We start from the raw sequence: 113192 nt of genomic DNA on the forward strand, positions 1-113192 counted from the left end.
CGACCGATCCGCTGCGCAGCTCGAAGAATGGCGATTTTTTAAGCGACATGGACACTCTGCAAAAATTTTTTGCGTATTTTACAGGCGTCCACGCGCGCGGCCATTATTTTTGGGACACAGGGTTGCGATGGCCCGGGCGGGCGCGCAACCGGCAGGCGGGCAGGCAAGCGGGCGACCAGACCTTCATCGCGCCGCGCGGGCGTCACGTCAGTGCTTCACTTGCGACACGAACAGCGATTTCATCGCGCCGGGCATCCGCGCGATCGGCGCGTGTTCGCCGGTGTTGCCGAAACCCGCGCGCTCGTAGAAACGGATCGCGTTGCGGTTCGCATCGGCGATCCATGCATAGACCTCCTGGGCGCCGCGCTCGGCGAGCCACGCGGTGGCCGTTTCCAGCAGCAGCACACCGCCGCGCAGGTGACGCACCGCGTGCGCGACCCACAGCTCGCTGACGAACGCGCGCCGATCGGGCGTGTTGTCGAAATACGCGCCGATCATGCCGGCCGGATGGCCTTCGGTGTACAGCAGGAAAGTCGTCGACTCGTCGGACACGGCACGCTGCGCGGCAATCGCCGACGCTGCGTCCGTTTCGACGTTCAGCAATTCGGCCTCCGGCGCTTCGCCGGGTGCGTAGGGCTCACGCAGCGATGCGGCGCGGAGTTCGCGATACACGCCGCCCTGGTCGGCAACGATACGACGAACGGTCAAGGTCGAACTCATGCAGGCACAGCCCCCTTCGGACAGCAAGCTAGTAGCTTCAACCGAAAGCGGGGCATGAGTCAAATCGTTATTTTCAAACGGCGGCGCGAATCGAAAGACGACAGGCGCCGTCGCCGCCGGCGTGTACCAACCGGTGTGCAGGTGCAGCATCGGCGTATCGACGCGTGTCGACGAACGGCTGCCGCAGCCTCTTCGTTCGATGCGTCGCTTCGTTCGCCTTGCGACACGCGGCAGACGCGTTTCGGGTGCTTTGCATCTCGTCCCGAAGACCGTAATGATCCGTAACATATGTAGCCGATACAGGCGCCCTGCCGATACCAGCCCCATTTCGCTTATTGCGACGCAACATTCGTTGCGAGCCCGCGAGGCGATACCCGCGCCGCGCCACACGCGCCAATCATCTGATAAACACGCGGATCACGCGGCCGATCCGGCCTCCCCGGCATGTTTCAATCGGAGCGCGCCGGCCCTTCCCCGCATGCGTCGCACACGGCGCTCCGTTTGGAGCCTTGCGCCTAGCGCCGGGGTTTGGAAAGCGTGCGCACGGGTCGTATAACAGGCAGAACCGGGCGACGATCCGGCGCCACCTCGCGTATCGCGGGCCAACGAGGATTCGAACAACCGTGCATGCGGTCGCCCACCGGGCCGGCCGACTGGAGGGAGACAATGGCAATGACCGACGGATCGGCTTCGGGCTGGTCGGATGGCAAGCGTTACCTGTGGCTGCTCGGCGCGTTGACGATCACGCTGCCGATCCTCTCCGCCCAGCTTGCGCTGTCGACGGGTCTTCACGTGTTCTGGTGGTTCGGTCCGCTGTTCGCGTTCGGCGTGATCCCGATCCTCGACACGCTGATCGGCGACGATCGCGACAATCCGCCCGAAGCCGTCGTGCCGCATCTCGAACGGGAGCGCTATTACCGGTTCATCGTCTATCTCGCGACGCTCGTCGAGTATGTTGCATTCTTCATGTGCGTATGGATCGTCGGCACGCATGCGCTCGCGTGGTACGACTACGTCGGCTTCGCGCTGTCGCTCGGCGCCGCGACGGGCATCTCGATCAATACCGCGCACGAGCTCGGGCACAAGACGAACCGCTTCGAACGCTGGCTCGCGAAGATCACGCTCGCGCCGGTCGCGTACGGCCACTTCTACGTCGAGCACAACCGCGGCCACCACGTGCGCGTCGCGACGGCCGAGGATCCGGCGAGCGCACGCTACGGCGAGTCGTTCTGGGCATTCCTGCCGCGCACCGTGACCGGCAGCATCCGCTCGGCGTGGCGGCTCGAAAAAGCACGCCTCGAGCGGCTCGGGCATTCGCCGTGGACCTGGCGCAACGAGGTGCTGCACGCATGGGCGATGACCGTCGTCGTGTGGGGCGTCGCGATCGCGATGGCCGGCAAGGTCGTGATCCCGTTCCTCGTGATCCAGGCCGTCTACGGCGCGTCGCTGCTCGAAGTGGTGAACTACGTCGAGCACTACGGGCTCGGCCGCCGCAAGCTGCCGAGCGGCCGCTACGAACGCTGCACGCCGCAGCATTCGTGGAACAGCAATCACGTCGTCACCAACCTGTTCCTGTACCAGTTGCAGCGGCACGCCGACCATCACGCGAATCCGACGCGCTCGTACCAGGCGCTGCGCCACTTCGACGACTCGCCGCAACTGCCGGCCGGCTACGCGACGATGATCCTGTTCGCGTACGTGCCGCCGCTCTGGTATCGCGTGATGAATCCGCGCGTCGTCGCGCACTACGGCGGCGACATGGCGCAATCGAACATCAAGCCGTCGATTCGCGACAGGGTGCTCGCGCAGTTTCCGGCCGCGGCGTAATTGCGGATGGCGGGCCGGCGGGCGTCGGTGCGCGCTCGCCACGGCGCGCGCCGCTGAAAGCCTGCGCCGCGCCGGCAACCGGTTCCTTCGGAACCCGGCGCGACAGCCACGCCGTCATGCCGTTTCCGGCAGCCTGAACACGGCCACCGCATGCCGCAGCGCGCTCGCCTGCTCGGCCAGCGCCTGCGTCGCGGCCGTGGCCTGCTCGACGAGTGCCGCGTTGCGCTGCGTCGCTTCGTCCATCTGCGTAACTGCGACGTTCACCTGCTGGATGCCGCCGCTCTGCTCCTGCGACGCCGACGAAATCTCGCCGACGATCGTCGTGACGCGCTGCACCGCGCCGACGATCTCGTGAATCGATTCGCCCGCGCGGCGGATCAGCACGGCACCCTCGTCGACCCGCTGCGTCGATTGCTCGATGAGCCCCTTGATCTCCTTCGCAGCCGACGCGCTGCGCTGCGCGAGCGTGCGCACCTCGGCCGCGACGACCGCGAAGCCGCGCCCCTGCTCGCCCGCACGGGCCGCCTCGACGGCCGCGTTCAGCGCGAGGATGTTGGTCTGGAATGCAATGCCGTCGATCACCGCAATGATTTCGCCGACCTTTGCCGCGCTGTCGGCGATGCCGCTCATCGTGTGGACGGCGTCCGTCATCACGCCGCCGCCCGCGGACGCGATATTCGACGCGTCGCGCGCAAGCTGCGCCGCGTGCTGCGCGTGCTCGGCCGACTGGCGCACGATGCCCGTCAGTTCGGTCATGCTGGCCGTCGTCTCCGCGAGCGACGCGGCCTGCGACTCGGTGCGCGACGACAGATCGTGATTGCCCGACGCGATCTGCGCGCTCGCCGTCGCGACGGCTTCGGCATGCGTCCGCACTTCGAGCACGACGCCCGACAGGCTCGCCTGCATCGTCTGCAACGCACGCAGCAGATCGGCGATCTCGTCGTGGCCGGTCGCGTCGACGTCGCGCGTCAGGTCGCCGCCGGCGACCGCCTGCGCGCACGCCACCGCACGGTCGAGCGGACGCAGGATCGCGCGGCTGAACAGGTACGCGCCGACCATCGCGACACCGAGCACGACCAGCATCAGCGCGAGGCTCGCAGTGGTCGCGCGCTGTGCGTCGCGGCTCGCTTGCGCCGACACGGCGGCGCTCTCGTCGGCGATCGACTTCGCGGCCCGCTCCAGCAGCGCCGCCGGTTCGCGGTCGACGCCCGCGACGGCGGCATCGCCGGCCGACGGCTCGAAGCCGGCCGCCTTGAACGCGTCGAAGCCGCGCCGGTAGCCGTCGCCCATCGCCGTGTGCGCACGCATGAACTGCTCGACGAGCGAGCGGCTCTCGCCGGGCGGCAACCGACGGACGAGCTGGGCAGCGAGCGAATCGACCGTGCGCTCGCGCGTCTGGAACGCCTGCCAGTAGCGGTCGAGCTTGTCGGGCTGCTTGCCGCGCAGCAGCGTGTCCTTCCATTCCTGCACCTGCAGCTTGAACTGCGCGAGCGTGGCCGATACGAGCCGTTCGTCTCCGACGTTCGTCTGCACGTCTTCGGCGAACGTATCGATCGACCGGTTGAGGATGTGGATGCCGTACAGCGCACCACCGAACATCAGCAACAGCGCGATGGCAAATGCGAGGGGAATCTTGTAGCTCAGCTTCATGGGGCCTTGAATCGACGGGGAACGTCGCGGCTCGGCACGGGCGCCGGCCGCCGCACCGTGTTAACGGCGCGGGACGAGAAGGCTTAAAGCAGAGGAAAGCGGCGAAGACCGGCGCCGCATTGCCGAGCGTCAGCGCCATGCCGGCACGATGCGCGCCGCGGATGTCCACGACTGCGATGATGGCAGTCAGCAGTGCAAAGCCTTCGGGGCTTTCGACAGTCGGTTCGTCATTGGGTCGCGGTGCTTGCCATGCAGCGCAGCCGCATCGAACACGCGACACGATCGTGCGCGCAGTTCGTCGCCATCGCATCAGCACGTCCGACGTGCCGATGGCCAAAACCGTTGCCACTGCAACGGCAATCGACACATCGCGCCGCAGACCCAAAACGAAAAACCCCTTGATCCTTCCGGATCAAGGGGTTTCGTGTTCTGGCGGAGAGGGTGGGATTCGAACCCACGGTACGGGGAAACCGTACGCCTGATTTCGAGTCAGGTACATTCGACCACTCTGCCACCTCTCCGTTTTACTGCATTTCCCGGTTGGTCATGTCCGGGAAAGAAAAGATTATAAAACGATCTTTTCTGAGCTGACAAGCCCTTTCCGCAAATTTTTTTGCGAGTGCTTCGGCAGCCGATTTCACGACGCCTGTGCAGGCGCGTCGATCCGCTCCATGCCGCCCATGTACGGACGCAGCACTTCCGGCACCGTGACCGAGCCGTCCGCGTTCTGGTAGTTCTCCAGCACCGCGACGAGCGTACGGCCGACCGCGAGACCCGAACCGTTCAGCGTATGCACGAGCTCGGGCTTGCCCTGCGCGTTGCGGAAACGCGCCTGCATCCGGCGCGCCTGGAACGCCTCGGTGTTCGAGCAGCTCGAGATCTCGCGATAGGTGTTCTGCGCCGGCAGCCACACCTCGAGGTCAAACGTCTTCGCGGCAGAGAAGCCCATGTCGCCCGTGCACAGCGTGATCACGCGGTACGGCAGGCCGAGCTTCTGCAGGATCGCTTCCGCATGGCCGACCATCTCGTCGAGCGCCGCGTACGACGTTTCCGGCGCGACGACCTGCACCATCTCGACCTTGTCGAACTGGTGCTGGCGGATCATCCCGCGCGTGTCGCGGCCGTACGACCCGGCTTCCGAGCGGAAGCACGGCGAATGCGCGGTCAGCTTGATCGGCAGCGCGGACGCGTCGACGATCGACTCGCGCACGGTGTTCGTCAACGAGATCTCGGACGTGGAGATCAGATATTGCGTGACCGTGTTCTCCGCGCCGCCCTTCTCGACCCTGAACATGTCGTCCACGAACTTCGGCAACTGCCCCGTGCCGTAGAGAATCTCCGGGTTCACGATGTACGGCGTGTACGTCTCGGTGTAGCCGTGCTGCTGCGTGTGCGTGTCGATCATGAACTGCGCGAGTGCGCGGTGCAGGCGTGCGATCGGGCCGCGCAGCATCGTGAAGCGCGCGCCGGCGAGCTTCGCGCCCGTCTCGAAATCGAGGCCGAGCGGCGTGCCGACATCGACGTGATCCTTCACCTCGAAATCGAACTGGCGCGGCGTGCCCCAGCGGCGCGCCTCGACGTTGTCGGCTTCGTCGTTGCCGACCGGCACGCTTTCGTGCGCGATGTTCGGCATGCCCAGCATCAGGTCGGACAGGCGTGCCTGGATGTCGCCGAGCTTGGCTTCTCCCGCCTTCATCTCGTCGCCGATCCCGCCGACCTCGGCCATCACCGCCGACGTGTCCTCGCCCTTCCCCTTCATCGCGCCGATCTGCTTCGACAGGCTGTTGCGGCGCGCCTGGAGCTCTTCGGTGCGGGTCTGGATCGCGCGGCGTTCCGCTTCGAGTGCGGAGAACGCGGCGATGTCGAGGGTGTAGCCGCGATCGGCGAGGCGCTTGGCGACGCCGTCGAGGTCTTTGCGCAGCAACTGGATGTCGAGCATGGGAGGACTTGGAAAATCGTTGTATGAGACGGGAATTCTAACGCACCGCGCGGCCGCCACGGCACCGGCCTGATGGACGATGCCCGAAAACGGCCGGTCGTGGCAGTATCGCCATGCCGGCTCGCTCCAGCGGCCAGAGCATCACATTGTGCCAAACCGTTGCGGACGGCGAAACGCCTGCACCGGCCGCACGCAACGCGCCGTACGACGCCCCCGCCTCCGCATCACCGCCATTCAAGGAACCCGATGGCCATCGAACTGGACAAGGATGTACGCGACCGCGCAATCGCGTCGCTGCAACGCTATTTCACAGAAAACATGGACGAGCCGATCGGCAACATCCAGGCCGGCGCGCTGCTGCACTTCTTCGTCGAGGAGATCGCGCCCGCGATCTACAACCTCGCGATCGCCGACGCGCAGGAACGCCTGCACGCACGGGTCGCCGAGCTCGACATCGACTGCCACGAAGAGCCGTTCGAGTACTGGAAGAAACAGCAGCCGGGCCGCAAGCGCTGACGCATTCGGAACGGCGCCGGCCGGCCCGTACGTCGCCCGTCAGTCCTTCTTGCCGGCCTCGCAGTCGAGCTCGCGCAGCCACGCGAGCTTGTCGGCGATCTTCGATTCGAGCCCGCGCGGTACCGGCTTGTACCAGTGCGGCTCGCGCACCCCGTCCGGCAGGTACGTCTCGCCGGCCGCATACGCATTCGGTTCGTCGTGTGCGTAACGATATGCGTGGCCGTAGCCGAGTTCCTTCATCAGCTTGGTCGGCGCGTTGCGCAGATGCACGGGCACCTCGCGCGACTTGTCCTGCTTCACGAACGCCATCGCCTGGTTGAACGCGTTGTAGCCCGCGTTGCTCTTCGCCGCGCATGCGAGATAGATCACCGCCTGCCCGAGCGCGAGTTCGCCTTCCGGCGAGCCGAGCCGCTCGTAGGTCTCGGCCGCATCGTTCGCCATCTGCAGCGCGCGCGGATCGGCGAGGCCGATGTCTTCCCACGCCATCCGCACGATGCGCCGCGCGAGATACTTCGGATCCGCGCCGCCGTCGATCATCCGGCAGAACCAGTACAGCGCGCCGTCGGGGCTCGACCCGCGCACCGACTTGTGCAGCGCCGAGATCTGGTCGTAGAAGTTGTCGCCACCCTTGTCGAAGCGCCGCGCGTTCAGCGTCATCGCACTGCTGACGAATTCGGCGTCGATCGTCGCGACGCCGGCCGACGAGGCCGCCGTCTGCGCCTGCTCGAGCAGGTTCAGGAAGCGCCGCGCGTCGCCGTCCGCATAACCGACCAGCGTATCGATCGCCTTGTCGTCGAACGCGAGGCCGTCGAGCGCGATTTCCTGCGCGCGCTTCAGCAGCTGGCGCATCTCGTCGTCGTTCAGCGACTTCAGCACGTACACCTGCGCACGCGACAGCAAGGCCGAGTTGACCTCGAAGCTCGGGTTCTCGGTCGTAGCGCCAATGAAGGTCACAAGCCCCGACTCGACGAACGGCAGCAATGCATCCTGCTGCCCCTTGTTGAAGCGGTGGATCTCGTCGACGAACAGGATGGTGTGGCGGCCGGTGCGGTTCAGCGTGTCCTTCGCCTGCTCCATCGACTCGCGGATGTCCTTCACGCCGCCGAGCACCGCGGACAGCGCAATGAACTCGCAGTCGAACGCGAGCGCGGTGAGCCGCGCGAGCGTCGTCTTGCCGACGCCGGGCGGCCCCCACAGGATCATCGAATGCGGCTTGCCCGATTCGAACGCGAGCCGCAGCGGCTTGCCTTCGCCCAGCAAATGCGTCTGGCCGATCACCTCGGCGAGTGTCTTCGGCCGCAGCGCCTCGGCGAGCGGCCGGCGCGGCTCGACTTGAAACAGGTCGGACATGAACCCTCGCTCCACATCAAACAATGGCGACCGAACCGGCCGCCGGACCCGACATTATGACAGCCGTGCGACGGCGCCGCCGCGCCCGGTGCCCGCGCCCGGTGCCCGCGCCCGGAAACGACACGGGCCCGCCGTCGCCGGCAGGCCCGTTGCAGAAGAGCGGCGCGCGGCGCCGGTCAGCCGTTGATCACGTCGGCGCCCTTCGGCACGACGAACTTGAACGTATCGCCCTTCAGCGGCGGATTCGTCTGGATGTTCGTAAACGTCAGCAGCGTGACGTTGCCGAACACGTCATGCAGCTCCATCGCGGCGAGCGTGCCGTTCCGGAAGCCGATGCCGATCCGCTGGAATTGCGTGTCCTGCGCCTTCGGCAGCATCTCGAGCCATTCGATGCCGCCCTTCTCGCCCGCATCGCGCAGCGTGTAGCTCTTGTCGAGATCGTTGCTGCCGAACAGGATAGCGGCGGGGCTCGCGCCCAGCGCGCCGTTCAGCTTGCGCTCGGTGACCTGGTTCAGGTCGCGGTCGTACACATAGAGCTTGTCGCCGTCGGCCTGCAGCACCTGCTGGTACGGCTTCTGGTACGTCCAGATGAACTTGCCCGGCCGCGCGAACACGAACGTGCCGCTCGAATTGTCGGTGGGCTTCGGCGCGGCCTGCGCGGCGCTCGCACCCTTGGCCGGCGCCTTGACGATCTGCTGCGTGAAGTCGCCCTTCGCCGAACGCACCTGCGACACGAAGGCCTTCAGTTGCTCGGTGCCGCCCGCGAACGCGTGCGTCGCCGCGAGCATCAGCGATGCGCCGGCGAACGCCGCACCGAGCCAGCGCCGCATCGAACGAAGAGACATTGCGAACGAATGTTGCTGCATATTGCGGTTTTCTCCCTGGGTGGCCGGCGCCGCAGGCGCCGCGGACTCATTCCGCGTCGCGCGCCGGCACAAGAATTTCGCGGTTGCCGCTCGACGACATCGCCGACACGAGCCCCGACTGCTCCATCTGCTCGAGCAGCCGCGCCGCGCGGTTATAGCCGATCCGCAGATGCCGCTGCACGAGCGAGATCGACGCGCGGCGGTTCTTGATGACGATCTCGACCGCCTGGTCGTACAGCGGATCAGACTCGCCGCCGCCTTCGCCGGTTCCCGCGCCGGCCGAGCCCTCGTCGCCGTCGGCGGTGCCGCCTTCGAGCAGGCCCTCGACGTAATTCGGCTCGCCCTGCTCCTTGAGCTTCTCGACGACGCGATGCACTTCGTCGTCGCCGACGAACGCGCCGTGCACGCGCACGGGCAGCCCGCTGCCAGGCGGCAGGTACAGCATGTCGCCCATCCCGAGCAGCGATTCGGCGCCCATCTGGTCGAGAATCGTGCGCGAGTCGATCTTCGACGACACCTGGAACGCGATCCGCGTCGGCACGTTCGCCTTGATCAGGCCCGTGATCACGTCGACGGACGGACGCTGCGTCGCAAGGATCAGGTGGATGCCGGCCGCGCGCGCCTTCTGCGCGATCCGCGCGATCAGCTCCTCGACCTTCTTGCCGACGACCATCATCAGGTCGGCCAGCTCGTCGATCACGACGACGATGTTCGGCAGCCGGCCGAGCGGCTCCGGATCTTCCGGCGTGAGGCTGAACGGGTTCGGCAGCTTCTCCTCGCGCTTGGCCGCGTCGTCGATCTTGTTGTTGTAGCCCGCGAGGTTGCGCACGCCGAGCTTGCTCATCAGCTTGTAGCGGCGCTCCATCTCCGCGACCGTCCAGTTCAGCGCATGGCCGGCCTGACGCATGTCGGTGACGACCGGGCACAGCAGGTGCGGAATGCCTTCGTAGACGCTCATTTCGAGCATCTTCGGATCGATCAGGATCAGGCGCACCTGCTCGGCGGTCGCCTTGTACAGCAGCGACAGGATCATCGCGTTGATCCCGACCGACTTGCCCGAACCGGTCGTGCCGGCGACGAGCAGGTGCGGCATCTTCGCGAGATCCGCGCATACGGGCTTGCCGCCGATGTCCTTGCCGAGGCTCAGCGTCAGCGCCGACGATGCGGCCGCATACACTTCGGAGCCGATGATCTCGGACAGGTGCACGGTCTGGCGGCGCTGGTTGGGCAGTTCGAGCGCCATGTAGTTCTTGCCGGGGATCGTCTCGACGACGCGGATCGACACGAGCGACAGCGAGCGCGCGAGATCCTTCGCGAGGTTGACGATCTGGCTGCCCTTCACGCCGGTGGCCGGCTCGATCTCGTAGCGCGTGACGACCGGGCCCGGATACGCGGCAACCACACTCGCCTCGACGCCGAAATCCTTCAGCTTCTTCTCGATCAGGCGCGACGTGAATTCGAGCGTATCGGCCGAAATCGCTTCCTGCGTCTTCGGCGCGGGATCGAGCAGCGACACCGGCGGCAGCGTCGAATCGCCCGGCAGGTCGGTGAACAGCGGCACCTGGCGCTCGCGCTCGACGCGCTCGGACTTCGCCGGCGTGACGACCGGCGGCACGATCGTCACGGGTTCGTGATCCTCGATGCGCACGCGCTCCTCTTCGACCTTGCCTTCGCGGCGCACGGCCGCGGCCTCGCCGAGCTTGCGGTCGCGCTCGGCCTCGCGGCGCAGCTTCGCGACGTTGACGGCGGACAGGATCGCGCCGCCGACGCGCTCGGCGACCGACAGCCACGAAAAGCGGAAATACAGCGACAGGCCGATCGCGAGCGCGATCAGCAGCAGCAGCGTGCCGCCCGTGAAACCGAACGCATGCGACATCGCACCGGCAACGGCCTCGCCGACGACGCCGCCCGGCGCACGCGGCAACTGCACCTTCAGCGACCACATGCGCAGCGCCTCGATGCCGTCGCATGCCAGCACGACGAGCACGAACGCGAAGATCTCGGTGAGCCAGCCGATCGGCCGCTCGGGTTCGTCGGGAATCGCCTCGTGACGCGTGATGCGGCGGTAGTTGACGGCGATGCGCCGCCCGAGCGGCACGACCAGCCAGTAGGCCGACAGCCCGAACAGCAGCAGGATGATGTCGGCTGTCCACGCGCCGACGCGGCCGGCCCAGTTCGAGATGTGGTCCACCTGCGCGGCGTGCGTCCAGCTCGGATCGCGCCGGCTGTAGCTCAGCAGGGCCATCACCAGAAATGCGCAGAGCGCGACCTGGAGAATCCAGCGGATCTCCGTGAGGAGCTTCGACATCCGGTGCGGCAACGCCTGTGCCTGGGCGGAATAAGGAGCTTTTGCCATGAATCCGTATAAAGAGGACGGGCCGTGCGCCCGCCTGTCGTTCGATCGCGCTTATTGTAAACGCTGCACCGGGCCGCCAAGTGTAAATGACGGTTACATAACGGAGACGGGGTGCCGAACCGGGCCTGCGACAACGCACCACCGCGAGCCAGCCGCCCGCCCGACCCGCCGCGCCGGCGCGGGAGGCTCGCCGCGAAACGCTATCGCCACGATTGAAACTCTCGTTCGGCAACGCAGCAACGGGGCCTTTATAATGCGCGACTGATACCCATCTATGACGGCATCCCGGCCAACCCCGGATCGTCCGGCGAGCCCTATCCCGCCCGCCGCGGCCGCCTTTTACGGATTCGCACATGTCCACGCCCAAACACGCCAAAGTCCTGATTCTCGGTTCCGGCCCCGCCGGCTACACGGCTGCCGTCTACGCGGCACGCGCCAACCTGTCCCCGGTGCTGATCACCGGCATCGCGCAGGGCGGCCAGCTGATGACCACGACTGATGTCGAAAACTGGCCGGCAGACGCGAAAGGCGTGCAGGGTCCGGAGCTGATGGCGCGCTTCCTCGAGCACGCCGAGCGCTTCAACACCGAAATCGTCTTCGACCACATCCACACCGCGAAACTGCACGAACAGCCGATCCGCCTGATCGGCGACTCGGGCGAATACACGTGCGACTCGCTGATCATCGCGACCGGCGCGTCCGCGCAGTACCTCGGCCTGCCGTCCGAGGAAGCGTTCATGGGCAAGGGCGTGTCGGCCTGCGCGACCTGCGACGGCTTCTTCTATCGCGGCCAGGAAGTCGCGGTGATCGGCGGCGGCAATACGGCCGTCGAGGAAGCGCTCTACCTGACGGGCATCGCGAAGAAGGTCACCGTGATCCACCGCCGCGACAAGTTCCGCGCGGAGCCGATCCTGATCGACCGCCTGCTGGAGAAGGAAAAGGAAGGCGTCGTCGACATCAAGTGGGATCACGTGCTCGACGAGGTGACGGGCGCGGATTCGGGCGTCACGGGCCTGCGCATCAAGAACGTGAAGACGGGCGCGACGGAAGACCTGAACGTGCAGGGCGTGTTCGTCGCGATCGGCCACAAGCCGAACACCGACCTGTTCCAGGGCCAGCTCGAGATGAAGGACGGCTACATCCTGACGAAGAGCGGCCTGCACGGCAACGCCACCTCGACGAGCGTGCCGGGCGTGTTCGCCGCGGGCGACGTGCAGGACAACGTGTACCGCCAGGCGATCACGAGCGCGGGCACGGGCTGCATGGCCGCGCTCGACGCGCAGCGCTACCTCGAAAGCCTGCACGACAAGAAGTAAGCCGCGAGCCCTGCCGCGCCGGGCGCTACAATGGCGTCCGCTGCCGCGAAGCGGGCCCGACCGGAAAGCCGCTGCCGCCGCGCAGCGGCTTTTTTTTGCCCGCGCGCCCGAACGCGCCTGCCCTGCTATCGAATCATGGCGAAGAACCAGCCCCATCCGAGCGATCCCGCGAAGCGGCAGATCGCCGCCCGTCCCGCAAACCCCGCGCCGGCCGCGCCGCCGCCCGCGCCCGATCCGGCCGCATTGCGCGGCCAGGGCCTCGCCGGCCTCGGCGCGCTGCGCAAGTCGCTGCAAGGCGAAGCCGATCGCCGCGAACGCGAGCGCGTCGAAACCGCGAAGGCCGAGCGCAAGGCGGAAGCCGACGCGAACCTGTTCCGCAACGAAATCGGCGCGATCCGGCCGCTGAACGCGCCGCAGCGCGCGGCTTCCGGCCGCATGCCGCCCGAGCCGCTACCGAAGCAGACGCAGCGCGACGAGGAAGCCGTGCTGAACGCGACGCTGTCCGACGAATTCGATCCCGAAACGCTGCTCGACAGCGACGACTCGCTGTATTACCACCGCCCCGGCATCAGCCGCGACGTGGTGCGCAAGCTGAGGAGCGGCGCGTGGATCGTGCAGGCGCAGCTCGACCTGCACGGGATGCGCCGCGACGAGGCGCGCGACGCGCTTGCCGAATTCATCCGCGAAGCCGGCAAGAAGGGGCTGCGCTGCCTGCGCGTGATCCACGGCAAGGGGCTCGGCTCGATCGGCAAGGAACCCGTGCTGAAAGGCAAGGTGCGCGCGTGGCTCGTGCAGAAGGAAGAAGTGATCGCGTTCTGCGAGGCGCGCGGCAACGACGGCGGCGCGGGCGCGGTGCTCGTGCTGCTGCAGCCGCTCGCGGCTCCCGCCGACCGGGGGCCGCGTGCCGCATCCTAGGCTGACGCTCGCGATCGCCGTACTGGAGGCGATCGCCACGCTGGCGTTTGCGATTTCGGGTTTCATCGAGGCGCGCAAGAACCGCCTCGACTCGGTCGGCACGTTCGTCGTCGCGCTCGCCACCGCGTTCGGCGGCGGCACGCTGCGCGACATCCTGCTCGAGCGCCGGCCGTTCTACTGGGTCGTGCACGACGACTACGTGATCGCGATCTTCGTGCTCGCGCTGTTCGCGCCGTTCGTGCTGCGGATGCTGTCGCGGCTGTCGGCCGAGCGGCTGCTGCTGGTCGCCGACGCGATCGGGCTCGGCATCTTCAGCATCTCGGGCACGTCGATCGCGCTCGACGCCGAAATGCCGCGCTTCATCGCGGTGATGATGGGCGTGATCACCGGCGTGGTCGGCGGGATCGTCCGCGACGTGCTGTGCAACGATATCCCGCTGATCCTGCGCGATTCGCGGCCGTACGCGACCTGCGCGTTCGTCGGCTGCTGGTTCTACCTGCTGCTCGTGTGGCTGCAGTTCGATTCGGTGTACAGCGTGCTGCTCGCGACCGGCTTCATCCTCGCCGCGCGGCTGGCGACGTTCAAATTCGACGTGCGGCTGCCGCACTGACTGCCGCCGCAACTCCAACTTCAGCGCCAGAACAAAAGGGGCCGCTCATTCGAGACGGCCCCTTCTCCTTCATTCGGCGCGAACGCCGCGTCACGCGATCCGCTCTTCCGATGCCGGATCGAACAGCACGGCCTTCGACACGTCGAACAGCAGCGACTGCGTCTGCCCCGGCTGCGGGTTCGCGGCCGGATGCACGCGGCTCACGATGCGCTTGCCGTTCACTTGCGCGAACACGTGCGTATCCGGCCCGGTCGGCTCGGTCACGTCGACGCGCACGTCGATCGGCTGCAGGCTCGACGCCTCGCCATTGTGCGCGTTGCGCGCGTCGGTGATGCGCTCCGGACGCAGGCCGAGGATCACCTCGCGGCCGACGTGGCCGTTCATCCGCTTCGCGTCGAACGGCAGCTTCAGCGCGCTGCGCGCGATGCCCGTGTCGATCTCGAGCGCGATCCCGCTGCCCTGCTCGACCAGCTTGCCGTTGATGAAGTTCATCGGCGGCGCGCCGATGAAGCCGGCGACGAACAGGTTCGACGGCGAATCGTAGATCTCCTGCGGCGCGCCGAACTGCTGGACCACGCCGTCCTTCATCACCGCGATCCGGTCGCCGAGCGTCATCGCCTCGATCTGGTCGTGCGTCACGTAGACGATCGTCGTGCCGAGGCGCTGGTGCAGCAGCTTGATTTCCGCGCGCATCTCGATGCGCAGCTTCGCGTCGAGGTTCGACAGCGGCTCGTCGAACAGGAACAGCGACGGATCGCGCGCGAGCGCGCGGCCCATCGCGACGCGCTGGCGCTGGCCGCCCGACAGCTGACCCGGCTTGCGGTCGAGCAGGTGCTGGATCTGCAGCATCTGCGACACGCGGTCGACGATCTGCTGCTGCTCGCTCTTCGGCACCTTGCGGATGTTCAGGCCGAACGAGATGTTCTCGCGCACCGTCATCGACGGATACAGCGCGTACGACTGGAACACCATCGCGATGTCGCGATCCTTCGGCGACAGGTCGTTGACGACCTTGCCGTCGATGCAGATCTCGCCGCTCGTCACGGTCTCCAGCCCGGCGATCATGTTGAGCAGCGTCGATTTCCCGCAGCCCGAACCGCCGACCAGGATCAGGAACTGTCCGTCCTCGATCTCGATGTCGACACCCTTCAGGACCGGCACCCCGTTCGGGTAGGTCTTGTACACGTCACGGATGGAAAGGCTTGCCATGCTGTGAATCCTCTGTCTCGTCTCGCGCGGCGCTACGGCGCCGCGTCGGGTTCGTTTCGATGCGCCGCGCGACGTGCGCGGCCGGTTCGTCGTATCGGATAAGGTCGCGCCTACCCCTTCACCGCGCCCGCCGTCAGCCCGCGCACGAAGTAGCGGCCGGCGACGATGTAGACGAGCAGCGTCGGCAGCGCGGCGATGATCGCGCCGGCCATGTCGACGTTGTACTCCTTCACGCCCGTCGATGTGTTGACGAGGTTGTTCAGCGCCACCGTGATCGGCATCGAATCGACGCCGGAGAACACGATCCCGAACAGGAAGTCGTTCCAGATCTGCGTGAACTGCCAGATCAGGCACACCATGAAGATCGGCAGCGACACGGGCAGCAGGATCTTCGTGAAGATCGTGAAGAAGCCCGCGCCGTCGATGCGCGCGGCCTTCACGAGCTCGGCCGGCACGCTCACGTAGAAGTTGCGGAAGAACATCGTCGTGAACGCGATCCCGTACACGACGTGCACGAACACGAGGCCGGGAATCGTATTGGCGAGGCCGAGCATCCCCTGCAGGCGCGCCATCGGCAGCAGGATCACCTGGAACGGGATGAAGCAGCCGACCAGCATCATCGTGAACAGCGCGTCCGCGCCGCGAAAGCGCCAGTGCGTGAGCACGTAGCCGTTGAACGCGCCGATCAGCGACGAGATCAGCACGGCCGGGATCACCATCTGCAGCGAGTTCAGAAAGAACGGCTTCATCCCGTCGCAGCGCACGCCGGTACACGCGCCGCTCCACGCCTTCACCCACGGATCGACGGTCCAGTTGGTGGGCGGCGTCAGCAGGTTGCCGGTGCGCAGCTGGTCGAGGTCCTTGAACGACGTCGACAGCATCACGTAGATCGGGAACAGGAAATACAGCGCGAACAGGATCAGCGCCGCGTAGATCACTGCCCGGCTGATCGTCATCTTAGGCTGCATTGCGGGTGCTCCTCGATTCCATATACATCAGCGGCACCAGCACCGCGACCACGGTCGCGAGCATCATCACCGACGACGCCGCGCCGAGCCCGAGCTGGCCGCGGTTGAACGAAAACGTATACATGAACATCGCCGGCAGCGACGACGACGTGCCAGGGCCGCCCGCCGTCAGCGCGACGACGAGGTCGAAGGTCTTGATCGTGATGTGGCAGAGGATCAGCAGCACCGAGAAGAACACCGGGCGCATGCTCGGGATCACGATCTTGCGGTAGATGGTCGGCAGCGTCGCGCCGTCGACCTGCGCGGCCTTGAAGATCTCCGCATCGACGCCGCGCAATCCTGCCAGGAACAGCGCCATCACGAAGCCGGTCGACTGCCACACGGCCGCGACCACCACGCAGAAGATCGCCTTGTCCGGATCGTCGAGCCAGCCGAACGAGAAGCTCGTCCAGCCCCAGTCGTGCATCACCTTCTCGAGGCCGAGGCCCGGGTTCAGGATCCACTGCCACGCGGTGCCGGTGACGATGAACGACAGCGCCATCGGGTACAGGAAGATCGCGCGCAGCGCGCCTTCGTTGCGGATCCGCTGGTCGAGCAGGATCGCGAGGAACAGCCCGAGCGCGACGCAAATCGCGATGAACGGAATTCCGAACCAGCCGAGGTTCGCGGCGGAGGTCCACCACACGTCGTTCTGGAACAGGTCCGAGTAACGGCCGAAGCCGTCGAATTCGTAGTTCGGCAACAGCCGCGAATTGGTCAGCGACAGATAGCCGGTAATCAGGATGAAGCCGTAGATGAACACCACGGCGATCGCGACGCTCGGCGCAAGCACGAGCTTCGGAATCCAGCGATCGGCGAGGGCCGACATCGGCGACGTACGCCGTGCATCGGCACCGCCGGATCCGTTTCCGCTAAGAGGGGCAGCCACTTGATTCGACTCCTGGAACGAGGGCGACGCAGGCCGGGCCGGCGCCGGGTACGGCACGGGCTCGCGGGCGAGCCCGTTTGCTGCACATGCAAAAACGCCCGGCCGATGAAGCGTGTCCGGCCGGGCGCGTGTCGTGCGTTACTTGACCTTCGCGGCCTTCGCGAGCGCGGCGACCGCGCTCTTCGAATCCTGCTGCGAGTTCATGAACTTCGTCACGACGTCCGTGATCGCGCCGGCGGTCGCATCGCTCTGCGCCATCCCGTGCGCGAGCGACGGCACGAAGCCGCCCGACTTGATCGCGGTCTGCTCGTCGGCATACGACTTCTTCGCGCAGTCGTCGAACTTGTCCATCTTCACGCCGAGGCGCACCGGCACCGAGCCCTTCAGCAGGCTGAACTGCTCCTGGAAGTCCGGCGTCATGATCGTCTTCGCGAGCGCGATCTGGCCCGGCGTCGCGGCCTTGTCGCCCTTCTGCTGGAAGAACACGAACGAGTCGACGTTGAACGTGTACGCATTCGCCGTGCCCGGCACCGCCGCGCAGATGTAGTCCTTGCCCGCCTTCTTGCCGGCGTTCTCGAACTCGCCCTTCGCCCAGTCGCCCATGAACTGCATGCCGGCCTTGCCGTTGATGACCATCGCGGTCGCGAGGTTCCAGTCGCGGCCGTTACGGCCCGTATCGAAGTAGCCTTGGATCTTGCGCACCGTGTCGAACACGGACAGCATCTGCGGCGACGTCAGCGTCGCCTGGTCGAGGTCGACCAGCGCCTTCTTGTAGAAGGCCGGGCCCTGCGACAGCACGACGTCTTCCCACAGGGTCAGGTCCTGCCACGGCTGGCCGCCCATCGCGACCGGCTGGATGCCCGCGGCCTTCAGCTTGTCGGCCACCGCGAAGAACTCAGGCCAGGTGGTCGGCACCTTCGCGCCGACCTTGTCGAGCGCGGCCTTGTTGATGTACAGCCAGTTCACGCGGTGCACCGAGAACGGCGCGGCGACGGTGTGGCCCTTGTACTTGATGATCTTGTCGATTTCCGGCGGCAGGTTCTGCTTCCAGTCGCCGGCGGCGGAATCGATGTTGACGAGCACGCCCTGGTCGGCCCAGTCCTGGATCAGCGGGCCCTTGATCTGCGCGGCCGACGGTGCGTCGCCGCTGATCACCTTGGTCTTCAGCGCGGTCATCGCCGCTGCGCCCGCGCCGCCCGCGACCGCGAAGTCCTTCCACACGTAGCCCTGCTTCTGCACGTCGTCCTTCAGCACGCCGACGGCCTTCGACTCGCCGCCCGAGGTCCACCAGTGCAGCACCGTTACATTCTCGGCTGCCTGCGCCGCCACGGCGCCAGCCATCAGACCTGCCGCGCAGAGCGCACCCATGATCGAGCGAACTTTCATTACTTATCTCCTCCAGACTGAATCAACTCGTGAGGTTCCCTGACCGGGAACCGGCTTCTTGATAACGACGGGGAAATCGAGCCGCGGGACGCATGCAGCGTACGGGGCCGATGACCGGCCGGGCTCTTACAGAAAGCGTGAATCGAGATTCAACGGCGTGTCTCCTCTTTGTGTTTCTGGCCCGCCGCGATGATGCGACGCGAGCCCGGGGCCAACGGTGCGCGGACGATGCGCGCCGTCAATGTCCGATAACATTCGGCACAAGGCGCTCCCGAAGGCGAAGCTCGCGCAGTTCATCGACCGCACTTCTTTTTTTCTTCACCCAGGTGCTACCCCTTGCGGCGGATTGTAGTTAAACTACAATTCAGTGTCAAAAATATTTTTATCGCACTACGGATCGCTTCCAAGCACCCCCAAACCCGGCGGAGACACATGCATACCGATTCCAGCTTTACCTTCGTACTTTTCGGCGGCACCGGCGATCTGTCGATGCGCAAGATCCTGCCCGCGCTGTTCGAAGCGCATCGTGCGAACATGCTGGCGGAGAGCGGCCGGATCGTCGCCGTGGCGCGGCACGAATCGGATCAGGCGGGTTATCTCGAGTGGGTCGACACGCATGTGAAGCCGCATGCGGTCAAGGCGGCCGGCAAGGCCTTCGACGAAGCCGCGTGGAAGTCCTTTCTCCAGCGCATCGAGTACGTGAAGCTCGACCTCGGCCGCGCGGAAGACTACGCGGTGCTGCGCGACGCGATTGCATCGCTGCCCGGCATCCGCGTGTTCTATCTGGCGACGGGCCCGTCGCTGTTCGTGCCGATCTGCAACGCGCTCGCGTCGGTCGGCCTGAGCGAAGGCTCGCGCATCGTGCTCGAGAAGCCGCTCGGCTACGACCTGCGCTCGTCGAATGCGATCAACGACGCGGTCGGCGAGATCTTCGCGGAAGGCCAGATCTACCGGATCGACCACTACCTCGGCAAGGAGCCGGTGCAGAACCTGCTTGCACTGCGCTTCGGCAATGCGCTGTTCGAGCCGCTGTGGCGCCGCGAATGGGTCGAGAGCATCCAGATCACGATCGCCGAGGAGCTCGGCGTCGAAGCGCGCGGCGATTTCTACGACAACACCGGCGCGCTGCGCGACATGGTGCAGAACCACCTGCTGCAGCTGCTGTCGATCGTCGCGATGGAGCCGCCGCACTCGATGGATTCCGACTCGGTGCGCGACGAGAAGCTGCGCGTGCTGCGCGCGCTGAAGCCGGTCGATCCGCGCGACATCGGCAAGGTCGCCGTGCGCGGCCAGTATCATGCGGGCGTGATCAAGGGCGCGCAGGTGCCGGCCTACGCGACCGAGCCGGGCGTGAAGCCCGACAGCCAGACCGAAACCTTCGTCGCGCTGAAGGTCGAGATCGAGAACTGGCGCTGGGCCGGCGTGCCGTTCTTCCTGCGCACCGGCAAGCGTCTCGCCGACCGCGTCGCGGAGATCGTCGTCAACTTCCGCCCGGTGCCGCACTCGGCGCTCGGACCGACCGCGCTGCGTCCCGGTTCGAACCGCCTCGTGATCCGGCTGCAGCCGAACGAGACGATCCGCCTGTACTGCCTCGCGAAGCAGCCCGGCGAAGGGATGAACCTCGCGAGCGTGCACCTCGACCTCGCGTTCGACCGGTTCTTCAAGGAAGGGCAGATGGAGGCGTACCAGCGCCTGCTGCTCGACGTGATCAACGGCCGGCTCGCGCTGTTCGTGCGTCGCGACGAGCAGGAAGCCGCCTGGCGCTGGGTCGAGCCGATCCTGAACGAATGGGCGCGCTCGCTGAAGCCGCCGAAGCCGTACGCGGCGGGCACGTGGGGGCCGGCCGCGGCGAGCGCGATGCTCGCGCAGCACGACACCTGCTGGCTCGAAGAAGAAAACTGATGCAGGCCGTTGCCGCGCGCGTGACCGCGTGCGGCAACGTGCCCCACGATTCGTACGATTTGAACATACAAAGCAGTCCGGAGGAGATGTGATCGAGATCCACGCTTTCGACACCCAGGAAGCGCAAAGCGAAGCGCTCGCGCGCGCCGTCGGCGATGCGCTGCGCGCCGCGCTCGCCGGCCCCGCGCGCCCGACGCTCGCGGTGTCCGGCGGCACGAGCCCGCGCCCGTTCCTGCAAACGCTGTCGCATGCGGCGCTCGACTGGGCCGGCGTCGACGTGACGCTGGTCGACGACCGCTGGGTGCCGGAGGACGACGCGGCCAGCAACGCGCACCTCGTGCGCGACACGCTGCTGCAGCACGCGGCGGCCCCTGCCCGCTTCCTGCCGCTCGTCGACACGCGCGCCACGCTCGACGCGCACGTCGCCGCGCTGAACGCGAACGCCGACTACCGCGTGCCGAACGTCGCGGTGCTCGGCATGGGCGAGGACGGCCACACCGCGTCGATCTTCGCCGACGCGCCCGAATGGGACCACGCGATCGCGACGCCCGAGCGTTTCGTCGCCGTGCATCCGGGCGCCGCGCCGCATGCGCGCGTGAGCTTTTCGCTCGATGCGCTCAAGCGCGTCGACCGGCTGTTCCTGCTGATCGCGGGCCCCGCCAAGCGCGCCGTGCTCGACGCCGCGGCCGCGTCGCTGCAGAAGAACGCGATTTCCCAACTGGCCAACGACAAGGGGACCCAGCTCGATGTCTACTGGTGCGCAAACTAAGGCGGTCGTCGCGGGTCAGCATGCCGACGGCCCGCGCCTGCTCGCGGACGTCGGCGGCACCAACGCGCGCTTCGCGCTGGAAACCGGCCCGGGCGAGATCACGCAGATCCGCGTATATCCCGGCGCCGACTATCCGACGATCACCGACGCGATCCGCAAGTACCTGAAGGACGTGAAGATCAGCCGCGTAAACCACGCGGCGATCGCGATCGCCAATCCGGTCGACGGCGACCAGGTCACGATGACCAACCACGACTGGAGCTTCTCGATCGAGGCGACGCGCCGTGCGCTCGGCTTCGACACGCTGCTCGTCGTCAACGATTTCACCGCGCTCGCGATGGCGCTGCCGGGCCTGACCGACGCGCAGCGCGTGCAGGTCGGCGGCGGCACGCGCCGCCAGAACAGCGTGATCGGGCTGCTCGGGCCCGGCACCGGGCTCGGCGTGTCGGGGCTGATCCCGGCCGACGACCGCTGGATCGCGCTCGGCAGCGAGGGCGGCCACGCGTCGTTCGCGCCGCAGGACGAGCGCGAGGACCTGGTGCTGCAGTACGCGCGCAAGAAGTTTCCGCACGTGTCGTTCGAGCGCGTGTGCGCGGGCCCCGGCATGGAGATCATCTATCGCGCGCTCGCCGCGCGCGACAAGAAGCGTGTCGCCGCGAGCGTCGACACGGTCGAGATCGTCGAGCGTGCGCATGCGGGCGAAGCGCTCGCGCTCGAGACGGTCGAATGCTTCTGCGGGATTCTCGGCGCGTTCGCCGGCAGCGTCGCGCTGACGCTCGGCGCGCTCGGCGGCGTGTACATCGGCGGCGGCGTCGCGCTGAAGCTAGGCGAACTGTTCACGCGCTCGTCGTTCCGCGCACGGTTCGAGGCGAAGGGCCGCTTCACGCACTACCTCGAGAACATCCCGACCTACCTGATCACCGCCGAATACCCGGCGTTCCTCGGCGTGTCGGCGATCCTCGCGGAGCAGCTGTCGAACCGCTCGGGCGGTGCGTCGTCGGCCGTGTTCGAGCGGATCCGCCAGATGCGCGATGCGCTGACGCCGGCCGAGCGCCGCGTCGCCGATCTCGCGCTGAACCATCCGCGCTCGATCATCAACGATCCGATCGTCGACATCGCGCGCAAGGCCGACGTGAGCCAGCCGACCGTGATCCGCTTCTGCCGCTCGCTCGGCTGCCAGGGGCTGTCGGACTTCAAGCTGAAGCTCGCCACCGGCCTCACCGGCACGATCCCGATGAGCCACAGCCAGGTGCATCTCGGCGACACGGCCACCGACTTCGGCGCGAAGGTGCTCGACAACACGGTGTCGGCGATCCTGCAGTTGCGCGAGCACCTGAATTTCGAGAACGTCGAGAACGCGATCGAGATCCTGAACGGCGCGCGGCGCATCGAGTTCTACGGGCTCGGCAACTCGAACATCGTCGCGCAGGACGCGCACTACAAGTTCTTCCGCTTCGGGATCCCGACGATCGCGTACGGCGACCTGTACATGCAGGCCGCGTCGGCCGCGCTGCTCGGCAAGGGCGACGTGATCGTCGCGGTGTCGAAGTCGGGACGCGCGCCCGAGCTGCTGCGCGTGCTCGACGTCGCGATGCAGGCCGGCGCGAAGGTGATCGCGATCACGTCGAGCAACACGCCGCTCGCGAAGCGCGCGACCGTCGCGCTCGAAACCGACCACATCGAGATGCGCGAGTCGCAGCTGTCGATGATCTCGCGGATCCTGCATCTGCTGATGATCGACATCCTCGCGGTCGGCGTCGCGATCCGCCGCGCGTCGCCGAACGGCGAACTGCCCGAGGCCGTCGCGCAGGCGAAGGCGCGCGCGAGCGACGACGAAACGGCCGACGTGCTCGACTGGCTGAGCCACGGCGCATCGCCGGCGGCAAAGGACGTCGCGCGGGACTGATGCACGGCGCGGCGTCGGCCGCGTCCTGCACTTCAAAGAAAAACGCCACCGGCGCATCGCGCTCGGTGGCGTTTTTCTTTGTGCCGCCCGGCCGCGCCGGCTCAGGCGCCCGCTTTCACCGGCCGCCCGTGCCAGCGCAACACGAGGAAGCGTCCGGCAAAGCACAGCACGCCCGTGACGCCGATCGTCACGCCCATCGCGAACGGCGTGCCGTCCGCGAGCGCGCCGATCGCGACGCTCGCGAGCGCGCCGAGCGCGAGCTGCATCGCGCCGAACACGGCGGCCGACGCGCCCGCGTTGTGCGGGTAGCGATGCATGAGGTCGGTCGTGCAGTTCGCGGACAGGATCCCGACCACGCCGACGACGAAGAACAGGCACACGACGATCGACCACAGCCCGCCCCACCCGGTCAGCGCGACGAGCGCGACCGCGAGCGACGCGATGCAGCTCACGAGCGACGCGGCCGCGATGATGCGCAGCGAGCCGACGCGGCCGACGAGCCGCGTGTTCGCGAAGTTGCCGATCATGATCCCGACGACGTTCAGGCCGAACAGCAGCCCGTAGTGCTGCGGCGACACGTGGAAATACTCGATGTACACGAACGGCGTCGCGGTGATGTATGAGAACATCGACGCGAATGCCATCCCGCCGCACAGCATGTGCCCCCACGCGACAGGGTCGGACAGGATGCGCCCGTACGACGCGAACGACGCGAGCACGGCCGTGCTCTTGCGCCGCTCCTTCGGCCAGGTTTCGGGCACGCGCAGGTATGCGGTCGCCGCGCACACCGCGCCGAACACGGCCAGCACGACGAACACGCCGCGCCAGCCCGAGAAGCGCAGGATCTGGCCGCCGATCAGCGGTGCGAGCAGCGGCCCGACCGCGGTGACGATCGCGACCATCGACAGCACCTTCGCCGCGTCGCTCGGCTCGTGCGCGTCGCGCGCGATCGCGCGGGCCAGCACCGACGCGGCGCCGGCGCCGAGCGCCTGCAGGAAGCGCACGACGATCAGCATGTCGATCGAGCCCGACACGAAGCAGCCGATGCTCGCAAGCGTGAACAGCGCGATGCCACCGAGCAGCACGGGGCGGCGGCCCCACGTGTCGGACAGCGGACCGTACAGCAGCATGCCAACCGAGAAGCCGGCCATGAAGCTCGTCAGCGTGCGCTGCGCTGCGCCGGGGCTGACGGAGAAGCCGTCGGCAATCGACGGCAGGCTCGGCAGGTACATGTCGGTAGCGATCGGCCCGCAGGCGGCGAGCGCGCCGAGCAACAGGATCAGCCGGGCATCGGGCCGGCGCCGGACGACGTGAGACATGGGTATCCGGAATGGAGCCCGCGCGCATCGGGGCGCGCATGGCGGTGAAGACGGGAAGCCGCGCCGCGGACGGCGCGTTCAGGCCCATGATTGTACGCGCAACTTTTTTGCGAGCCGCGAGCCGCGTGCGGCAGCAGGCCGGGAAACACCGGCGCGGCGCCCGTTGCGCGGGATCGCGCGCGGATTCGATTAAGCTTGCTGCTGCCCGCTTCTCTTGTCTGATCAATTCGACGCACGACCGAACCGATGACTGCTTTCCTGCTGATCTGGAGCCCCAAGAAATGGCCATGGCCCGAGCTGCCCGACGTCGCCGCGCGCGTGAAGGCCGGCGAGGCCGTGCATGACGTGTGGGGCTGCGGCTTCGCACGCGGCATCCTGCCGGGCGACCGCGTGTTCCTGCACCGCGTCGCGAAGGAGCCCAAGGGTGTGTTCGGCTCCGGCTACGTGACGCGCGCGCCGTACGAGGTGCCCGATCCGTCGACGAAGCGCGGTTACCGGCTGTGCATCGACTTCGTGTACGACTGGCTGGTCGACGCGCACCAGGACGTCGTGATCGCGCGCGACGCGCTGCGCGTCCACCCGTACTCGGTGCAGACCTGGGACGCGCAGACGTCCGGCACGTCGATCAAGCCGATGGTCGAAGGCCCGCTCGAGAAGCGCTGGGCGGAGCTGACCGGCAAGCGCAAGCCGCCGCGATAGCCGGGCCCTCCTTTCCACCCCACGCGCCGAAAGGCCGCAGACCGCCTCGCGGGCCCGTCGCGCGCGTCTCCGGTACAATCAGACGATCGTTCCGCCCAGGCGCCGCGGCCCGTGCACTGGCCCCCCGCGCCCTTCTCTCGCAGGTTTCGCCCATGTCCAATAATCAGATTCTCTTCGAACGCGCCCAGAAGACCATTCCCGGCGGCGTCAACTCGCCGGTGCGCGCATTCCGTTCGGTCGGCGGCACGCCGCGTTTCGTCGCGCGCGCGCAAGGCCCGTATTTCTGGGATGCCGACGGCAAGCAGTACATCGACTACATCGGCTCGTGGGGCCCGATGATCGTCGGCCACGTCCATCCGGAAGTGCTGTCGGCCGTGCAGAACGTGCTCGCCGACGGCTTCTCGTTCGGCGCGCCGACCGAGGCCGAGATCGAGATCGCCGAGGAAATCTGCAAGCTCGTGCCGTCGATCGAGCAGGTGCGGATGGTGTCGAGCGGCACCGAGGCCACGATGAGCGCGCTGCGTCTCGCGCGCGGCTTCACGGGCCGCAGCCGCATCGTCAAGTTCGAGGGCTGCTACCACGGCCACGCGGACAGCCTGCTCGTGAAGGCCGGCTCCGGCCTGCTGACGTTCGGCAACCCGACGTCGGCCGGCGTGCCCGCCGACATCGCGAAGCACACGACCGTCCTCGAATACAACAACGTCGCCGCGCTCGAGGAAGCATTCGGCGCGTTCGGCGACGAGATCGCCGCGGTGATCGTCGAGCCCGTCGCGGGCAACATGAATCTCGTGCGCGGCACGCCCGAATTCCTGAACGCGCTGCGCGCGCTGTGCACGAAGCACGGCGCGGTGCTGATCTTCGACGAGGTGATGTGCGGGTTCCGCGTCGCGCTCGGCGGCGCGCAGGCGTACTACGGGATCACCGCCGACCTCACCTGCCTCGGCAAGGTGATCGGCGGCGGGATGCCGGCCGCCGCGTTCGGCGGCCGCCGCGACATCATGGCCCACCTCGCGCCGCTCGGCGGCGTCTACCAGGCCGGCACGCTGTCGGGCAACCCGATCGCGGTCGCCGCGGGCCTGAAGACGCTGCAGCTGATCCAGGCGCCCGGCTTCTACGATGCGCTCACCGCGCAGACGAAGCGTCTCGCCGACGGCCTCGCGGCCGAAGCGCGCGCGGCCGGCGTGCCGTTCGCGGCCGACTCGATCGGCGCGATGTTCGGCCTCTACTTCGCCGAACGCGTGCCGACCAGCTTCGCGGAAGTCACGAAGAGCGACACCGAGCGCTTCAACCGCTTCTTCCACCTGATGCTCGACGAGGGCGTGTACTTCGCGCCGTCCGCGTACGAGGCCGGCTTCGTGTCGAGCACGCACGACGACGCGGTGATCGACGCGACGCTCGCGGCCGCGCGCCGCGCGTTCGCGGCACTCGCCGCCTGACCCGGGGCCGCGCGCATGTTCTCGGATACCGATTTCGCCCACATGGAGCGCGCGCTCGCGCTCGCCGCGCGCGGCATGTATACGACGGCGCCGAATCCGCGCGTCGGCTGCGTGATCGTCAAGGACGGCGACGTGATCGGCGAAGGCTTCACGCAGCCGGCCGGCCAGGACCACGCGGAAGTGCAGGCGCTGAAGGACGCGCGCTCGCGCGGCCACGACGTCGCGGGCTCGACCGTCTACGTGACGCTCGAGCCGTGCAGCCATTTCGGCCGCACGCCGCCGTGCGCGAACGCGCTGATCGAGGCGCGCGTCGCGAAGGTCGTCGCGGCGATGGAAGACCCGAATCCGCAGGTGTCGGGGCGCGGCCTCGGCATGCTGCGCGACGCGGGCATCGACGTGCGCTGCGGGCTGCTCGCGCACGAAGCCGGCGAACTGAACATCGGCTTCGTGTCGCGGATGACGCGCGGCCGCCCGTGGGTGCGGATGAAGACCGCCGCGTCGCTCGACGGCCGCACCGCGCTGCCGTCCGGCGAAAGCCAGTGGATCACCGGCGAGGCCGCGCGCCTCGACGGGCACGCGTGGCGTGCGCGCGCCTGCGCGATCCTCACCGGCATCGGCACCGTGCGCGAGGACAACCCGCTGCTGACCGTGCGCGGCATCGACACGCCGCGCCAGCCGCAGCGCATCCTGGTCGACAGCCGCCTCGACCTGCCGCTCGACGCACGGCTGCTCGAGGGCCCGCCGCTGCTGATCTTCTGCGGCCGGCTCGACGCGAGCGGCGAAATGCGCGCGAACGTGCTGAAGGCGCGCGGCGCGGAAATCGTGTCGCTCGCAAATGCGCACGGCAAGGTCGACCTGCCCGCGATGCTGGCGGCGCTCGGCGCGCGCGGCGTCAACGAGCTGCACGTCGAGGCCGGCCACAAGCTGAACGGCTCGCTGCTGCGCGAGCAATGCGTCGACGAATTGCTCGTCTATCTCGCGCCGAGCCTGCTGGGCGCCGACGCGGCCGGCATGTTCGACCTCGCCGCGCCGGCGAATCTCGACGCACGCACGCGGCTGTCGTTTCACGGTGTCGAGCGGATCGGCGACGATCTGCGGATCCTGGCGCGCGTCGCGCCGCCCGACGCCACGCACTGAACGGGACCGTCACGATGTTTACCGGAATTGTCGCGGCCGTCGGCCGCATCGAATCGATCGATCCGCTCGGCACGTCGGCCGATGCCGGTGTGCGTCTGACCGTGCTGGCCGGCGGGCTCGACCTCGCCGACGTCGCGCTGGGCGACAGCATCGCGATCCAGGGCGCGTGCATGACGGTAATCGACAAGACCGACACCGCGTTCGACGTCGACGTGTCGCGCGAAAGCCTGAACCGCACGGTCGGCCTCGCCCAGCCCGGCGAAGTGAACCTCGAGAAGGCACTGTGCGCACATGACCGGCTCGGCGGGCACATCGTGTCGGGCCACGTCGACGGCCTCGGCACCGTGTCGCGCTTCGCGCCGGTCGGCGAGTCGCACGAGCTGCGGATCGTCGCGCCGCGCGAGCTCGGCCGCTATCTCGCGTACAAGGGGTCGATCACGGTCAACGGCGTGAGCCTGACCGTCAACACGGTCGACGATCGCGCGGACGGCTGCGAATTCTCGATCAACCTGATTCCGCATACGGTCGAGGTGACGACGCTGCGCCATCTGAAGGCCGGCGACAAGGTCAATCTCGAAGTCGACATGATCGCGCGGTATGTGGAGCGGATGCTGTCGACGTCGCAGGGCGTGCATCAGGACTGATCGTCCTTTTTCGTGTTTTCTTGAAAATGGCGGCCGGCGGTTCGGTCCCGGGCCGCCCGGGTCCGCATCGCCGCCGTTTTCTGCCAATCGCCGGCCGCCCTGCGCGAACCGCGACGTATACCGGCAAGCCGCTCCATGAGCGCGTTGCCGCCCGGTCGGGCGGTCGGCCTTTCAGCGCTTCACTGCCTCGTCGATGACGGGGCGACGCCCCGGCCCCATTTCCAACCGCAGCCTGTCCCGTCGGTCGGTCGATTCCGAGATCTTCGGTCCATCGATACGATTCCCCGTCGCATCCGCTCGTCGACCCGCGGGCCCGATCCTCGGCCGAACGGCCAACGACGCGCACGCGTCATCCCGTCGCGCTAAGATGCGTCGACAGCGGTTTCAACGCCGCAACGCACGACGCGCCGCGTACCGGCCGCCCCTTTTCCCACAGGAGTCGTTCCCATGTCCATCTCGATGTACCAGGCTTCGCTGCCCGTCCTGATCCGCGGCCTGACCAACCTGCAGCACATCCTCGGCAAGGCACAGGCGCATGCGGCCGAGAAGCAGATCGACCCGTCGGTGTTCGTCGGCGCGCGCCTCTACCCGGACATGCTGCCGCTCGTCCGCCAGGTCTACATCGCGACCGATACGGCCAAGGGCTGCGCCGCGCGGCTCGCCGGCGCCGAGATCCCGAGCTACCCGGACGTCGAGCAGACCTTCGACGAACTGCACGCGCGCATCCAGAAGACGATCGACTACCTGAAAAGCTTCGACGCCGCGCAGATCGACGGCAGCGAGGCGCGCCAGATCGTGCTGAAGATGCGCGTCGGCCCGATCGAGTTCACCGGCCAGTCGTACCTGCTGAACTTCGTGCTGCCCAATTTCTTCTTCCACGTGACGACCGCGTACGACATCCTGCGCCACAGCGGCGTCGAGCTCGGCAAGCTCGACTACCTCGGCAGGCTCGACGAGCACGCGTGACGCGTGGCCGGGCACAGCCCGGCCCGCAACCGCTCGCACCCGCGTGCAGGCAACGCACGGCGGCCCGGCCGGGCCTGCCGCGCAGGCCGGCTGCACCGCCTTCCGGAGCGCTTGCCGGCCGAGCGCAAGCCGCGCCAGCCGAAACGCCGTCCGGCTGGCGTAAAATACGCACTTTCCTCTTTCTCGCCCCCTTATGACGCTCGCCTCCACGCTCGACATCATCGCCGAGCTGAAAGCCGGCCGGATGGTGATCCTGGTCGACGAAGAAGACCGCGAAAACGAGGGCGACCTCGTGATCGCCGCCGAATTCGTCACACCGGAAGCGATCAACTTCATGGCCAGGTACGGCCGCGGCCTGGTTTGTCTGACGTTGACGCAGGAACGCTGCAAGCAGCTGCACCTGCCGCTGATGACCTACCGCAACGGCACGCAGTACGGCACCGCGTTCACGGTCAGCATCGAAGCGGCCGAAGGCGTGACGACCGGCATCTCGGCCGCCGACCGCGCGCACACGATCGCCACGGCCGTCGCGCACGACGTGCGTCCCGAGCACATCGTGCAGCCGGGCCACGTGTTCCCGATCATGGCGCAGCCGGGCGGCGTGCTCGTGCGCGCGGGCCACACCGAGGCCGGCTGCGACTTCACCGCGCTCGCGGGCCTCACGCCGGCCGCGGTGATCTGCGAGATCATCAAGGACGACGGCACGATGGCGCGCCTGCCCGACCTGATCGAATTCGCGAAGGAACACGGTCTGAAGATCGGCACGATCGCCGACCTGATCCACTATCGCAGCCGCACCGAATCGATCATCGAGCGGATCGCCGAGCGTACGATGCAGACCGCGCACGGCACGTTCCGCGCGGTGCTGTACCGCGACCAGCCGAGCGGTTCGCCGCACATCGCGCTGGTGCGCGGCACGCCGTCGCCCGACGTCGATACGCCGGTGCGCGTGCACGAGCCGCTGTCGGTGCTCGACCTGCTCGAAACGGGCGTGTCGACCCACTCGTGGACGCTCGACGCCGCGATGCGCGAGATCGCGGAACGCGACCTCGGCGTGATCGTGCTGCTCAACTGCGGCGACACGAAGGAACACCTGATCGACGTCTTCAAGGCGTTCGACGAGGAAGAAAAGGCCGCTGCGCTGAAGCGCCGGCCGGTCGATTTCAAGACGTTCGGCATCGGCGCGCAGATCCTGCGCGATGTCGGCGTCGGCAAGATGCAGGTGCTGTCGAATCCGCGCAAGCTGGGCAGCATGTCCGGCTACGGCCTCGAAGTCACGGGCTTCATTCCGATGCCCGGCGGCGAAGCCAAGTCCTGCCCGGCGTCCCACGCGTAACCCGCCACGGCGCTTTCGCCCTATAACCGTTCATCCACACCACGGACAAGATCATGGAAATCGGACAATACCAACCGAATCTCGAAGGCGACGGCCTGCGTATCGGCATCGTGCAATCGCGCTTCAACGAGCCCGTGTGCAACGGTCTCGCCGACGCGTGCGTCGAAGAACTGGAGCGCCTCGGCGTCACCGGTGAAGACGTGCTGCTCGTGTCGGTGCCCGGCGCGCTGGAAATCCCGCTCGCGCTGCAGAAGCTGGCGGAAAGCGGCCAATTCGACGCGCTGATCGCACTCGGCGCGGTGATCCGCGGCGAGACCTACCACTTCGAGCTCGTGTCGAACGAGAGCGGCGCGGGCATCACCCGCATCGGCCTCGACTTCAACCTGCCGATCGCGAACGCGGTCCTGACGACCGAAAACGACGAGCAGGCCGTCGCGCGCATGACCGAAAAAGGTCGTGACGCTGCGCGCGTCGCCGTCGAGATGGCCAACCTGACGATGGCGCTCGACCAGCTCGGCGACGATGACGAGGACGAAGAAGAGGACGAAGACGACGAAGAGGAGCGCGCATGAAGAAGAGCGCCCGCCGACAATCGCGCGAGCTGGCGACGCAGGGCCTGTATCAGTGGCTGCTGTCGAGCGCGCCCTCCGGCGAGATCGACGCGCAACTGCGCGGCGCGCTCGGTTACGACAAGGCTGACAAGGAGCTGCTCGAAGCCATCCTGCACGGCGTGATCCGCGAGCACGCGACGCTCGTCGAAGCGCTGACGCCGTCGCTGGACCGTCCGATCGAGCAGTTGTCGCCGGTCGAACGCGCCGTGCTGCTGATCGCGACGTTCGAGCTCACGCACCACGTCGAAACGCCGTATCGCGTGATCATCAACGAAGCTGTCGAACTCGCGAAGACGTTCGGCGGCTCCGACGGCTACAAGTACGTGAACGGCGTGCTCGACAAGCTCGCCGCGAAGCTGCGCCCCGCCGAAACGCAGGCGCGCCGCAACGGCTGATGCCGTTTGTTTGTCCACGGGCGCGCAAGCGCCCGTTTTTCATTCTCTCCCCCGCCCCGCCCGACCAATGAATACCACCGCCGATTCGCTCGTCACGCTCGCCGCACGCGTCGACGCGATCCAGCCCTTCTATGTGATGGAACTGATGAAGGAGGCACAGCGGCTCGAGTCCTCCGGGCGCGATGTTATCCACATGGGCATCGGCGAACCGGATTTCACCGCGCCGGAGCCTGTCGTCGAAGCGGCCGCGGCCGCGCTGCGCCGCGGCGTCACGCAGTACACGAGCGCACTCGGCATTGCGCCGCTGCGCGAAGCGATCGCCGCGCACTACGCGCGCGCATATGGCCTCACGATCAGCCCCGAACGGATCGTCGTGACGGCCGGCGCATCGGCCGCGCTACTGCTCGCGTGCCTCGCGCTCGTCGGCCGCGACGACGAGGTGCTGATGCCCGACCCGTCGTATCCGTGCAACCGGCACTTCGTCGCGGCGGCCGAAGGCCGCGCAGTGCTCGTGCCGAGCGGCCCGGACGCGCGCTTCCAGCTCACCGAGGACGACGTCCGCACGCGCTGGAGCGACCGCACGCGCGGCGTGCTGCTCGCGTCGCCGTCGAACCCGACCGGCACGTCGCTCGAGCCGGACGAACTGAAGCGGATTGTCGAAGCCGTGCGCGCACGCGGCGGTTTCACGATCGTCGACGAGATCTACCAGGGGCTCAGCTACGACGCGGCGCCCGTGTCGGCGCTGTCGTTCGGCGACGATGTCGTCACCGTGAACAGCTTCTCCAAGTATTTCAGCATGACCGGCTGGCGGCTCGGCTGGCTCGTCGTGCCGCCCGCGCTGGTCGGCACGTTCGAAAAGCTTGCGCAGAACCTGTTCATCTGCCCGTCCGCACTCGCGCAGCACGCGGCGCTCGCGTGCTTCGAGCCGGCCACGCTCGACATCTACGAGGCACGCCGGCTCGAATTCAAGCGTCGCCGCGATTTCATCGCACCGGCGCTCGAACGGCTCGGTTTCACGGTTCCGGTGATGCCGGACGGCGCGTTCTACGTATATGCGCATTGCGGCGGCGTCGCCCACCCGGCAGCCGGCGACAGCGCCGCGCTCACGCAGGCGATGCTGCACGACGCGGGCGTCGTGCTGGTGCCCGGCATGGACTTCGGCGTCCATGCGCCGCGAGACTATATCCGTCTGTCCTATGCGACGGCCTACTCGCGGCTCGAGGAGGCGGTCGATCGGCTCGCAACACTGTTCGGGCAGCACTGACGCCGCGGCCGGCACACCGGCCGTTTCGCGCACCGCAAAAGGAAAAGGCACCCGATCGGGTGCCTTTCTCATTTCCAGCCGGCCGGAACCGCGCGGTACGCAATACGTTACGCGCCGAGCTCCGAATGGTCGGCGCCGTGCGACTGCTTCACGGTATCGACGCTCGCGTCGTTCTGCGGCGACGCGTCCTTCGACGCCGTCGTCTTCGTCGACGTCGCGGTTTCGAGCGTCGCATGCACACGCTTCGCGCCGCCTGCCGCTGCCGTCACGGCAGCGGTCGTGACGATCGGCTTCGCCGGCTGCGCAGGCGCCTGCGGTGCATTGACCGGCACGCTGCGACCGTGCGACACGTCGCGCAGCCGGCCGCGCTCGGCCATCACCTTCGCGCCGTATGCGTTGTCGTCAGGGTTCGTCGAGCCGTTGTACAGGCGCAGGCCGTTCGCGAGCGAGCCGCCGCGGGCGATGCAGTCCTTCAGCACGAGCGCGCCGACCTGGAGGTTCGCGAGCGGCTGCAGCGCGGTATCGGTGCCGCCGAAATACTCGAACTTGTCGGAATGGACCTTCGACATGACCTGCATCAGGCCCTTCGCGCCGACGCCGCTTTCGGCATACGGGTTGAAGCCCGATTCGATCGCCATCACGGACAGCAGCAGCAGCGGATCGAGACCGACGTCACGGCCGGTCTGGAACGCGGCCTTGACGAGCTGTCCGAGCGGCTCCTGGGCGATGCGGTAACGGCGCGACAGATAGGTCGCGACGAGCGCCTGTTCGCGGTTCGACGCGAGCGCACGATCGTCGCGCGCGTCGGCCGGCACCCGCTGGGTCGGGATCAGTTTCGCGAGCGCGACGGGCGACGGGCCGTTGCGGGCCGGATCGGACGCATCGCCCTGCGCGGCGGCTTCCGGTGCGACATCGAGGCCGACCGCAAGCGCGTCCGTTTCGGGGCTCTCTTCCTGCTGCGGCTGCGCGCCGGCAGGCGCGAAGTTCGGCAGCGGATGGCCGGACAGCAAACGGGCAGGCCCGGCCTGCACGGCCGCGGATACGACCGGCATCAGCTTCGCGGCAAGCGTGCCGCGTACGGTTGGCAGCAGCCACAGTGCAAGCGCAACCGCGACAGCGAGACAGCCGACAACGCTGAATAGATGGTGACTGACACGCGTCCCGCGACGCAGCATGTTGCGCACGATTTGCGCATGCTGCTCAGTGGGACGCCACGATAACCAAGCGTTCATTCAGATCATCTCCCATGAACATGACTCGTGCGGCTCGCTCAGCTCGATGGCGAGACAAAAACGCGCCGCGGAATCACGACGCCGCACGCCTTGGTTGGGACGTGCAAGCATCGGGGAAACGGTATAAGTACCGTTCGAGGCCACGGTGTAAGAAGGCCGACGCCTTCGCACACTGGGCGAGACGGGCATACGCGGTGGCACCCACGCAAAAAACCAGCGTCTGGTAGCGCTGGCTGGGACTACGACTAAGGCCGTCGAATACGCCGTGCAGGGTTCGGCGGACGGTGACGCGCTGCGTCAAAGATCGGTGATTGGCGGCTCGAAGCCTTTTACCCTGCAACCAATGTGAGCGGATTCTAGCAGGGTTTTATAGATCGTCAACACTATAAAATCTCAAAATCATAACAAAAAGTAATTTAAAGCCGCCCTTCAGATCGGGAGCCCCTTGCCGTAGGGGTTTGCGCGCGGTCGACTTTTTTCGCGGCCGGGCGTCCATGCGCCGGGCCGGGTAAAATCGTCGGTCGATTCGGGGCCGCAGCCGGCCGCTGCGCCCGCCCACCGTCGCCCGCCATGCGGGCGGCCCGGACCTTCTTCATGAAATACAAAGACTTACGCGATTTCATCCAGCGCCTCGAGGCGCTCGGCGAGCTGCGGCGCGTCACGCAACCCGTGTCGCCCGTGCTCGAAATGACCGAGCTGTGCGACCGCGTGCTGCGCGCCGGCGGCCCTGCGCTGCTGTTCAACGCGCCGCCCGGCAATGCGTTTCCCGTGCTCGGCAACCTGTTCGGCACGCCGCGCCGCGTCGCGCTCGGGATGGGCGTCGATGCGGGCGACGACGCCGCGCTCGGCTCGCTGCGCGATCTCGGGCGCCTGCTGTCCGCACTGAAGGAGCCCGACCCGCCGAAGAGCCTGAAGGACGCCGGCAAGCTGCTGTCGCTCGCGAAGGCCGTATGGGACATGGCGCCGAAGTCGGTGTCGTCGCCGCCGTGCCAGGAGATCGTCTGGGAAGGCGCCGACGTCGATCTGCACAAGCTGCCGATTCAGACCTGCTGGCCCGGCGACGCGGGGCCGCTCGTCACGTGGGGCCTGACGGTCACGCGCGGTCCGAACAAGGCGCGCCAGAACCTCGGCATCTACCGCCAGCAGCTGATCGGCCGCAACAAGCTGATCATGCGCTGGCTCGCGCATCGCGGCGGCGCGCTCGACTTCCGCGAATTCGCGCTGCAGAACCCCGGCAAGCCGTATCCGGTCGCGGTCGTGCTCGGTGCCGATCCGGCCACGACGCTCGGCGCGGTGACGCCCGTGCCCGATTCGCTGTCCGAGTATCAGTTCGCCGGCCTGCTGCGCGGCAGCCGCACCGAGCTCGCCAAGTGCCTGACGCCCGGCGTCGACACGCTGCAGGTGCCCGCGCGCGCGGAGATCGTGCTCGAAGGCTTCATCCATCCGCAGGACGGCACCCCTGCCCCCGCTCCGGCCGGCGCGCCCCCGCGTCCGGCCGGCAACGCGTCCGCCGCGTACGAGCACGCGCTCGAAGGGCCGTACGGCGACCACACCGGCTATTACAACGAGCAGGAGTGGTTTCCGGTATTCACCGTCGAGCGCATCACGATGCGCCGCGACGCGATCTACCACTCGACCTACACGGGCAAACCACCCGACGAACCCGCGGTGCTCGGCGTCGCGCTCAACGAGGTATTCGTGCCGCTGCTGCAGAAGCAGTTCACGGAGATCACCGACTTCTACCTGCCGCCCGAAGGCTGCAGCTACCGGATGGCCATCGTCCAGATGAGGAAGAGCTACGCGGGCCACGCGAAGCGCGTGATGTTCGGCGTGTGGAGCTTCCTGCGGCAGTTCATGTATACGAAGTTCATCGTGGTCGTCGACGAGGACGTGAACATCCGCGACTGGAAGGAAGTGATCTGGGCGATCACGACGCGCGTCGACCCCGTGCGCGACACGGTGATGGTCGACAGCACGCCGATCGACTATCTCGATTTCGCGTCGCCGGTTGCCGGTCTCGGCTCGAAGATGGGGCTCGACGCGACCAACAAGTGGCCCGGCGAGACGAACCGCGAATGGGGCCGTCCGATCGAGATGGACGCGGCCGTGAAGGCGCGCGTCGACCGGCTCTGGCAGGAGATCGGACTCTGAGGCAGTAGCCGGCGCCCGCCGGCCCGTGCATCGCACCCACCACCAGAACGACGAAGATGAGCTTTCCTCCCGCCTCGATGCTGTCCGACGGTTTCTTCCTGTCGCTGTCGCTGTGTCTCGACATCGGCCTCGTGAATGTCGCGATGCTGTCGCTGACGCTGTCGCACGGCTTCCGGCCGGGCTTCTGGCTCGGCGTCGGCTCGTGCGTCGGCGACCTCCTCTACGCGGCGCTCGCGCTCGCGGGGATGGCCGTGCTGCTGCAGTTCGAGGCCGTGCGCTGGATCGTCTGGATCGGCGGCGGCGCGGTGCTGCTGTTCCTCACGTGGAAAATGGCGCGCGAAGCGCTCGCGCCGGCCAGGGCGGCCGACGACGACGCTGACGCGGCACCGCCGCCGCGCGCAAGCGCGCGGCGCAGTTTCCTGCGCGGGATGCTGCTCGCGATGTCGTCGCCGAGCGCGATCCTGTGGTTCGCGGCGGTCGGCGGCGCGCTGATCGCGAAAGCCGGCGCGACCACGCCGGCCACCGCGTCGGTGTTCCTGTCGGGCTTCTTCCTCGGCGGCCTCGCGTGGACGCTCTTCATGTGCACGCTCGCGAGCCAGGGCCGCAAGCGCGCGGGCGCCGGGCTGATGCGCGCGTGCCACATCGCGTCGGCGCTGCTGTTCGCGTATTTCTCGTACAGCGTGATCGTCGGCGGCTACCGCGACCTGATCGTGCACGCGGCGTAAGCGAAGCCGGCCTGCGCGGGCCGCGTGTCGTTGCGGCAACCCCAATGAAAAACGGCGCAGCGCCCCTCGCGGGACGTTGCGCCGTTTTGCCACGCGCGATCAGGCCGCGCGGGACGGATCAGCGACGCCAGTAGCCGTGATGGCCCCAGCCGCCGTAACCATGACGCCAGTATGGACGACCGTAGTAACCGCCGTAGCCGCCGACGACCACGGCAGGCGGCGGCGCATAGTAGGCCGGTGCCGGCGCGTAGTAGACGGGCGGAGGCGGCGGCGCGTAATACACGGGCGGCGGCGGTGCATAGACGGGATACGCGGGTGCAACCGGGATACCGATGCCGACCCCGATCGACACGTGAGCCTGCGCGGCGCTTGCGGCACCCAGACCCAGCGCGGCGGCGGCGATGAACGGAATGAGCTTTTTCACTTCGATTCTCCTGCTGGAGCGGTATTTTATGCGCTCCTGTCGGCAACGGCGGGCATGCACGTCGCATGCAAGCAATGTAGCGAAAACCCGCCTCTCGCGTGTTTCGCATTTGTTGCAAATTGCAATTGCATGCGGCCGTAGCCGCCGTGCGGCGTGGCTTCCGAGGATTGCGGCAACCCTTGCGGGTCGCGCGATTCCGTCCGACGAGACGGGGCGCAACGCAATGGCCGGTCAGTCTTACCGGATACGGCACGCGCGGCGAGCGCGCGAGCGTAATGAACGATTACAAATTTGAAACAGGACGCCGACGATTCAAGAGGAACGCGCGGCGCAACATGTTTCGGGGTCGGATTCACCGATCGGAATTCGACCGTAATGCCGGCCGCAAGTACGCGTGCGAATCGTGCCGCCCCACCGGTAACGAATACATGCGTCCGCGCGGTAATCGACCTTCCACGACCGCACCTTCATTCCTGCGATACTGGCGGCTGCTTCGTTTTCGCTTACGTCCGCCGCCATGCCTCTTCCCGACACACCCCGTCTCGGTTTCATCGGCGCCGGCCGCCTCGCGCGCTGCGTCGCACAGCGCTTCGCGCAGGCCGGCTTTCCCGTCGTCGCGATCGCGAGCCGGACGCCCGAATCGGCCGCGGCGCTCGCCGCGCGCATCGCCGGCTGCCGGGCCGTCGACACGCCGCAGCAGGTCGCCGACGCCGCCGACCTGATCTTCCTGACGGTCCCCGACGACCATCTCGCGTCGACCGCCGCGGCGCTCCGCTTCGATGCGTCGCGCGCCGCCAGCCAGGCAATCGTCCATTGCAGCGGCGCGTCGGCGGTCGCGCTGCTCGATCCGGCGAAACGGCAAGGCGCGGCCACCGGCGGCTTCCATCCGCTCTACCTGTTCGGCGGCACCGACGCCGACCTCGCACGCATCGACGGCTGCTCGGTCACGATCGAAGCCGACGGCGCGCTGCACGCGACGCTGATGCGACTTGCTGCCGCACTCGGCTGCCATCCGCTGTCGATTCCGCCCGGCGGCCGGATGCTCTATCACGCAGCCGCACACTACGCGGCGAGCTTCGCGCTGTGCGGGCTGTCGGAAGCGGTCGAGCTGTGGCGCGGCCTCGGTTTCGATGAGGAAGCCGCGCTGCGCGCACTGCTGCCGATGCTCGCCGGCACGATCGAAACCGCGCGCGACAAGGGGCTCGCGAACGCGCTCGCCGGCCCCGTGTCGCGCGGCGATACGGGCATCGTCGAACGCCAGCTCGCGCTGCTCGAAGCGCGCGGCGGCGATCACGCGACGCTGTACGCGCTGATGACGCGCCGCGCGGTCGCGCTCGCGGCGAAGCGTGCCGCGCCGCCGGCGTCGCTGCCGGCGCTCGCCGAAGCCGTCGAAACGTCGCTCGCGCGCACGGCCTCGCCCCCCTCCCCGTCGCGAGACGAGGCGTGATAAGGTGTCGGCCGATGCGCCGCCATCCGGCGTTGGCGGCCGCACGCTACTCGACTGTATAAAAAGGATGCCAACGATGTTCGGCGAGATCGCCCGTTTTCTGCTCAATACCGTCTTCACGCTGTTCGGCGCCGCGCTGATCCTGCGCGTCTGGATGCAGGCCGTCCGCGTGCCGCCGTACAACCCCGTCACGCAGGCCGTGCTGCAGGCGACCAACTGGCTCGTGCTGCCGCTGCGCCGCGTGATCGCGGGCGTACGCGGCATCGACTGGGCCAGCGTCGTCGCCGCGCTGCTGACCGCGCTCGTCTATGTCGTGCTGATGGTCGTGATGGCCGGCTTCGATCCGGCCGCGGCGATCCCGACGCTCGTCGTGGTCGCGCTGCTCACCGTCGTGAAGTGGGCGCTCAACCTCGTGATCTGGATGACGATCCTGATGGCGCTGCTGTCGTGGCTCAACCCGCGCTCGCCGGCGATGCCGATCCTCTTCCAGCTCACCGCACCGTTCCTGAACCCGCTGCGCCGCATCATCCCGAACCTCGGCGGCATCGACCTGTCGCCGATCCTGCTGTTCGTGATCGTGCAGGTGCTGCTGATGATCGTCACGCGCGCCGCCGTGTCGCTGACGATCTTCGGCATCTGACTGACGCTGCCCCTACGCCGCCGGCCCCTGCGCCGGCGGCGCGCCGAGCGTGTCGATCACGCCGAAGCGCGCCGGAATCATCGCGTAGCACACGCGCACTTTCTCGCGCGACAACCGTTCGAGCAAACGCTGCGCCTCGTCCTCGGTGACGATGAATTCGACCTCGATCGCAAGCGAACCCTGCAGCTCGAAGAAGCGGTCCTCGTGCAGCACGCGATGCTGGCCGAAGCCGGCCATCGCGCGAAATGCGGAACCGCCCGCGACGCCCATCCGGTTCGCCTCCTCCAGCAGCCATTCCCACAGCGGCTTCCAGTGCAGCCGATGCTGCTCGTGCACATAGAAACGCAAGAAGACCTTGTCCATCGCTCCCTCCGATGGCGGCACGCTCAAGCCGCCGCGAGCCACGCGCGCGCGGTCCACATGCCGAGCGCCGTCAGCGCGAACGATCCAGTCAAGTGTAGGGCAGCCACCGCAAACGCCCATCCGAATTCGCCCTGCAACGCATGCGTCATCACTTCGACCGAATAGGTCGAAAACGTCGTGAGGCCGCCGAGGAAACCCGTGATCACGAACAGCCGCCATTCGGGCGGCAGCCCGACGCGGGTCGTGAACACGACGGCGGCAATGCCGATCACGTAGCCGCCGATCAGGTTCGCGGCGAGCGTGCCGAGCGGCACCTCGGGAAAGAATTCGTTGAGCGCGAGGCTCAGGAACCAGCGCAGCACCGCGCCGAGCCCGGCGCCGACGAAGATCGCGACGATCGAATAGAACAAGGGCACTCCTCGCTGACGACGCCGCGTGGCGGATGCGGCCTACGCTGAACTGTATGCGGAATCGCGCCGTGGCGGCAACGCCGGCGGAACGGGCCGTCGTGCGCCGGATCGTGTCGCACGGGCACGATGCATTTCATTATTCCCGCGAATCCGTCGCACTCGATATTTTCCGACGCATTACGCAGGATATTACAAATCAATTAAAAACCAATTGATTATCCATCAGCGTTTTCAAAATTCGGCAACGCAGCTTCATCCGCTGCACGCCCACCTTGAAAAACCCATATTTCACGGGGCTTCCGCGGAGTTTCCCTTATCAGACATTCCCGTATCCGGCCGATATTCCATGCAATTGACTTCGCCGATTTTGTAGACTTGTTCCGCCACCCCACTCCATCGACATGGAGACTCGAAAAATGAACAATATTCGCCTGTCAGCCATGTTGATTCCGGCGCTGTGCGCATCGCTGCTCGCATCGAATGTCGCGCTCGCCGACGGCAACGGACCGCCGTCCTACGTCGAAGGCAACCGCGCGCCGAAAGGATACGCGCGCCCGCCGTTTCACACGAAGCCGCGCGCGAGCACGGCTTCGATATCCGGCCTCACGCCCGCGCTCACCCGACACGCGTACGGGTTCGACTCGATCGCCAACCAGGGCGACGGGATGGTTGTCGCGATCGTCGACGCGTACGACGACCCGAAGATCGAGGCCGATCTCGGCGTGTTCAGCAACGCGTTCTCGCTGCCGGCCTGCACGTCGTCGAACGGCTGCTTCACCAAGGTGTATGCGCGCGGTACGCGGCCCAGGACCGATTCGGGCTGGGCGCTCGAGATGTCGCTCGATGTCGAATGGGTGCATGCGATCGCGCCAAAGGCGAAGATCGTGCTCGTCGAGGCCGCGTCGGCCAGCTTCAGCGACCTGCTGGCCGCGGTCGACGTCGCGGTCAAGCGCGGCGCGTCGGTCGTATCGATGAGTTTCGGCGGCAGCGAGTTCAGCAGCGAGGCCGGCTTCGACAGCCACTTCAACGTCGCGGGCGTCACGTTCGTCGCGTCGTCCGGCGACAGCGGCGCCGGGACCGATTACCCGGCGGCGTCGCCGTACGTATTGGCGGTGGGCGGCACGACGTTGTCCATCGATGCGTACGGCAGCTACGTCGGCGAGGCGGCGTGGAGCGGCAGCGGCGGCGGCGTGAGCACCGTCGAGGCCGAGCCGGCCGGCCAGACCGCATGGCCGGTTCCGGTCGCCGGCAAGCGCGGCGTGCCCGACGTCAGCTACGACGCGAATCCGTCCACCGGCTTCGCGGTGTACGACTCGGTCGCCTACCAGGGGCAGGCGGGCTGGTTCCAGGTCGGCGGCACGAGCGCGGGCGCGCCGCAATGGTCGGCGCTCGTCGCGATCGCGAATTCGCTGCGCGCGGCGGCCGGCAAGAGCCGGTTGAGCGGCACCTACGACTCGCTCTATACGGTCGGCAAAACCGCATACGGCAGCGACTTTCACGACGTGACGACCGGGTCCAACGGCAATTGCGGCAGCATCTGCAACGCAGCGGGCGGCTACGACTACGTGACGGGTCTCGGTTCGCCGCAAGCACCGTCGCTCGTGCAGGCGCTCGTCGCCCAGCCGTAACCACCCGAGCGTCGCCGGTCGGTCCACGGCGCGGCGTTCAGCCGCCGCGCCATGCGCGGTCAAGCACGGTCAGCGTCGCCAGCGCACCGCCCTTCAACCCGATCACGTCCGAGCGGCGCGCATGCGCTTCGCGCGCGTTGATGCGGATCACGTCGGCGCCGAGCCGTTCGCTCAACAGGCGCACGGTCGGAATCGCGGTGCCCGCGCCGATCTCGACCACGGCGACACGGCCGGCCTGCACGATCCAGTCTTCCAGCGCACGTTCCTGCGCGTCGTAGCGCGCACCGAGCCAGCCGGTGTCGCCGAACATCAGGATGTTCGGCCTCGCGAGGCCGCCGCAGTGCGGGCAGCGCGGCGCTTCGCCGACCAGCCGGCAGGTGGCTTCGTCGACGTCCGGCACGAACGGCGCCGCATCCCACGTATCGTCCGAGCACGGCCGCAGGCACTGCATCGCGTGAATCGAGCCATGGATCTCGACGATCCGCGCCGGGTCGAAACCGGCTTTCTGGAACTGGCCGTCGACGTTGCTCGTCAGCACGAAGCCGCCATTCGGCATCGCGTCGATCCAGCGACGCAGGATCGCGAAACCCGCATGCGGCACCGTCGCGCGGTAAAGCGCGAGACGGTGCCCGTAGAACCCCCACGCGAGTTGCGCACGCGCACGGAACGCGTGCGGCGACGCGATCTCGTGGAATTCGAAACGCTCGTGGCGCAGCGCCGGATACGCGCGCCAGAAACCGTCCGTGCCACGAAAATCGGGCAACCCGGAATCGACGCCGATGCCCGCGCCGGCCGTCACGAGCAACGCGTCGGCGCGCGCGAGCACGTCAACGGCGGCAGCGACGAGATCGGCGGAAAGCTGCGCGGCGGCAGCGGTGGAATCGTCGGGATCGGGAAACGGCATGATGGGGCGGCGGTAACGTCGAACGGTGCGCGGGCGGCGTCGCGATCATACGCCGGTTCGGGCGCGACACCATATGTGCAATGCAAAGACATGACGCGATCGCAACGTCGTGATTCCGCGCGGCGCCGGGCTTTTCTCGCTGCCGCCGACGCAGCGAAGCCCGGGCGACGTCGCGATCCGCCACCTCCCCACCTGCTCAGCTATCCGAATCGTCTTGCGCGACCGGAATCTCGTCGATCGCGAAATAGACCGGCTTGCCAAGCTGCCGCGCGAGGCTGACGTCCGCATCGGCGCCACGCGACGCGCCGTCGATCCGCCATACCGCATCGCAGCGCTGCAGCAGCCGGTGCGCGGCCGGATACAGGAACGCCTCGCTGATTTCGTCGCCGATCTGTCGCGACCCGGCCGCAACCGCGAGCGGCAGCGACACCCACTCGCCGATCATCGGCACATGCCCGCGGCGATATACGGCGAGCGCCGCCGCTTCCAGACGGTGCAGGTTCGCGGCGATGCGCGCGGGGTCGCCGTCCGTGCCGCTGCGATAAGGGCCGGCAACCAGCACGAGCAGCGGCGTCATGCCGCGCGCGCGCCGGCGGTTTCCCGCAGCGCGACGTACTGCAGCAGCATGATCGTCTTCGCGTCGAGGATCTCGCCGCGCTCGACCGCGTCCAGCGCGGCCTGCAGCGGCATCTCGACGACCTCGAGATCCTCGCCCTCTTCCGCGACGCCGCCGCCGTCGCCGGTGCGCAGCGACGCGTCGTATTCGCCGACGAAGAAATGCAGCTTCTCCGTCACGGACCCAGGGCTCATGAACGCCTCGAACACCTTGCGCACGCCCCGCACGCGATAGCCGGTCTCCTCCTCGGCCTCCGCGCGGATGCGTGCTTCGGGCGTCGCGTCGTCGAGCAGGCCGGCAGCCGCTTCGAGCAGCATGCCATCGTGCCCGCTGACGAACGCCGGCATCCGGAACTGCCGCGTCAGCAGCACGTCGCCCGTGCCGGCATTGCGCAGCAGGATGGTCGCGCCGTTGCCGCGGTCGTACGTCTCGCGGCTCAGGCGCTGCCACGTTCCGTCGCGGCGCAGGAAATCGAACGTCACCTTTTTCAGCACATACCAGTCATCGGACAGCACCGTCGTATCGACGATGCGCACGCGGTCCCGCGTTGCAGCCATCACAGCCTCCCATTCGACAAAAGACGGCGCCCATGGTAACGTGCATATTCGTGCAACTTCAAGAAATTTCGTGCAAACACGATGCTGACGACGCAACGCAAGAAAGCGATCCTCGATGCGCTCGCACGCGACGGCCAGGTGCTGGCGGTCGAATTGAGCGCGCAATTCGGCGTGTCCGAAGACACGATCCGCCGCGACCTGCGCGAGCTCGCGGCCGAAGGCCTGCTGCAGCGCGTGCATGGCGGCGCGCTGCCGGCGTCGCCGGCCGTCGCGCCGTTCGCGCAGCGCGAGGTGATCGAAACGGCAGAAAAGCGGCGCATCGCAAGGCGGGCCGCGCAGATGATCTCGCCGGGGCAAGTGGCGATCGTCGACGGCGGCACGACGTCGGCGCTGCTCGTCAGCCAGCTGCCGGCCGACCTGCGCGCGACGATCGTCACGCACAGCCCGAGCGTCGCCGTCGCGCTCGCCGCGCATCCGTCGATCGACGTGATCCTGATCGGCGGGCGGCTCTACAAGCATTCGATCGTCGCGGTCGGCGCCGCGGCGATGGAAGGCATCGCGCGCATCCACGCGGACCTGTACTTCATGGGCGTCACGGGCGTGCATCCGGCTGCGGGGCTCAGCACCGGCGACTTCGAGGAAGCGGCGATCAAGCGCGCGCTGGCCGAACGCGCGGCCGACACGGTCGTGCTCGCGTCGCAGTCGAAACTGCGCGCGGCGTCGCAGTTCGTGATCGGCGACATCACGCTCGCGCAGACCGTCGTGGTCGAGAAGGAAACCGAAGCCGCGCTGACGAAGCCGATCGAGGCCGCGGGCGTGACGGTCGTGCGCGCATAGCGGCGCCGGTTCGGTTCGAATCCGTGCGGTTGCGCACCGCATCGTGCTCATCGGATCGGTTGCGGGTTTTCGTCACGCCACCGCCGCAGCGATGTCAGCGTGCTGACAGGCACCGCTTGCTAACATGGGCGCCCGCCCAATCGCCACACGCCGCACGCACGATGCCCCCGCCATCCACCACGATTCCGCCTGCACCGGCCGCGGGCGATGCGCCGCCGCCCGGCATCCTCGCGCTGTTCGTCGCGTTCGCGCAGATCGGCCTGACCAGCTTCGGCGGCGGGCTGAGCGGGCGGATGATGCGCGATTTCGTGCACGAGCGGCGCTGGCTCGACGAAGAGGCGTTCCTCAACGGCCTCGCGCTGTCGCAGGCGCTGCCGGGCGTCAACGTGAAGAACCTCGCGATCTGGATCGGCTACCGGCTCGCCGGATGGCGCGGCGCGGTGGCCGGCTTCACCGGCATCATCGCGCCGCCAGCCGTGCTGATCGTGCTGTTCGGCATCGCGCTCTCGACCCTCACGCGCTTCCCGCTCATGCATGTCGCGCTCGCCGGCGCGGCGGCCGCGGCGATCGGGCTGTCGATCTCGATGGCGATCACGGCCGTGCGCCGGCTGCCGCGCCGCGCTTTGCCGTTCGCGGTGATGACGCTCACCTTCGTGTCGGTTGCGGTGCTGCACTGGCCGCTCGTATGGACCGTGCTGATCGGCGGCACGCTGAGCGTCGCGTTCGAATACCGCCGCGCGGCCGCGGCACCGGCCGGGAGCGACACGCGATGACCGCGTCGCAACGCTACGCCGCGCTGTTCGGCGTGTTCGCACCGCTGTCGATCGCGACGATCGGCGGCGGGCAGGCGATCATCGCCGACCTCCAGCGGCAGGTCGTCGACGTGCATCACTGGATGACCGCCACGCAGTTCGTCAACGACTTCGCGATCGCGCGGATGGCGCCGGGCCCCGGGTCGCTGCTTGCGACGCTGATCGGCTGGCAGGTGGCCGGCTTCTGGGGCGCGGTGATCGCGACGCTCGCGCTGTTCGGCCCGACCGCATTCCTGATCTACGGCGTCGCGCACCTGTGGCGGCGGCACCAGGGCGCGCGCTGGCAGATCGCGCTCGAAGCCGGCCTGCGTCCGGTCGCGGCCGGCATGATCGTCGCATCGGTGTGGGTGCTGCTGCAGGCGCTCGACGGCGGCTGGCCCGCGCGCGCGATCGCGGTCGCGTCGACACTGTGCGTGATGGTTTCGCGCATTCATGCGCTGCTGCTGATCGCGGCGGGCGCGCTGCTGCTCGTCGGCGTGCACGCAATCGGCGGCGTATAGCGCATACCGTCGTCGCGCCGCGACGCCGCGCCACGCGAGCACCTGAACGCCTAGGCGCCGCGGAACACCGGCGCGCGCCGCTCCGCGAACGCACGCAGCCCTTCGTCGAAATCCGCACCTTCGCATGCATGCCGGCGCAGCTCGGCAATCCGCTCGAACGCATCGACCGGCAACGGCCGTGCGTCCTGCAGCACGCGCAACTGCTCCTTCACGGCATGAACCGCGAGCGGCGCCTTCGCGGCAATCGTGCGCGCGACGTCGAGCGCCGCATCGTCGACGCCGCCCGCTTCGGCCAGCCGGTTTACGAGCCCGTGATGCGCGGCGCGCTCCGCATCGAGCGGCTGCGCGCAGAAGAACATTTCCTTCAGCACGTGGATCGGCAGGTTGTCGTAGAAGCGCAGCAGGCCGCTCGTCGAATACGGCAGGCCGATGTTCGCAGGCGTCATCGCGAAGCGCGCGTCGCGTGCCGCGACGACGAGGTCGCAGCTCATCACGAGATCGACCGCCCCGCCCCACGCCGATCCCGCCACCGCCGCGATCACCGCGCCCGGATAGGACCGCACGCGCCGCAGCGCCCGTTCGAGCGGCTTGCCGTATGCGAGCGGATCGCGGTCGTCGGCCAGTTCGCGCAGGTCGTGCCCCGCGCTCCACACGTCGCCGCTGCCGTCGTTCGACAGGATCACGACGGGCGGTGGACCCAGCTCGGCAAGCGCATCGAGGCGCGCGACGAGCGCATCGAGCAACGGCGCGTCGAGCGCGTGCCGCCGCGCCGGATTCGCGAATCGCACGCGCGCGATCCGCTCGCCGATCATGTCGACCGTCACGCGCGACGCGCTTTCGTGTTTCGTCGTATCGGTCAATGCACGGCCTCCGCCATGGCTTCCGCCTGGAAGATCGCACGCTCTGCCAGCAGCGCGTCGATCGCGTCGTCGCCGTAGCCCGCTTCGCGCAGCACGTCGACCGTATGCTCGCCGAGCAGCGGCGGCGCATGGCGCGTGCGCGGCGCCGGCACATCGTCGCCCATCCCGCCGAGCGGCGTGACGACCTGGCGCAGCGTTCCGAGCGTCGGATGCGCGACCGGTTCGACCAGCCCGCAGTGCGCGAGCTGCGGATCGTCGAACACTTCGTCGAGCGTATTGATCGGCCCTGCCGGCAGCCCGGCCTCGACGAAACGCTGCGTCCATTCGCGCTTGCCGCGCGTGCGCAGCCGGCTTTCGAGCAGCGCCTTCAACGCGTCGCGGTGCTCGACGCGCGCATCGTTGGTCGCGAAGCGCGGATCGTTCGGCAACTCGGGCAGATCCAGCAACCGGCACAGCCGCAGCCACATGTCGGTCGTGATCGGCGCGAGGTTGAGCGGCCCGTCGGCCGTCTCGAACACGCCGTACGGCGCGATCACCGCATGCGCATTGCCGGTGCGGCGCGGCACGTCGCCGAGGCTCAGATAGCGTTGCCCGTGCACGCTCAACAGCGCGACGAGGCTTTCGAGCAGCGACGTGCCGACATGCTGCCCGCGCCCCGTGCGCTCGCGCTCGAACAGCGCGGCCATCACGCCGGTCGCGACCCACATCCCCGAGCTGAGATCGCCGATCGCGGTGCCCGTGCGGGTCGGCTCGCCGTCCGGAAAGCCGGTGAGGCTCATCAGCCCCGCATGGCCCTGCGCGATCTGGTCGAAGCCCGGCCAGTCGCGCAACGGGCCGCGCGGGCCGAACGCGGTGACGCTGCCCATCACGAGCCGCGGATCGCGCGCGCTCAGCGCGGCGTAGCCGAGCCCCATCGCGTCCATCGTGCCGGCCTTGAAATTCTCGATCACGACGTCGGCCTGCGCGATCAGCCGCCGCACGACGTCGAGGCCGGCCGGCTGCCGGAAATCCACGCAGATGCCGCGCTTGTTGCGGTTGCAGGACAGGTAGTACGTGCTCACGCCGCGATCGAACGGCCCCCACGCGCGGCTCATGTCGCCGTTCGGCCCCGACTCGACCTTGATCACGTCGGCCCCGAGATCGGCGAGCACCATCGAGCAGAACGGCCCCGACAACGCGCGACTCAGATCGACAACCCTGATTCCTTGTAATGCCTGCATTCCGGACTCCTGATATTGATGACTGGATGTTGCGTGCTTCCGCAAGATCGCGGCGCGCCGCTCATTCGGGCAGCGTCTGATGGCGCGTTTCGACCGCGAACGGCAGGATCAGGATGCCGAGCACGAACACGGCCGCGGTCCATGCGACCGGCACGCCGAGCGAACCGTAGCCGTGAATCGCGGCGCCGAGCAGGAAGTTCACACCCGCACCGATGAAGCGGCCGACCGACGCATTGAACGCGAACGCGGTCGCCCGCACCCGCGTCGGATACTGCTCGGGCAGCCACAGCGAGAAGATCGCGAAGTTGCCGCCGAAGAAGCCGAGGAACGCGAGCGACACCATGAACGCCGTGAGCCCGTTCGGCTGGTAGAACGCCCAGCCGAACGCGAACACGATCGCACCGGCCATGCCCGCGAAATACACGCCGAGCGCCGCGCGCCGGCCGAGCCGTTCCGACAGCCACGGCGCGACCAGGCAGCCGACGATCGTCGCGCACGACAGGATCGCCGCGCCGACCGATGCAAGCCGCATCGCGCCGATGTGATCGATGCCCGCGCGCGCCGCCAGCGTGCTGACCGCGCTCGCCTCGTAGACCGAGCCGGCCCACAGCCCGACGATCGCGACGCCGACGAGGCTCGCGCTCGTCAGCGTGCGGCGCAGGAACGCCGGCGCGAAAATCTCGCGCAGCGGATGCGCGCGCCGCGCGTCGGCCACGTCGCCGTCGCGCGCGTCGTGCCGGCGCCACTGCCGCGGCTCCTTCACGCGCATCACGGTGAACACCGCGAGCAGCGCGGGGGCCAGCCCGCACAGGAACATCGCGCGCCAGCCGTAGGTCGCGCCGATCGTGTAGTTCAGGCAGGCGGCGATGAAGAAGCCGAAGTAGTAGCCCGTCTGCAAGTAGCCGGCGCCCATCTTGCGACGGTCTTCCGGCCAGCTCTCGGCGACGTAGGTGCCCGCGAGCGCCCATTCGCCGCCGACGCCGATCCCGGCGATCAGCCGGCACGCGGCCAGCGCCCACACGTCGTGCACGAACGCGGCCGCACCGGTGAACACCGAATAGATCAGGATGCTCGCGGCGAGCGTGCGCACGCGGCCGAAGCGGTCGGCGAGCGGCCCCCAGACGAACGACAGCCCCCAACCGATCAGGAACAGCGCGAACAGGATCGAGCCGTACATGCCGAGATTCGCGGGCGTCGCCGCGATGCCGGATGCCGGCAGCAGTTCGGTCAGCGCGGGAATCAGCACGAGCGCATAGATCACCGAATCCACACCGTCGAGCACCCAGCCCGCGTACACGGCCCAGAAGCCCTTGACCTGCTCGCGCGTGAGCGGCGTGCGCCGCGGCTTCGCGCCGGCCGCCGGCGCGTCGATCGCCTTGAACATCTTCGTCTCCTTGCCGGCGGGGCCGGCGCTGTTGCCGCGTCCGGTCCGGGATGGCCGGCAGGCTGGCTCTTTTGTGAGACGAGTATAGAAATACCTTCAATCGCCGAAAAATATGATATTCGTCTTGATCGATCGGATTGGCTTATGGCTTGAATCGGGAGACGGCGGCGATGGACTTGAGACAGTTGCGCTATTTCGTGAAGGTCGTCGAATTCGGCAACGTCACGCATGCGAGCGAGGCGCTGCATGTCGCGCAGCCCGCGGTGAGCCAGCAGATGCGCAATCTCGAGCAGGATCTCGGGATGCAGTTGCTCGAACGTAGCGTGCGCGGCGTCGCGCCGACCGCCGCCGGCCGCACGCTTTACCAGCATGCGCTCGAACTGCTGCGCCAGGCCGACGGCACGCGCGAGCTGCTGCGCCGCGACGCCGATACGCCGCAGGGCCGCGTGACGGTCGGCATGCCGTCGAGCACCGCGCGCGTGCTCGCGATTCCGCTCGCACGCGCGGTGCGCGACCGCTATCCGGGCATCATGCTGGAGCTGATCGAGGCACCGAGCGCCGATCTCGACACGCTGCTCGAGCGTGCGCGGCTCGATCTCGCTATCGTCGTCGACGCAATCGACACGCGCGGCATCGCGATCCACCGGCTGCTGACGGAGACGCTGTACCTGATCACGTGGCCCGGGTTTCCGGTGCCGGACGATCCCGTGCCGCTCGATACGATCGCGCGGATGCCGCTCGTGCTGCCGAGCGCACCGAACACGATCCGCAACCGCGTCGACTGGGCGATGCGCGAGGCCGGGCTGTCGTACGAGATCAGCTTCGAGGCGAGCTCGACCGGGCTGCTGTTTGCGGCCGTGATGGCGCAGCTCGGCGTGACGATCCTGCCGTGGACGGCCGCGCACGTCGAGATCGAGGAACGCAAGCTCAAACTGTCGACGGTCGCGCACCGGCTGTTCGCGCGCGACCTGTCGCTGTGCTGGCACGATACGGCGCTCGTCAGCAATGCGGTGCAGAAGGTGAAGGCCGAGATCGTGCGGCTGTTCGACACGCTCGGGCAGCGGACGGAGTGGGCGGCCGGCGATGCAGGCCGCGCGTGACCTGCGCGGCGCGGCGCATTGACATCGCTCCCCGGCCCCCCTTGACGTTGCTCCCATCGTAACCATCACCGGTTCAGCTTGAGAGGTTGTCGGCCCGCTCGCGCTCGACACCCCTGCCTTCCTCGAAGGCCTGCTGCTTGGCGCCGGCCTGTTCACGTCGGTCGGCCCCAAGGACGCCTTCGTCATCAAGCGTTCGATCTCGAGCCCTCTCGGGTCCCCATCTGCTCTCCATTGCCGTTGTCTGCGCTGGCAGCGACGCGCTGCTGATCGCGCTCGGCGCACTTCACGCGTCAGCGGCCCGATAGCTTGCGAAACCCGTCGTACGCGTCGGCATGCAGTTCGAAGCCGATGCCCGGTGCCTGCGGCACACGTGCGTAGCCGGCGTCGACGGTTTCGCCATCGGCCAGTCCGCTGAACGGATGGAACGCGAACGGGTTGACTTCCGCGCCGCCGAGCCCGAGCGCGGCAACGACGTGCAGCGAGAACAGGTGGCCGCCGTGCGGCCAGAACGCGTCGCGTCGCCAGCCGCGCGACGCAAAGTGGTCGACGATCTGCAGATAGCCCGGCAGTCCGTAGCAATGCACCGGATCGAACACGAGCACATCGCGATCGCTGCGCAGGCCGCCGTAGCGGTCGAGCAGCTTCGCTTCCGCGAGCGAGAACAGCGCTTCGCCTGCTGCGATCGGCGGTGAATATCGCGCGGCAAGGTCTGCTTGGAGTGGCAGATCGTGCGGGTCGCAGATGTCCTCGAACCACCAGAGATCGAACGGCGCGAGCATCGTCGCGGCGGCTTGCACGGTCGCTGCGTCGTAGGTGTTCATCGCGTCGACCGCGAGATGCGAGCTGTCGGCGAGCTGGGCAGCGGCGGCTTCTATGCGTCGTCGGTCCTGATCGAGATCCGCGCCGCCGATCTTGATCTTCGCATGCGTGTAGCCGAGATCGGCGATGCGGCGCATCTCGTCAGACAGGCACGCGAGATCGTCATGCGGAAAGCGGTAGCCGCCGCCCGCGTACACGCGCACGCGTGGTGCCGCGACGCGTTCAAGCCGGTCGGCGAGAAAGCGATGGAGCGGCAGGTTGGCGATCTTCGCGGCGGCATCCCAGATCGCCATGTCGAGCGTGCCGACTGCGACGCATCGTTCGCCGTGTCCGCCGGGTTTTTCGCCGGCCATCATCGCGCGCCATGCGCGGAACGGATCGAGATTCGTGCCGGCTTCGTCGGCGAGCGTGTCGGCGGCGGCCAGCAGGCGCGGCGCGAACCGTTCGCGGATCAGGCCGCCCTGCGCGAAACGGCCGACCGATGCGTAGCCGTAGCCCGTTACGGGGCGGCCGTCGCGCACGACGTCGGTGACGACCGCGACGACACTCGTCGTCAGGCCGCCGGATGGAATGGACGGATCGGTGTAACGGGAAACGGGAATCGCATGTTCGCGGATGCCGGTGATGCGCATGGTCGGGGTTCCGGTGGGGCGTCCGGCGCATGCGATGGTTCAAGCGGTGCGGCCGGAACGACAAGCAGACCGCTGCATCATAGGCGCTGGCGCGGTCGGGCGCAGGTGTTCGTTACCGGTGTCGGCCATCGCGCCGCCGCGGCTGTACGGTCGCAGAGAAGTCGGCCTGGATCACGGCGAAGATGCCGCGGACCGATACCGCGGGCACGGCAGCCGTTCGACCGGCCCGAATCGCACCGTTGCCACTCCGGCGTGATTCCGTGCAAAACCACGCGTTCTGCGAGCGTCGTCTTGTTTTAAATGTGTATGGGCCCTTGCAACATGCAAGGGCCGCGATGACAGATGCCGCTAATCGGGAAGATCCGCACGACGACGATATGCGTGGTCGAATCTACAAGCTCGCTCAGGCGAAGACGAAGTACTTGCGCACCGTCTCCACCACTTCCCAGGTTCCTTTCATGCCGGGTTCAATCACGAACACATCGCCGGCTTTCAGGTGCACCGACTCCTCGCCTTCCGGCGTGATGATGCAGTAGCCGTCGAGGAAGTGACAGAACTCCCATTTCTCGTAGTTCACCTCGAACTTGCCCGGGGTGCAGATCCAGGTGCCCATGATCTTGCTGCCGTCCTTGGAGACGTAAGCATTGAGGTTCACGGTGTGCGGATCGCCGCCGATGCGCTTCCACTTGGTCGCGTCAAGGACCGGAGTCGGGCAGGTTTCGCGCAAAACGGTAATGAAATCGGACATGTCAGCTCCAAACGATCGGGTATAAGTGATCCGTCACGTTAGTTCGGAAGCGTTACCGGGGCTTGTATGCTTCCGACACCGACTCGTCTATTTTCGACACCGGCTCGTCTGTAGGCGCGCTTCCCCCTGGCTCGGGCGGAATGGCCCCAGATTTGTGGATTCAACCAATCGAGCAAATCGCGTTGACGGACCGTTTTTTGGCCGATCTTTGACGACCATTCTCGGCGACGCCACCGCCCCATGATTCAGCCATGCCAGTTTCGCTGCCACTGCCTCAAACCGCCCGCTTGCCATCCTCACGTCAAACCCTGTAGAATCACGCGTTCTGCGGGCGTCGTATAATGGCCATTACCTCAGCTTCCCAAGCTGATGACGTGGGTTCGATTCCCATCGCCCGCTCCACTTTCCGGCTGCATCGCAGCCTGCGCAAAAGCCGCCTCGTCGAAGGCGGCTTTTTTGTACCATGTGCCGGTTCCCCGGCGCACTGCTGCGCGCAACGGGCCTTCGCCCGCAACAACGCCTTTCTCTGTACCGATGATGCACGACGATCCGAACGAAGCCGGCCTGCCGCCGCACGACGACGCCATTCCCGACGAAGCCGCCGACGGCGCCGACGAAGTCAATCCGCTGCACCACCGCCGCATCCGCAGCTTCGTCACGCGCGCCGGCCGCGTGTCGACCGGCCAGCGCCGCGCGCTCGACGAACTCGGCCCGCGCTTCGTCGTCCCGTATGCGCCGGAGATACCCGACTGGAATGCGGTGTTCGGCCGCAGCGCGCCGCGCATCCTCGAGATCGGCTTCGGGATGGGCGCATCGACCGCGGAGATCGCCGCGAACCGCCCCGGCGACGACTTCCTCGGCGTCGAGGTGCACGAGCCGGGCGTCGGCGCGCTGCTGAAGCTGATCGGCGAGCAGAACCTGTCGAACATCCGCATCATCCAGCACGACGCGGTCGAAGTACTCGAGCACATGCTCGCGCCGGAAAGCCTCGACGGCGTGCACATCTTCTTCCCCGATCCGTGGCACAAGGCGCGCCACCACAAGCGCCGGCTGATCCAGCCGCCGCTCGTCGCGCATCTCGCGTCGCGCCTGAAGCCCGGTGCGTACATTCACTGCGCGACCGACTGGCAGAACTACGCGGAACAGATGCTGGAAGTGCTCGGCGCGGAACCGACGCTCGAAAACACGGCCGCCGACTATGCGCCGCGCCCCGACTATCGCCCGGTGACGAAGTTCGAACGGCGCGGGCTGCGGCTCGGCCACGGCGTGTGGGACCTCGTATTCCGCAAGCGCGCAGGCTAAGCCATTCCGCTGAGGCGGCGCACGTCGCACCGCCCCGGACGACAAGACGGCCCGACCGGCATCTGCCGATCGGGCCGTTTTTTATCGGAAGCGTGCCCGCCTCCGTATCTGCATCACGCCCAGTTCAACCAGCCGCTGTACCCCACCAGCAGCACGAACAGCCCGAACGCGATCCGGTACCACGCGAACACGGTGAAGTCGTGCGTCGCGACGTAGCGCAGCAGCCAGCGCACGCACACGAACGCGCTGACGAACGCGGCGACGAGCCCGAGTGCGAACAGGCCGAGCGAATCGACGGTGAACGCCTGCCAATCCTTGACGGTTTCATAGAGCGTCGCGCCGAAGATGATCGGAATCGCGAGGAAGAACGAGAATTCGGTGGCGACGCGCCGGTCGAGGCCGAACAGCATCCCGCCGATGATCGTCGAGCCCGACCGCGACATGCCGGGAATCAACGCGAAGCACTGCGCGATGCCGACCTTCAGCGCATCGAGCGGCGTCAGCGCATCGACCGCCATCACGCGCGGCGGCTCGCCGCGCTCGCGCTGCCGCGCCTCGGCCCACAGGATGATCGCGCCGCCCACGACGAGCGCGAACGCGACGGGTACCGGCGAGAACAGCACGGCCTTGATCTTCTTCTCGAACAGCAGGCCGAGCGCGATCGCGGGAATCGTCGCGATCACGACGTTCAGCGTGAAGCGCCGCGCATCGGGCCGGCTCGGCAGCCCGGACACGATCGACGCGATCCGTTGCCGATACTCCCAGCAAACCGCGAGGATCGCGCCGAACTGGATCACGACGTCGAAGGTTTTCGCATGCGAATCGTTGAAATTCAGGAAGCTGCCCGCGACGATCAGGTGACCGGTGCTCGACACCGGCAGGAATTCCGTCAGCCCCTCGACGACGCCGAGGATCAATGCCTTGCAGATCAGGATCCAGTCCATCCGTGGCCCAACTCCGAAATGGTCGAAAGGAAGGGCCAGGTTGCCGCGCGGCCCGCTCGGCCGCGCGGTTCGACGTCATTTTTCGACGATCGCCACGCGTATGCCGTTTGTAAGAATCGTAATTGTACCGGGTTCGTAGTTCACCCCGGCAAATTGCAATTGTTCAGGCTTGAACGTGTAGATCGGATAGTTGGTCAGCACCTGCGTCGCGAGCAGGCCGGCGGCCGCGCCGACCTGCTGCGCATACATCTGCGCGTCGCCGTCGAGCACGAGGCTGTCGACGGACGGCGCCTTCAGCACGACCGAGCGGCTCGGCGCGTCGTACGCGAGCTGGCCCGACACGGTGAACTTGCCGCTGACGGGCGCGCGCAGGAACGGGCTCGCGAAATTCGCGTCGAGCTGCACGGCGACGCGGTTCTGGTCGGGCAGCAGGTTGACGGCCGGGTTCGCGAGCGACACGTCGACGACCTGCGCGACCGTCTTCTGGTACGGGAACTTGCGCGCGACGGCTTTCTGCACGTCGCCGCGCGAGAACGTGTAGTGATCGGGGATGAACGGGAACGTCGACGCGCAGGCGGCGAGCGACAGCGTCACGCCGATGGCGCCGACGGTTGCGGCGAGAAAACGGCGCCGGCCGGGCGCGCGAAGTGCGGTCATGCTTGAACAATCTCCTGTATCGGGCGCAGCGGCGATCGGGCTGTCGGCGCTGCGCCCATGCCGGGCAATCGACCGGAGTTAGTGCTTCAACCCGCGCCGCGGGTTCCATGCGTCGTATTCGTGCCGAACGTGGCCGGCAACCCGCTACCGCCCCAACCTGCCACGCGGCGACGGCTGCGTCGCGACCTCGAGGTGCGTGAGCCACGCGAGCGCGTCATCGCGCGACGCGCCGCACATGTCGGCGGACGGCTGCAGCCCCGAACAGCACGCGGGACGCTCGGGCCGACCGAAGATCCGGCAGCGCAGGTCGTCGCCGAGCTGCACGCAGCGCACGCCGGCCGGCTTGCCGTCGGGCATGCCCGGAATCGGGCTGGAAATCGACGGCGCGATGCAGCACGCGCCGCAGCCCTCGCGGCACGCGTGCGGCGGCGGGACATCGGCGGGTGCCGGGCGGACAGGCATTTCGACGGACACTCGGCTCTCTCGAACGAACAACAAAAAACGGTGCGGCAACCGGACGCGGCGTCCGGCAGCCCACCCCGCATTGTGCCATCGCCGGCTGCGACGTTATTACGCAATGCAGCCGAATCGCGCGTTTATATACTCGAGAACATCTGAAAAGCGCGAGACCATCATGAGCTCCGGTTCTGCCGACGTAATGTTCCGTCCCGATTTGCTCACGAAATACGGCGCGAACGGCCCACGCTATACGTCGTACCCCACCGCGCTGCAGTTCCGCGACGATTTCGACCCGGCCGACTACGTGCGCGCGGCCGGCGACCCCGGCGCGTCGTCGAGCGAGCTGTCGCTGTATATCCATATCCCGTTCTGCAACACCGCGTGCTTCTACTGCGGCTGCAACAAGATCGCGACCAACAACCGCCGCCGCGCGCGCCCGTATCTCGACCAGCTCAAGCGCGAGATGGCGCTGCAGGCCGCGCTGTTCGATCCGGCCCGCCCGGTCACGCAGCTGCACTGGGGCGGCGGCACGCCGACCTTTCTTTCCGACGACGAAACGGCCGAGCTGATGGCGGCCACCCGCGAGCACTTCGCGCTCGCGCCGGACGCCGACGCCGAGTTCTCGATCGAGATCGACCCGCGCACGGTCACGCCCGCGACGCTCGTGCACCTGCGCACGATCGGCTTCAACCGGCTGAGCCTCGGCGTGCAGGATTTCGATCCGGCCGTGCAGCAGGCGATCAACCGCATCCAGCCGCTCGCGATGACGGCCGACCTGCTCGCTGCCGCGCGCGCGACGGGCTTCCATTCGGTCAGCGTCGACCTGATCTACGGGCTGCCGCACCAGACGGTCGCCGTGTTCGCGCGCACGCTCGAGACGATCATCGAACTCGCGCCCGACCGGCTGTCGGTGTTCGGCTACGCGCACATGCCGCACCTGTTCAAGATGCAGCGGCAGATCGACGATGCAACGCTGCCGCCGCCCGAAATGCGCATCGCGCTGCTCGGCCTCGCGATCGACATGCTGACGTCGGCCGGCTACGTGTACATCGGGATGGATCACTTCGCGCGGCCGTCCGACGAGCTCGTGCGAGCACAACAGAACGGCACGCTGCAGCGCAACTTCCAGGGCTACAGCACGCGCGCGGATACCGACCTCGTCGGTTTCGGCGTGTCGTCGATCGGCAAGGTCGGCGACGTCTATGCGCAGAACGCGAAGGACCTGCCCGCGTACGGCGCCGCGCTCGACGCGGGCCGGCTGCCGATCGTGCGCGGCGTGCGGCTCACGTCCGACGACCGGCTGCGCCGCGACGTGATCACGCAACTGATGTGCAACCTCGACCTGCCGTTCTCGCATGTCGAGGCCGCGCACGGCATCCGCTTCGCCGATCATTTCGCGCGCGAGCTCGACGCGCTGCGCCCGTTCGAGCGCGACGGGCTGCTGACGATCGCGCGCGACCGCCTGACGATCCATCCGGCCGGCCGGATGGTCGTGCGCAACATCGCGATGGCGTTCGACGCGTATCTCGGCCAGACGTCTCGACAGCGCTACTCGCGCACGGTCTAGCGCCGGCGCCAAACCGGCGGCCGCACGCGGGCGGCCGCCGGTTTGCTACAGTGTGAGGCTTCCGCTCCGCCAGAACCCGCACGATGCGCACCACCAAAGCGACCCACGCGGTCGAACGCCTGAAGACCCGCTCCGGCAACCCGCAATTCGCGGCCGTCGCGATGGCGGGCGGCCTGTTCTATCTCGTCGACCGCTCGGGCGGCACCGCCGAGAAGCGCTGCGAGCCGCTGCCGCTCGACGAGTTCGTCAAGTTCGTCGACGAATTCGGCCCCAAAAAGCCGCGCAAGGCGAGCAAGCTCGACCTCGCATTCGAGGCGCAGATCAAGAAGAGCAAAGGGTAAAGGTCTGTTGCAGGCTGCCTGAAGGCTTGACCGCCGCCCTGTTTGGTACAATCGCGTAGTTTATCTACCCCCGCTGATGGCCGACCAGGCTGCGTGACCACACCATGAATATCGAAAACGCGCGTTTCAACATGATCGAACAGCAGATCCGTCCGTGGGACGTGCTGGATCTGGACGTCCTGGGCCTGCTGTCGATCGTCAAGCGTGAAAACTACGTTCAGCCCGAATACCGCGATCTCGCGTTCGCCGATCTCGAACTGCCGCTGCCCGGCGGCCGCAGCAAGATGCTGTTCCCGCGCGTCGAAGCGCGCGTGCTGCAGGAGCTGACGGTCAAGAAGCACGAGAACGTGCTGCTGATCGGTGCGGGCTCGGGCTACCTGGCCGCGCTGTTCGCGCATCGCGCGCAGCACGTGACGGCAGTCGAGATCGATCCGGTGATCGCGAAGTTCGCGGAAGACAACCTTCGCAACGACGGCGTGACCAACGCGGAAGTCGTGCTCGGCGACGGTTCGCGCGGCTGGGCCGCCAAGGCGCCGTACGACGTGATCTGCGTCGCGGGCGGCCTGCCCGTCGTGCCGCAGGAAATGCTCGAACAGCTGAAGGTCGGCGGCCGCCTGTCGGCGTTCGTCGGCGGCCGTCCGGTGATGAAGGCGCAGATCATCACGCGCATCGACGACAAGCAGTACCGTGTCGCCGACGTGTTCGAAACCTACATCGACCACCTCGTCAACGCGATCGAGCCGTCGCGTTTCAAGTTCTGAGCGACGGAGCCTCCATGCAGATCCTGACGCCCGCGATGCTCGCGGAATGGCTCGGCGATACGGCGCGCCCCGCGCCGGTCGTGCTCGACGTGCGCGAGCCGTGGGAAGTCGCGACCGCGCAGATCGCCGGCAGCGTGTCGATCCCGATGCAGCAGATTCCCGCGCGTAGCGAAGAGCTCGACGACGAAGCGGAAATCGTCTGCGTATGCCATCACGGGATGCGCAGCGCGCAGGTCGCGATGTTCCTCGAATCGCGCGGCTTCACGAAGCTGTACAACCTGCAGGGCGGGATTGACGCGTGGTCGCGCGACGTCGATCCGTCCGTGCCGCGTTACTGACCTTTCCGGCGGCGCACCGCCGCACCTGTGCGCCGGCGAGTTTCCGCCTGCCGCACCGATCCGCCGAACGGGCACGCACTGCGCGCCCGTTTCTCTTTCCCGCCCTTCTCCGTTTCCTTCAGCGTCGCATCGGCAACGATCGCGAGCAGCCCGGTAGTCTGCGCGTCGTCGATGACGAGCGGCGGCGAGAACGCGGGGATGTCACCCGTATCGTCCGTATCGCATACCATCGCGCCGTTCCGGTAGCGCGTGCAGGCACCGGAACGGTGAAGCGCGTCCGTGCACCATTTGCGCCCGCGAACCTGCACCGCGACGGACCGCGCGTGCTGCACGACGCATCATCCGCACCACTCCGACGCCCCTGCACAGCGCCGCACAGGCGCGCCGGGCGTGCGTCCGCGCGACTGGCACATGCCTTGCGTTACCAGATGGCCGGCGCCGCCACGGCGCACGCACATCCAACACGTCAAGGGGAACCCGATGAAACGTCGCAGTCTGTTGAAGTTCGGTTCGATGGCCGGCGCGCTCGCGCTGGCGGGCAAGAGCCCGTTCGCGCATGCGGCCGATGCGGGCACCGGCCCGATCAAGGTCGGCATCCTGCACTCGCTGTCGGGCACGATGGCGATCTCGGAGACGTCGCTGAAGGACACCGCGCTGATGACGATCGCCGACATCAACAAGAGCGGCGGCGTGATGGGCCGCAAGCTCGAGCCCGTGGTGGTCGATCCCGCGTCGAACTGGCCGCTGTTCGCCGAGAAGGCGCGCCAGTTGCTCACGCAGGACAAGGTCGCGTGCGTGTTCGGCTGCTGGACGTCGGTGTCGCGCAAGTCCGTGCTGCCGGTGTTCGAGGAACTGAACGGGCTGCTCTACTACCCGGTGCAGTACGAAGGCGAGGAAATGTCGCGCAACGTGTTCTACACGGGCGCCGCACCGAACCAGCAGGCGATTCCCGCCGTCGAGTACCTGATGAGCGCTGAAGGCGGCGGCGCGAAGCGCTTCTTCCTGCTCGGCACCGACTACGTGTATCCGCGCACGACCAACAAGATCCTGCGCGCGTTCCTGAAATCGAAGGGCGTGAAGGACGCCGACATTCAGGAGGTCTACACGCCGTTCGGCCACAGCGATTACCAGACCATCGTCGCGAACATCAAGACCTTCTCGCAGGGCGGCAAGACGACCGTGATCTCGACGATCAACGGCGACTCGAACGTGCCGTTCTACAAGGAGCTCGGCAACCAGGGCATCAAGGCGACCGACGTGCCGGTCGTCGCGTTCTCGGTCGGCGAGGAGGAACTGCGGGGGATCGACACGAAGCCGCTCGTCGGCCACCTCGCCGCGTGGAACTACTTCATGTCGGTAAAGAACCCGACCAACACGAAGTTCAAGGACCAGTTCGCCGCCTGGGTGAAGGCGAACAACCTGCCGGGCGGCGCGAAGCGCGTAACCAACGACCCGATGGAAGCGACCTACGTGGGCATCCACATGTGGAAGCAGGCCGTCGAGAAGGCGAAGAGCACCGACGTCGACAAGGTGCGCGTTGCGATGATCGGCCAGACCGTCGCCGCGCCGTCGGGCTTCACGCTCGCGATGGACGGCAATCATCACCTGCACAAGCCGGTGATGATCGGCGAGATCCGCGGCGACGGGCAGTTCAATGTCGTGTGGAAGACGAAGACCGCGGTGCGCGCGCAGCCGTGGAGCCCGTTCATCGCAGGCAACCAGGGCAAGCCGGATATCGTCTCGTCGATCCCCGCGTTCCTGCGCCGGCAGCGCGCGGCGCTGGCCTGACGTGGGGTGGCGCGTCGCGCACCGGCGTGACGTGCCGCCCGCATGCAGGTGCCGAGACGCCGGCTGCGCTTGTCGTGACGAACCGCAAGCGCCGGCGCCTCGCCGCATGAATCCGCTTTCCCTCGCCCGACAGGACCTCCCGATGCCTATTCGCTTTCGCCGAGCCGCCGTCGCGATCGTCGCATGCGCCGCCCTCGCGGGCGCGCTGCCGCGCGCCGCGTTCGCGCTGACGGCCGCCGATACCGCCGCGCTAGCCGGCGACGACTTCGACGCGAAGACGGCCGCGATCGACCGGCTCGCCGCCGATGCCGATCCGCGCGCCGTTGCCGTGCTCAACGCGCTGTCGACCGGCGACGCGCTCGCGACCGGCGATGGCCGCCTGCTGATCCAGAGCGGCGACAGCGCGCACGACGCGCTCACGCAGGCCGCGACACCGGCCGGCGACGCGCAGCCGGTGATGCTGAACAACCTGCTGCGCACGAAGATCGCAGGCGCGCTGTCGGGCCTCGCGCTCGCATCGCCCGACGTCGCCGCGCGACGCGACGCGATCGATGCGCTGCTGAAGTCGCCGGACCCGGCACTCAAGCCGATGATCGACCGCGCCCGTGCGAAGGAAACCGATCCCGCGCTGAAGCGTCGACTCGACGCACTGTGGGCGATCGCCGCACTGCACGATGCCGATCCGGCGAAGCGCCTCGACGCCGTGCAGGTGGTGGCCGCGCGCCGCGACCTCGACATGATCGAACAACTGCGCCCGCTCGTCGCGAAGAACGCGGACGGCAGCTACGCGGAGCCCGACGCGCGCGTGCGCGATGCCGCACAACAGGGGCTCGACGCATTGCACTCGCTGCAGCGCCGCGGCGAGATCGTCGGCACGCTGTTCGCCGGCCTGTCGCTCGGCAGCGTGCTGCTGCTCGCCGCGCTCGGCCTCGCGATCACGTACGGGCTGATCGGCGTGATCAACATGGCGCACGGCGAATTCCTGATGATCGGTGCGTACGCAACCTATGTCGTGCAGACGCTGATCCAGCGCTACGCGCCCGGCGTATTCGACTGGTATCCGCTCGTCGCCGTGCCTGTGTCGTTCGCGACGGCCGCGCTCGTCGGCATCGTGCTCGAACGGCTCGTGCTGCGCCATCTGTACGGCCGCCCGCTCGAGACATTGCTCGCGACCTTCGGCGTGAGCCTGATCCTGATCCAGGCGACACGCATGCTGTTCGGCGCGCAGAACGTGCAGGTCGTGAACCCGTCGTGGATGAGCGGCGGCGTGACCGTGATGCAGAACCTGATCCTGCCGTACAACCGCCTCGCGATCCTAGCGTTCGCGCTCGCGGTGGTGTTCGTCGCGTGGGCCGTGCTGACGAAGACGCGGCTCGGCCTGTTCGTGCGCGCGGTCACACAGAACCGCCGCATGGCCGCGTGCGTCGGCGTGAAGACCGCGCGCGTCGATGCGTACGCGTTCGCGTTCGGCGCGGGCATCGCCGGCCTCGGCGGCTGCGCGCTGTCGCAGATCGGCAACGTGGGCCCCGATCTCGGCCAGAACTACATCATCGATTCGTTCATGGCGGTCGTGCTCGGCGGTGTCGGGCAGATCGCCGGCACCGTGCTCGGCGGCTTCGGGCTCGGCCTCGCGAGCAAGGCGATCGAGCCGTTCTGGGGCGCCGTGCTCGCGAAGATCGTGGTGCTCGTGATGATCGTGCTGTTCATCCAGAAACGTCCTCAGGGCATGTTCGCCCCGAAGGGCCGCAGCGCGGAGGCTTGACGTGACTTTCATTACCGATTCGATGTCGAACCCGGTCGCCGGCACACCGAAGCCCACTGCCGCCGCACGCGCGGCAGACGGCTTCGCGCTCGGCCTGCCGCCGCGCCCTGCGCTGCTGTCGCGCCGCGCATGGCTCGCGCTCGTCGCGCTGTGCATCGCGATCGGTGTCGGCGTGCCGCTCGCCGCGCTCGTCGCGCCCGAAGCGAGCGCATTCCATCTGTCCGCCTACGCGATGACGCTCGCCGGCAAGCTGATGTGCTACGCGATCGCCGCGCTCGCGCTCGATCTCGTATGGGGCTACTGCGGGATTCTTAGCCTCGGCCACGGGCTGTTCTTCGCGCTCGGCGGCTATGCGATCGGCATGTACCTGATGCGCGAGATCGGCCGCGACGGCAAGTACGGCAGCGACCTGCCCGACTTCATGGTGTTCCTCGACTGGCACCAGTTGCCGTGGTACTGGAGCGGTACGCAGCATCTCGCGTGGGCGCTCGCGCTTGTCGTGCTCGTGCCGGCCGTGCTCGCGTGGGTGTTCGGCTTCTTCACGTTCCGTTCGCGCGTGAAAGGCGTGTACCTGTCGATCATCACGCAGGCGCTGACGTTCGCCGCGATGCTGCTGTTCTATCGCAACGAGACGGGCTTCGGCGGCAACAACGGCTTCACCGACTTCAAGCGCATCGCGGGTTTCGCGATCACGTCGCCCGGCACGCGCACGGTGCTGCTGCTGCTGACGTTCGCGACGCTGGTGCTCGCGTTCATCGCCGCGCGCGCGATCGTCACGAGCAAGCTCGGGCGCGTCGTCACCGCGGTGCGCGACGGCGAGACGCGGCTGATGTTCCTCGGCTACAGCCCGCTCGCGTACAAGCTGTTCGTGTGGACCGTGTCGGCCGTGCTGTGCGGCATCGCCGGCGCGCTGTACGTGCCGCAGGTCGGCATCATCAACCCCGGCGAGATGTCGCCCGGCAACTCGATCGAAATGGCGATCTGGGTCGCGGTGGGCGGGCGCGGCACGCTGATCGGGCCGATCGTCGGCGCGTTCGCGGTGAACGGCGCGAAGAGCCTGTTTACCGCGTACTTCGCCGAATACTGGCTGTTCTTCCTCGGCCTGATCTTCGTGCTCGTGCCGCTGCTGCTGCCGCGCGGGATCATGGGCCTCGTCGAAACCGTGCTCGCGAAGGGGAAACGCGCATGAACGGAACGGCCCTCTACCAATTCTCGCCGCCGCCCGAGGACGAGCTGCTGGCCGTCAGCGGCACGGCATCGATGGGCCGCGTCGTGCCGCCCGGCATCGACACGTCGCACGGCACGATCCTCTACCTCGAGGACATCGAGGTGAGCTTCGACGGCTTCCGCGCACTGAAGAAACTGTCGCTCGCGATCGACGCGGGCGAGCTGCGCTGCGTGATCGGCCCGAACGGCGCCGGCAAGACGACGATGATGGACGTGATCACCGGCAAGACGCGCCCCGACGCCGGCAACGTGTTCCTCGGCCAGACGCTCGACCTCGCGCGGATGAGCGAGCCGGAGATCGCGCGCGCGGGCATCGGCCGCAAGTTCCAGAAGCCGACCGTGTTCGAACAGCATCCGGTGTGGGAAAACCTCGAACTCGCGATGCAGACCGACAAGGGCTGGCGCGCATCGCTGCGCGCGCGGCTCGACCGCACGGCGCAGGCGAAGATCGAGGAGACGCTCGCGCTGATCGGCCTCGAAAGCCATGCGTTTCGTGCAGCCGGCGAACTGTCGCACGGGCAGAAGCAGCGGCTCGAGATCGGCATGCTGCTGATGCAGCGCCCCGCGCTGCTGCTGCTCGACGAACCGGCGGCCGGAATGACCGACCACGAGACGATGGAGCTCGCCGAGCTGCTGAACACGCTGCGCGGCACCTGCTCGATGATGGTCGTCGAGCACGACATGGAATTCGTCGCGGCGCTCGCGGGCGACACGGGCCGCGTGACGGTGATGGCCGAAGGCGCGGTGCTCGCGCAAGGCACGCTCGACCAGGTCAAGCGCGACGACGCGGTGATCGAGTCATATCTGGGGCGTTGATGCGATGCTGAATATCGAAGGTCTGAACCAGTACTACGGCGGCAGCCATATCCTGCGCAACGTGAACCTCGCCGCCGACGACGGCAAGCTCACCGTGCTGCTCGGCCGCAACGGCGTCGGCAAGAGCACGCTGCTGCGCTGCCTGATGGGCGTGGTCGCCGCGAAAAGCGGCACCGTGTCGTGGCGCGGCACGGCGCTCGGCGCGCTGCCGCCGTACGCGCGCGTCGCGGCCGGGCTCGCGTACGTGCCGCAGGGTCGCGACATCTTTCCGCGGCTGACCGTCGAGGAGAACCTGCTCGTCGGTGCGGCGAGCCGCAAGGCGCCGTCGAAAGTGCCGGACCGCATCTACGACCTGTTCCCGGTGCTGAAGGACATGCGCGCGCGGCGCGGCGGCGACCTGTCGGGCGGCCAGCAGCAGCAGCTCGCGATCGGCCGCGCGCTGATGAGCGAGCCGCAGCTGCTGATCCTCGACGAGCCGACCGAGGGCATCCAGCCGTCGATCATCCAGGACATCGGCCGCACGCTGCGCCAGCTCGTCGACGAATCGAACATGACGGTGCTGCTCGTCGAGCAGTATTACGACTTCGCCCGATCGATCGCGGACCGCTACTGGGTGATGAGCCGCGGCGAGATCGTCGCCGGCGGCGATGCGCGGGACATGGAGACGAACGGCGTGCGCGAGCTGATCGCGGTGTGACGCGCGGCACGGCAGCGGGCACGGGCGGCCGGTTCGCGGTGCGGCCGCACGCGGCGCTTTCAACGAACGCGGCATCTGGATTATTGTTCCGGTAGCATCCACGTCCTTCGCGCCCGTTTCTCTCGTTTCCCGCTCGCCGCCGATGTCCGCCCCCGATTCCCACGCCCCGCTGTCCCGCCCCGCCGTCGCCAAATCGTGGCGCGGTCGCCTCGAACTCGGCTTCGAGCGGCACGGCGCGCGCACGACGCTCGCGCACCGGCTGCACGAGGGCCCGCTGCGCGTGCAGCGGCCGCTGTACCCGGAAGGCGACGCGATCTGCCATGCGGTGATCGTCCACCCGCCTGGCGGCGTCGCGGGCGGCGACCGGCTCGACATCGACATCGCGCTCGGCGCCGGCACGCACGCGGTGCTGACGACGCCCGGTGCGACCAAGTGGTACAAGTCGAACGGCCTCGACGCGACGCAGCGCATCGCCATTACTGTCGGCGAGCACGCGAAGCTCGACTGGCTGCCGCAGAACAACCTGTTCTTCGACTCAGCGCACGCAGCGCTCGACTTCACGGTGACGCTCGGCGCGGGCGCGAGCGCGATCGGCTGGGACGCGACGCAGCTCGGCCGGCAGGCGGCCGGCGAGACCTGGTCGGCGGGCCGCATCGCGTCGACCTCCGCGCTCGTCGGTGCCGACGGCCGGCCACTGTGGACCGAGCGCGCGCTGCTCGACGCGCACGATCCGCTGCGCGGCGCGCCGCAGGGCCTCGCGGGTTTCCCCGCGTACGGCACGCTGTGGGCCGCCGGCGCCGCGTGCGACGCCGCACTGGCCGAATCGCTCGCCGCGCGGATGCCGTTCGACGACACGCTGCGCGCGGGCGCCACCTGCGTAACGCCCGGCGTCGTGCTCGTGCGCGCGCTGTCGACGTCGATGGAAGCGCTGCAGCGCCACTTCACCGATTGCTGGCTGCAGTTGCGGCCCATCGTGCACGGCGTCGACGCACGGCCGCTGCGCCTCTGGCAAACCTGAGCGCACCCGCGACACGCACCGTTTCGGCGCATCCCCACATCAGGCGCCGCACGTTATCCATGCACCGCGCACCACGAACGCGCATTGCGCTGCGTTCCATGCACATGGCACGCGCCTTGCTGCTTACATAACCGATACACGGCGCGCGCAAAACGGCGCGGTGCTACGATGATCCGCACGTCCGCCCGGTGGCGCGCGCACCGATAAAAATTACGTTTTCCTGAACGTTTGCCTTCATGAAACTGACTCCCCGAGAAAAGGACAAGCTGCTGATCTTCACGGCGGCGCTGCTGGCCGAACGCCGTCGTGCGCGCGGCCTGAAGCTCAACTATCCGGAGGCGGTCGCCTTCATCACCGCCGCGCTGATGGAAGCCGCACGCGACGGCAAAACGGTTGCCGAGGTGATGCACTACGGCACGACGCTGCTCACGCGCGACGACGTGATGGATGGCGTGCCGGAAATGATTCCCGATATCCAGGTCGAGGCGACCTTCCCCGACGGCACGAAGCTCGTGACCGTTCATCACCCGATTCCGTGAGGCAACGCATGATCCCCGGCGAAATCCTCACCGACGACGGCGAGCACGAATTGAACGCGGGCCGCGAAACGCTGGCGCTCGTCGTCGCGAACACCGGCGACCGCCCGGTGCAGGTCGGCTCGCACTATCACTTCTTCGAAGTCAACGACGCACTGTCGTTCGACCGCGCGGCCGCGCGCGGCTTCCGGCTCAACATCGCGGCCGGCACGGCCGTGCGCTTCGAGCCGGGCCAGACGCGCACCGTCGAGCTCGTCGCGCTCGCAGGCGAGCGCGCCGTCTACGGTTTTCAGGGCAAGGTGATGGGGCCGCTCTGAGCGACGCCTCACGCCCGTCTCTTCAGGAACAGCACGACATGACACTACGCTTGAGCCGCCGCGCGTACGCGGAAATGTTCGGGCCGACGACGGGCGACCGCGTCCGGCTCGCCGATACCGAACTGCTGATCGAGATCGAACGCGACTTCACGACCTACGGCGAGGAAGTGAAATTCGGCGGCGGGAAAGTGATCCGCGACGGGATGGGCCAGTCGCAGCGCGTGGCCGCCGACGTGCCCGACACGGTCATCACGAACGCGGTAATCCTCGATCACTGGGGCATCGTGAAGGCCGACATCGCGATCAAGCACGGCCGCATCGCCGCAATCGGCAAGGCCGGCAACCCGGACATCCAGCCGGGCGTGACGATCGCGATCGGCGCTGCGACAGAAGTGATCGCCGGCGAAGGGCTGATCGTGACGGCGGGCGGCATCGACACGCACATCCATTTCATCAGCCCGCAGCAGATCGACGAGGCGCTCGCATCGGGCGTCACGACGATGCTCGGCGGCGGCACGGGGCCGGCCACCGGCACCAACGCAACGACCTGCACGCCGGGCCCGTGGCACATGGAGCGGATGCTGCAGGCCGCCGACGGCTGGCCGATCAACCTCGGCTTTCTCGGCAAGGGCAACGCGAGCCTGCCCGAGCCGCTCGTCGAGCAGATCGCGGCCGGCGCGATCGGGCTGAAGCTGCACGAGGACTGGGGCACGACGCCCGCCGCGATCGACAACTGCCTGTCGGTCGCCGACGACACCGACACGCAGGTCGCGATCCACACCGACACGCTGAACGAAGCCGGTTTCGTCGAATCGACGGTCGCCGCGTTCAAGGGCCGCACGATCCACACGTATCACACCGAAGGCGCGGGCGGCGGCCACGCACCCGACATCCTGAAGGTGTGCGGCGAGGCGAACGTGCTGCCGTCGTCGACCAACCCGACGCGCCCGTACACGATCAACACGCTCGACGAGCATCTCGACATGCTGATGGTGTGCCATCACCTCGATCCGTCGATCGCCGAGGATCTCGCGTTCGCCGAATCGCGGATTCGCCGCGAGACGATCGCGGCCGAGGACATCCTGCACGATCTCGGCGCGCTGTCGATGCTGTCGTCCGATTCGCAGGCGATGGGCCGCGTCGGCGAAGTGATCATCCGAACCTGGCAGACCGCGCACAAGATGAAGGTGCAGCGCGGCGCGCTGCCGGAAGACGGCGCGCGCAACGACAACTTCCGCGCGAAGCGCTACGTCGCGAAATACACGATCAACCCGGCGATCACGCACGGCATCGCGCACGAAGTCGGTTCGATCGAGCCCGGCAAGTGGGCCGACCTCGTGCTGTGGGAGCCCGCGTTCTTCGGGATCAAGCCGTCGATGATCCTGAAGGGCGGGATGATCGCGGTCGCGCAAATGGGCGACCCGAACGCGTCGATCCCGACGCCGCAGCCCGTCCACTATCGCGAGATGTTCGCGACGCGCGGCGGCGCGCTCGCGCGTACGTCGCTGACCTTCGTGTCGCAGATGGCGGCCGACGCGGGCATCGCGGAACGCTACGGCCTCGCGAAGCGGATCGTGCCCGTGCGCAACTGCCGCAACGTGACGAAGGCCGACATGATCCACAACGCATGGCGCCCGTCGATCAGCGTCGACCCCGAAACCTACGACGTGATCGCCGACGGCCAGTTGCTCACCTGCGAGCCGGCGACGGTGCTGCCGATGGCGCAGCGCTATTTCCTGTTCTGATTTCCGGTTTTCGTTTTATGCGCACCCTCGACAAACGCATTGCCCCGAACGTGAAACTCGCCGCGTCGCTCGTCGCGCGCGCGCCGACGCTCACGCTCGCGTATGACGCCCGCTGCAAGAGCCGCCTCGCGGCGACACTCGATACCGGCGAGGACGTCGCAGTGCTGCTGCCGCGCGGCACCGTGCTGCGCGACGGCGACGTGCTCGTCGCCGACGACGGCGCGCTCGTGCGTGTCGCCGCCGCGTCCGAAGCCGTGCTGCTCGTGCGCGCGGCCGATCCGCTCACGCTGATGCGCGCCGCGTACCACCTCGGCAACCGTCATACGCCGGTCGAAATCGGCGACGGCTACCTGAAGCTCGAAGCCGACCCGGTGCTCGCGGACATGCTGCGCCGGCTCGGCACGCAGGTCGAAGCAGCGAGCGCGCCGTTCCAGCCGGAAGCCGGCGCGTACGGCGGCGGCCACAAGCACGGGCACGACGCGACGTTCGCCGAGGACTATGCACTCGCGCAGCAGGTGTTCGGCGAACACCACGGGCATTCGCATTCGCATTCGCACGATCACGATCACGATCACGATCACGATCACGATCACGATCACGATCATCAACATGGTCCCGGATGCACGCACGGCCACGGCCATGACCACCACTGAACTCGTCGCGCTGCTGCACCTCGCGTCGCCGGCGCTGCCGATCGGCGCGTACAGCTATTCGCAGGGCCTCGAAGCCGCGCTCGACGCGAACCTGATCCACGACGCCGATTCCGCGCGCGACTGGATCGCGAGCGGGCTGACCGACGTGCTCGCGCACGGCGAGCTGCCGTTCCTCGCACACCAGCTCGCGCGTTGGCATGCGCATGTCGCGCACGCGCTCGCCGCCGAAAATGCGTGGTACATCGCGAGCCGCGAATCGGCGGAACTGCGCCGCGAGACCGAACAGATGGGCTGGTCGCTCGCGCAGCTCTGCGCATCGCTCGAATGGGGCGATGCCGCGCGCCGCGCGACGCTCGCATCGATGTCGCCGATCGCACTGCCGACCGCATTCGCATACGCGGCCGCCGCGCACGACGCCGGCGCCGACGCGACGCTCGCCGCGTACGCATTCGGCTGGGTCGAGAACCAGACGTCCGCCGCGCTGAAGGCCGTGCCGCTCGGCCAGCTCGCCGGGCAACGCATCATCGTCGCGCTGCGCGGCGCGATCGACGCGGCCGTGCGCCGCGCACTCGCGACGCCGCCCGACGCCGTCAATACGTTCGCGCCGCAGCTCGGCATCCTGTCCGCGCGGCACGAAACCCAGTACTCGCGGTTGTTCCGCTCCTGAACACGACTACCCGCCATGAACGCACCTGCTCCCTCCTCTGTCCGTCGCACGAAGAAACTGCCGCCGCTGCGCGTCGGCATCGGCGGCCCCGTCGGTTCCGGCAAGACCACGCTGCTCGAAATGCTGTGCAAGGCGATGCGCGACCGCTACGACCTTGTCGCGATCACCAACGACATCTATACGAAGGAAGACCAGCGGCTGCTGACGGTTGCGGGCGCACTGCCCGAGGAACGCATCATGGGCGTCGAGACGGGCGGCTGCCCGCACACGGCGATCCGCGAGGATGCATCGATCAACCTCGAAGCCGTCGACCGGATGCTGTCGCGCTTTCCCGACGCCGACATCGTGTTCATCGAATCGGGCGGCGACAATCTCGCGGCGACGTTCAGCCCCGAGCTGTCGGACCTGACGATCTACGTGATCGACGTCGCGGGCGGCGAGAAGATTCCGCGCAAGGGCGGCCCCGGCATCACGAAGTCCGACCTGCTCGTGATCAACAAGACCGACCTCGCGCCGCTGGTCGGCGCGAACCTCGACGTGATGGCCTCCGACACGAAGAAGATGCGCGGCGAGCGGCCTTACGTGATGACGAACCTGAAGGCGCTCGACGGCGTCGCAGACGTGATCGCGTTCATCGAGAAGAAGGGCTTGCTGACGGTCTGAGCAGCGCGGCGGCGGCACACGACGCCGCCACGCGTGCCTGGGCGGCATTACGCCGCCCTCGCCTATTCGTCGGAAGCATCCTGCTGCTCACGCTCGCCGCGTTCGGCGGGCGGCAGCAGTGCCGCGAGCACGTCGACCGTACGCGCGGTCGCGCCGCGGTGACGCGACGCGAAGGCCGCGCCGGCCGCACCCATCGCGATGCGCCGCGCCTTGTCGGCGAACAGCGCGTCGAGCACGTGCGCGAGATCGAGCGGATCCTCGACCTGCATCGCCGCGCCGGCCGCGATCGCATCGGCGGTCGCCTGCGTGAAGTTGAACACGTGCGGCCCGATCAGCACCGGCACGCCGACCGCGCACGCTTCGATCAGGTTCTGTCCGCCGAGCGGCAGCAGGCTGCCGCCGATGAACGCGACGTCGGCAGCCGCGTAATACGCGCCGAGTTCGCCCATCGAATCGCCGAGCAGCACCGTCACGTCGCCCGGCAGCGGTTCGGCAGCCGGGTGGCCGGCTGCGAGCGCGGCCGTGTCGGCGGCCCATGCCGAGCGTCGCACGCACTTGAGCCCGCCGCGCTCGACGAGCGCCTCGACCTCGGCGAAACGCTGCGGATGACGCGGCACGAGCACCAGCAGCGCGCCGGGCGTGCGCATCGCGGCGAACGCCTGCAGCACCAGCGCCTCCTCGTTCTCGCGCGTGCTGGCAGCGACCCACACGGGCCGCGCGCCGATCGCGTCGCGCCACGCGTGGCCGCGCGCCGCGAGTTCCGGCGGCGTCGCCATGTCGAACTTCAGATTGCCGAGTACGGTCACGTTGCGTGCGCCGAGCGACGTCAGCCGCTCCGCATCGGCCGGGCTCTGCGCGAGCACGCGCGAGAAGCCGCCGAACACGTCGCGCGTCGCCGCGCCGAACTTCGCCGCGCGCCGGAACGAACGCGCGGACATCCGCGCATTGGTCAGCACGAGCGGCACGTCCGCGCGGCGGCACTCGTCGATCAGCGTCGGCCACACCTCGGTTTCCATCACGAGGCCGAGCGTCGGCCGCCATGCATGCAGGAAGCGCCGCACCAGGCCCGGCATGTCGTACGGCAGGTAGCAGCGCAGCACGCGATCGCCGAAGATCTGCTCGCCGGTCGCGCGGCCGCTCGGCGTCATGTGCGTGAGCAGGATGCGCGCATCGGGGCGCGCGTGCATCAGCGCATCGATCAGCGGCTGCGCGGCGCGCGTTTCGCCGACCGATACCGCATGCACCCAGATCAGCGGCGCACGGTCGTCGCGCGAGCGTCCCGCGACGCGGCCGAAGCGTTCGCCGATGTGCTCTCGATAGCCGCGCTCGTTGCGCGAACGCACATAGAGCCGGATGACCGCAGCGGGTGCGACGAGCCACCACAGCGCGCGATAGATCGCCCTCAGCATGCGACGGCCCTCGTATTGCTTCGAAGCAGGTGCGTGCTCAAACCAGCGCCCTGCCCTTCAGGCGTTCGAGAATGCCGAGCGGCGCGCATTCGCGGCGGACCATCGCGTCGACCGGCAGGAAGAACGTCTGCTCGAGCATGAACTGGCCGGACATCACAGCGTGCGAAGTCTGGTCCGAGAAACATATCCACACGCTGCCCGGCGGGAACGGCATCGTCTGCTGCGGGCACGTCTTCTGGTAGTCGAGATCGGCCTTCATGCTGTCGTGCAGGTTCAGCATCAAGTGGTCGTACGCGCTGCGCGGCGACTTCGTCACGTGCAGCAGGTTCAGCAGCCACGCGGAACCGGGGAACTGCGGCCTGATGCGCGGCAGGAAACGCTTCGCGACGTCCTCGAACGGCTCGCCCACGCGCCACACGCGCGGCGCGCCGGCCGGGTTCACGTTCGTGAACACGCGCAGGATGCGCTCGCCGTAGTTCGGCCGCGACGGGAACGCGTCGACGTGCAGCCGGCTGTCGTCCTTGCGCCACGACGTCTGGCGCGTCTCGACCTGCATCAGCCGCAGGCTCGTCGGCGCGACGCGCAGCTTGCCGCGGTATTCGGGGAACAGGCCGTCGACGAGCGTGCCGGCCTGCTGCTGGAAGCGCGCGACGAGCGCACGCACGGCCGACTGCGTGACGCTGTCGCCGAGCACGCCGGCGAGCGCGCCGCCGTTCGGCGCGAGGCTGATGTTCTTGCGTTTCGGATCGGCGAGCGCCGGATCGAGCAGCGCTTCCTCGCCGCCTTCGATCGCGAAGCGCAGGTGCGGGAAATACAGCACCTTGCCTTCCTCGACCGCGGCCAGCAGCTGCTCGCGCGGCGCCGACAGGTTGTGTCCGCTCCAGTCGGCGGACGGGACTTCGATGATCTGGGATTCGCTCATGATCGGTTCGCGTAAATGACAGGCGTTACAGGAGACCGAAGCCCGCGAGCGCCGACTTCACCTGCGCGATCGACGGGGGTTGCCCCGCCGTGCCGAGATTGACGACGTTCGGCGACCAGTAGCCGCCGGTCCGCCAGGCCGTCGCGAAATTGTACAGTTCGACCGTCGGACGCTTCAGCGCGGCCGCGATGTGAACCAGACCTGTATCAACCCCGACGGTTGCGGCCGCGCCGTCGATCAGACCGACCACGGCCGGCAGCGACAGCTTCGGCGGCACGATCGCCGCCGCGCCGAACTCCTTCGCGAGCCGCTCGCTCGTCGCGCGCTCCGCGTCGTTGCCCCACGGCAGCACGAGCGACGCGCCGCGCCGCACGAGCGCCTGGCCGAGCTCGATCCACGCGGCGTCCGGCCACTGCTTGTCGGCGCGCGACGTCGCATGGACGAACATCACGTACGGCACCGGCAGGTTCAGGCCGAGCGCGCCCACCGCGAGCGCCGCCGCGCGCGTATCGAGGCCGAAGTCGACCGGATCGGCCGGCGTCGGCACCGGGTCGCCCAGCGCGGCCGCGACGAGTTGCCGCGAGCGCTCGACGACGTGCGTGCGCGGCGCGATCGGCACGCGCTTGCGGTAGAAGAAGCGCACGGGCCATTCGTAGCCGGCGCCGTCGGTGCGGTTGCCGAGCCCGACGAGCGGGCCGCGCGCCCAGCTCGCGACCCAGGCCGTCTTGATGAGGCCCTGGCAGTCGATCACGAGGTCGTACTGCTCGGCCGCGATGCGCCGGCGGAATGCGCGGATCTCGCGCCACGTGGCGCCCGAGAACGGCTTCTTGCGCCAGCGGCGCAGCGAGAACGGCAGCACGTCGCGCACGCCGTCGACGAGCCGCACGAGGTCGACGAAGCTTTCCTCGACGAGCCAGTCGATCTGCGCATCGGGGTGGCGGCGCCGGATATCGGCGATCACCGGCATGTTGTGCACGACGTCGCCCAGCGACGACACACGCACGATCAGGATCTTTTGCACGCTGAAAAAACGCCGGCTGGCAGCCGGCGACAGACATAAAGGAGCGATTTTATCTCGCCCGTGGGAGCAGACAGACAAAAAGCGGCCGCACGCTGTCGCGTGCGCCGCTTTTTGGGGATAGCGCGACCGGTGTATCGCCCGTCGCGCCGTTGGCGGCCCGCAGGCCGCCGACGCTCAGAACGGCAGCTTGACGTCCGGCTTCGCGGCCATCAGCACGCGGCGGAAGTCTTCCTGGATGCGCTCGAGCCCTTCCTGCGTCTCCGACTCGAAACGCATCACGACGACCGGCGTCGTGTTCGACGAACGCGCGAGGCCGAAGCCGTCCGGGTATTCGACGCGCAGGCCGTCGATCGTGACGACTTCCTCGGCGCCGTCGAACTTCGCCTCTTTCTGCAGCTTGTCGATCAGGCGGAAGTTCTCGCCCTCCTCGAGCCACAGCTGCAGCTCGGGCGTGCTCATCGCGTCCGGCAGCCCGTTGAGCAGCGCGCTCGGGTCGGCCGTCTTCGCGAGGATCTCGAGCAGGCGTGCGCCCGTGTAGAGGCCGTCGTCGAAGCCGTACCAGCGATCCTTGAAGAACACGTGGCCGCTCATTTCGCCGGCGAGCGGCGCACCCGTCTCGCGCAGCTTCGCCTTCACGAGCGAGTGGCCCGTCTTCCACATCAGCGGCTCGCCGCCCTTCGACTTCACCCACTGCGCGAGGTTGCGCGTGCACTTCACGTCGTAGATGATCTGCGCGCCCGGGTTGCGCGACAGCACTTCTTCCGCGAACAGCATCAGCTGGCGGTCCGGATAGATGATCTGGCCGTCCTTCGTGACGACGCCGAGGCGATCGCCGTCGCCGTCGAACGCGAAGCCGATCTCGGCGTCGGTGTCCTTGAGCGCCTGGATCACGTCCTGCAGGTTTTCCGGGTGGGCGGGATCGGGGTGGTGGTTCGGGAACGTGCCGTCGATGTCGGTGAAGCGCTCGACGAGTTCGCAGCCGAGCGCCTTGAACAGGCGCGTCGCGAGCGGGCCCGCGACGCCGTTGCCGGCGTCGACGACGAGCTTCATCGGACGGGCCGGCTTGATGTCGCCGACGATGCGCGCGATGTACTGATCGGCGACGTCGACCTGCTCGTAGGTGCCGCTGCCCGTCTCGAAGCGCTCGTCGACGATGCGGCGGTACAGCGCCTGGATCTGCTCGCCGTAGATCGCGGCGCCGCGCAGCACCATCTTGAAGCCGTTGTAGTCGGGCGGGTTATGGCTGCCCGTGACGACGATGCACGAATCGACACGGCGCTCGCCGCCCTTCAGCGCAAGCGGCACGCTCGCCGCGAAATAACCGACCGGCGTGGGCACCATGCCGACGTCGACGACGTCGACGCCCGCCGCACGCAGGCCGTCGGCGAGTGCGCCGACGAGTTCGGGCCCGGACAGGCGGCCGTCGCGCGCGACGACGACCGCGTCGCCGCCCTGGGCGCGCACTTCGCTGCCGAATGCCCGGCCGATCCCGCGCGCCGTGTCGACGTCGAGCGTCTTGCCGACCACGCCACGAATGTCATATGCCTTGAAGATGGATTGGGAGATCATCGATTCTCTTCTCTCTCGGTTGCGTGCATGGAAAATTGTCTGGCCGCGTCTCGCCGGTGCCGCGCATGATACAGGCAGGCCCTGCGAAACAAGGAACAGAACGGCTGGAGCGGCCCCGATCCCACTTATAATCGCGGGTTTTGATGACGCGCATGTCGCCCATTTTAATGCCTAGCCGACCCGCCGCCGCCAACCCGCAGCCTCCGGGCGCCCTGCCGGCCGCCCCGCGTACATGCGGCCGCCGCGCATGCTGAAGCGCTTCGGCAACCCGGATGTCGCGAAGGCCGTCGCGAACCTGGTCTGGCTGGGGCTCGAACGGCTCACGCAGATCGGCGTCGCGATCGCGATCAGCGGTCTTCTGGCCCGTTATTTCGGGCCGGATGTGTTCGGCAAATGGCAGTATGCGAATACGCTCCTCCTGGTTCTGGCGCCGCTCACCTGGGTGTGCGGCGCGGAAATCCTCGTTCCGACCATCGTCCAGCGCCCGCCCGCCCAGCTCGGCGCGGTACTCGGCAGCGCATTCGCGCTGCGCATCGCCGTATCGGCCGCCGCGCTCGTCGCGACCTGGGTCGCGATCGCCGCGGGCGCCTTCGATCCGCTGGTCGGCGCGATGCTCGCGGGCCTGGCGGTCACGATGGTGTTCCGCGAGCCGTTCGTCGGCGTGATCAACGCGTGGCTGCAAAGCCTGACCTACAGCAAGCCGCAGCTCGTCACCAGCATGATCACCGCGCTGGCGAAGGCGCTGCTCGTCTGGCTGCTGGTCCACGCAGCTGCCGGCCCCGCGCGCTTCGGGTGGCTGTGGGCGCTCGAGGCTGCCGCGATCGGCTTCGCGCTGCTGCTGTACTACCGGCATCGTAACGGCGGCGCGCTCGGCTGGACGTTCGATAAACCGCTGTTCAGGCACTTTGCGACGGCCGGCACCGTGTTCTGGCTCGGCCTCATCTGCATGTACCTGTTCCTGAAACTCGACCGCCTGATGCTCGAGCGTCATGTATCGTTCGCCGATCTGGGCCGCTACTCGGCCGCGCAGCAGCTCAACGAGAACTGGATCACGCTCGCGCTGATGCTCGCGCAAACCATCGCGCCCGCCTTCGTCTACCGCGTGCAGGACGTCGCGCGGCTGCGCCGCAACATCGTCCGGCTGATCGCGATGACGGCCTGCCTGATGACGGCCGGCGCGCTCGTGCTCGACGCGGCCGCCCCGCTGATCGTCGGCAAGGTGTTCGGCCGCGGCTACGAGGCATCGGTCGACATCTTCCGCTGGGCCGTCTGGCTGTCCGTGCCGGCCGGCATCGAGGCGATAGGCAATCTTATCGTTCTCAAATATCAAGCAAAATTCGTGTTGCTGTCGAAATGGCTGCTCGCGCTCGCGATCGCCGCGCTCGTCAACCTGTTCGCGATCCCGCGGCTCGGCCTGTACGGCGCGCTCGTCGGGCTGGCGGCCGGCTACCTGGCCGCAGCCGCCGTCAATTTTTATTACATCCGTTTCAAGCTGCAAACATGACGCCCCCCGATTGCCCGCCCCCGCTCGCCGACGTGGCCGTGCTGATGCCGGCCTACAACGGGCACGACGACGTCGTCCGGACCCTCGCGTCGTTTCGCGAGGACGCGCCCGTGCACGTGCTGATCGTCGACGACGGCAGCACGCCGCCGATCGTCGCGCCCGACCTGCCCGGCCTCGCGATCGAGGTGCTGCGCATGCCGCGCAACGGCGGCATCGAGCGCGCGCTCGCGGCCGGCATCGACGCGCTCGCGGCGCGCGGCTTCCGCTATGCCGCGCGCATCGACGCAGGCGATCTCGCCGCGCCGCAGCGCCTCGCGAAACAGCGCGCGTATCTGGGCGCCCATCCGCGCGTGGCCTGCGTCGGCATGTGGACGCAGGTCGTGTCGCGCGCCGGCGAGCCGCGCTTCATGCTGACGCCGCCCGCCGATCCGCACACGCTGCGCCGCACGCGCTTCCTGCGCTCGCCGCTCGTGCATCCGTCGGTGATGCTGCGCATCGACGCCGTGCTGGAGGCCGGCAACTATCGCGAGAAATACCGCGCGGCCGAGGATCTCGATCTTTTTTTACGATTAATGCAACGCTACGATTGCGCGAACCTGCCGGAACTCGGCCTTTATTACGAACTCAACGAGGGCGGGATCAGCGCGACCAAGCGCCGGCGCCAGCTGGTATCGACGCTGTCGCTGCTGTTGAGCCACTTCAACGCGCTGAACCCGTACGACTGGGCCGGCCTCGCCAAGAACCTGCTGCATTTCGTGACGCCGTACCGCACGCTGCAGCGGATCAAGCAGACGCTGTTCGCCGCGCGGCCGTCCGCTTGAGCGCGGATCCGGCCCCTTCGGCATTTTCGACGCTTTATTTTTTTCTTTTTTCATGTCCGCCACCTCCCCGCTGCGCATCGCGCTCGTCTGCAATACGGCCTGGGCGATCTACACGTACCGCCACGGTTTGATCCGTGCGCTCGTCGCGCGCGGCGCCGAGGTCATCGTGATCGCGCCGCGCGACCGCACGGTGCCGCTGCTCGAGCAGATGGGCTGCCGCTACGTGGCGCTCGCGGTCGCGTCGAAAGGCACGAGCCCGCGCGAGGATCTCGGCACGCTCGCCGCGCTGGTACGTCACTACCGTGCGCTGCAGCCCGATCTCGTGTTCCATTACACGATCAAGCCGAACATCTACGGCTCGATCGCCGCGTGGCTCGCGCGCGTGCCGTCGATCGCGGTCACGACCGGGCTCGGCTACGTGTTCATCCAGAAAAGCCGCGCGGCGAGCGTCGCGAAACGGCTGTACCGGTTCGCGTTCCGCTTCCCGCGTGAAGTCTGGTTCCTGAACCGCGACGATCTCGCTACGTTCACCGACGAGCAGCTGCTCGCGCATCCCGACCGCGCGCGGCTGCTGCACGGCGAAGGCGTCGACCTCGAACAGTTCGCGCCCGTGCCGCTGCCCGGCGGCGACGCGCCCGTCTTCATCCTGATCGGCCGGCTGCTGTGGGACAAGGGCGTGCGTGAATACGTCGAGGCCGCGCGCGTCGTGCGGGCCCGCTGCCCGAACGCGCGCTTCCAGCTGCTCGGGCCGCTCGGCGTCGACAATCCGAGCGCGATCGGCCGCGCGGATGTGGACGCGTGGGTCGGCGAAGGCATCGTCGAGTATCTCGGCGAAGCGCACGACGTGCGCCCGCACATCGCGGCCGCCGACTGCGTCGTGCTGCCGTCGTACCGCGAAGGCGTGCCGCGCACGCTGATGGAAGCATCGGCGATGGGCCGCCCGATCGTCGCGACCGACGTGCCGGGCTGCCGCGACGTCGTCGCCGACGGCGAAACGGGCTTCCTGTGCCGCGTGCGCGACAGCGCGAGCCTCGCCGAGCAACTGCTCCGCATGATCGGACTCGGAACGGCCGGACGCGACGCGATGGGCGCGCGCGGCCGGCAGAAGGTCGCGGCGGAATTCGACGAGCAGCAGGTCGTCGAACGTTACCGGCAGACCATTCATTCGTTGACAGGCATCACCCTCTGAAGGAGCGCATCAGCATGACCGCTAAAGGCACCATCCTCGTCACCGGCGGTGCGGGCTATATCGGCTCGCACACGGCCGTCGAGCTGCTCGACAACGGCTACGATGTCGTGATCGTCGACAACCTCGTCAACAGCAAGGCCGAGTCCGTGCGGCGCATCGAGCAGATCACGGGCAGGAAACCCGCGTTCCACCAGGTCGACGTGTGCGACGAAGCCGCGCTCGCGAAGGTGTTCGACGCGCACCCGATCACCGGCACGATCCACTTCGCGGCGCTCAAGGCCGTCGGCGAATCGGTCGCGAAACCGCTCGAGTATTACCAGAACAACATCGGCGGCCTGCTCGCCGTGCTCAAGGTCATGCGCGAGCGCAACGTCAAGCAGTTCGTGTTCAGCTCGTCCGCGACCGTATACGGCGTGCCCGAGCGCTCGCCGATCGACGAATCGTTCCCGCTGTCCGCGACCAACCCGTACGGCCAGTCGAAGCTGATCGCCGAGCAGATCCTGCGCGATCTCGAGGTGTCGGATCCGTCGTGGCGCATCGCGACGCTGCGCTACTTCAACCCGGTCGGCGCGCATGCGAGCGGGCTGATCGGCGAGGATCCGGCCGGCATCCCGAACAACCTGATGCCGTATGTCGCGCAGGTCGCCGTCGGCAAGCTGGAAAAGCTGCGCGTGTTCGGCTCCGACTATCCGACGCCGGACGGCACGGGCGTGCGCGACTACATCCACGTCGTCGATCTCGCGAAGGGGCACATCGCCGCGCTCGACGCGCTGGCGAAGCGCGACGCGAGCTTCGTCGTGAACCTCGGCACGGGCCAGGGCTACAGCGTGCTCGAAGTCGTGCGCGCGTTCGAGAAGGCGTCCGGCCGCCCGGTGCCGTACGAACTCGTCGCGCGCCGCCCGGGCGACATCGCCGAGTGCTACGCGAATCCGCAGGCCGCGGCCGACATCATCGGCTGGCGCGCGACGCTCGGCATCGAAGAGATGTGCGCCGACCACTGGAAATGGCAGGAGGGCAACCCGCGCGGTTTTGTATAATCCGCTGTCCATTTTTCGAGCGATCCCATGCTCAGCTTCGCGTCCGGCTTCATCGTCTCCCTGCTCGTCACGCTGTTCATCGTGCGCTACGCGCACCTTCACGAGAAGTTCTCGGTCGACAGCGACCTGGCCGGCGTGCAGAAATTCCACGTGCGGCCCGTGCCGCGGGTCGGAGGCATCGGGATCCTCGCCGGGGTCGTCATTGCCGCGCTGATCCTGTCGCGGCGCTACCCGACGATCGCCGGCAGCATTCTCGGGATCGCCGCATGCGGAATGCCGGCGTTCCTGTCAGGGCTCGTCGAGGACCTGACCAAGCGCGTGTCGCCGCGCGCGCGGCTGCTGTGCACGATGGGCGCGGCCGCGCTGGCGTTCTGGCTGATGGGCATCGCGGTCAAGCGCATCAGCGTGCCGCCGCTCGATTTCCTGCTCGGCTACGTGGCCATCTCGGCGTTCATCACGGTGCTCGCGGTCGCGGCGCTCGCCAACGCGATCAACATCATCGACGGCTTCAACGGACTCGCGTCGATGGTCAGCTTCATGATGTTCGCGTCGCTCGCGTATGTCGCGTTCCATGTCAACGACCCGGTCGTGATGTCCGCGTCGATCATCATGATGGGCGCCGTGCTCGGCTTTTTCCTGTGGAATTTCCCCGCCGGGCTGATCTTTCTCGGTGACGGCGGCGCGTATTTCATCGGATTCATGCTCGCGGAACTCGCGATCATGCTCGTGATGCGCAATCGCGAAGTGTCGGCGTGGTATCCGGTGCTGCTGTTCATGTATCCGATCTTCGAGACGTGCTTCTCGATCTACCGGAAGAAGTTCATCCGCGGGATGTCGCCTGGGATTCCGGATGGCGTGCACCTGCACATGCTGGTGTACAAGCGGTTGATGCGGTGGGCGGTCGGCACCAAGCATGCGCACGACCTCACGCGCCGCAACTCGCTGACGTCGCCGTACCTGTGGCTGCTGTGCCTCGTCGCGGTGATTCCGGCGACGCTGTTCTGGCGGCATACGGTGCATCTGTTCGTTTTTGTCGTGCTGTTCGCGCTGACGTATGTGTGGCTTTATATCAGCATCGTGCGGTTCAGGGCGCCGAGGTGGATGGTGGTGCGCAAGCACCGGCGCAGCCACTGAGCAGCACGCCGGCGTCCGGACAGTAAAAAGCGCCCCGCAGGGCGCGTTTCTTTTCGTCGTTGCCGGGCCGTACGGCTCACGCCGCTCTCGCCGCGTCACTCGTTCGATACGGCACGCACCGACGGTACGCTCTGCAACGTCGGCGCAACCGCCGTCTGATATTCCGGCACCCAGCGCCGCAAATCGCGCCGCACCTCGTCGTCGCTCAGTACGCGGTGCTGCATCAGCCACGGCAGCAATTCATCGAGCAGGTTGTCCGGCACTTCGCGCGCGCGTGCGATCCGCAGTTTCGGATGAGGCGTGCGCGTCGTCGCCTCGTCGTCCGCGAGCAGCTCCTCGTAGAGCTTCTCGCCGGGCCGCAGCCCGGTGAACTCGATGCGGATCTGTTCTTCCGAGAAACCGTACAGGCGGATCAGGTCGCGCGCGAGATCGACGATCTTCACCGGCTCGCCCATGTCGAGAATGAAGATCTCGCCGCCATGCCCCATGCTCGACGCCTGCAGCACGAGTTGCGACGCTTCCGGGATCGTCATGAAGAAACGCGTGATCTCCGGGTGCGTGACCGTTACCGGGCCGCCCTTCGCGATCTGCTGCTGGAACTTCGGGATCACGCTGCCCGCGCTGCCTAGCACGTTGCCGAAGCGCACGGTCTCGAACTGCGTGCGCCCGCTCGTCTGCTGCAACGCCTGGCAAGCCATTTCGGCCAGACGCTTGCTCGCGCCCATCACGTTGGTCGGATTGACGGCCTTGTCGGTCGAGATCAGCACGAAGTGACGCACGTCGTGGCGGATCGCCGCGCGAGCCACGCGATACGTGCCGAGCACGTTGTTGCGCAGCGCCTGCCATGCGTTGTGCTCCTCCATCAGCGGCACGTGCTTGTAGGCGGCTGCATGGAACACGATATGCGGTGCATGGCGCGACATCACCTGGTCGAGCAGCAGCGAGTCCTTCGCATCGCCGATGATCGGCAGGACCGGCAGGTCGGGGAAGCGCTCGCGCAGTTCCTCGGTCAGCCGGTACATCGCGTATTCGGACAGGTCGAACGCGACGAGTTGCGCCGGCGCGAAGCGCAGGATTTGCCGGCAGAGTTCCGAGCCGATCGAGCCGCCCGCCCCCGTCACCATCACGACACGGCCGCGCAGCAGCGCCTCGACGTGCGGCGTGTCGATCGTCACGGCGTCGCGGCCGAGCAGATCCTCGAGATCGATGTTCCGTACCTGCGACAGGAAGCCCTGCCCCGGCATCAGCGCGGTGAGCGAAGGCAGCACCATCGCCTTCACGCCGGCCCGTACGCACAGCGTCGCGACGCGGCGCTGCGTTTCGACCGATGCGGACGGAATTGCGATGATCGCGTACTCGACCTTCATTGCGTCGGTCCAGTGCTTCAGGTCGTTGAACGAGCCCAGCACCTTGTAGCCGTAGATTTCACGCCCGTGCTTCGTGACGTCATCGTCGAGCAGGCCGACGAGGCGCCATTCACCGGAGCGCGACAGTTCGCGCGCGAGACTCGCACCGGCCGTGCCGGCGCCGAGCACCAGCACCGGCTTGCCCTTCCCGACCAGGCCGCCGTACAGGTAGTACTCCTTCGTCGCTCGATACAGCGCGCGCGCGCCGCCCATCGCCAGGAACAGCATCAGCGGCGACACGAGCAGTACCGAGCGTGGAATGATCGGAATCGGCTGGAACATCACGGCGCCGATCATCACGATCACGCCGCCGCCGACCACCGCCTTCGCAATGCGCATCAGGTCGGGCAGGCTCGCGAACACCCACAGCCCGCGATACAGGCCGAACCCGTGGAACATCAGCGCGTACACGGGCAGCACCCATGTCAGCGCCATCAGCGCGCCGCTCAGGAAATCATGCGGAACACTGCCATTGAAACGAACGAGATAAGCGAACAACCATGCGGCAACAACCGCTGTCAGGTCGAACAGGAAAGCACTCAGTGACAGCCACGATGCTTTGGATCGCAACATCGGCGGAGAACCTCAAGAGTTGTTTTCGGCGGCCGACTGAAACCGGCGCCAACGCATGTCGATCAACCATCCGAACCATGCCAGGACGCCATACCATGCGACGAACGACAGCCATTGCTGCAGTTCGGTGCGGCCCTTTGCCCACATGGCGACAATTATGCCCATGAGCATGATGAGGTACCAATAAAGAGCGGTCCGACCGTGACTTACGCCCGATCGGACCATCCTTTGATAATAGTGCTCCCGGTGCGCCTGCCAGAACTTTTCTCCGCGTAACAAGCGTCTCAAAAGTGTTACAGATGCGTCAGCTATAAAGGGCGCGAATACCATCTCCGGAAACCAGATCGGCCAGACGTTCGTACGCCAGCCCCAGTAGCCCAGCGCGCCGGCCAGGAATCCGAGCGGAATCGAGCCGGCGTCGCCGAGGAACAGCCTGGCCGGGTGGAAATTGAGCAGAAGAAAGCCCAGCGCCGCACCGGCGACCGCGGCGCCCGCCACGACGAGGTCGGGCGCCCCGTGCGCGCCACCAAGCGCCGCGACCGCGTACCCGCCGAAACCGAACAGCGCCATGCCGCCAGCGAGGCCGTCGGCGCCATCCATGAAGTTGTACAGGTTCGTCAGCCAGACCATCGCGAAGCCCACGCCGGCGAGCAGCCACCAGGGTGCGTCGGCCGGAAAGACGACGATCAGTGCGACGACTGCCGCGAGGTGCGCCGAGAACCGCACGCGAGCCGGCAGCCCGCGCCGGTCGTCGATCTGCGATATCGCGGCCAGCCCCGCGGCGGCAATGGCGATCAGCCACAGTCGCGGCGCCAGCGCCAACAGCGCAACGATGCATACCGGCACGATGCCCCATCCGCCGACGCGCGGCGTCGGCAGCGTATGGAGCGAACGGTCGTTCGGAATATCGGTGGCGAGACGCCATGCGAGGCCGGTCGCGAGCAGCATGCGCAGGATGGCCGTCGATGCGATGGCGGCGACCAGCGCCACCCCGACCGCAGCAGGCCATGTGGAAATCGGGAAATGCATGTCGACTATTGTTGTATATCGCGCGAACGATACCACGCGGCGGTCGCTTCGAGGCCCTGGCGAGTCGTATAGGGCGGATGCCAGTCGAGCACGCGCTTGATTCGGCCGGTATCGAGTTGAAGGCTGCCTGTCAGGCGGTCGATGGCCGCGCGGCGGCCGGTCAGCTTCCCGAGCACGCGCAGCAGCGCAGGAGGTACCGCGATCAGCCGCGCCGGCTTGCCGAGCGCGTCGCCGACCAGACGCAGCAGGCCAGCGACTGATGGTGCGTCGTCGTCGGCGACGTGAAAGCATTCGCCGGCCGCGCGCGGGTCGATTGCGCAACACAGCAGCGCATCGGCGAGGTTGTCGACGAAGACGATGCTGCGGCGCGCTGTAACAGCGCCGAGCGGCAACGGCATCCCGTTCGCGACTGCGTCCATCATCCGCAGGAAGTTGGCACGGACAGTCGGGCCATAGACGAGCGGCGGGCGAACGACGACGACGTCGAGCCCGGCCGACGCGCCGAACTGCGCGAGTTGCCGCTCCGCACGCAGTTTCGAGCGGCCGTATGCATCCTGTGGATCGGGTTCGAAAGCTTCCGACAGCGGCACGCCGCCGTCGCCCTCGCCGACCGCCTTGATGCTGCTCGCGAACACGATGCGGCGTACGCCGTGATTGCGCGCCGCTTCGGCGAGACGCAGGGTGCCAGCGACGTTGGTCGCGTCGAACGCGGCGTCGGGATCGGGCGACTCATCGCGCATCACGTGCACGCGGGCGGCGAGATGGATCACGCAATCGGCGGCTAGATCGGCCGGCCACCCTTCATCAAGGCCGTCGAAATCGGCGGTGCCATGCCCCCATTCGCGTACGCCGTCGATGCAGCCGCCCGGACGCCGTACCAGTGCGGTAACGGTGTGCCCGTCCTGCAGCGCGCGACGGCAAACCGCACGGCCGACGAAGCCGTTCGCGCCGGTGACGACGAGATTAGTCATCGCCACCTCCGACTTTGTCGACTGACGGCTGGGCGAAGCGGCGTGAAACCGCTGGTGGCACCGGCACGCAACGCCGGCCAACACACGCGACCACCTGCACACGGCCGCCGGCTCGGGGAAACAGAAAGGGAGGCGGAAACGAACACGTCAGGATCTCGAAGACAGGGAGCATGCCGATCGCCGGCGCCGTCATCGATCGGCGCCTCGCGACTGACATCCGGCGGCGCATCGAAGCATGCGCGGCCTGCTACAACCACATGGAAAGACAAAGCGATGTTCGGGTTCCGAATCAGATAAAAACCTCGCGCGGCATGGCTCGCGGGACGGCGACTTCGCTACTGTGCAATCCCGCCCGAAGGCCATTGGCTGCCAGTGCCGATGGTGCCCTATGGATGCGCGGCCATTGTAACCTTGCCGGCCGACGGCAACCAAGCCGGGCGCTCGCCGGCGCCGCGCAAATCGGCCGTGCCGCCGCTCAGGCCAGCAACGTACCTACCTTGTCGACGAGCGGCGCGATCATCCGCTCCCACCCGTGCTCGTGCTCGACGAAAGTTCGTGCTCGCGCCGCCATCTCGACCGACGCGGCCTCGTCGGCGACGAGTTGCTCGATGCGCTCGACGAATTCCTCCGGTGTATCCGCAATCAGCAGATCGCGGCCGCTTTCCGCACCCAGGCCCTCGTGGCCCAGCGACGTGGTGACGACAGGCAGCCCGAGCGCCATGTACTCGAGAATCTTGTTCTGCACGCCCGCGCCAATGCGCATCGGGCACACACCGATCGCGCCGTCGGATGCGGCTTGCGCAACCGACTCGACCCGGCCGGTGACGTCGACGCCGTCATAAGCGTGAAATTGTTCGGCCAGTGCTGGCGCGATGGATCCCACGATCCGGAAACGATAATCGGCACGCTTGCGCAGCAACGGCAGTACGGCCTCCGCGAAAAAGTGGCACATGTCCTGGTTCTGGACCGTGCGCATGTCGCCGATGAAAATCACGATCCGGCTCGCCATTCTGCGCGCCGTGTATGGCAGGCCCGACAGGTCCACACCGTTCGAGCACACCATCACCTTCTTGCCCGACTCGCCGGGAAACAAGTAGTCGCGGTCGGTCCTGGAAACCAACACCGACAGGTCAAAGTCATCGACGATCGTGCGCTCGTAGTCGAGCAGGCGTTTCGCCTCGATACCGAACACGCGCGACTTCAGCCCGCGTGCGTTCTTCAACTGCTTCACACGGCTGTAGTTGAGCGAGATCGCGTCGGTCATTTCCAGGATGCGCGGCTTGTCCGACTTGCGTACGTACTCGGCGCAGCGCACCAGATGCACGAATACGCCGTCGTGCGACGGCAGCAATCGCGCCACAGCCGCCACAAACGCGCGACTCCGGTAGTACGCTACCTGCAGCGGCGTGCGCGTGGGCAGCGCGAGCAGCGTATTGATGTACGACCGCCGGCGAGACAGAAAGACCCGTTCGACCCGGTCAAATACGCCATCGTCCGGCAACGCGGCGTGCATCTCTTCGTCGGTCTCGCACATGCTCAGCAGCGTCAGCGAGTAATGACGGGACAGCACACGGCAGAGATGATAGATCCGCAGCTTGTCGCCGCCGATCACCGGATACGGGAACCGGGGCGTCAGCACCAGCAGCTTCTTCTTGTCCCGGCTCATGACAGACGCGCCCAGAAATCCTGAATCGACGGACGAACGGCGGACGCCGAGAATGTGCGCGCGCGGTCCATGCCGGCACCGACCGCCACGTCGAATCTCGTGCTGTCGTCCCATACCCTGCGGATCTGTTCGGCCATGTCTTCCACCGAATAAGGATCGAACTGCAGGCCGCACTCACCAACGATCTCGGGCATCGACGTTGTGTTGCTGCACACGACGGGCGTACCGGACGCCATCGCTTCCAGTAACGGAATCCCGAACCCTTCGAACAACGAAGCAAAGACGAACGCGCGGGCCTGACGGTACTGTTCGCGTAGTTCCTCCCGCGACACATAGCCGAGCAACTCGACGACGCCCGCCAGCCCGAGTGCGTCCGCCCGTCCGAGAAAATGCGCGTGATGATCGGACTTGATCCCGGCGATCCTCAGCCGTGCGTCGTCGCCGAGCGCGGGTCGCGCCACTGCAAAGGCCTGCAGCAGACGATCGACGTTCTTGCTCGGCACCTCTCCCGCCACCGTGAACAGGTACGGCTGGCGCGCGGCCCGGCTCACCGGCAGCGCGAACCAGTCATCCGAAATCATGCACGGAATGACAGGGACATCCGCCTCGCGCAACCCGAACCGCTCCATCAGCTCCCGCTGAGTGAACCGCGAGACGGTCAGCACGGCGTCGGCCCGGCGCACGAGCCGCGGCACCACATGGCGACGGTAGACGCGCCCGACGGTCTGATACAGCGATCGCGCGGGCGGCAGCACATGCCACGGCTTCATGTAGATCAGGTCATGGACGACCGCGATCACCCGCGTGTTGCCCGTGGACCGCAGCGGCCCCGTGTTATACGGGCATAGCAAATAGTCGAGCTTCTGCTCGCGGCACAAGCGAGGCAACTCGACCTGCTCCCACCACGGGAAGAAACCGCGCCCCCTGCTGACGCACGGCCATTCGTCGGCGCTGGCGCCACTTGGCGCCAGGCCCAGCACCGACGCGCTGACCGGCTCCACCAGTTGTCGCGCGAATCGCCCCATGCCGCGGTAATTGCCCACCATCCAGGTGATATCCACCCCCAACTTCACGCGGCGCTCCTCAAAGCAAAACCGCCCATGAACGATGAGGCCAGCACGGATGGGCGTTGCAGACGGCTAACGGTTTCGCCGCAGACGCTGGCCGCACGAACGCTGCCGTTCCGCAAGCGGCATTGCGCAGGCGAGCCGAGCCGCGGCGATACCTCGTCGCGCCCCGCGCGTTCGACGCACTGCGAACGCGCGCACGGTGAACCACACGCACTACGCCGGGTCAGCGCAGCGATGCCGAAACCAACCTTCACCCGCGCCCTCCACCAAACATCCAACGCAGCGTACTCTCGAGCGGTATATCCTCGAGCGGCCCGACTGCGGCTTGCAACCGCGCGCCGTCGCCCTGCAATCGGCGCACCTCGTTCGCACGCACGAAAGCCGGATTGACGCGCACCTCGATCGTATAGCCGGCGATCTGCTCCATCAGCGCGATCACCGACTTCAGCGATACCGCCCGTCCCGAGCAGACGTTGAACACGCCACCGGCGGGCGCGAGTTGCAGGAGACGCCGATACGCATCCACCACGCGGCGCACATCAGAAAAATCGCGCTCGACGTCGATATTGCCGAGTTCGATTACGCGCTCGCCGCGCTGAAAATGACCGACGATCTTCGGCAACAGGAACTGCGGTGATTGGCCAACGCCGGTGTAGTTGAATGGACGTGCGATGATGATCGGCAACTTGTCTTGCCACAGACGCGCCATGTACTCCATTGCCAGCTTGCTAACCGCGTAATCATTCGCCGGATTCGGTTCGACCGCTTCGTCGATGATTTCGACCGCCGCGTTACCATAGATGTTGGCACTGCTGGCCAACAAAACGGCATTCGGACGTTTCCCCTGAGCCGCGAGCGCCTCGAGCAGATTACGCGTGCCGACCACGTTCGTGCGATAGATCGCGTCGGCGTCGCCGTGCGCGACGAACGCGATCGCGGCAAGATGCGCGACCACGTCCGGCTGCACGTCGGCGACGACCTTCGCCAGTTCCGCGCGGTCGCACAGATCCACCCGATACATGTCGGCCCCGGTTGCCTCGGACCCGTGCGCCGTGCCGAACACGCGATAGCCGGCCGCCCTCAGCGACTGCGCCAGATAGTCGCCGGTAAAGCCACCGAGCCCCGTGACCAGCGCCCGCGGCGCGTCAGAACGAGAAGCCGCGTTCATTGCGTCGCAGATCCGCTTCAACCATCATCGCGCACAGCTGCTCGAGCGTCGTCTTCGGCTCCCAGCCCAGCTTCTGCTTCGCCTTCTCCGGATTGCCAATCAGCAGGTCAACCTCGGCCGGACGATGGAACTTCGGATTGACGCGGACGACCGTCTTGCCGGTTGCGACATCGACCGCAACCTCGTTCACGTCGCTGCCCTTGAATTCGAGGTCGACGCCGGTCGCCTTGAACGCCATGCGCACGAAGTCGCGCACGGTTTCGGTACGGTTCGTGGCCAGCACGAACGTATCCGGCTCATCGGCCTGCAGCATGCGCCACATGCCTTCGACATATTCCTTCGCAAAGCCCCAGTCGCGCTTCGCATCCATGTTGCCCAGTTCGAGCACGTCGAGCTGGCCGAGCTTGATCTTCGCGACGGAGTCGGTGATCTTGCGCGTGACGAATTCGCGGCCACGCAGCGGCGACTCGTGATTGAACAGGATCCCGCTGCAGCCGAAGATATCGTAGCTCTCGCGGTAGTTCACCGTAATCCAGTGCGCATACAGCTTCGCCACGCCATACGGGCTGCGCGGATAGAACGGCGTCGATTCGATCTGCGGAATTGCCTGCACCTTGCCGAACATTTCGGACGTGCTTGCCTGGTAGAAGCGAATCTTCGGATTGACGATGCGAATCGCCTCGAGCAGGTTCAGCGGACCGACGCCCGTGATTTCCGCGGTCGTGACTGGCTGGTCGAAGGACACGCCGACGAAGCTCTGCGCCGCGAGATTGTAGACCTCGGTCGCACCGGTCGTCTGCAGCAGGCGGATGCTCGCCGACAGGTCGGTCAGGTCGTATTCGACCAGATGCAGGTTCGGATGCTTGGCGATGCCGAGCTCTTCGATACGCCAGAAATTCACCGAGCTGGTGCGACGATAGGTACCGTAGACCGTGTAGCCCTTGTCGAGCAGGAGTTCGGCGAGATAGGCGCCGTCCTGGCCGGTGATGCCGGTGATGATGGAAATTTTCTTAGACATGATAGACCTGCTTTAGGAACACGCTTCGTTGTGCGTGAGAATTTTTGCCAAATAACGAGCACTCTGCGCCCAGGTCAGGAAAGGCATGCCGCGAGACGAAGGCGCTTGCTGCACCGCTCGAAGCTCCAGCCATGCCCTGATCTCCGTCGCCAGATCGCTCCCTTCCTGCGCGGAAAAATAAAACGCATGCTCGCCGGCCACTTCACGAAACACCGGTAGATCGCGGGCGATGATCGCCAGTCCGTGCTGCGCGGCTTCAATCAGCGGCAAACCAAAACCTTCACCATAGGATGCCGCAATCAGGCACGAGCTCGCACCGTAAATCTTCTCAAGATAACCGTCCGATACGCCTTCCAGCCAGAACAAGTGGCGCCCCTGCTCCGCGTGCGCGCGCAACCTCGCGACCAGATCCTCGACCATCCACCCCTGCCGGCCCACGATCACCAGGTTGACGTCCTGATTCTCGCGCCATAGCCGCTCGAACGCATCCAGAACCTGCACATGGCCCTTGCGCGGCTCGAGGGTCCCGACCATCAGAAACGTCGGGGCGCTACGCAGGTATTGCAGCACTTTATCGCCATCGCGCGGAATCTCCGACGAAGTCGCGAAATTCTCGATATCCGCGCCCAGATGGAACCAGTCGATTTCAAACGACCGCGACCGCTGCGGAATATGCGCATCGAGCCACGTCGACAGATCCGTCGCCACCGCCTTTGAAATGCACAACGCGCCGTCATTTTCCGCTACGACATCGAGCCAGCCCGTAAAGCCGTCCGCGGCACCGGGAACGAAGTATTGCGGAAGCAGCACGCACAACAGATCGTAGACGACAAACTTGACCTGGACACCCTGCAATCGCAGGCTCCGGTAAAACGCCCGCTGCGCGGGCACGACCTGGGGCTGCAGATCCAGACCGACGAACACGTCTCCCGGCGCAAAGTCAATCGGCTCGTCCCACAGCCAGCCGTCCTCGAACCCCATCAGCCGCATCGTGAAATCACGCGCATAGCGATAGGAATCGTTGGTCGTCGCATAAACCGGTTCGACCCGGAAGCCGTCGGGCGGCGAATCCAACCATTCCTTCAGCAGATTGCGGACCACACGCTGAATCCCGCTCCTTGCGTCCACCCGGACGAGCTCGGAAATATCGACCAGCAATTGCCGCTTGTTGTTGCGCGGCACAAAATTCCTCGCGACGGTCAGCGCCCACGCGCGCAACTGGTCGTCGCTTGCCTGGCCAGCCCGGCGCGCGATTGCGCGGGACAGCACGACAGGATTCGCATCGGCCCGAAGATAGAACCGCTCGATGGCATCGCGATACTGTTCGGCGCAGACGTCAGGGGCATGGTCGGTCACGATGATATCCCGTGCATGTGCGCCCATCCGTTGCCGGCGCGCCCCATCCGAACGCAACGTCTCCAATGCGTCGACCAGTTGCTCGTCAGTGAACTCGTCCGGCAGCATCCACACCGCCTCGCGATCCAGATCGGCCATGCTTCCGTTCGCGTTGACGATCGTCGCCTTGCCGAAATTCATGCAGTCCAGCACCGTTCCCGACGTCTCGCCGCGTGACAGCGTCCGCAACTGGACGCCGACATCGACCGCCGCCAGATACTGACGGAACGTCTGCGCATCAGCCCAGCCGGTAATGCGGACCCGGACCTTCTCGCCCATTTGCCGAATGCTGCGCGCGAGTTCCTCACCATACTCGGTCGGCTGGTTTTCTCCGACAAAGACCAGATGACAAGCCGGGTCGCGCGCGAGGGACGAGCGACTCCATGCATTCAGCAAGCGATGATTCAGCTTGGACGGACCCAGCCCCCCGAACGCACACACCACGAAGTCGTTCTTGTCGAATCCCAGCACATCACGCGCGTCGTCACTGCTCGACGCGGTAGTGGCATCGCGCATGTGAGGAATCACGGTCCAGTCGGTCGCATCCCCGCCATACCAATGCCGCGCCAGTCGCAGCGAATTGGGCGAGTGAACGATCAGGCCCAGGCCCTTCTGAATCACGCCCAGGCTGCATGGATACTCCCAGATGACATCCGCGATGTCCTCTTTCTGATGACGGGCTCTGAGGCCGACATAGCCATGAGCGTCATACAGTGCTCTGGACCAGCCGTCGGGGCGATTCCCGTGAATTGCCATGTGCGCGAGGATGCCCGACAGAAAGAAATCGTGAAGCACGACCACGCCCGGTACGGCCTCCAGCAGCGGAAACATGTACTGGTGGAACGACGAGTTCCCGAAATGATAGAGCACCCGGTCATAGGAATCCGCATGCTTGCGCAGCCACGCCGGCGTTTTCACCGAAATATGCTCGGACTGCACGGACGACATGTCTCCCGCTTCATCCGGGTCGACGATGACGTCGATATCGTAAAAACGAGCCAGTTCCGGCAGCAGTTCCGCGCTGTAGTCGGCAATCCCCGTGCGGGCCGGCGGCAACGGCGACACGTAAGCCAGCCGCGGACGTCGCGACTGAACTTCCAGTTCGCGTCGTTCGGCTCGCCACGTCTGAAGCCGTCGCTCCATTGCGTCGAGCGCGCAACGCCCGCTTTTATCCCACGAAAACTTCCCGGCCTGGCGCGTCCCGTGCTCGATCAGTGCCTGACGATAGTCCTCGTCCGTCAAGCCGCGCTGCATGTAGCGCGCAATCTCCTCATCGGATTTGGGATCGAACAGCGCGTCGTTCCATCCAATCACTTCGGGAACACTCGACGTATTCGCGCCGATTACGGGCGCGCCGCAACGCATCGCCTCCAGTACCGGCAATCCGAATCCCTCGTGCCACGATGGAAAAACGAACAATCGGCATAGGTTGTACAGCGCCAGCAGGTCCTCGTCCGGCACGAATCCCGTGCACACGACATCTTCCGCATCCAGTCCGACCTGCCGAGTCAGGCGCGCCAACGCATCACGGCTGGCAGGCTGAATCGAGCAAACGATCGCCAACTGGTGCGACTTTCGCAACGCGGGCGGCAATAACGCGAACGCGCGAATCATGCCTTCGACGTTCTTGCGATGGTCGATACCGCCTGTATACAGCACGAACGGCTTCGTCAGCCCGTATTTGTCCCGCAAGGCCGATTCGCGCTCGGGAGCAATCTGTTCCGGCCGAAACCACGCGTCGACATCGGCAGACATGTTGACCGACCACTCGGGCGAGAGATCGAGATGTTCGATACCCTCCGAGCGCGACGATTCGGATATCGCCAGCCACAGATCGGCGCGTCGAAGATGCTCGATTTTCCCCAGGTACCAATCCTTGAAAAGCGGATTCTCCAGATAAGGCTTGGCATAGAGGTACGGAATCAGGTCATACAGCGTGACCGCGACTGGAACGTTCGTCTGAAGCGCGTGAATGCTGGTAATCGAATCGTCGCCGAAACCTTCGAAGTAGCTGGCGATGTAAATGAAATCCGGCCGCAGGCTCGTCAGAAATGCCTCATAAGTCAGTTCACCTGACTGGCGACGCCACAGGTTGGCTTTATCGACGTAAGCAGCCGGCCCCACTGCATGCCAGACGTGGATGTTGCCCGGCGACAGGATTGCTTCGAATTCCTCACGCAGAATCCGCGCAGACTCTTCGAACGACCCGTTCAGAGCGAGGACAATCTCGTGTTCGCCACGATTCCGGATCATCGCCTTGACGATGGACTCGGTGTAACGCCCCACGCCGCGGTTGCGCGAGTTGAGGCTCTGCGCCCCTTGCATGTCAACAACAATACGCATTATTCAACATTCCCATTTTCGTGCGCGAGGGCAGACTTCAATGCCGTGAACGCTTCGCGCGCGCGGGGCGTCAAACCATCATCATCGACCGGTTTCCTTTGCACCGGTTGAGCAGGCGCGCCAACGATGATCCGGACGAGTCGCTGCTTCACGCCAGGCATCCTGCTCAACACTCGCACGGCCACTCGCCGCAGCCGCGGATTGCGATTGGCGTACGCGACGCCGCGGAACAATGCGCGTCGCACGGCGGATTTGGTGGTGCCTTTCGCGCCACGGGCATACGTTACAACGCTGCGCATCGGCGCCGTGATACGCCACGACGTGCTGTCGTAGACCGCCTGCAATTGCTCGGCAGTGTGCTGCGCTTCGTCATGGACGCGCCCGAGTTCGCCCTGAACCAGGCCCTGCGTGCCGTGGATCTCGCCGATCGCATCTTGGACCTGCCCCAGATCGCCACGAACCTTCCCCAGATCATCCCGAACTTGGCCGACTTCGCCGCGGACCCGTCCAAGCTCGTCGAGAACTTGCCCCAGTTCGCTGCGGGCACGCCTCAGTTCGTCAAGGACCAGGCCCAGTTCGCCATGGACCTGCTCCACTTCGTCGCGGGTCATCCTGATCTGCTCGGCGGTTCGCTCATGCTCCCGCGCCGCCCCTTCCTCGAACCGGGCGGCAAGATCGGCCAGCGCCAGACCGTAGTCGACATTGAACGCTTCGTCGAATGATGCGGCCTCTTCTTCGCTGCAGGATTTCTGCGCGACGATGGCGTAATCCGGGCTGACGCCGCCCAGCACGTCGAGCAGATGGATCCGCGCGTCTTTGTTCTGCAACGCAGGCGCTTCCTGCAATCGAAGCCGCTTGACCCGCGCAAATCCGGCATATTCGCCGACGAAACTCAGCAGATCGGGAGGAATCGGCTGCTTGTGACTCGGGTCCAGATAGAAATTGCAGCCTGCGACGACGATGTTTTCCGGGTTCGGCGTCTCGAGAATCAGCAGCCCGCCGGGTTTCAGTACGCGCAACGCTTCGCTGACGATCTTGCGCACCTGTTCGAAGGACACGTGCTCGACAACGTGAAAAGCCGAAATGAGCGCGTGGCTGTCCGAATCAAGCGCGGCAAGATATTCGATCGCGTCGCCCTGGAATACCGGCAGGCCGCGCTCGCGGCATGCTTCCAGCATATCGGCGTCCAGGTCCACCCCGACCGGGGAAAAACCTGCCTCGGCCATAAGCTCCAGCCATTCGCCGCGACCGCAACCGAGGTCGAAGGTCTTCCCGCCCGGATAGAGCGTCGCGAGTGGCGTAATGAAAGGCAGGTATTTCGCCAGTCGGCCTTTGATCAGTTCCCTCGAACCACGATGCTGATCTTCAAACGCGCGATAAAAACTGTCCACTACGGCAAGCTCCTCACCGTCGTCTGTAGCCACGCCACGCCGACGAAAGTTTCCATCTTCTTGTTGACGACGTTGAATACCAGCGCGCGATCGCGCCACTGGTAGTTGTTCACGACATGGGCGTCCCCCGTGTGCAGCGCCACCGCGACCGAATAACTGCCCACCCCGATGTTGGCAGTGAATTCGAAGTAGAGCTCGACCGACTGGCCCGCATCGAGATCGACCAGCACCTGCTTCAGGTGATATGTGTTCGTTCCGAACACCGTCTGTCCGAGTCGATCCTTGATCATGTACCCGACCACCAGTTCGGGGATCGCTTCGACACAGCGGACCTTGACGCGCAGCGCGACCGGCTGCCCGACGCCAGCAACCTCGATGGGCTGCCCCGATTCGTCCAGCAGATCGACCGCTTCGATCACGGCCTCGCCCGTTCCGGACACGGTCTGCACCGCGCCGCTCTCGAGCTTTTCCTGCCGGACCCCATGATCCTTGCGATCGGCCAGCATCGCGTTGTAGTAATCCATGACCGCTTCGGGCGCCCCTTCCATCTCCAGCCGCCCGGCATTCAGCAGGATCGCGTGATCGCAAATCGCCTGGATCGCGGCCTTGTCGTGCGCGACGATCAGAAGCGTCGTACCTTGCGTGCGAAACTCGCGGATACGATCGAAGCTCTTGTGCTGGAAATACGCATCGCCGACCGACAATGCCTCGTCGACGATCAGCACGTCGGGCCTGCGGGCCGTCGCGACGCTGAACGCAAGACGCACCTGCATGCCGCTCGAATACACGCGCACCGGCTGGTCGATGTATTCGCCAATTTCGGCGAACGCCTCGATTTCCGGCATCAGCGCCAGCAACTCGTCGACGGAATAGCCGAGCAGTTGCCCGGCCATCATGACGTTCTGGCGCCCTGTGAAGTCCGGATGAAAGCCCATCCCGAGTTCCAGCAGCGCTGCGACGCGACCCGTCATCGTCACGCTGCCGACAGTCGGTTGCGTGGTCCCGACGATCATCTTCAGCAACGTGCTCTTGCCCGCGCCGTTGATACCGATGATGCCCAGCGCCTCGCCGGCGCGCACCGTGAAGTTCACATCCTGCAGCACCCAGTGCAGCGTGTGATGCTGCTTGCGGCGCGGGTCCATCCACTCGACGAGACGCGACCAGCGTGTCGGGTACTGCTTGTAGGCCTTGCCCAGATTGCTAACGGTAATGGTGCCCATCAGAGTTCATCCACCATTTCGCCCGCGTGCCTGCGGAACAGACTGAAACCGAGAAGGCACCAGCCAACGCCCAGTGCCGTGACGAACCAGAGTTGCGACCAGTCCGGCCACCGACCCTGCATCATCACGACCTGGAACGACTGGATCAGCGATGCCATCGGGTTGAACTGCATGCCGGCCTGGATCGGCTTGGGCAGGATTTCGATCGAATAGACGATCGGCGTCAGCCAGAACCAGAAATTCAGCACGATATTGAAGAATTGCCCGACGTCGCGGAAGAACACGTTGAGCACGCCGAGCGTGATCCCGAGACCGATCGCGAACAGCGTCAGCAGCATCAGCAACGGAATGATGGCCAGGAACGCGATGCCGGGGAAGTTGCCGGTCAGCACCAGGAACGCGACGAACAACCCGAACACGATCGCGAAATTGACCAACGAGTTGGCGACCACGATCACCGGCAGGCAGAGCCGGGGGAAACTCAGCTTCTTGATCAGGTTCGCGTTTTCGATGAACGAGTTCTGCGCACGGCTGACGACTTCCACAAACATGCCCCAAGGCAACATGCCCGCGCACAGGTGAATGCTGTACGCGAAGCTGTTGTCGACGCCGGGCAACCTCGTATGCATGACCCTCGAAAAGATCACCGTATAGACGACGATCATCGCGAGCGGATTGAGGACGGTCCATGCCGCGCCCAGCAGGGAATTACGGTACTTGGACTGAAATTCCCGCTTGACGCTGCCTAGGATGAAGCCGCGATAGGCCCAAAGGGCTCTCAGCATGCCCAGCATCAAGCCCGCCCGTACACATCTTGGAAACGAACGATGTCGTCTTCTCCCAGGTATTCGCCACTCTGCACCTCGATCATCACGAGATCCAGCACGCCCGGATTCTCGAGGCGGTGCTTGTGGCCGGCAGGAATATAGGTGGACTCGTTGGTCCGGACGAAAATTTCCTGATCCCCGTTGACGACCTTGGCCATCCCGCTCACGACGATCCAGTGCTCGCTGCGGTGGTGGTGCATCTGCAGGCTCAGGCTCCCGCCCGGCTTGACTTCGATACGCTTGATCTTGAACCGCGGCCCTTCTTCCAGCACCGTGTAGGTTCCCCACGGACGGCTCACGGTGCGATGCAGCTTGTAGGCGTCGTGATTGCGTTTCTTCAGGCGGGCGACGACCTGCTTCACATCTTGCGCGCGGTCGGGATGCGCGACCAGCAGTGCGTCCGGCGTATCGATGATCATCAGGTCGGCCACGCCGACCGACGCTACCACGCGATCCTGGGTCTGCACGTACATGTTGCGGCTGTCGACGAAAATCGCATCGCCGACGGCCCGATTGCTGTCCTCGTCCGGCGCAACCAGGTCACGCACTGCGCCCCACGAGCCGATGTCACTCCAGCCGAAGCTGGACGGCACCACCGCCACGTTCGACGAGCGCTCCATCACCGCATAGTCGATCGAGATGTCGGGCATCTTCTCGAACGCTTCGGCGGGAATCTCGAGCATCTGCGTCGACGTCTTGTTGGCTTCCTGCAGCGCTGCCCAGCATGCTTCGGCGGCCGCGGCGACGTCCGGTGCATGACGAGCCATCTCGTCGAGAATGACGCCGGCCTTGAAACAGAACATGCCCGAGTTCCACAGGTAGTTGCCCGCCGCAAGGTACTCGGCCGCCTTCGCCGCATCCGGCTTCTCGACGAAGCGCAGCGCGGCCCGGCCGGCGCCGACCGGCTCCCCTGCCTCGATGTAGCCGAAGCCGGTATCCGGGCTCGTCGGCACGATGCCGAACGTCACCAGCCGGCCCTGTTTCGCCAGTTCGGCCGCACTCGCGACAGCGGCCACGAAGCCTTTCTGGTCCTGCACAAGGTGATCGGCCGCTAGTACCAGCATCAGCGCGTCGCGCCCGTACTTTTCGGCGACATGATGCGCCGCCATCGCCACGGCGGGCGCCGTGTTGCGGCCGGCCGGTTCGAGCATGAATACGCCCGGCCGCTGCTCGCCAAGCGCCGCGCTCGCGAACTCGTCCTTGCTCATGAAGTAGTAGTCGCGGTTAGTAACCGTCAGCAATTCTCCGCACGGCGCATCCTCGCCGCCGCTGACCACTGCGGCGGCGCGACGGTAGGTTTTCAGCAGCAGACTTTCGCCGTCGGCGAGCTTCATGAACGGTTTGGGATGCCCTTCGCGAGACACGGGCCAAAGTCGCGTACCGGCACCACCGGACAGGATGACGGGGATTAACATCACATTCACTCCAGATTTAGTATTCGCTGGCGAAGCCAACGCCTTCGCCACTTACATCCATACACCCGCCGGCGTGGTTGCCAGCCGGTCTTGCGAGACCCGGCCGGGACAGAATTATAGCCGGCACCTCTCCCTCCGAAAACGACGCCCCCCCCGGGACGGCCGCCAGAAAAGGCCCGCACACGCCTGCAGCGCGATCATCCGGCCTCACCTCGGTCCTGATCGGCGGCAGGACTGCCGTGTCCGGCGATCGGACGTTACGGTCGGGCACCTCGACGTCGTCTAGCGTGCTGGAACAGTCGCGGCTGTCAAGCCAGGCGGCGTCCTCCCGCCCGGGAACAATCCTCCGCGACCGTCATCCAGGACTTCGCCCGCTTGACGGTCGGCACGCACCGGGCCGGACCGGGATCATTCGGCAAGACACAGCGCCAGCGCATCACGCCAGTCCGGCATCTGCAGTCCGAATGTCGCGGTCAGCTTGTCCAGCGCCAGTCTCGAGTTCACAGGCCGCTTCGCCGGCGTCGGATACTCGCTCGACGAGATCGGCACGACCTGCGGCGCGGGTGACGCCAACGCGGTCGCGAAGATGGCTTCGGCGAAACCGCACCACGACGTCGCGCCGGCCGACGTGAAGTGGTACACGCCGGAGCGCTGCGCCCACCAATCGTCCTCGGTCGACGCCGCGCCCTGCGCGACGATGTGCGCCGTGGCGGCCGCAATGGTCTTCGCCCAGGTGGGTGCGCCGACCTGATCCGCGACGACCCGCAACGCTGGCCGCTCGGCGCCCAGCTTCAGCATCGTCAGCAGGAAGTTCCTCCCGCGACGGCCATACACCCAGCTCGTTCGCAAGATCAAGTGCGCGCATCCCGTCGCCGCGATCGCCCGCTCGCCGTCAAGCTTCGTCGCGCCGTAGACGTTCGCGGGATTCGTCGCATCGGTTTCCACGTAAGCATCCGCTTTCGTGCCGTCGAACACGTAGTCGGTCGAGTAGTGAACCAGCGTGCCACCGCTGCGCGCCATTTCTTCCGCGAAGACACGCGGCACGTCGGCATTCAGGCGCCGCGCGGCGTCGAGGTCGGTCTCGGCCTTGTCCACTGCCGTATACGCGGCCGGATTGACGATCAGCGACGGCTTCACATCGCGCACGACGGCGCGTACGCGATCGAGATCGGACAGGTCGAGCATCGACCTGTCGCAAGGCACCACGCGGCCGAGCCCCTGTAGCGTCCGAAGCAACTCGAACCCGACCTGGCCGTTCACGCCCGTCACGAGGATCGTCGGTCCACGATTCACGCTGCCGTCACGCATAGACTTCGGCCTCGCTCAGGCGCTTGCCAGCCGCGTCCTTCGGCGCCAGCACCGGTTCGACGTCGATCGGCCACTCGATCCCGATTTCGGGGTCGTTCCACACGATGCAGCGCTCGTGCTCGGGGAACCAGTAGTCGGTCGTCTTGTACAGGAACTGCGCGGCATCGGACAGCACGACGAAGCCATGCGCGAAGCCGGGCGGAATCCACATCTGCCGATGGTTGTCGGCCGACAGCACGACGCCGACCCATTTGCCGAAATTCGGCGAATGCTTGCGGATATCGACCGCGACGTCGAATACCTCGCCCTCCACCACGCGCACCAGCTTGCCCTGCGCATGCTGCATCTGATAGTGCAGCCCGCGCAGCACTCCCTTCGACGAGCGCGAGTGATTGTCCTGGACGAATTCGATGCCCGGCTCCACCTGCTCGGCAAACTCGCGGGCATTGAAGCTCTCATAGAAATAGCCGCGCGCGTCGCCAAACACCTTCGGCTCCACGAGCTTGACCTCCGGCAACACCGTTGCCATTACTTGGATAGCCATGCCACCTGATTCGTAAGAAGGTTCCGAAGATACTGTCCGTATGCGTTCTTCGAAAGCGGCTGCGCCAGCTTCAGCACCTGTTCCGCATCGATCCATTGCTGGCGGTACGCGATTTCCTCGGGACACGCAACGACGAGCCCCTGCCGCTTCTGCAGCGTCGCGATGAAGGTCGCCGCTTCGATCAGTGAATCGTGGGTGCCCGTGTCGAGCCATGCATAGCCGCGCCCCATGATCTCGACGTTCAGTGCGCCATCCGCGAGATAGCGCGCGTTGACGTCGGTAATTTCCAGCTCACCGCGCGCCGACGGTTCGATGTCGGCGGCGATATTGCATACGCGGTTGTCGTAGAAATAGAGACCCGTGACCGCGTAGTTCGAACGCGGCTTCGCGGGCTTCTCTTCGATCGACAGCGCACGGAACGACTTGTCGAACTCGACGACACCATAACGCTCCGGGTCATGCACGTGATACGCAAACACCGTTGCGCCGGCTTCCTGCGCGTGCGCACGCTCGAGCTGCTTCGCCAGGTCGTGGCCGTAGAAGATGTTGTCGCCGAGGATCAGCGCCGACGGATCGTTGCCGACGAATTCCTTGCCGATGATGAACGCCTGCGCGAGACCGTCCGGCGACGGCTGCACCGCGTACCGGATGTTCATCCCCCACTGGCTGCCGTCGCCGAGCATCGATTCGAAGCGCGGCGTGTCCTGCGGCGTCGAAATGATCAGAACGTCTCGAATGCCCGAGATCATCAGCGTCGACAGCGGATAGTAGATCATCGGCTTGTCGTACACCGGCAAAAGCTGCTTCGATACGACGTGCGTGATCGGATACAGCCGTGTGCCGGAACCGCCGGCGAGAATGATGCCTTTGCGTGCCATCGTTTCTCTCCTCAAGCGCGTTTCGCGTAGTTGGTCTCGACCCATTTGCGGTACTCGCCCGACGCGACTTCGTCGGCCCAGGCCTGATTGTCGAGATACCAGTCGACCGTCTTCGCCAGACCGGTCTCGAATGTTTCCGCAGGCTTCCAGCCGAGCTCGCGCTCGAGCTTGCGCGCATCGATCGCATAGCGGCGATCGTGGCCGGGCCGATCCGTTACATAGGTGATCTGATCGCGGTACGAACCCGCGGCCTTCGGGCGGGCCTTGTCGAGCAGATCGCACAGCGTATGCACGACTTCGAGGTTCTTCTCCTCGTTCCAGCCGCCGACGTTGTATGTCTCGCCCGGCACGCCGCGTGCGAGCACCTCGCGAATCGCGCTGCAGTGATCGCCGACGTACAGCCAGTCGCGCACGTTCTGGCCATCGCCATACACCGGCAGCGGCTTGCCGGCGAGCGCATTCGCGATCATCAGCGGAATCAGCTTCTCGGGGAACTGGTACGGACCGTAGTTGTTCGAACAGTTCGTTGTCAACGTCGGCAGGCCATACGTATGATGGTATGCGCGCACCAGATGGTCAGAGCCCGCCTTCGTCGCGGAATATGGGCTGTTGGGCGCGTACGGCGTCGTCTCGGAGAATTGCGGGTCGGTGGCGGACAGCGAACCGAACACCTCGTCGGTCGACACGTGCAGGAAGCGGAATGCAGCCTTGTCCGCGTCGTTCAGGCCATTCCAGTATTGACGGGCCGCCTCGAGCAGCGTGAACGTACCGACGACATTGGTCTGCACGAAATCCGCGGGGCCGTGAATGGAACGATCGACGTGGCTCTCAGCTGCGAAATGGAGCACGGCACGCGGCTTGTGCTCGACGAACAGCGCATCGAGAGCATCACGGTCGCAGATATCGACACGTGCGAACACATGCTTCGGGTTCCCGTCCAACGACTTGAGCGTGCGGAGGTTCCCTGCATATGTCAGCTTGTCGACGTTGAGCACGGCCTCGTCGGAATCGCGCAGCCAGTCAAGTACAAAGTTGGCACCGATAAAACCCGCGCCGCCCGTAACCAGGATCATGAGGCTCCCTCTAGTAATGCGCGGCAGGCCCGTGCAACACCGGCCGCCTCAGATTCGTAGCAAGCAACCATGGTCGCTGCGCCAAGCCGGGAATTTTAACCGGTCGACATGGCCGCCAAAGTCATGAAATGCTAATTTTGTTCGGGAAAACGACAATTATAGGGAGCCGCGCCGCGCAAAAGCCATGCCGCTAACAACTTGATACAGCGCTCCGCACCCTTGCCGGAAATGAAATTTCCTGTCAAATAAAGAGCATTTCAGAGAATCGCAATCGCAAAAAAGCCGCCGAACGCCGAGTACTTTTCTTTCATCCAGGAAACCCGCAGGATTCGCCTCTCATGATCCGCCCCCCCATCGCCATCGGCGACATCCAAGGCTGTCATTCAGCTTTCCAGTCGCTGCTCGACCAGCTCTCGCCCGCCGCCGAAACCCCGCTCTGGATCGCCGGCGACATCGTCAACCGCGGGCCGGACTCCCTCGCCGCGCTGCGCACGCTGGTCGACCTCGGCCCGCGCGCGACCGCCGTACTCGGCAATCACGACCTCCACCTGCTCGCGGTCTCCGCCGGCCTGCGCACCGAACGCCCGGGCGACACCATCGGCGAGATCCTCGACGCGCCCGACGCCGAAGCGTTGCTCGAATGGGTCCGCCACCGCCCGTTCGTGCATGCGGAGAACGGGATGCTGCTCGTCCACGCGGGCGTGCTGCCGCAATGGGACGCCACGCTGGCACTCGAACTCGCCGACGAACTCCAGCGCGCGCTGCGCGCGCCCGACTGGCGCGAAACACTGCAAGGCCTGTACGGCAACGAGCCGAACCAGTGGAACCCGAACCTGAAGAAACGCGACCGGATGCGCGTCGCATTCAACGCGTTCACGCGCCTGCGCTTCTGCACACCCGACGGCGCGATGGAATTCAAGGCGAATGGCGGCCCCGCCAGCGCGCCGCCCGGCTACCTGCCGTGGTTCGACGTGCCGGGGCGCCGCACGGAGGACGTGACGGTCGTGTTCGGCCACTGGGCCGCGCTCGGCCTGATGCTGCGCGAGAACGTCGTCGCGCTCGATTCGGGATGCGTATGGGGAAACCAGTTGTCGGCCGTGCTGCTGACGGCCGATCCGGCGCAGCGCACGGTCACGCAGGTGCAGTGCGAAGCGTGCGGCGCGCCGGGCGGCGAGTGATTACGCGCCGAGGCGTCCGACCGGGAAGCGCCTTACCCCTCGCGCCCCGGCACCGGCTCGTCGGCCGCCGCCCCGTCGCCTGACGCGCCGGCGCCGAGCTCGGTCGCAGGATACGCATGCTTCGCCAGCTCCGCGAGCGACGCGGCCGACGGCTTGTCGACCTTCTCCTGCATCGACGCGAGCGCAGCCGCGATCGCATCGCGCGCCGCCGCCGACGTCGTGCGGCGGTCGCCGCCCGGCGCGATCGGTTCGCACACGTACAGATGCGCGACCAGCGGGCCGCCGCGCAGCACCATGTCGAGCGACTTGCCGAGTGACAGCTCGCCCGTGTAAGCCGGCGCAACCGACTGCCGCCGCTGCGCGTCCTCGTACATCAGGCAGATCGGCTGCACCGCGCAGCCGGCCGATACCGCAGCCTGGAACAGGTTCGCATGGAACGGCAGCAGGTCCTGCCCGTCGGACGTCGTCCCTTCCGGAAACACGCACATCAGCCCGCCGTTGCGCAGGCGCTCGGCCATCTCGTGCATGATCCGCATCGCCTCGGTGCGCTTCTCGCGCTGCAGGAACACGGTGTCGAGCCTCTCGGCGAGCCAGCCGACGACCGGCCACTGCCGCACCTCGGCCTTCGACACGAACGGCGTCGGCCGCCACGCGTTGACCGCATAGATGTCGAGCCACGACACGTGGTTGCCGACGACGAGCGCGTTCGCGTCGAGCCGCGCGCCGTCGTTATGGACGACGACGCGCATCCCGCAGATCCGCAGCATCTTGAGCGACCAGCGGCGCGTCATCTCGGCGCGGCGCGCGGGCGTGACGTGCGAAAAACGCAGCGCGACGATCGCCATGCCGCGCAACAGGTGAAAGACGAGACGCAGCTTGCGAAGAGCAATCATGGCGAGGGTCCGGCGTGGTTCAGTGGCGCTCGAACGCGATCTGTCCGGCGACGAGCGTCGCACGCACGCAGGCGGGCAGTTCGTAGCCGAGGAACGGCGAGTTGTGGCCCTGGCTCTTCAGCGCACGCGGCTCGACGCGCCAGTGCGCACGCGGGTCGAACACGCACAGGTCGGCCGCGCCGCCTTCGGCCAGACGGCCCGCCGGCAGCTTCAGCACGTCGGCCGGCGCGGACGTGATGCGGCGCAGCGCCTGCGCGAGCGGCGTGCGCGTCTCGTCCGCCCACTTCAGCGTCAGCGACAGCAGCAGCTCGAGCCCCGTCGCGCCGGGCGTCGCTTCGCCGAACGGCAGCAGCTTCTCGTCGTCGTCGACGGGCGTGTGGTCGGAGCAGATCGCGTCGATCGTGCCGTCTGCAAGCGCCACGCGGATCGCTTCGCGATCGCGTTCGCTGCGCAGCGGCGGGTCGAGCCGGAACTGCGAATCGAAATAGCCGATGTCGACGTCGATCAGGTGCAGGTGGTTCACGCCGACGTCGCAGGTCACGGGCAGCCCCTCGGCCTTCGCCGCGCGCACGAGCGCGAGGCCGGCCGCCGACGACAGCCGCGCGAGGTGCACGCGCGCGCCCGTCACGCGCATCAGTTCGAAGATCGTGTGCAGCGCGATCGTCTCGGCCGCGACCGGCACGCCGGACAGCCCGAGTCGCGACGCGAGCGCACCGCTCGCGGCGACGCCGCCGCGGCCGATGAAGGCGTCGAGCGGGCGCAGCCACGTGGTGTAGCCGTAGGTGCTCGCGTACTGCAGCGCACGCAGCAGCACCTGCGTGTCGCGCACCGGTACGTTGGCATGCGTGAAGCCGACGCAGCCGGACTCGGTCAGCGCGACCATCTCGGTGATCACTTCGCCCTTGAGGCCGACGGTCAGCGCGCCGAGCGGATGGACGTTCGCCTGGCGCAGGTTGCTCGCGCGGAACTTGAGCATCTCGACGAGGCCCGGCTCGTCGAGCACGGGATCGGTGTCCGGCGGGCACACGAGGGTCGTGACGCCGCCCGCGACGGCCGCGGCCATCTCGGACGCGAGCGTCGCCTTGTGCTCGTAGCCGGGCTCGCGCAGCCGCGCGCACAGGTCGACGAGGCCGGGCGCGACGATCAGGCCCGACGCGTCGATGGTCTTCGCGGCGTTGAAATCGGCCGGCGCCGCCGCGCCAGCCTCGGCGATCGCGGCGATCTTGCCGGCCGCGACGAATACGTCGGCCTGCCGCTCGGTGCCGGCGACCGGGTCGATCAGCGTGCCGCCTTTGATATGAATCTTCATGCGCTGTCTGTGAATGCGTTGATTGCGTGAATAAGGGTGCGCGAAAGCGGGCTCAGTCGTTGTTGCCGGCGACGATGCCCATCACCGCCATCCGCACGGCGATGCCGAACGTGACCTGGTTGAGGATCACCGACTGCGGACCGTCGGCGACCTGCGAATCGATCTCGACGCCGCGATTCATCGGGCCCGGGTGCATCACGATCGCGTCGGGCGCGGCGAGCGCGAGGCGCTCGGGCGTCAGGCCCCAGGTCTTGAAGTATTCCTGCGCGGACGGCAGCAGCGCGCCGCTCATCCGCTCGTTCTGCAGGCGCAGCATGATGATCACGTCGACGCCCTTCAGCCCTTCGTCGAGGTTGTGGAACACCTTGACGCCCATCTGCTCGAGGCCGCCCGGCAGCAGCGTGCGCGGGCCGATCGCGCGCACTTCCGGCACGCCGAGCGTGGTGAGCGCGTGAATGTCCGAGCGCGCGACGCGCGAATGGAGGATGTCGCCGACGATCGCCACGCGCAGCTTCGTGAAGTCGCGCTTGTAGTGACGGATCGTGTACATGTCGAGCAGGCCCTGCGTCGGGTGCGCATGGCGGCCGTCGCCGGCGTTGATCACGTGCACGTGCGGCGCGCAGTGCTCGGCGATCAGGTACGGCGCGCCGCTCGACGCGTGGCGCACGACGAACAGGTCGGCATGCATCGCCGACAGGTTGTTGATCGTGTCGAGCAGCGATTCGCCCTTGCTCGTCGACGATGCATTGATGTTCAGGTTCAGCACGTCGGCCGACAGGCGCGTCGCGGCGATCTCGAAGGTCGTGCGCGTGCGCGTCGAGTTCTCGAAGAACAGGTTGAAGACGGACTTGCCGCGCAGCAGCGGCACCTTCTTCACTTCACGGTCCGTCACGCTGACGAACTGCTCGGCCGTATCGAGAATGTGATTGACGATCGAGCGCGGCAGGCCCTCGATCGACAGCAGGTGCTTCAGCTCGCCGTTTTTCGTGAGCTGCGGGTTGCCCTTCAGGAAACCGTAGCGGAACCGGTCGGGGCTCGCGGCCGCCGCGGGATTGCCGGTGCGGCCAGTGGTGTCGGTGGTCATGGTGTGCGTGATTCCAACTATGCAAACGGGCCGCGGTGCAAACCAGCGGCCCGGGATACGGTTTCGCGTGTCGTTCAGGCGCCGTGCGCCTCGACGCCAAGCGTGAACTGCGCGGCATCGTCGCGCGCGAGCACGAGCGTCGCGCCGGCCGGCACGTCGAGCGCGCCGCCCGCGAAGCGCGCGGCGACCGGCAGCTCGCGGCCGCCGCGATCGGCGAGCACCGCGAGCTCGACCGCGGCCGGACGGCCGTAGTCGAACAGCTCGTTGAGCGCCGCGCGCACGGTGCGCCCGGTGTACAGCACGTCGTCGACGAGCACGATGCGCGCGCCGTCGACGTCGAACGGCAGCGACGTCGGGCTGGCCTGGCTGTGCAGCCCCTTCTTCGCGTAGTCGTCGCGATGCAGCGCGACGTTCACGACGCCGAACGCCGGCGCGCCGAGATCGCGCGCGAGGCGCTCGGCAAGCCACGCGCCGCCGCTGTAGATGCCGGCGAGCCGCGGGCCGCCCGGTTCGGCGAAAGCCGTGCCGTACGCGGCGCGGATCTGGTCGAGCAGGACGCGGTAAAGCGCCTCGGCGTCAATGGTGCTCATGGTCGGACAATTGATCGAGATACTGTTGAAGGATGACGCGCGCGGCTTCGGCATCGAGCATCTCGGCGCGTGCGCGGCCGCGCACGTTGCGCTCGCGCAGCCCGGCCTCGGCCTCGACCGACGAATAGCGCTCGTCGACCCACGTGACGGGCAGCCCGAAGCGGCCGTTCAGCTGGTTGCCGAAGCGCTTCGCCTGCTGCGTCATGTCGTGCGGCGTGCCGTCGAGATGCATCGGCAGGCCGACGACGAGCGCGTCCGGCCGCCATTCGGCCAGCAGGTCGCCGACCGCCTTGAAGCGGTGTTCGCGGTTCAGGTTCTGGATCACGACGAGCGCGCGGGCCGAGCGCGTCAGCGCATTGCCGATCGCGACCCCGATTCGCTTTTCGCCGTAGTCGAACGCCAGGAGCGTCGCATCGCGCGCGCTCGCGCCACTCATGCGTGCCCTGCTTCGCCGGACAGCATCGACGAGCTGACGCCGAGCAGGCCGAGCGCGGCTTCGAAGCGCTCCTCGGCCGGCGTGTCGAACACGATGCGCGGATCGGCGGCGACCGTCAGCCAGCCGTTGCGGGAAATTTCTTCCTCGAGCTGCCCCGCGCCCCAGCCCGCATGGCCGAGCGTCAGCAGGAAGCGCTTCGGGCCGGTGCCCGTCGCGACCGCCTCGAGCACGTCCTTCGACGTCGTCATCTCCAGCCCGCCGTCGACGGACATCGACGAGTTGTAGCTCGCGCCCTCGACCGGCTCGTGCAGCACGAAGCCGCGCTCGGTCTGGACCGGGCCGCCGAAGTACACGGGAATGTGCAGCAGCGGCTCGATGTCGAGCTTCAGGTCGATGCGGTTGAACAGCGATTCGAGGTCGATGTCGGTTGGACGATTGATGACGAGGCCGAGCGCACCGCGCTCGCTGTGATCGCAAAGGTAGACCACCGTTCCCGAGAACGTCGGATCGGCCATGTTCGGCATGGCGATCAGGAACTGGTTGGTGAGGTTGATGCGATCGGAAGGCTTTGACATGGTTTGAATTTTAGCAAAGACGCCGCGGCCTGACCGGGCCGCGATCAACAAGCAACGCCGCGCCGCGCTGGCAACGGCGCGCGCGGATCACACGGCACTCTAACACGCGCGCGGGCACTGTCGGCAGCGTGTTGCGGGCCCGTTCGGCAAGGGTCGCCACCGCGTGTCCGTCCCCTTGTTCGTCAGGTCCGGCCGAGCGCGGTGCCGAGCGCTTCGGACGCCGCGGTCAGGTCCGGCGGCGCGACGCCGGCCGCGATCTTCAACAGCGCCGCGCGCAACATGTCGGACGCGTGACCGTGCGCGTCGAGGCCGCCGTCGGCAAGCGGCACGCCGTGCGCGGCACGGCGCCACGCGAGGCCGAGCGTGTCGGCCAGCAGCGCCGCGTGGCCGAGCCCGAGCGCGCACGCGGCCGTACCGACCCGGTAGGCGGCGCCGGACGCTCGCCACGCGGCACTCGTGTCGGCCGCGGCCGGATCGGCCGCGAGGTCGGCCATCGACGCGTCCGCGGTCTGCAGGAAATCCTCGTACGCATGGGCATTGACGGTCACGACGCCGAGCGCACGGGTCGGCGCGACGGCAACCGCGTCGTGCTCGGCCCGCGCGGCATCGGCCTCCCACAGCGCTTCGGACGCCGGTGTGCCGGCGACGTGCCAGTCGACCGTCAGCCCGTAGTCGTGCAGTACGTCGACGAGCGCGACGTCCTCGGCCGCGGCGCCGAACAGCGCGAAATCGCGCCACAACAGCGCAACCGTCTCGCGCACGAGTTCGGGCGGCGCGCTGCGCAGGCCCTGCGCCTGCTCGCCGAGCAGCAGGTTCGTCCGCGCAAGAAATCGCTTCAATTCGGGCGCGCCGCTCGCGCGCAGCGCGCGCAGGCACGCGACCGCGAGCCGCCAGAAGTCGTACGGGCCATCGTCGGCCAGCGCGCCCTGCATCGCATCGAGTTCGTCGAGCGCCGCGTCGGGCGCGGCGCGCTGCGCACGCAGTACGCCGAGCAGCGCCTGCTCGTAGCGCGCGCGTATCCGGGTCGCGAACGCATCGGGCAGCGCGCGCAGCGTGGCCGGCGGCACCGCGCGGCCGACGAGCGCAAGCGCGTCGAGCGGCGCGCTCGCGCGCAGGTCGGCGGCGCTTTGCGCACGCAATGCACGGAAATGCTCGAAGAGAACAGGCGAGCACGCGAGCTCGCGCAGGTTGTGACGCCCGACGGCCGCGCGGAAATCGCGCAGCGCGGCACGCCAGCCGGCCGAAGTCGGCTCGACGGCGACGAGCGGCGCGGCGGCCGACAGTTGCCCGGCGAAACGCGCAGCCGGCAGCCAGCCGGCTTCCGCCAGCACGGCCGCGGCAGCGGACAGCGGCGCGGCCGCGTCGTCGTGCCGCTCGAATGCGTCGGCGGCCGCCGCAAGCCACGCGTCGGCCGCGCGCACGGCTCCGCCTCGCGGGTTGGGCAGTGCGTCAGGGAGGGGAACGTTCGCCGGATCGGACGTCATGGACACGCGCGCCTGTCATCGTCAAACCGCTCGCACGAAGCTCGGCGCGCGAGCGCCGGGCCGATGCGAGGCCGGAGCGGGGTGTCCGTGGGCTGAAGGTCCGGTCAGATCTGGACCATCTCGAAGTCTTCCTTGCGGGCGCCGCATTCGGGACACGTCCAGTTGATCGGGACGTCTTCCCAGCGCGTGCCCGGGGCAATGCCCTCTTCCGGCAGCCCGGCTTCTTCGTCGTAAATCCAGCCACAAATCAGGCACATCCAGCTCTTGTATTCCATCTTAAGCCGCGTCGGGAAAGTCGGTAAATTCGGGAGCCATGATGGTACCGTGTCGGGGCCGGACTGCCTAGCAATCGCGCTGGAGTCCGGCGACTACGTTGCGCTGCGCTAAAAAATCCGTCGTGCGGGCCGGATTCCGCCGCATAATGGCTGAAAAGTGCGGCCTGCCGGGCAACACAGGGCCGAGAATGCCCATTTCGCCTCGCCGTCCGCATCTCCGTCGCTTTTCCCGTTTTTCTCTTGCCCCATTTTTACATGTCCAGCAACGCCCCTCCGATCGTCCTCACCTTCGGCCTGTCCGATCCCACCGGCGGCTCCGGCCTCCAAGCCGATCTGATGACCCTGGCGAGCATGGGCTGTCACGGCGTATCCGTCCTGACGGGCTACACCGTGCGCGACTCGGCCGCCTGCGACGAAGTGACCGGCCTCGACCCCGACGTCGTCGCCGCCCAGGCGCGCATGCTGCTCGAGGACATGCCGGTCGCCGCGTTCAAGATCGGCGCGGCCACGCGCGCGGAAGTCGTCAGCGCGATCGCCGAAGTGGTCGCCGACTACGACGGCGTGCCGCTCGTGCTCGCACCGGACTTCACGCTCGACGACGAGCACGTGCTCGCGGCCGACGACCTGCGCGAATCGATCGCCGACCTGCTGGCGCCGCAGACGACGCTGCTGGTCGCCGACTACGCGACGCTGATCGCGCTCGCGCAGCCGGACGGCGACGCCGAGGCGCCGAATCTCGACGCGGCCGTGTCGCACCTGCTGTCGCAGGGCTGCGAGTACATCCTGTCGTCCGAAACGGGTTCGCACCGGCTCGTCAACACGCTGTACGGCGAGGAAGGCCAGCTCCGCGAGGACATGTGGGATCGCTCGCCGCACCGGCTGATGGGCATCACCGACACGCTCGGCGCGGCGATCGCGGCGCTGCTTGCGAACGGCCAGGAGCCGCCCGAGGCGGTCCGCGAGGCGCAGGAATACCTGTATCAGGCCGTGCGCGACGCGTTCCGGCCCGGCATGGGCGCGTACCTGCCCGACCGGTTCTTCTGGGCGCGCAGCAACGACGATGCGGATACGCCGCCGGCCACGAAGGTCGAACCGGTGCCGAGGACGTCGCACCGGCATTGAATCAGGCCGGGGCGGGCATGCCCGCCATCGCACGAGGCTCAGCCTCATCGGGTGCGACGCCCGGCCTGCTCACGCTTCCGATTTCCGCGTGCACATAAAAAAAGACCCGCATCGCTGCGGGTCTTTTCTTTTGGCTGGAACGCGCATCGCTGCGCGCTCCGGACACCATCGACCGAAGTCGATTACATGTCCATGCCCATGCCGCCCATGCCGCCCGGCATGCCGCCCGGCATCGGTGCATCTTCCTTCGGCAGTTCTGCAACGGCTGCGTCCGTCGTCAGCAGCAGGCCTGCAACCGAAGCTGCGTTCTGCAGTGCGGTGCGCGTGACCTTGGTCGGGTCGACGACGCCGGCTTCGACCATGTCGACGTACTCGCCCGTCGCTGCGTTGTAGCCGTAGTTGCCCTTGCCTGCAGCAACTGCCGCCACCACGACGCTGGCTTCTTCGCCGCCGTTCGTGACGATCTGGCGCAGCGGCTCTTCCATTGCGCGCAGCACGATCTTGATGCCGGCGTTCTGGTCGGCGTTCAGGCCGGTCAGGCCCGCGATCGCGGTGCGAGCGCGGATCAGCGCAACGCCGCCGCCTGCCACGATGCCTTCTTCCACAGCTGCGCGCGTTGCGTGCAGTGCGTCTTCGACACGTGCCTTCTTTTCCTTCATTTCGACTTCGGTCGCAGCGCCGACCTTGATCACTGCCACGCCGCCGGCCAGCTTGGCCACGCGCTCTTGCAGCTTTTCACGGTCGTAGTCCGACGTCGCTTCCTCGATCTGCGCGCGCACTTGCTTCACGCGTGCTTCGATGTTCACGGCTTCGCCTGCGCCGTCGATGATCGTCGTGTTTTCCTTGCCCACTTCGATACGCTTCGCCTGACCCAGTTCTGCCAGCGTTGCCTTCTCGAGCGTCAGGCCGGTTTCTTCCGCGACGACCTGACCGCCGGTCAGGATCGCGATGTCTTCCAGCATCGCCTTGCGACGATCGCCGAAGCCCGGTGCCTTGACCGCGACGGTCTTCAGGATGCCGCGGATGTTGTTGACGACCAGCGTTGCGAGCGCTTCGCCTTCGACGTCTTCAGCGATGATCAGCAGCGGACGGCCAGCCTTCGCGACTTGCTCGAGCACCGGCAGCAGATCGCGGATGT

General features: G+C 67.0%; 107 protein-coding genes, 2 tRNA genes and 1 pseudogene (2 of these 110 running past the window's edge). 52 read left to right on the forward strand and 58 right to left on the reverse strand.

The window, feature by feature from the left end; translation table 11 throughout:
- On the reverse strand, window positions 1–49 hold the start of the coding sequence (gene minC / locus DM992_RS16745) for a septum site-determining protein MinC (RefSeq protein ID WP_111017619.1). It extends 731 nt beyond the left edge of the window; the window shows 49 of its 780 coding nt (coding positions 1–49); the start codon lies at window positions 47–49; its stop codon lies beyond the left edge, outside the window.
- 158 nt (window positions 50–207) lie between these two features.
- On the reverse strand, window positions 208–870 hold the full coding sequence (locus DM992_RS16750) for a GNAT family N-acetyltransferase (RefSeq protein ID WP_239511339.1): 663 nt from the start codon (window positions 868–870) through the stop codon (window positions 208–210).
- A 516-nt stretch (window positions 871–1386) separates the two neighbouring features.
- On the opposite strand from DM992_RS16750, the gene DM992_RS16755 reads away from it, so the two are divergent.
- A complete protein-coding gene (locus DM992_RS16755) occupies window positions 1387–2547 on the forward strand; it encodes an alkane 1-monooxygenase (protein ID WP_111017620.1) in 1161 nt (386 codons plus the stop codon).
- 114 nt (window positions 2548–2661) lie between these two features.
- Here DM992_RS16755 and DM992_RS16760 read toward each other — a convergent pair whose 3' ends face one another.
- The 3 genes from DM992_RS16760 to serS all read right to left on the reverse strand — a co-directional run bounded on the left by DM992_RS16760 (window position 2662) and on the right by serS (window position 6136).
- Window positions 2662–4197, reverse strand: a complete 1536-nt coding sequence (locus tag DM992_RS16760; protein ID WP_111017621.1) for a methyl-accepting chemotaxis protein — start codon at window positions 4195–4197, stop codon at window positions 2662–2664.
- Window positions 4198–4627: 430 nt separating this feature from the next.
- A tRNA-Ser gene (locus tag DM992_RS16765) sits at window positions 4628–4718 on the reverse strand.
- A gap of 116 nt (window positions 4719–4834) precedes the next feature.
- Window positions 4835–6136: a serine--tRNA ligase gene (gene serS / locus DM992_RS16770; RefSeq protein ID WP_111017622.1), complete on the reverse strand. Its 1302-nt coding sequence runs from the start codon at window positions 6134–6136 to the stop codon at window positions 4835–4837.
- A gap of 246 nt (window positions 6137–6382) precedes the next feature.
- Between serS and DM992_RS16775 the strand changes: the two genes are divergently transcribed.
- Window positions 6383–6652, forward strand: a complete 270-nt coding sequence (locus DM992_RS16775) for a DUF2164 domain-containing protein (protein WP_111017623.1) — start codon at window positions 6383–6385, stop codon at window positions 6650–6652.
- A 39-nt stretch (window positions 6653–6691) separates the two neighbouring features.
- Here the strand turns inward: DM992_RS16775 and DM992_RS16780 are convergent, their stop codons facing one another.
- The 3 genes from DM992_RS16780 to DM992_RS16790 form a co-directional block, all read right to left on the reverse strand.
- The gene (locus tag DM992_RS16780) at window positions 6692–8002 is read right to left on the reverse strand and encodes a replication-associated recombination protein A (RefSeq protein ID WP_111017624.1); all 1311 of its coding nucleotides are present in this window, start codon (window positions 8000–8002) and stop codon (window positions 6692–6694) included.
- 176 nt (window positions 8003–8178) lie between these two features.
- Window positions 8179–8868 carry an outer membrane lipoprotein chaperone LolA gene (lolA, locus tag DM992_RS16785; protein ID WP_111017625.1) on the reverse strand — a complete coding sequence of 230 codons (690 nt, stop codon included), beginning with the start codon at window positions 8866–8868 and terminating at the stop codon, window positions 8179–8181.
- Window positions 8869–8914: 46 nt separating this feature from the next.
- Window positions 8915–11224: a DNA translocase FtsK gene (locus DM992_RS16790; RefSeq protein WP_111017626.1), complete on the reverse strand. Its 2310-nt coding sequence runs from the start codon at window positions 11222–11224 to the stop codon at window positions 8915–8917.
- A 353-nt stretch (window positions 11225–11577) separates the two neighbouring features.
- Between DM992_RS16790 and trxB the strand changes: the two genes are divergently transcribed.
- The 3 genes from trxB to DM992_RS16805 all read left to right on the forward strand — a co-directional run bounded on the left by trxB (window position 11578) and on the right by DM992_RS16805 (window position 14065).
- Window positions 11578–12540 (forward strand): thioredoxin-disulfide reductase, encoded by a 963-nt coding sequence (trxB, locus tag DM992_RS16795; RefSeq protein WP_034182963.1) that lies wholly within the window; start codon window positions 11578–11580, stop codon window positions 12538–12540.
- Window positions 12541–12675: 135 nt separating this feature from the next.
- Complete coding sequence (locus tag DM992_RS16800) at window positions 12676–13455, forward strand: Smr/MutS family protein (RefSeq protein ID WP_111017627.1); 780 nt, start codon at window positions 12676–12678, stop codon at window positions 13453–13455.
- Window positions 13442–14065, forward strand: a complete 624-nt coding sequence (locus DM992_RS16805; protein WP_111017628.1) for a trimeric intracellular cation channel family protein — start codon at window positions 13442–13444, stop codon at window positions 14063–14065. The genes DM992_RS16800 and DM992_RS16805 overlap by 14 nt, the downstream gene beginning before the upstream one ends.
- Window positions 14066–14155: 90 nt before the next feature.
- Here DM992_RS16805 and ugpC read toward each other — a convergent pair whose 3' ends face one another.
- The 4 genes from ugpC to DM992_RS16825 form a co-directional block, all read right to left on the reverse strand.
- The gene (gene ugpC, locus DM992_RS16810) at window positions 14156–15274 is read right to left on the reverse strand and encodes a sn-glycerol-3-phosphate ABC transporter ATP-binding protein UgpC (RefSeq protein WP_111017629.1); all 1119 of its coding nucleotides are present in this window, start codon (window positions 15272–15274) and stop codon (window positions 14156–14158) included.
- A 110-nt stretch (window positions 15275–15384) separates the two neighbouring features.
- Entirely contained in the window at window positions 15385–16242 is an 858-nt protein-coding gene (locus tag DM992_RS16815; RefSeq protein ID WP_185730905.1) for a carbohydrate ABC transporter permease, read from the reverse strand.
- Window positions 16232–17170, reverse strand: a complete 939-nt coding sequence (locus tag DM992_RS16820; protein WP_034182958.1) for a sugar ABC transporter permease — start codon at window positions 17168–17170, stop codon at window positions 16232–16234. The genes DM992_RS16815 and DM992_RS16820 overlap by 11 nt, the downstream gene beginning before the upstream one ends.
- A 138-nt stretch (window positions 17171–17308) precedes the next feature.
- A complete protein-coding gene (locus DM992_RS16825; RefSeq protein WP_111017631.1) occupies window positions 17309–18556 on the reverse strand; it encodes an ABC transporter substrate-binding protein in 1248 nt (415 codons plus the stop codon).
- A gap of 432 nt (window positions 18557–18988) precedes the next feature.
- Here DM992_RS16825 and zwf point away from each other — a divergent pair, with 432 nt between their 5' ends.
- The 3 genes from zwf (at window position 18989) to DM992_RS16840 (ending at window position 23133) form a co-directional block, all read left to right on the forward strand.
- Window positions 18989–20458 (forward strand): glucose-6-phosphate dehydrogenase, encoded by a 1470-nt coding sequence (zwf, locus tag DM992_RS16830; protein ID WP_111017632.1) that lies wholly within the window; start codon window positions 18989–18991, stop codon window positions 20456–20458.
- Between the two features lie 88 nt (window positions 20459–20546).
- Complete coding sequence (pgl, locus tag DM992_RS16835; protein WP_111017633.1) at window positions 20547–21227, forward strand: 6-phosphogluconolactonase; 681 nt, start codon at window positions 20547–20549, stop codon at window positions 21225–21227.
- Window positions 21205–23133, forward strand: coding sequence for a bifunctional transcriptional regulator/glucokinase (locus DM992_RS16840; protein WP_111017634.1), 1929 nt, complete (start codon window positions 21205–21207; stop codon window positions 23131–23133). Before pgl ends, DM992_RS16840 begins: the two co-directional genes overlap by 23 nt.
- A gap of 101 nt (window positions 23134–23234) precedes the next feature.
- On the opposite strand, the gene DM992_RS16845 is transcribed toward DM992_RS16840, so the two are convergent.
- The gene (locus DM992_RS16845; protein ID WP_111017635.1) at window positions 23235–24452 is read right to left on the reverse strand and encodes a Bcr/CflA family multidrug efflux MFS transporter; all 1218 of its coding nucleotides are present in this window, start codon (window positions 24450–24452) and stop codon (window positions 23235–23237) included.
- A 246-nt stretch (window positions 24453–24698) separates the two neighbouring features.
- Between DM992_RS16845 and DM992_RS16855 the strand changes: the two genes are divergently transcribed.
- The 9 genes from DM992_RS16855 (at window position 24699) to DM992_RS16895 (ending at window position 32940) form a co-directional block, all read left to right on the forward strand.
- Window positions 24699–25151, forward strand: a complete 453-nt coding sequence (locus DM992_RS16855) for a hypothetical protein (protein WP_006484248.1) — start codon at window positions 24699–24701, stop codon at window positions 25149–25151.
- Between the two features lie 152 nt (window positions 25152–25303).
- Window positions 25304–26587, forward strand: a complete 1284-nt coding sequence (hemL, locus tag DM992_RS16860; RefSeq protein WP_014897811.1) for a glutamate-1-semialdehyde 2,1-aminomutase — start codon at window positions 25304–25306, stop codon at window positions 26585–26587.
- Window positions 26588–26602: 15 nt separating this feature from the next.
- Complete coding sequence (ribD, locus tag DM992_RS16865; RefSeq protein ID WP_111017636.1) at window positions 26603–27724, forward strand: bifunctional diaminohydroxyphosphoribosylaminopyrimidine deaminase/5-amino-6-(5-phosphoribosylamino)uracil reductase RibD; 1122 nt, start codon at window positions 26603–26605, stop codon at window positions 27722–27724.
- A gap of 14 nt (window positions 27725–27738) precedes the next feature.
- On the forward strand, window positions 27739–28368 hold the full coding sequence (locus DM992_RS16870) for a riboflavin synthase (RefSeq protein ID WP_111017637.1): 630 nt from the start codon (window positions 27739–27741) through the stop codon (window positions 28366–28368).
- A 447-nt stretch (window positions 28369–28815) separates the two neighbouring features.
- Window positions 28816–29334: a DUF1993 domain-containing protein gene (locus DM992_RS16875; RefSeq protein ID WP_111017638.1), complete on the forward strand. Its 519-nt coding sequence runs from the start codon at window positions 28816–28818 to the stop codon at window positions 29332–29334.
- Window positions 29335–29527: 193 nt separating this feature from the next.
- A complete protein-coding gene (gene ribBA / locus DM992_RS16880) occupies window positions 29528–30670 on the forward strand; it encodes a bifunctional 3,4-dihydroxy-2-butanone-4-phosphate synthase/GTP cyclohydrolase II (RefSeq protein ID WP_111017639.1) in 1143 nt (380 codons plus the stop codon).
- A 53-nt stretch (window positions 30671–30723) separates the two neighbouring features.
- Window positions 30724–31242 carry a 6,7-dimethyl-8-ribityllumazine synthase gene (ribH, locus tag DM992_RS16885; RefSeq protein WP_011351235.1) on the forward strand — a complete coding sequence of 173 codons (519 nt, stop codon included), beginning with the start codon at window positions 30724–30726 and terminating at the stop codon, window positions 31240–31242.
- Entirely contained in the window at window positions 31239–31676 is a 438-nt protein-coding gene (gene nusB / locus DM992_RS16890; protein ID WP_034182947.1) for a transcription antitermination factor NusB, read from the forward strand. The genes ribH and nusB overlap by 4 nt, the downstream gene beginning before the upstream one ends.
- Window positions 31677–31743: 67 nt before the next feature.
- The gene (locus tag DM992_RS16895) at window positions 31744–32940 is read left to right on the forward strand and encodes a pyridoxal phosphate-dependent aminotransferase (protein ID WP_111017640.1); all 1197 of its coding nucleotides are present in this window, start codon (window positions 31744–31746) and stop codon (window positions 32938–32940) included.
- A 107-nt stretch (window positions 32941–33047) separates the two neighbouring features.
- On the opposite strand, the gene DM992_RS16900 is transcribed toward DM992_RS16895, so the two are convergent.
- Window positions 33048–34172 carry a lytic transglycosylase domain-containing protein gene (locus tag DM992_RS16900; protein ID WP_111017641.1) on the reverse strand — a complete coding sequence of 375 codons (1125 nt, stop codon included), beginning with the start codon at window positions 34170–34172 and terminating at the stop codon, window positions 33048–33050.
- 594 nt (window positions 34173–34766) lie between these two features.
- Here DM992_RS16900 and DM992_RS16905 point away from each other — a divergent pair.
- Both DM992_RS16905 and DM992_RS16910 read left to right on the forward strand, forming a co-directional pair.
- Window positions 34767–36323 (forward strand): UbiD family decarboxylase, encoded by a 1557-nt coding sequence (locus DM992_RS16905; RefSeq protein ID WP_111017642.1) that lies wholly within the window; start codon window positions 34767–34769, stop codon window positions 36321–36323.
- Window positions 36324–36379: 56 nt separating this feature from the next.
- Entirely contained in the window at window positions 36380–37048 is a 669-nt protein-coding gene (locus DM992_RS16910) for a LysE family transporter (protein ID WP_111017643.1), read from the forward strand.
- Window positions 37049–37166: 118 nt separating this feature from the next.
- Here DM992_RS16910 and DM992_RS16915 read toward each other — a convergent pair whose 3' ends face one another.
- Window positions 37167–37472, reverse strand: a complete 306-nt coding sequence (locus tag DM992_RS16915) for a hypothetical protein (protein WP_027783774.1) — start codon at window positions 37470–37472, stop codon at window positions 37167–37169.
- Window positions 37473–37989: 517 nt separating this feature from the next.
- On the opposite strand from DM992_RS16915, the gene DM992_RS16925 reads away from it, so the two are divergent.
- On the forward strand, window positions 37990–38919 hold the full coding sequence (locus DM992_RS16925) for a DUF2520 domain-containing protein (RefSeq protein WP_111017644.1): 930 nt from the start codon (window positions 37990–37992) through the stop codon (window positions 38917–38919).
- A gap of 76 nt (window positions 38920–38995) precedes the next feature.
- On the forward strand, window positions 38996–39559 hold the full coding sequence (locus tag DM992_RS16930) for a YggT family protein (RefSeq protein ID WP_111017645.1): 564 nt from the start codon (window positions 38996–38998) through the stop codon (window positions 39557–39559).
- A 12-nt stretch (window positions 39560–39571) separates the two neighbouring features.
- On the opposite strand, the gene DM992_RS16935 is transcribed toward DM992_RS16930, so the two are convergent.
- Both DM992_RS16935 and crcB read right to left on the reverse strand, forming a co-directional pair.
- Complete coding sequence (locus DM992_RS16935; RefSeq protein WP_111017646.1) at window positions 39572–39922, reverse strand: DUF190 domain-containing protein; 351 nt, start codon at window positions 39920–39922, stop codon at window positions 39572–39574.
- A gap of 23 nt (window positions 39923–39945) precedes the next feature.
- Window positions 39946–40332: a fluoride efflux transporter CrcB gene (gene crcB / locus DM992_RS16940; RefSeq protein WP_111017647.1), complete on the reverse strand. Its 387-nt coding sequence runs from the start codon at window positions 40330–40332 to the stop codon at window positions 39946–39948.
- 68 nt (window positions 40333–40400) lie between these two features.
- Here crcB and DM992_RS41700 point away from each other — a divergent pair, with 68 nt between their 5' ends.
- Together DM992_RS41700 and DM992_RS16945 are read left to right on the forward strand one after the other, a co-directional pair.
- Complete coding sequence (locus DM992_RS41700) at window positions 40401–40547, forward strand: hypothetical protein (RefSeq protein ID WP_162631666.1); 147 nt, start codon at window positions 40401–40403, stop codon at window positions 40545–40547.
- Between the two features lie 201 nt (window positions 40548–40748).
- Window positions 40749–41960 (forward strand): S53 family peptidase, encoded by a 1212-nt coding sequence (locus tag DM992_RS16945; RefSeq protein ID WP_111017648.1) that lies wholly within the window; start codon window positions 40749–40751, stop codon window positions 41958–41960.
- Between the two features lie 37 nt (window positions 41961–41997).
- Here DM992_RS16945 and DM992_RS16950 read toward each other — a convergent pair whose 3' ends face one another.
- From DM992_RS16950 to DM992_RS16960, 3 genes are all read right to left on the reverse strand, one after another.
- A complete protein-coding gene (locus tag DM992_RS16950) occupies window positions 41998–42864 on the reverse strand; it encodes a Sir2 family NAD-dependent protein deacetylase (RefSeq protein ID WP_111017649.1) in 867 nt (288 codons plus the stop codon).
- Window positions 42865–43060: 196 nt separating this feature from the next.
- Window positions 43061–43441, reverse strand: coding sequence for a DUF4406 domain-containing protein (locus tag DM992_RS16955; RefSeq protein WP_111017650.1), 381 nt, complete (start codon window positions 43439–43441; stop codon window positions 43061–43063).
- Window positions 43438–44037 (reverse strand): NUDIX domain-containing protein, encoded by a 600-nt coding sequence (locus DM992_RS16960; protein WP_111017651.1) that lies wholly within the window; start codon window positions 44035–44037, stop codon window positions 43438–43440. The genes DM992_RS16955 and DM992_RS16960 overlap by 4 nt, the downstream gene beginning before the upstream one ends.
- Before the next feature lie 81 nt (window positions 44038–44118).
- Here DM992_RS16960 and DM992_RS16965 point away from each other — a divergent pair, with 81 nt between their 5' ends.
- The 3 genes from DM992_RS16965 to DM992_RS16975 all read left to right on the forward strand — a co-directional run bounded on the left by DM992_RS16965 (window position 44119) and on the right by DM992_RS16975 (window position 46186).
- Window positions 44119–44874: a DeoR/GlpR family DNA-binding transcription regulator gene (locus DM992_RS16965; RefSeq protein ID WP_111017652.1), complete on the forward strand. Its 756-nt coding sequence runs from the start codon at window positions 44119–44121 to the stop codon at window positions 44872–44874.
- 161 nt (window positions 44875–45035) lie between these two features.
- Window positions 45036–45647 carry a chromate transporter gene (locus tag DM992_RS16970; protein WP_111017653.1) on the forward strand — a complete coding sequence of 204 codons (612 nt, stop codon included), beginning with the start codon at window positions 45036–45038 and terminating at the stop codon, window positions 45645–45647.
- On the forward strand, window positions 45644–46186 hold the full coding sequence (locus tag DM992_RS16975; protein WP_111017654.1) for a chromate transporter: 543 nt from the start codon (window positions 45644–45646) through the stop codon (window positions 46184–46186). Before DM992_RS16970 ends, DM992_RS16975 begins: the two co-directional genes overlap by 4 nt.
- 50 nt (window positions 46187–46236) lie before the next feature.
- Here DM992_RS16975 and scpB read toward each other — a convergent pair whose 3' ends face one another.
- The 3 genes from scpB to DM992_RS16990 form a co-directional block, all read right to left on the reverse strand.
- Window positions 46237–47046: a methylmalonyl-CoA decarboxylase gene (gene scpB / locus DM992_RS16980; RefSeq protein ID WP_111017655.1), complete on the reverse strand. Its 810-nt coding sequence runs from the start codon at window positions 47044–47046 to the stop codon at window positions 46237–46239.
- The gene (locus DM992_RS16985) at window positions 47043–48266 is read right to left on the reverse strand and encodes a CoA transferase (protein WP_111017656.1); all 1224 of its coding nucleotides are present in this window, start codon (window positions 48264–48266) and stop codon (window positions 47043–47045) included. The genes scpB and DM992_RS16985 overlap by 4 nt, the downstream gene beginning before the upstream one ends.
- Window positions 48267–48327: 61 nt before the next feature.
- Window positions 48328–49650, reverse strand: coding sequence for an MFS transporter (locus DM992_RS16990; RefSeq protein ID WP_111017657.1), 1323 nt, complete (start codon window positions 49648–49650; stop codon window positions 48328–48330).
- 170 nt (window positions 49651–49820) lie between these two features.
- On the opposite strand from DM992_RS16990, the gene DM992_RS16995 reads away from it, so the two are divergent.
- Window positions 49821–50750: a LysR substrate-binding domain-containing protein gene (locus tag DM992_RS16995; protein ID WP_111017658.1), complete on the forward strand. Its 930-nt coding sequence runs from the start codon at window positions 49821–49823 to the stop codon at window positions 50748–50750.
- A 290-nt stretch (window positions 50751–51040) separates the two neighbouring features.
- Here DM992_RS16995 and DM992_RS17005 read toward each other — a convergent pair whose 3' ends face one another.
- The gene (locus DM992_RS17005) at window positions 51041–52201 is read right to left on the reverse strand and encodes an enolase C-terminal domain-like protein (protein ID WP_111017659.1); all 1161 of its coding nucleotides are present in this window, start codon (window positions 52199–52201) and stop codon (window positions 51041–51043) included.
- A gap of 403 nt (window positions 52202–52604) precedes the next feature.
- Window positions 52605–52949 carry a cupin domain-containing protein gene (locus tag DM992_RS17010; RefSeq protein ID WP_047900015.1) on the reverse strand — a complete coding sequence of 115 codons (345 nt, stop codon included), beginning with the start codon at window positions 52947–52949 and terminating at the stop codon, window positions 52605–52607.
- A gap of 327 nt (window positions 52950–53276) precedes the next feature.
- Between DM992_RS17010 and DM992_RS17015 the strand changes: the two genes are divergently transcribed.
- Both DM992_RS17015 and trmB read left to right on the forward strand, forming a co-directional pair.
- Window positions 53277–53351: transfer RNA gene (locus DM992_RS17015), tRNA-Gly, on the forward strand.
- A gap of 132 nt (window positions 53352–53483) precedes the next feature.
- The gene (trmB, locus tag DM992_RS17020; RefSeq protein ID WP_111017660.1) at window positions 53484–54251 is read left to right on the forward strand and encodes a tRNA (guanosine(46)-N7)-methyltransferase TrmB; all 768 of its coding nucleotides are present in this window, start codon (window positions 53484–53486) and stop codon (window positions 54249–54251) included.
- Between the two features lie 113 nt (window positions 54252–54364).
- Here trmB and DM992_RS17025 read toward each other — a convergent pair whose 3' ends face one another.
- From DM992_RS17025 to DM992_RS17035, 3 genes are all read right to left on the reverse strand, one after another.
- A complete protein-coding gene (locus tag DM992_RS17025; RefSeq protein ID WP_111017661.1) occupies window positions 54365–55195 on the reverse strand; it encodes an undecaprenyl-diphosphate phosphatase in 831 nt (276 codons plus the stop codon).
- A gap of 75 nt (window positions 55196–55270) precedes the next feature.
- On the reverse strand, window positions 55271–55852 hold the full coding sequence (locus DM992_RS17030; protein ID WP_111017662.1) for a DUF1439 domain-containing protein: 582 nt from the start codon (window positions 55850–55852) through the stop codon (window positions 55271–55273).
- A gap of 144 nt (window positions 55853–55996) precedes the next feature.
- Window positions 55997–56314 (reverse strand): YkgJ family cysteine cluster protein, encoded by a 318-nt coding sequence (locus tag DM992_RS17035; RefSeq protein WP_111017961.1) that lies wholly within the window; start codon window positions 56312–56314, stop codon window positions 55997–55999.
- A gap of 172 nt (window positions 56315–56486) precedes the next feature.
- On the opposite strand from DM992_RS17035, the gene hemN reads away from it, so the two are divergent.
- The 4 genes from hemN (at window position 56487) to DM992_RS17055 (ending at window position 59318) form a co-directional block, all read left to right on the forward strand.
- Complete coding sequence (hemN, locus tag DM992_RS17040) at window positions 56487–57878, forward strand: oxygen-independent coproporphyrinogen III oxidase (RefSeq protein ID WP_111017663.1); 1392 nt, start codon at window positions 56487–56489, stop codon at window positions 57876–57878.
- Window positions 57879–57961: 83 nt separating this feature from the next.
- Window positions 57962–58219 carry a hypothetical protein gene (locus DM992_RS17045; RefSeq protein ID WP_006488573.1) on the forward strand — a complete coding sequence of 86 codons (258 nt, stop codon included), beginning with the start codon at window positions 57962–57964 and terminating at the stop codon, window positions 58217–58219.
- 104 nt (window positions 58220–58323) lie between these two features.
- On the forward strand, window positions 58324–58980 hold the full coding sequence (locus tag DM992_RS17050) for a protein-L-isoaspartate O-methyltransferase (RefSeq protein WP_111017664.1): 657 nt from the start codon (window positions 58324–58326) through the stop codon (window positions 58978–58980).
- Window positions 58981–58994: 14 nt separating this feature from the next.
- Window positions 58995–59318 (forward strand): rhodanese-like domain-containing protein, encoded by a 324-nt coding sequence (locus DM992_RS17055; protein ID WP_111017665.1) that lies wholly within the window; start codon window positions 58995–58997, stop codon window positions 59316–59318.
- 107 nt (window positions 59319–59425) lie between these two features.
- Here the strand turns inward: DM992_RS17055 and DM992_RS42745 are convergent.
- Window positions 59426–59527: pseudogene (locus tag DM992_RS42745) on the reverse strand (beta 1,6 glucan synthase); the annotation flags it as partial.
- Window positions 59528–59798: 271 nt separating this feature from the next.
- Here DM992_RS42745 and urtA point away from each other — a divergent pair.
- The 12 genes from urtA to ureG all read left to right on the forward strand — a co-directional run bounded on the left by urtA (window position 59799) and on the right by ureG (window position 71207).
- Window positions 59799–61106 (forward strand): urea ABC transporter substrate-binding protein, encoded by a 1308-nt coding sequence (gene urtA / locus DM992_RS17070; protein ID WP_034182917.1) that lies wholly within the window; start codon window positions 59799–59801, stop codon window positions 61104–61106.
- A gap of 142 nt (window positions 61107–61248) precedes the next feature.
- A complete protein-coding gene (gene urtB / locus DM992_RS17075; RefSeq protein ID WP_111017668.1) occupies window positions 61249–62868 on the forward strand; it encodes an urea ABC transporter permease subunit UrtB in 1620 nt (539 codons plus the stop codon).
- Between the two features lies 1 nt (window position 62869).
- Window positions 62870–64057 carry an urea ABC transporter permease subunit UrtC gene (urtC, locus tag DM992_RS17080; RefSeq protein ID WP_111017669.1) on the forward strand — a complete coding sequence of 396 codons (1188 nt, stop codon included), beginning with the start codon at window positions 62870–62872 and terminating at the stop codon, window positions 64055–64057.
- Window positions 64054–64911: an urea ABC transporter ATP-binding protein UrtD gene (urtD, locus tag DM992_RS17085; RefSeq protein WP_111017670.1), complete on the forward strand. Its 858-nt coding sequence runs from the start codon at window positions 64054–64056 to the stop codon at window positions 64909–64911. Before urtC ends, urtD begins: the two co-directional genes overlap by 4 nt.
- A gap of 4 nt (window positions 64912–64915) precedes the next feature.
- Complete coding sequence (urtE, locus tag DM992_RS17090) at window positions 64916–65608, forward strand: urea ABC transporter ATP-binding subunit UrtE (RefSeq protein ID WP_111017671.1); 693 nt, start codon at window positions 64916–64918, stop codon at window positions 65606–65608.
- A gap of 142 nt (window positions 65609–65750) precedes the next feature.
- Window positions 65751–66626, forward strand: a complete 876-nt coding sequence (locus DM992_RS17095; protein ID WP_111017672.1) for an urease accessory protein UreD — start codon at window positions 65751–65753, stop codon at window positions 66624–66626.
- 236 nt (window positions 66627–66862) lie between these two features.
- The gene (ureA, locus tag DM992_RS17100; RefSeq protein WP_006406310.1) at window positions 66863–67165 is read left to right on the forward strand and encodes an urease subunit gamma; all 303 of its coding nucleotides are present in this window, start codon (window positions 66863–66865) and stop codon (window positions 67163–67165) included.
- Window positions 67166–67173: 8 nt separating this feature from the next.
- Window positions 67174–67479, forward strand: coding sequence for an urease subunit beta (locus DM992_RS17105; protein ID WP_111017673.1), 306 nt, complete (start codon window positions 67174–67176; stop codon window positions 67477–67479).
- Between the two features lie 38 nt (window positions 67480–67517).
- Window positions 67518–69224: an urease subunit alpha gene (gene ureC / locus DM992_RS17110; protein ID WP_072436156.1), complete on the forward strand. Its 1707-nt coding sequence runs from the start codon at window positions 67518–67520 to the stop codon at window positions 69222–69224.
- A gap of 17 nt (window positions 69225–69241) precedes the next feature.
- A complete protein-coding gene (ureE, locus tag DM992_RS17115; protein ID WP_111017674.1) occupies window positions 69242–69877 on the forward strand; it encodes an urease accessory protein UreE in 636 nt (211 codons plus the stop codon).
- Entirely contained in the window at window positions 69864–70544 is a 681-nt protein-coding gene (locus DM992_RS17120) for an urease accessory UreF family protein (RefSeq protein WP_111017675.1), read from the forward strand. The genes ureE and DM992_RS17120 overlap by 14 nt, the downstream gene beginning before the upstream one ends.
- Before the next feature lie 15 nt (window positions 70545–70559).
- A complete protein-coding gene (gene ureG / locus DM992_RS17125) occupies window positions 70560–71207 on the forward strand; it encodes an urease accessory protein UreG (protein WP_111017676.1) in 648 nt (215 codons plus the stop codon).
- 62 nt (window positions 71208–71269) lie between these two features.
- Here ureG and waaA read toward each other — a convergent pair whose 3' ends face one another.
- From waaA to DM992_RS17145, 4 genes are all read right to left on the reverse strand, one after another.
- The gene (waaA, locus tag DM992_RS17130) at window positions 71270–72616 is read right to left on the reverse strand and encodes a lipid IV(A) 3-deoxy-D-manno-octulosonic acid transferase (RefSeq protein WP_111017677.1); all 1347 of its coding nucleotides are present in this window, start codon (window positions 72614–72616) and stop codon (window positions 71270–71272) included.
- A gap of 37 nt (window positions 72617–72653) precedes the next feature.
- Window positions 72654–73538, reverse strand: a complete 885-nt coding sequence (locus DM992_RS17135) for a Kdo hydroxylase family protein (RefSeq protein ID WP_111017678.1) — start codon at window positions 73536–73538, stop codon at window positions 72654–72656.
- 25 nt (window positions 73539–73563) lie between these two features.
- Window positions 73564–74559 (reverse strand): lipopolysaccharide heptosyltransferase I, encoded by a 996-nt coding sequence (gene waaC / locus DM992_RS17140; RefSeq protein WP_111017679.1) that lies wholly within the window; start codon window positions 74557–74559, stop codon window positions 73564–73566.
- Window positions 74560–74733: 174 nt separating this feature from the next.
- Window positions 74734–76128: a phosphomannomutase/phosphoglucomutase gene (locus DM992_RS17145; protein WP_111017680.1), complete on the reverse strand. Its 1395-nt coding sequence runs from the start codon at window positions 76126–76128 to the stop codon at window positions 74734–74736.
- A gap of 247 nt (window positions 76129–76375) precedes the next feature.
- Between DM992_RS17145 and DM992_RS17155 the strand changes: the two genes are divergently transcribed.
- Genes DM992_RS17155 through DM992_RS17175 form a run of 5 tightly spaced genes read left to right on the forward strand, consistent with a single transcriptional unit; the run spans window position 76376 to window position 81813 of the window.
- Entirely contained in the window at window positions 76376–77632 is a 1257-nt protein-coding gene (locus tag DM992_RS17155; RefSeq protein WP_162631667.1) for an oligosaccharide flippase family protein, read from the forward strand.
- The gene (locus tag DM992_RS17160) at window positions 77629–78453 is read left to right on the forward strand and encodes a glycosyltransferase (protein WP_111017682.1); all 825 of its coding nucleotides are present in this window, start codon (window positions 77629–77631) and stop codon (window positions 78451–78453) included. The genes DM992_RS17155 and DM992_RS17160 overlap by 4 nt, the downstream gene beginning before the upstream one ends.
- A 52-nt stretch (window positions 78454–78505) precedes the next feature.
- Window positions 78506–79642 carry a glycosyltransferase family 4 protein gene (locus DM992_RS17165; protein ID WP_111017683.1) on the forward strand — a complete coding sequence of 379 codons (1137 nt, stop codon included), beginning with the start codon at window positions 78506–78508 and terminating at the stop codon, window positions 79640–79642.
- Window positions 79643–79656: 14 nt separating this feature from the next.
- Complete coding sequence (gene galE, locus DM992_RS17170; RefSeq protein ID WP_111017684.1) at window positions 79657–80679, forward strand: UDP-glucose 4-epimerase GalE; 1023 nt, start codon at window positions 79657–79659, stop codon at window positions 80677–80679.
- A 27-nt stretch (window positions 80680–80706) separates the two neighbouring features.
- The gene (locus tag DM992_RS17175) at window positions 80707–81813 is read left to right on the forward strand and encodes a glycosyltransferase (RefSeq protein WP_111017685.1); all 1107 of its coding nucleotides are present in this window, start codon (window positions 80707–80709) and stop codon (window positions 81811–81813) included.
- Window positions 81814–81908: 95 nt separating this feature from the next.
- Here DM992_RS17175 and DM992_RS17180 read toward each other — a convergent pair whose 3' ends face one another.
- From DM992_RS17180 to rfbB, 16 genes are all read right to left on the reverse strand, one after another.
- Window positions 81909–83792, reverse strand: coding sequence for a nucleoside-diphosphate sugar epimerase/dehydratase (locus DM992_RS17180; protein WP_111017686.1), 1884 nt, complete (start codon window positions 83790–83792; stop codon window positions 81909–81911).
- A gap of 12 nt (window positions 83793–83804) precedes the next feature.
- Window positions 83805–84821 carry a glycosyltransferase family 4 protein gene (locus DM992_RS17185; RefSeq protein ID WP_111017687.1) on the reverse strand — a complete coding sequence of 339 codons (1017 nt, stop codon included), beginning with the start codon at window positions 84819–84821 and terminating at the stop codon, window positions 83805–83807.
- 5 nt (window positions 84822–84826) lie between these two features.
- Window positions 84827–85792: an SDR family oxidoreductase gene (locus DM992_RS17190; protein ID WP_111017688.1), complete on the reverse strand. Its 966-nt coding sequence runs from the start codon at window positions 85790–85792 to the stop codon at window positions 84827–84829.
- Between the two features lie 475 nt (window positions 85793–86267).
- Entirely contained in the window at window positions 86268–87458 is a 1191-nt protein-coding gene (locus DM992_RS17195; RefSeq protein ID WP_111017689.1) for a glycosyltransferase, read from the reverse strand.
- A complete protein-coding gene (locus DM992_RS17200) occupies window positions 87455–88531 on the reverse strand; it encodes a glycosyltransferase family 1 protein (RefSeq protein ID WP_111017690.1) in 1077 nt (358 codons plus the stop codon). The genes DM992_RS17195 and DM992_RS17200 overlap by 4 nt, the downstream gene beginning before the upstream one ends.
- 247 nt (window positions 88532–88778) lie before the next feature.
- Window positions 88779–89696, reverse strand: a complete 918-nt coding sequence (locus DM992_RS17205; RefSeq protein ID WP_111017691.1) for an NAD-dependent epimerase/dehydratase family protein — start codon at window positions 89694–89696, stop codon at window positions 88779–88781.
- Window positions 89674–90714 (reverse strand): GDP-mannose 4,6-dehydratase, encoded by a 1041-nt coding sequence (gene gmd / locus DM992_RS17210; protein WP_111017692.1) that lies wholly within the window; start codon window positions 90712–90714, stop codon window positions 89674–89676. Before gmd ends, DM992_RS17205 begins: the two co-directional genes overlap by 23 nt.
- Window positions 90715–90726: 12 nt before the next feature.
- Window positions 90727–94452: a glycosyltransferase gene (locus tag DM992_RS17215; protein ID WP_111017693.1), complete on the reverse strand. Its 3726-nt coding sequence runs from the start codon at window positions 94450–94452 to the stop codon at window positions 90727–90729.
- A complete protein-coding gene (locus DM992_RS17220; RefSeq protein ID WP_111017694.1) occupies window positions 94452–95843 on the reverse strand; it encodes a class I SAM-dependent methyltransferase in 1392 nt (463 codons plus the stop codon). Before DM992_RS17220 ends, DM992_RS17215 begins: the two co-directional genes overlap by 1 nt.
- Complete coding sequence (locus DM992_RS17225; protein WP_111017695.1) at window positions 95843–97063, reverse strand: ABC transporter ATP-binding protein; 1221 nt, start codon at window positions 97061–97063, stop codon at window positions 95843–95845. Before DM992_RS17225 ends, DM992_RS17220 begins: the two co-directional genes overlap by 1 nt.
- Window positions 97063–97857, reverse strand: a complete 795-nt coding sequence (locus tag DM992_RS17230) for an ABC transporter permease (protein WP_111017696.1) — start codon at window positions 97855–97857, stop codon at window positions 97063–97065. Before DM992_RS17230 ends, DM992_RS17225 begins: the two co-directional genes overlap by 1 nt.
- The gene (locus tag DM992_RS17235) at window positions 97857–99305 is read right to left on the reverse strand and encodes a mannose-1-phosphate guanylyltransferase/mannose-6-phosphate isomerase (protein ID WP_111017697.1); all 1449 of its coding nucleotides are present in this window, start codon (window positions 99303–99305) and stop codon (window positions 97857–97859) included. The genes DM992_RS17230 and DM992_RS17235 overlap by 1 nt, the downstream gene beginning before the upstream one ends.
- A 408-nt stretch (window positions 99306–99713) precedes the next feature.
- The gene (gene rfbD / locus DM992_RS17240) at window positions 99714–100613 is read right to left on the reverse strand and encodes a dTDP-4-dehydrorhamnose reductase (protein WP_111017698.1); all 900 of its coding nucleotides are present in this window, start codon (window positions 100611–100613) and stop codon (window positions 99714–99716) included.
- Window positions 100606–101157 (reverse strand): dTDP-4-dehydrorhamnose 3,5-epimerase, encoded by a 552-nt coding sequence (gene rfbC / locus DM992_RS17245; protein ID WP_111017699.1) that lies wholly within the window; start codon window positions 101155–101157, stop codon window positions 100606–100608. The genes rfbD and rfbC overlap by 8 nt, the downstream gene beginning before the upstream one ends.
- Complete coding sequence (gene rfbA, locus DM992_RS17250) at window positions 101142–102035, reverse strand: glucose-1-phosphate thymidylyltransferase RfbA (protein ID WP_111017700.1); 894 nt, start codon at window positions 102033–102035, stop codon at window positions 101142–101144. Before rfbA ends, rfbC begins: the two co-directional genes overlap by 16 nt.
- An 11-nt stretch (window positions 102036–102046) precedes the next feature.
- Complete coding sequence (gene rfbB, locus DM992_RS17255; RefSeq protein ID WP_111017701.1) at window positions 102047–103108, reverse strand: dTDP-glucose 4,6-dehydratase; 1062 nt, start codon at window positions 103106–103108, stop codon at window positions 102047–102049.
- Window positions 103109–103446: 338 nt separating this feature from the next.
- Here rfbB and DM992_RS17260 point away from each other — a divergent pair, with 338 nt between their 5' ends.
- Complete coding sequence (locus tag DM992_RS17260) at window positions 103447–104286, forward strand: symmetrical bis(5'-nucleosyl)-tetraphosphatase (protein WP_111017702.1); 840 nt, start codon at window positions 103447–103449, stop codon at window positions 104284–104286.
- A gap of 32 nt (window positions 104287–104318) precedes the next feature.
- On the opposite strand, the gene DM992_RS17265 is transcribed toward DM992_RS17260, so the two are convergent.
- The 8 genes from DM992_RS17265 to DM992_RS17300 form a co-directional block, all read right to left on the reverse strand.
- Window positions 104319–105179, reverse strand: a complete 861-nt coding sequence (locus DM992_RS17265; RefSeq protein WP_111017703.1) for a lysophospholipid acyltransferase family protein — start codon at window positions 105177–105179, stop codon at window positions 104319–104321.
- Between the two features lie 19 nt (window positions 105180–105198).
- Window positions 105199–106488 carry a dihydroorotase gene (locus tag DM992_RS17270; protein WP_111017704.1) on the reverse strand — a complete coding sequence of 430 codons (1290 nt, stop codon included), beginning with the start codon at window positions 106486–106488 and terminating at the stop codon, window positions 105199–105201.
- A gap of 52 nt (window positions 106489–106540) precedes the next feature.
- A complete protein-coding gene (locus DM992_RS17275) occupies window positions 106541–107572 on the reverse strand; it encodes an aspartate carbamoyltransferase catalytic subunit (protein WP_027807413.1) in 1032 nt (343 codons plus the stop codon).
- A 74-nt stretch (window positions 107573–107646) separates the two neighbouring features.
- Window positions 107647–108162, reverse strand: coding sequence for a bifunctional pyr operon transcriptional regulator/uracil phosphoribosyltransferase PyrR (gene pyrR, locus DM992_RS17280; protein WP_111017705.1), 516 nt, complete (start codon window positions 108160–108162; stop codon window positions 107647–107649).
- Complete coding sequence (gene ruvX / locus DM992_RS17285; protein ID WP_111017706.1) at window positions 108149–108598, reverse strand: Holliday junction resolvase RuvX; 450 nt, start codon at window positions 108596–108598, stop codon at window positions 108149–108151. The genes pyrR and ruvX overlap by 14 nt, the downstream gene beginning before the upstream one ends.
- Window positions 108595–109173 carry a YqgE/AlgH family protein gene (locus tag DM992_RS17290; protein ID WP_006491354.1) on the reverse strand — a complete coding sequence of 193 codons (579 nt, stop codon included), beginning with the start codon at window positions 109171–109173 and terminating at the stop codon, window positions 108595–108597. Before DM992_RS17290 ends, ruvX begins: the two co-directional genes overlap by 4 nt.
- 182 nt (window positions 109174–109355) lie before the next feature.
- On the reverse strand, window positions 109356–110657 hold the full coding sequence (locus tag DM992_RS17295; RefSeq protein WP_111017707.1) for a hypothetical protein: 1302 nt from the start codon (window positions 110655–110657) through the stop codon (window positions 109356–109358).
- A gap of 104 nt (window positions 110658–110761) precedes the next feature.
- Window positions 110762–110932: a rubredoxin gene (locus tag DM992_RS17300; protein WP_004186709.1), complete on the reverse strand. Its 171-nt coding sequence runs from the start codon at window positions 110930–110932 to the stop codon at window positions 110762–110764.
- 255 nt (window positions 110933–111187) lie between these two features.
- On the opposite strand from DM992_RS17300, the gene DM992_RS17305 reads away from it, so the two are divergent.
- On the forward strand, window positions 111188–112054 hold the full coding sequence (locus DM992_RS17305) for a hydroxymethylpyrimidine/phosphomethylpyrimidine kinase (RefSeq protein WP_034182874.1): 867 nt from the start codon (window positions 111188–111190) through the stop codon (window positions 112052–112054).
- Between the two features lie 182 nt (window positions 112055–112236).
- On the opposite strand, the gene groL is transcribed toward DM992_RS17305, so the two are convergent.
- Window positions 112237–113192, reverse strand: the 3' portion of a protein-coding gene (gene groL, locus DM992_RS17310; protein ID WP_031402778.1) for a chaperonin GroEL. The gene runs 685 nt beyond the window's last position; the window shows 956 of its 1641 coding nt (coding positions 686–1641); the start codon falls outside the window, past its right edge — the gene reads right to left on this strand; its stop codon occupies window positions 112237–112239.

Source organism: Burkholderia sp. JP2-270, from assembly GCF_003233675.1.
Taxonomy (GTDB): domain Bacteria; phylum Pseudomonadota; class Gammaproteobacteria; order Burkholderiales; family Burkholderiaceae; genus Burkholderia; species Burkholderia pyrrocinia_C.

What these genes read in the sequence shown, in the direction of transcription:
- DM992_RS17175 (WP_111017685.1), top strand. Translation starts at nt 80,707, where the DNA reads ATGCTCAGCTTCGCGTCCGGCTTCATCGTCTCCCTGCTCGTCACGCTG.
- ugpC (WP_111017629.1), bottom strand. Translation starts at nt 15,274, where the DNA reads ATGGCAAGCCTTTCCATCCGTGACGTGTACAAGACCTACCCGAACGGG.
- DM992_RS16800 (WP_111017627.1), top strand. Translation starts at nt 12,676, where the DNA reads ATGGCGAAGAACCAGCCCCATCCGAGCGATCCCGCGAAGCGGCAGATC.
- rfbC (WP_111017699.1), bottom strand. Translation starts at nt 101,157, where the DNA reads ATGGCTATCCAAGTAATGGCAACGGTGTTGCCGGAGGTCAAGCTCGTG.
- DM992_RS17265 (WP_111017703.1), bottom strand. Translation starts at nt 105,179, where the DNA reads ATGATTGCTCTTCGCAAGCTGCGTCTCGTCTTTCACCTGTTGCGCGGC.
- DM992_RS16775 (WP_111017623.1), top strand. Translation starts at nt 6,383, where the DNA reads ATGGCCATCGAACTGGACAAGGATGTACGCGACCGCGCAATCGCGTCG.
- DM992_RS16925 (WP_111017644.1), top strand. Translation starts at nt 37,990, where the DNA reads ATGCCTCTTCCCGACACACCCCGTCTCGGTTTCATCGGCGCCGGCCGC.
- DM992_RS17295 (WP_111017707.1), bottom strand. Translation starts at nt 110,657, where the DNA reads ATGACGTCCGATCCGGCGAACGTTCCCCTCCCTGACGCACTGCCCAAC.
- ribBA (WP_111017639.1), top strand. Translation starts at nt 29,528, where the DNA reads ATGACGCTCGCCTCCACGCTCGACATCATCGCCGAGCTGAAAGCCGGC.
- DM992_RS17030 (WP_111017662.1), bottom strand. Translation starts at nt 55,852, where the DNA reads ATGACCGCACTTCGCGCGCCCGGCCGGCGCCGTTTTCTCGCCGCAACC.
- DM992_RS17205 (WP_111017691.1), bottom strand. Translation starts at nt 89,696, where the DNA reads ATGAACGCGGCTTCTCGTTCTGACGCGCCGCGGGCGCTGGTCACGGGG.
- DM992_RS16895 (WP_111017640.1), top strand. Translation starts at nt 31,744, where the DNA reads ATGAATACCACCGCCGATTCGCTCGTCACGCTCGCCGCACGCGTCGAC.
- ribD (WP_111017636.1), top strand. Translation starts at nt 26,603, where the DNA reads ATGTTCTCGGATACCGATTTCGCCCACATGGAGCGCGCGCTCGCGCTC.
- DM992_RS17035 (WP_111017961.1), bottom strand. Translation starts at nt 56,314, where the DNA reads ATGCCTGTCCGCCCGGCACCCGCCGATGTCCCGCCGCCGCACGCGTGC.
- DM992_RS16970 (WP_111017653.1), top strand. Translation starts at nt 45,036, where the DNA reads ATGCCCCCGCCATCCACCACGATTCCGCCTGCACCGGCCGCGGGCGAT.
- DM992_RS16760 (WP_111017621.1), bottom strand. Translation starts at nt 4,197, where the DNA reads ATGAAGCTGAGCTACAAGATTCCCCTCGCATTTGCCATCGCGCTGTTG.
- lolA (WP_111017625.1), bottom strand. Translation starts at nt 8,868, where the DNA reads ATGCAGCAACATTCGTTCGCAATGTCTCTTCGTTCGATGCGGCGCTGG.
- DM992_RS17120 (WP_111017675.1), top strand. Translation starts at nt 69,864, where the DNA reads ATGACCACCACTGAACTCGTCGCGCTGCTGCACCTCGCGTCGCCGGCG.
- DM992_RS16935 (WP_111017646.1), bottom strand. Translation starts at nt 39,922, where the DNA reads ATGGACAAGGTCTTCTTGCGTTTCTATGTGCACGAGCAGCATCGGCTG.
- rfbB (WP_111017701.1), bottom strand. Translation starts at nt 103,108, where the DNA reads ATGATCCTGGTTACGGGCGGCGCGGGTTTTATCGGTGCCAACTTTGTA.
- DM992_RS17195 (WP_111017689.1), bottom strand. Translation starts at nt 87,458, where the DNA reads ATGAGCCGGGACAAGAAGAAGCTGCTGGTGCTGACGCCCCGGTTCCCG.
- ruvX (WP_111017706.1), bottom strand. Translation starts at nt 108,598, where the DNA reads ATGAGTGGCGCGAGCGCGCGCGATGCGACGCTCCTGGCGTTCGACTAC.
- DM992_RS17305 (WP_034182874.1), top strand. Translation starts at nt 111,188, where the DNA reads ATGTCCAGCAACGCCCCTCCGATCGTCCTCACCTTCGGCCTGTCCGAT.
- DM992_RS16955 (WP_111017650.1), bottom strand. Translation starts at nt 43,441, where the DNA reads ATGACGCCGCTGCTCGTGCTGGTTGCCGGCCCTTATCGCAGCGGCACG.
- DM992_RS17185 (WP_111017687.1), bottom strand. Translation starts at nt 84,821, where the DNA reads ATGCATTTCCCGATTTCCACATGGCCTGCTGCGGTCGGGGTGGCGCTG.
- ureC (WP_072436156.1), top strand. Translation starts at nt 67,518, where the DNA reads ATGACACTACGCTTGAGCCGCCGCGCGTACGCGGAAATGTTCGGGCCG.
- DM992_RS17145 (WP_111017680.1), bottom strand. Translation starts at nt 76,128, where the DNA reads ATGATCTCCCAATCCATCTTCAAGGCATATGACATTCGTGGCGTGGTC.
- DM992_RS16985 (WP_111017656.1), bottom strand. Translation starts at nt 48,266, where the DNA reads ATGCAGGCATTACAAGGAATCAGGGTTGTCGATCTGAGTCGCGCGTTG.
- DM992_RS16875 (WP_111017638.1), top strand. Translation starts at nt 28,816, where the DNA reads ATGTCCATCTCGATGTACCAGGCTTCGCTGCCCGTCCTGATCCGCGGC.
- waaA (WP_111017677.1), bottom strand. Translation starts at nt 72,616, where the DNA reads ATGCTGAGGGCGATCTATCGCGCGCTGTGGTGGCTCGTCGCACCCGCT.
- DM992_RS17010 (WP_047900015.1), bottom strand. Translation starts at nt 52,949, where the DNA reads ATGTCCGATTTCATTACCGTTTTGCGCGAAACCTGCCCGACTCCGGTC.
- DM992_RS17260 (WP_111017702.1), top strand. Translation starts at nt 103,447, where the DNA reads ATGATCCGCCCCCCCATCGCCATCGGCGACATCCAAGGCTGTCATTCA.
- DM992_RS16855 (WP_006484248.1), top strand. Translation starts at nt 24,699, where the DNA reads ATGACTGCTTTCCTGCTGATCTGGAGCCCCAAGAAATGGCCATGGCCC.
- gmd (WP_111017692.1), bottom strand. Translation starts at nt 90,714, where the DNA reads ATGTCTAAGAAAATTTCCATCATCACCGGCATCACCGGCCAGGACGGC.
- DM992_RS16975 (WP_111017654.1), top strand. Translation starts at nt 45,644, where the DNA reads ATGACCGCGTCGCAACGCTACGCCGCGCTGTTCGGCGTGTTCGCACCG.
- DM992_RS17095 (WP_111017672.1), top strand. Translation starts at nt 65,751, where the DNA reads ATGTCCGCCCCCGATTCCCACGCCCCGCTGTCCCGCCCCGCCGTCGCC.
- DM992_RS16965 (WP_111017652.1), top strand. Translation starts at nt 44,119, where the DNA reads ATGCTGACGACGCAACGCAAGAAAGCGATCCTCGATGCGCTCGCACGC.
- DM992_RS17215 (WP_111017693.1), bottom strand. Translation starts at nt 94,452, where the DNA reads ATGCGTATTGTTGTTGACATGCAAGGGGCGCAGAGCCTCAACTCGCGC.
- DM992_RS16780 (WP_111017624.1), bottom strand. Translation starts at nt 8,002, where the DNA reads ATGTCCGACCTGTTTCAAGTCGAGCCGCGCCGGCCGCTCGCCGAGGCG.
- DM992_RS16870 (WP_111017637.1), top strand. Translation starts at nt 27,739, where the DNA reads ATGTTTACCGGAATTGTCGCGGCCGTCGGCCGCATCGAATCGATCGAT.
- DM992_RS17005 (WP_111017659.1), bottom strand. Translation starts at nt 52,201, where the DNA reads ATGCGCATCACCGGCATCCGCGAACATGCGATTCCCGTTTCCCGTTAC.
- DM992_RS17050 (WP_111017664.1), top strand. Translation starts at nt 58,324, where the DNA reads ATGAATATCGAAAACGCGCGTTTCAACATGATCGAACAGCAGATCCGT.
- DM992_RS17230 (WP_111017696.1), bottom strand. Translation starts at nt 97,857, where the DNA reads ATGCTGGGCATGCTGAGAGCCCTTTGGGCCTATCGCGGCTTCATCCTA.
- DM992_RS16945 (WP_111017648.1), top strand. Translation starts at nt 40,749, where the DNA reads ATGAACAATATTCGCCTGTCAGCCATGTTGATTCCGGCGCTGTGCGCA.
- urtA (WP_034182917.1), top strand. Translation starts at nt 59,799, where the DNA reads ATGAAACGTCGCAGTCTGTTGAAGTTCGGTTCGATGGCCGGCGCGCTC.
- DM992_RS16905 (WP_111017642.1), top strand. Translation starts at nt 34,767, where the DNA reads ATGAAATACAAAGACTTACGCGATTTCATCCAGCGCCTCGAGGCGCTC.
- DM992_RS16750 (WP_239511339.1), bottom strand. Translation starts at nt 870, where the DNA reads ATGCTGCACCTGCACACCGGTTGGTACACGCCGGCGGCGACGGCGCCT.
- DM992_RS16790 (WP_111017626.1), bottom strand. Translation starts at nt 11,224, where the DNA reads ATGGCAAAAGCTCCTTATTCCGCCCAGGCACAGGCGTTGCCGCACCGG.
- pyrR (WP_111017705.1), bottom strand. Translation starts at nt 108,162, where the DNA reads ATGAGCACCATTGACGCCGAGGCGCTTTACCGCGTCCTGCTCGACCAG.
- DM992_RS17275 (WP_027807413.1), bottom strand. Translation starts at nt 107,572, where the DNA reads ATGACCACCGACACCACTGGCCGCACCGGCAATCCCGCGGCGGCCGCG.
- ureG (WP_111017676.1), top strand. Translation starts at nt 70,560, where the DNA reads ATGAACGCACCTGCTCCCTCCTCTGTCCGTCGCACGAAGAAACTGCCG.
- DM992_RS17180 (WP_111017686.1), bottom strand. Translation starts at nt 83,792, where the DNA reads ATGTTGCGATCCAAAGCATCGTGGCTGTCACTGAGTGCTTTCCTGTTC.
- urtD (WP_111017670.1), top strand. Translation starts at nt 64,054, where the DNA reads ATGAACGGAACGGCCCTCTACCAATTCTCGCCGCCGCCCGAGGACGAG.
- DM992_RS17300 (WP_004186709.1), bottom strand. Translation starts at nt 110,932, where the DNA reads ATGGAATACAAGAGCTGGATGTGCCTGATTTGTGGCTGGATTTACGAC.
- galE (WP_111017684.1), top strand. Translation starts at nt 79,657, where the DNA reads ATGACCGCTAAAGGCACCATCCTCGTCACCGGCGGTGCGGGCTATATC.
- DM992_RS16815 (WP_185730905.1), bottom strand. Translation starts at nt 16,242, where the DNA reads ATGCAGCCTAAGATGACGATCAGCCGGGCAGTGATCTACGCGGCGCTG.
- DM992_RS16755 (WP_111017620.1), top strand. Translation starts at nt 1,387, where the DNA reads ATGGCAATGACCGACGGATCGGCTTCGGGCTGGTCGGATGGCAAGCGT.
- DM992_RS16840 (WP_111017634.1), top strand. Translation starts at nt 21,205, where the DNA reads ATGTCTACTGGTGCGCAAACTAAGGCGGTCGTCGCGGGTCAGCATGCC.
- urtE (WP_111017671.1), top strand. Translation starts at nt 64,916, where the DNA reads ATGCTGAATATCGAAGGTCTGAACCAGTACTACGGCGGCAGCCATATC.
- trxB (WP_034182963.1), top strand. Translation starts at nt 11,578, where the DNA reads ATGTCCACGCCCAAACACGCCAAAGTCCTGATTCTCGGTTCCGGCCCC.
- DM992_RS16990 (WP_111017657.1), bottom strand. Translation starts at nt 49,650, where the DNA reads ATGTTCAAGGCGATCGACGCGCCGGCGGCCGGCGCGAAGCCGCGGCGC.
- DM992_RS16995 (WP_111017658.1), top strand. Translation starts at nt 49,821, where the DNA reads ATGGACTTGAGACAGTTGCGCTATTTCGTGAAGGTCGTCGAATTCGGC.
- zwf (WP_111017632.1), top strand. Translation starts at nt 18,989, where the DNA reads ATGCATACCGATTCCAGCTTTACCTTCGTACTTTTCGGCGGCACCGGC.
- ribH (WP_011351235.1), top strand. Translation starts at nt 30,724, where the DNA reads ATGGAAATCGGACAATACCAACCGAATCTCGAAGGCGACGGCCTGCGT.
- DM992_RS16960 (WP_111017651.1), bottom strand. Translation starts at nt 44,037, where the DNA reads ATGGCTGCAACGCGGGACCGCGTGCGCATCGTCGATACGACGGTGCTG.
- ureE (WP_111017674.1), top strand. Translation starts at nt 69,242, where the DNA reads ATGCGCACCCTCGACAAACGCATTGCCCCGAACGTGAAACTCGCCGCG.
- nusB (WP_034182947.1), top strand. Translation starts at nt 31,239, where the DNA reads ATGAAGAAGAGCGCCCGCCGACAATCGCGCGAGCTGGCGACGCAGGGC.
- urtB (WP_111017668.1), top strand. Translation starts at nt 61,249, where the DNA reads ATGCCTATTCGCTTTCGCCGAGCCGCCGTCGCGATCGTCGCATGCGCC.
- DM992_RS16900 (WP_111017641.1), bottom strand. Translation starts at nt 34,172, where the DNA reads ATGAACGCTTGGTTATCGTGGCGTCCCACTGAGCAGCATGCGCAAATC.
- DM992_RS17165 (WP_111017683.1), top strand. Translation starts at nt 78,506, where the DNA reads ATGTCCGCCACCTCCCCGCTGCGCATCGCGCTCGTCTGCAATACGGCC.
- DM992_RS17190 (WP_111017688.1), bottom strand. Translation starts at nt 85,792, where the DNA reads ATGACTAATCTCGTCGTCACCGGCGCGAACGGCTTCGTCGGCCGTGCG.
- DM992_RS17045 (WP_006488573.1), top strand. Translation starts at nt 57,962, where the DNA reads ATGCGCACCACCAAAGCGACCCACGCGGTCGAACGCCTGAAGACCCGC.
- DM992_RS17225 (WP_111017695.1), bottom strand. Translation starts at nt 97,063, where the DNA reads ATGGGCACCATTACCGTTAGCAATCTGGGCAAGGCCTACAAGCAGTAC.
- DM992_RS17160 (WP_111017682.1), top strand. Translation starts at nt 77,629, where the DNA reads ATGACGCCCCCCGATTGCCCGCCCCCGCTCGCCGACGTGGCCGTGCTG.
- DM992_RS16845 (WP_111017635.1), bottom strand. Translation starts at nt 24,452, where the DNA reads ATGTCTCACGTCGTCCGGCGCCGGCCCGATGCCCGGCTGATCCTGTTG.
- trmB (WP_111017660.1), top strand. Translation starts at nt 53,484, where the DNA reads ATGATGCACGACGATCCGAACGAAGCCGGCCTGCCGCCGCACGACGAC.
- DM992_RS17105 (WP_111017673.1), top strand. Translation starts at nt 67,174, where the DNA reads ATGATCCCCGGCGAAATCCTCACCGACGACGGCGAGCACGAATTGAAC.
- ureA (WP_006406310.1), top strand. Translation starts at nt 66,863, where the DNA reads ATGAAACTGACTCCCCGAGAAAAGGACAAGCTGCTGATCTTCACGGCG.
- DM992_RS17025 (WP_111017661.1), bottom strand. Translation starts at nt 55,195, where the DNA reads ATGGACTGGATCCTGATCTGCAAGGCATTGATCCTCGGCGTCGTCGAG.
- rfbA (WP_111017700.1), bottom strand. Translation starts at nt 102,035, where the DNA reads ATGGCACGCAAAGGCATCATTCTCGCCGGCGGTTCCGGCACACGGCTG.
- rfbD (WP_111017698.1), bottom strand. Translation starts at nt 100,613, where the DNA reads ATGCGTGACGGCAGCGTGAATCGTGGACCGACGATCCTCGTGACGGGC.
- DM992_RS16950 (WP_111017649.1), bottom strand. Translation starts at nt 42,864, where the DNA reads ATGCCGTTTCCCGATCCCGACGATTCCACCGCTGCCGCCGCGCAGCTT.
- DM992_RS17155 (WP_162631667.1), top strand. Translation starts at nt 76,376, where the DNA reads ATGCTGAAGCGCTTCGGCAACCCGGATGTCGCGAAGGCCGTCGCGAAC.
- DM992_RS17135 (WP_111017678.1), bottom strand. Translation starts at nt 73,538, where the DNA reads ATGAGCGAATCCCAGATCATCGAAGTCCCGTCCGCCGACTGGAGCGGA.
- DM992_RS17290 (WP_006491354.1), bottom strand. Translation starts at nt 109,173, where the DNA reads ATGTCAAAGCCTTCCGATCGCATCAACCTCACCAACCAGTTCCTGATC.
- DM992_RS16930 (WP_111017645.1), top strand. Translation starts at nt 38,996, where the DNA reads ATGTTCGGCGAGATCGCCCGTTTTCTGCTCAATACCGTCTTCACGCTG.
- serS (WP_111017622.1), bottom strand. Translation starts at nt 6,136, where the DNA reads ATGCTCGACATCCAGTTGCTGCGCAAAGACCTCGACGGCGTCGCCAAG.
- DM992_RS17235 (WP_111017697.1), bottom strand. Translation starts at nt 99,305, where the DNA reads ATGTTAATCCCCGTCATCCTGTCCGGTGGTGCCGGTACGCGACTTTGG.
- DM992_RS16825 (WP_111017631.1), bottom strand. Translation starts at nt 18,556, where the DNA reads ATGAAAGTTCGCTCGATCATGGGTGCGCTCTGCGCGGCAGGTCTGATG.
- DM992_RS16910 (WP_111017643.1), top strand. Translation starts at nt 36,380, where the DNA reads ATGAGCTTTCCTCCCGCCTCGATGCTGTCCGACGGTTTCTTCCTGTCG.
- hemL (WP_014897811.1), top strand. Translation starts at nt 25,304, where the DNA reads ATGTCCAATAATCAGATTCTCTTCGAACGCGCCCAGAAGACCATTCCC.
- hemN (WP_111017663.1), top strand. Translation starts at nt 56,487, where the DNA reads ATGAGCTCCGGTTCTGCCGACGTAATGTTCCGTCCCGATTTGCTCACG.
- DM992_RS17055 (WP_111017665.1), top strand. Translation starts at nt 58,995, where the DNA reads ATGCAGATCCTGACGCCCGCGATGCTCGCGGAATGGCTCGGCGATACG.
- DM992_RS17270 (WP_111017704.1), bottom strand. Translation starts at nt 106,488, where the DNA reads ATGAAGATTCATATCAAAGGCGGCACGCTGATCGACCCGGTCGCCGGC.